The sequence below is a fragment of the Silvanigrella paludirubra genome, assembly GCF_009208775.1.
Classification (GTDB): domain Bacteria; phylum Bdellovibrionota_B; class Oligoflexia; order Silvanigrellales; family Silvanigrellaceae; genus Silvanigrella; species Silvanigrella paludirubra.
This window is the reverse complement of sequence record NZ_WFLM01000004.1, coordinates 519,044-614,098: the sequence shown is the minus strand read 5'-3', so window position 1 is coordinate 614,098 and position 95,055 is coordinate 519,044. Positions and strand designations below refer to the sequence as shown.

General features: G+C 29.8%; 91 protein-coding genes (1 of these 91 running past the window's edge). 43 read left to right on the top strand and 48 right to left on the bottom strand.

All coding sequences use genetic code 11. The annotated features are described in order from the left end of the window. Nucleotides 1-194: 194 nt before the first annotated feature. Nucleotides 195-1,409, bottom strand: a complete 1,215-nt coding sequence (locus GCL60_RS13370; RefSeq protein ID WP_153421169.1) for a pyridoxal phosphate-dependent aminotransferase — start codon at nucleotides 1,407-1,409, stop codon at nucleotides 195-197. Nucleotides 1,410-1,711: 302 nt separating this feature from the next. Then, nucleotides 1,712-2,686, bottom strand: coding sequence for a flagellin N-terminal helical domain-containing protein (locus GCL60_RS13365; protein WP_153421168.1), 975 nt, complete (start codon nucleotides 2,684-2,686; stop codon nucleotides 1,712-1,714). Between the two features lie 288 nt (nucleotides 2,687-2,974). Between GCL60_RS13365 and GCL60_RS13360 the strand changes: the two genes are divergently transcribed. The 6 genes from GCL60_RS13360 to pyk are packed head-to-tail and all read left to right on the top strand — an operon-like array spanning nucleotide 2,975 to nucleotide 11,139. Next, a complete protein-coding gene (locus GCL60_RS13360; protein WP_153421167.1) occupies nucleotides 2,975-4,240 on the top strand; it encodes an exo-beta-N-acetylmuramidase NamZ family protein in 1,266 nt (421 codons plus the stop codon). 2 nt (nucleotides 4,241-4,242) lie between these two features. After that, nucleotides 4,243-5,961 carry a hypothetical protein gene (locus GCL60_RS13355; protein WP_153421166.1) on the top strand — a complete coding sequence of 573 codons (1,719 nt, stop codon included), beginning with the start codon at nucleotides 4,243-4,245 and terminating at the stop codon, nucleotides 5,959-5,961. Then, nucleotides 5,958-7,988: a hypothetical protein gene (locus GCL60_RS13350; protein WP_153421165.1), complete on the top strand. Its 2,031-nt coding sequence runs from the start codon at nucleotides 5,958-5,960 to the stop codon at nucleotides 7,986-7,988. The genes GCL60_RS13355 and GCL60_RS13350 overlap by 4 nt, the downstream gene beginning before the upstream one ends. Then, complete coding sequence (gene xseA, locus GCL60_RS13345) at nucleotides 7,985-9,439, top strand: exodeoxyribonuclease VII large subunit (RefSeq protein ID WP_153421164.1); 1,455 nt, start codon at nucleotides 7,985-7,987, stop codon at nucleotides 9,437-9,439. The genes GCL60_RS13350 and xseA overlap by 4 nt, the downstream gene beginning before the upstream one ends. A gap of 34 nt (nucleotides 9,440-9,473) precedes the next feature. Then, nucleotides 9,474-9,704 (top strand): exodeoxyribonuclease VII small subunit, encoded by a 231-nt coding sequence (locus GCL60_RS13340; protein WP_153421163.1) that lies wholly within the window; start codon nucleotides 9,474-9,476, stop codon nucleotides 9,702-9,704. After that, nucleotides 9,691-11,139 (top strand): pyruvate kinase, encoded by a 1,449-nt coding sequence (gene pyk, locus GCL60_RS13335; RefSeq protein ID WP_153421162.1) that lies wholly within the window; start codon nucleotides 9,691-9,693, stop codon nucleotides 11,137-11,139. The genes GCL60_RS13340 and pyk overlap by 14 nt, the downstream gene beginning before the upstream one ends. A 26-nt stretch (nucleotides 11,140-11,165) precedes the next feature. On the opposite strand, the gene trpS is transcribed toward pyk, so the two are convergent. Continuing rightward, nucleotides 11,166-12,209, bottom strand: a complete 1,044-nt coding sequence (gene trpS / locus GCL60_RS13330) for a tryptophan--tRNA ligase (protein ID WP_153421161.1) — start codon at nucleotides 12,207-12,209, stop codon at nucleotides 11,166-11,168. Nucleotides 12,210-12,465: 256 nt separating this feature from the next. Here trpS and GCL60_RS13325 point away from each other — a divergent pair, with 256 nt between their 5' ends. Then, nucleotides 12,466-12,807, top strand: coding sequence for an integration host factor subunit alpha (locus GCL60_RS13325; RefSeq protein ID WP_153421160.1), 342 nt, complete (start codon nucleotides 12,466-12,468; stop codon nucleotides 12,805-12,807). A gap of 16 nt (nucleotides 12,808-12,823) precedes the next feature. Here the strand turns inward: GCL60_RS13325 and GCL60_RS13320 are convergent, their stop codons facing one another. Next, nucleotides 12,824-13,159, bottom strand: a complete 336-nt coding sequence (locus GCL60_RS13320; protein WP_153421159.1) for an HU family DNA-binding protein — start codon at nucleotides 13,157-13,159, stop codon at nucleotides 12,824-12,826. 219 nt (nucleotides 13,160-13,378) lie between these two features. Between GCL60_RS13320 and GCL60_RS13315 the strand changes: the two genes are divergently transcribed. From GCL60_RS13315 to GCL60_RS13305, 3 genes are all read left to right on the top strand, one after another. After that, the gene (locus tag GCL60_RS13315) at nucleotides 13,379-15,079 is read left to right on the top strand and encodes an aminotransferase class V-fold PLP-dependent enzyme (RefSeq protein ID WP_153421158.1); all 1,701 of its coding nucleotides are present in this window, start codon (nucleotides 13,379-13,381) and stop codon (nucleotides 15,077-15,079) included. A 106-nt stretch (nucleotides 15,080-15,185) separates the two neighbouring features. Beyond that, complete coding sequence (gene lon / locus GCL60_RS13310) at nucleotides 15,186-17,708, top strand: endopeptidase La (protein ID WP_153421157.1); 2,523 nt, start codon at nucleotides 15,186-15,188, stop codon at nucleotides 17,706-17,708. Between the two features lie 33 nt (nucleotides 17,709-17,741). Continuing rightward, the gene (locus GCL60_RS13305) at nucleotides 17,742-18,845 is read left to right on the top strand and encodes an ATP-binding protein (RefSeq protein WP_153421156.1); all 1,104 of its coding nucleotides are present in this window, start codon (nucleotides 17,742-17,744) and stop codon (nucleotides 18,843-18,845) included. A gap of 26 nt (nucleotides 18,846-18,871) precedes the next feature. Here the strand turns inward: GCL60_RS13305 and GCL60_RS13300 are convergent, their stop codons facing one another. Together GCL60_RS13300 and rpmG are read right to left on the bottom strand one after the other, a co-directional pair. Next, nucleotides 18,872-20,830: a hypothetical protein gene (locus GCL60_RS13300; RefSeq protein ID WP_153421155.1), complete on the bottom strand. Its 1,959-nt coding sequence runs from the start codon at nucleotides 20,828-20,830 to the stop codon at nucleotides 18,872-18,874. A gap of 343 nt (nucleotides 20,831-21,173) precedes the next feature. Next, nucleotides 21,174-21,341 carry a 50S ribosomal protein L33 gene (rpmG, locus tag GCL60_RS13295; RefSeq protein WP_153421154.1) on the bottom strand — a complete coding sequence of 56 codons (168 nt, stop codon included), beginning with the start codon at nucleotides 21,339-21,341 and terminating at the stop codon, nucleotides 21,174-21,176. Nucleotides 21,342-21,504: 163 nt separating this feature from the next. Here rpmG and GCL60_RS13290 point away from each other — a divergent pair, with 163 nt between their 5' ends. Both GCL60_RS13290 and GCL60_RS13285 read left to right on the top strand, forming a co-directional pair. Continuing rightward, the gene (locus GCL60_RS13290) at nucleotides 21,505-22,485 is read left to right on the top strand and encodes a polyprenyl synthetase family protein (protein WP_161998215.1); all 981 of its coding nucleotides are present in this window, start codon (nucleotides 21,505-21,507) and stop codon (nucleotides 22,483-22,485) included. A 136-nt stretch (nucleotides 22,486-22,621) separates the two neighbouring features. Beyond that, nucleotides 22,622-23,533, top strand: a complete 912-nt coding sequence (locus GCL60_RS13285) for a tetratricopeptide repeat protein (protein ID WP_153421152.1) — start codon at nucleotides 22,622-22,624, stop codon at nucleotides 23,531-23,533. A 394-nt stretch (nucleotides 23,534-23,927) separates the two neighbouring features. Here the strand turns inward: GCL60_RS13285 and GCL60_RS13280 are convergent, their stop codons facing one another. The 3 genes from GCL60_RS13280 to GCL60_RS13270 all read right to left on the bottom strand — a co-directional run bounded on the left by GCL60_RS13280 (nucleotide 23,928) and on the right by GCL60_RS13270 (nucleotide 27,234). Beyond that, nucleotides 23,928-24,221 (bottom strand): hypothetical protein, encoded by a 294-nt coding sequence (locus tag GCL60_RS13280; RefSeq protein WP_153421151.1) that lies wholly within the window; start codon nucleotides 24,219-24,221, stop codon nucleotides 23,928-23,930. 74 nt (nucleotides 24,222-24,295) lie between these two features. Continuing rightward, complete coding sequence (locus GCL60_RS13275; protein ID WP_153421150.1) at nucleotides 24,296-25,843, bottom strand: M17 family metallopeptidase; 1,548 nt, start codon at nucleotides 25,841-25,843, stop codon at nucleotides 24,296-24,298. Beyond that, nucleotides 25,840-27,234: a lytic transglycosylase domain-containing protein gene (locus tag GCL60_RS13270; RefSeq protein ID WP_153421149.1), complete on the bottom strand. Its 1,395-nt coding sequence runs from the start codon at nucleotides 27,232-27,234 to the stop codon at nucleotides 25,840-25,842. Before GCL60_RS13270 ends, GCL60_RS13275 begins: the two co-directional genes overlap by 4 nt. Before the next feature lie 70 nt (nucleotides 27,235-27,304). On the opposite strand from GCL60_RS13270, the gene GCL60_RS13265 reads away from it, so the two are divergent. From GCL60_RS13265 to GCL60_RS13255, 3 genes are read left to right on the top strand one after another with little or no spacing between them, the layout of a single operon-like run. Next, nucleotides 27,305-28,060 carry an ABC transporter permease gene (locus GCL60_RS13265; protein ID WP_161998214.1) on the top strand — a complete coding sequence of 252 codons (756 nt, stop codon included), beginning with the start codon at nucleotides 27,305-27,307 and terminating at the stop codon, nucleotides 28,058-28,060. A gap of 21 nt (nucleotides 28,061-28,081) precedes the next feature. Further along, on the top strand, nucleotides 28,082-28,819 hold the full coding sequence (locus GCL60_RS13260) for an ABC transporter ATP-binding protein (RefSeq protein WP_153421147.1): 738 nt from the start codon (nucleotides 28,082-28,084) through the stop codon (nucleotides 28,817-28,819). 8 nt (nucleotides 28,820-28,827) lie between these two features. Further along, the gene (locus GCL60_RS13255) at nucleotides 28,828-29,940 is read left to right on the top strand and encodes a hypothetical protein (protein WP_153421146.1); all 1,113 of its coding nucleotides are present in this window, start codon (nucleotides 28,828-28,830) and stop codon (nucleotides 29,938-29,940) included. Between the two features lie 40 nt (nucleotides 29,941-29,980). On the opposite strand, the gene GCL60_RS13250 is transcribed toward GCL60_RS13255, so the two are convergent. After that, the gene (locus GCL60_RS13250; RefSeq protein ID WP_153421145.1) at nucleotides 29,981-30,349 is read right to left on the bottom strand and encodes a hypothetical protein; all 369 of its coding nucleotides are present in this window, start codon (nucleotides 30,347-30,349) and stop codon (nucleotides 29,981-29,983) included. Nucleotides 30,350-30,533: 184 nt separating this feature from the next. On the opposite strand from GCL60_RS13250, the gene secA reads away from it, so the two are divergent. After that, a complete protein-coding gene (gene secA, locus GCL60_RS13245) occupies nucleotides 30,534-33,059 on the top strand; it encodes a preprotein translocase subunit SecA (RefSeq protein WP_153421144.1) in 2,526 nt (841 codons plus the stop codon). Nucleotides 33,060-33,100: 41 nt separating this feature from the next. On the opposite strand, the gene GCL60_RS13240 is transcribed toward secA, so the two are convergent. From GCL60_RS13240 to GCL60_RS13230, 3 genes are all read right to left on the bottom strand, one after another. Continuing rightward, nucleotides 33,101-33,328, bottom strand: a complete 228-nt coding sequence (locus tag GCL60_RS13240; protein WP_153421143.1) for a hypothetical protein — start codon at nucleotides 33,326-33,328, stop codon at nucleotides 33,101-33,103. 128 nt (nucleotides 33,329-33,456) lie between these two features. Beyond that, nucleotides 33,457-34,731 (bottom strand): GAF domain-containing protein, encoded by a 1,275-nt coding sequence (locus GCL60_RS13235; protein ID WP_153421142.1) that lies wholly within the window; start codon nucleotides 34,729-34,731, stop codon nucleotides 33,457-33,459. Between the two features lie 608 nt (nucleotides 34,732-35,339). Beyond that, the gene (locus tag GCL60_RS13230; protein WP_153421141.1) at nucleotides 35,340-36,884 is read right to left on the bottom strand and encodes an ATP-binding protein; all 1,545 of its coding nucleotides are present in this window, start codon (nucleotides 36,882-36,884) and stop codon (nucleotides 35,340-35,342) included. Nucleotides 36,885-37,081: 197 nt separating this feature from the next. Here GCL60_RS13230 and GCL60_RS13225 point away from each other — a divergent pair, with 197 nt between their 5' ends. After that, nucleotides 37,082-37,447, top strand: a complete 366-nt coding sequence (locus tag GCL60_RS13225; RefSeq protein ID WP_153421140.1) for a response regulator — start codon at nucleotides 37,082-37,084, stop codon at nucleotides 37,445-37,447. Between the two features lie 8 nt (nucleotides 37,448-37,455). On the opposite strand, the gene GCL60_RS13220 is transcribed toward GCL60_RS13225, so the two are convergent. Next, nucleotides 37,456-37,758 (bottom strand): rhodanese-like domain-containing protein, encoded by a 303-nt coding sequence (locus tag GCL60_RS13220; RefSeq protein WP_153421139.1) that lies wholly within the window; start codon nucleotides 37,756-37,758, stop codon nucleotides 37,456-37,458. 151 nt (nucleotides 37,759-37,909) lie between these two features. Here GCL60_RS13220 and GCL60_RS13215 point away from each other — a divergent pair, with 151 nt between their 5' ends. The 4 genes from GCL60_RS13215 (at nucleotide 37,910) to GCL60_RS13200 (ending at nucleotide 41,022) form a co-directional block, all read left to right on the top strand. After that, on the top strand, nucleotides 37,910-39,583 hold the full coding sequence (locus tag GCL60_RS13215) for an ABC1 kinase family protein (protein WP_153421138.1): 1,674 nt from the start codon (nucleotides 37,910-37,912) through the stop codon (nucleotides 39,581-39,583). Nucleotides 39,584-39,586: 3 nt separating this feature from the next. Continuing rightward, nucleotides 39,587-39,997: a hypothetical protein gene (locus GCL60_RS13210; protein ID WP_153421137.1), complete on the top strand. Its 411-nt coding sequence runs from the start codon at nucleotides 39,587-39,589 to the stop codon at nucleotides 39,995-39,997. Between the two features lie 131 nt (nucleotides 39,998-40,128). Beyond that, a complete protein-coding gene (locus tag GCL60_RS13205; protein ID WP_153421136.1) occupies nucleotides 40,129-40,566 on the top strand; it encodes a hypothetical protein in 438 nt (145 codons plus the stop codon). A gap of 108 nt (nucleotides 40,567-40,674) precedes the next feature. Then, a complete protein-coding gene (locus tag GCL60_RS13200; protein WP_153421135.1) occupies nucleotides 40,675-41,022 on the top strand; it encodes a histidine triad nucleotide-binding protein in 348 nt (115 codons plus the stop codon). On the opposite strand, the gene GCL60_RS13195 is transcribed toward GCL60_RS13200, so the two are convergent. Continuing rightward, a complete protein-coding gene (locus GCL60_RS13195) occupies nucleotides 40,999-41,625 on the bottom strand; it encodes an SAP domain-containing protein (RefSeq protein WP_153421134.1) in 627 nt (208 codons plus the stop codon). The two genes, GCL60_RS13200 and GCL60_RS13195, sit on opposite strands and share 24 nt — an antisense overlap. Before the next feature lie 216 nt (nucleotides 41,626-41,841). On the opposite strand from GCL60_RS13195, the gene GCL60_RS13190 reads away from it, so the two are divergent. Further along, nucleotides 41,842-42,453: a hypothetical protein gene (locus tag GCL60_RS13190; RefSeq protein ID WP_153421133.1), complete on the top strand. Its 612-nt coding sequence runs from the start codon at nucleotides 41,842-41,844 to the stop codon at nucleotides 42,451-42,453. Between the two features lie 21 nt (nucleotides 42,454-42,474). Here the strand turns inward: GCL60_RS13190 and GCL60_RS13185 are convergent, their stop codons facing one another. The 4 genes from GCL60_RS13185 to GCL60_RS13170 form a co-directional block, all read right to left on the bottom strand. Continuing rightward, nucleotides 42,475-43,314 (bottom strand): hypothetical protein, encoded by an 840-nt coding sequence (locus tag GCL60_RS13185; RefSeq protein ID WP_153421132.1) that lies wholly within the window; start codon nucleotides 43,312-43,314, stop codon nucleotides 42,475-42,477. Nucleotides 43,315-43,421: 107 nt separating this feature from the next. Next, entirely contained in the window at nucleotides 43,422-44,735 is a 1,314-nt protein-coding gene (locus tag GCL60_RS13180; RefSeq protein ID WP_153421131.1) for a vitamin K epoxide reductase family protein, read from the bottom strand. Between the two features lie 19 nt (nucleotides 44,736-44,754). After that, nucleotides 44,755-45,513, bottom strand: coding sequence for a deoxyribose-phosphate aldolase (gene deoC / locus GCL60_RS13175; RefSeq protein WP_161998213.1), 759 nt, complete (start codon nucleotides 45,511-45,513; stop codon nucleotides 44,755-44,757). Further along, nucleotides 45,510-47,414, bottom strand: coding sequence for a hypothetical protein (locus GCL60_RS13170; RefSeq protein WP_153421129.1), 1,905 nt, complete (start codon nucleotides 47,412-47,414; stop codon nucleotides 45,510-45,512). Before GCL60_RS13170 ends, deoC begins: the two co-directional genes overlap by 4 nt. A gap of 125 nt (nucleotides 47,415-47,539) precedes the next feature. Here GCL60_RS13170 and GCL60_RS13165 point away from each other — a divergent pair, with 125 nt between their 5' ends. After that, entirely contained in the window at nucleotides 47,540-47,863 is a 324-nt protein-coding gene (locus tag GCL60_RS13165) for a hypothetical protein (protein ID WP_153421128.1), read from the top strand. A 42-nt stretch (nucleotides 47,864-47,905) separates the two neighbouring features. On the opposite strand, the gene GCL60_RS13160 is transcribed toward GCL60_RS13165, so the two are convergent. Next, nucleotides 47,906-48,898 carry an LpxL/LpxP family acyltransferase gene (locus GCL60_RS13160; RefSeq protein WP_153421127.1) on the bottom strand — a complete coding sequence of 331 codons (993 nt, stop codon included), beginning with the start codon at nucleotides 48,896-48,898 and terminating at the stop codon, nucleotides 47,906-47,908. Between the two features lie 70 nt (nucleotides 48,899-48,968). Between GCL60_RS13160 and GCL60_RS13155 the strand changes: the two genes are divergently transcribed. Beyond that, on the top strand, nucleotides 48,969-49,310 hold the full coding sequence (locus GCL60_RS13155; protein WP_153421126.1) for a hypothetical protein: 342 nt from the start codon (nucleotides 48,969-48,971) through the stop codon (nucleotides 49,308-49,310). Here the strand turns inward: GCL60_RS13155 and GCL60_RS13150 are convergent. The 4 genes from GCL60_RS13150 to GCL60_RS13135 all read right to left on the bottom strand — a co-directional run bounded on the left by GCL60_RS13150 (nucleotide 49,307) and on the right by GCL60_RS13135 (nucleotide 55,429). Then, nucleotides 49,307-50,146 (bottom strand): fatty acid desaturase, encoded by an 840-nt coding sequence (locus GCL60_RS13150; RefSeq protein WP_272914829.1) that lies wholly within the window; start codon nucleotides 50,144-50,146, stop codon nucleotides 49,307-49,309. The two genes, GCL60_RS13155 and GCL60_RS13150, sit on opposite strands and share 4 nt — an antisense overlap. Nucleotides 50,147-50,321: 175 nt before the next feature. Further along, nucleotides 50,322-51,698 (bottom strand): flagellar hook protein FlgE, encoded by a 1,377-nt coding sequence (locus GCL60_RS13145; RefSeq protein WP_153421124.1) that lies wholly within the window; start codon nucleotides 51,696-51,698, stop codon nucleotides 50,322-50,324. Between the two features lie 29 nt (nucleotides 51,699-51,727). Continuing rightward, nucleotides 51,728-53,137 (bottom strand): flagellar hook assembly protein FlgD, encoded by a 1,410-nt coding sequence (locus tag GCL60_RS13140; protein ID WP_161998211.1) that lies wholly within the window; start codon nucleotides 53,135-53,137, stop codon nucleotides 51,728-51,730. Between the two features lie 42 nt (nucleotides 53,138-53,179). After that, nucleotides 53,180-55,429: a flagellar hook-length control protein FliK gene (locus tag GCL60_RS13135; protein ID WP_153421122.1), complete on the bottom strand. Its 2,250-nt coding sequence runs from the start codon at nucleotides 55,427-55,429 to the stop codon at nucleotides 53,180-53,182. Between the two features lie 422 nt (nucleotides 55,430-55,851). On the opposite strand from GCL60_RS13135, the gene rpsL reads away from it, so the two are divergent. The 3 genes from rpsL (at nucleotide 55,852) to GCL60_RS13120 (ending at nucleotide 57,912) form a co-directional block, all read left to right on the top strand. Beyond that, nucleotides 55,852-56,265, top strand: coding sequence for a 30S ribosomal protein S12 (gene rpsL / locus GCL60_RS13130; protein ID WP_148698002.1), 414 nt, complete (start codon nucleotides 55,852-55,854; stop codon nucleotides 56,263-56,265). Nucleotides 56,266-56,414: 149 nt separating this feature from the next. Then, nucleotides 56,415-56,888 carry a 30S ribosomal protein S7 gene (gene rpsG, locus GCL60_RS13125; protein ID WP_153421121.1) on the top strand — a complete coding sequence of 158 codons (474 nt, stop codon included), beginning with the start codon at nucleotides 56,415-56,417 and terminating at the stop codon, nucleotides 56,886-56,888. Between the two features lie 253 nt (nucleotides 56,889-57,141). After that, nucleotides 57,142-57,912 carry a substrate-binding periplasmic protein gene (locus GCL60_RS13120; RefSeq protein ID WP_153421120.1) on the top strand — a complete coding sequence of 257 codons (771 nt, stop codon included), beginning with the start codon at nucleotides 57,142-57,144 and terminating at the stop codon, nucleotides 57,910-57,912. A gap of 18 nt (nucleotides 57,913-57,930) precedes the next feature. Here the strand turns inward: GCL60_RS13120 and GCL60_RS13115 are convergent, their stop codons facing one another. From GCL60_RS13115 to GCL60_RS13090, 6 genes are all read right to left on the bottom strand, one after another. Further along, nucleotides 57,931-58,533 carry a GNAT family N-acetyltransferase gene (locus tag GCL60_RS13115; protein WP_153421119.1) on the bottom strand — a complete coding sequence of 201 codons (603 nt, stop codon included), beginning with the start codon at nucleotides 58,531-58,533 and terminating at the stop codon, nucleotides 57,931-57,933. A gap of 63 nt (nucleotides 58,534-58,596) precedes the next feature. Next, nucleotides 58,597-59,745 (bottom strand): branched-chain amino acid transport system II carrier protein, encoded by a 1,149-nt coding sequence (locus GCL60_RS13110; RefSeq protein WP_153421118.1) that lies wholly within the window; start codon nucleotides 59,743-59,745, stop codon nucleotides 58,597-58,599. A 134-nt stretch (nucleotides 59,746-59,879) separates the two neighbouring features. After that, on the bottom strand, nucleotides 59,880-60,728 hold the full coding sequence (locus GCL60_RS13105; protein WP_153421117.1) for an alpha/beta fold hydrolase: 849 nt from the start codon (nucleotides 60,726-60,728) through the stop codon (nucleotides 59,880-59,882). Nucleotides 60,729-60,800: 72 nt separating this feature from the next. After that, entirely contained in the window at nucleotides 60,801-61,424 is a 624-nt protein-coding gene (locus GCL60_RS13100; protein WP_153421116.1) for an HNH endonuclease, read from the bottom strand. A 158-nt stretch (nucleotides 61,425-61,582) separates the two neighbouring features. Then, the gene (locus GCL60_RS13095) at nucleotides 61,583-61,816 is read right to left on the bottom strand and encodes a hypothetical protein (RefSeq protein ID WP_153421115.1); all 234 of its coding nucleotides are present in this window, start codon (nucleotides 61,814-61,816) and stop codon (nucleotides 61,583-61,585) included. Next, nucleotides 61,797-62,993, bottom strand: a complete 1,197-nt coding sequence (locus tag GCL60_RS13090) for a tRNA-dihydrouridine synthase family protein (RefSeq protein ID WP_153421114.1) — start codon at nucleotides 62,991-62,993, stop codon at nucleotides 61,797-61,799. The genes GCL60_RS13095 and GCL60_RS13090 overlap by 20 nt, the downstream gene beginning before the upstream one ends. Before the next feature lie 106 nt (nucleotides 62,994-63,099). Between GCL60_RS13090 and GCL60_RS13085 the strand changes: the two genes are divergently transcribed. Genes GCL60_RS13085 through GCL60_RS13075 form a run of 3 tightly spaced genes read left to right on the top strand, consistent with a single transcriptional unit; the run spans nucleotide 63,100 to nucleotide 66,155 of the window. Continuing rightward, entirely contained in the window at nucleotides 63,100-64,149 is a 1,050-nt protein-coding gene (locus GCL60_RS13085; protein ID WP_153421113.1) for an NAD-dependent epimerase/dehydratase family protein, read from the top strand. A gap of 14 nt (nucleotides 64,150-64,163) precedes the next feature. After that, entirely contained in the window at nucleotides 64,164-65,291 is a 1,128-nt protein-coding gene (locus GCL60_RS13080) for a lysophospholipid acyltransferase family protein (RefSeq protein ID WP_153421112.1), read from the top strand. Nucleotides 65,292-65,300: 9 nt separating this feature from the next. Then, a complete protein-coding gene (locus GCL60_RS13075; RefSeq protein ID WP_153421111.1) occupies nucleotides 65,301-66,155 on the top strand; it encodes a ParA family protein in 855 nt (284 codons plus the stop codon). A gap of 36 nt (nucleotides 66,156-66,191) precedes the next feature. Here GCL60_RS13075 and GCL60_RS13070 read toward each other — a convergent pair whose 3' ends face one another. The 3 genes from GCL60_RS13070 to GCL60_RS13060 form a co-directional block, all read right to left on the bottom strand. Then, a complete protein-coding gene (locus tag GCL60_RS13070) occupies nucleotides 66,192-66,878 on the bottom strand; it encodes a hypothetical protein (RefSeq protein ID WP_153421110.1) in 687 nt (228 codons plus the stop codon). 410 nt (nucleotides 66,879-67,288) lie between these two features. Next, nucleotides 67,289-67,963, bottom strand: coding sequence for an IS6 family transposase (locus GCL60_RS13065; protein ID WP_153421109.1), 675 nt, complete (start codon nucleotides 67,961-67,963; stop codon nucleotides 67,289-67,291). A gap of 90 nt (nucleotides 67,964-68,053) precedes the next feature. Further along, on the bottom strand, nucleotides 68,054-70,006 hold the full coding sequence (locus GCL60_RS13060) for an ankyrin repeat domain-containing protein (RefSeq protein WP_153421108.1): 1,953 nt from the start codon (nucleotides 70,004-70,006) through the stop codon (nucleotides 68,054-68,056). A gap of 183 nt (nucleotides 70,007-70,189) precedes the next feature. Here GCL60_RS13060 and GCL60_RS13055 point away from each other — a divergent pair, with 183 nt between their 5' ends. Then, nucleotides 70,190-70,825, top strand: coding sequence for an IS6 family transposase (locus GCL60_RS13055; RefSeq protein ID WP_153421107.1), 636 nt, complete (start codon nucleotides 70,190-70,192; stop codon nucleotides 70,823-70,825). Here the strand turns inward: GCL60_RS13055 and GCL60_RS13050 are convergent. The 5 genes from GCL60_RS13050 to GCL60_RS13030 all read right to left on the bottom strand — a co-directional run bounded on the left by GCL60_RS13050 (nucleotide 70,822) and on the right by GCL60_RS13030 (nucleotide 75,311). Continuing rightward, a complete protein-coding gene (locus tag GCL60_RS13050; protein ID WP_153421106.1) occupies nucleotides 70,822-71,490 on the bottom strand; it encodes a M24 family metallopeptidase in 669 nt (222 codons plus the stop codon). The two genes, GCL60_RS13055 and GCL60_RS13050, sit on opposite strands and share 4 nt — an antisense overlap. Nucleotides 71,491-71,495: 5 nt before the next feature. Further along, the gene (locus GCL60_RS13045; protein ID WP_153421105.1) at nucleotides 71,496-72,017 is read right to left on the bottom strand and encodes a hypothetical protein; all 522 of its coding nucleotides are present in this window, start codon (nucleotides 72,015-72,017) and stop codon (nucleotides 71,496-71,498) included. A gap of 17 nt (nucleotides 72,018-72,034) precedes the next feature. Next, the gene (rlmD, locus tag GCL60_RS13040; protein WP_153421104.1) at nucleotides 72,035-73,435 is read right to left on the bottom strand and encodes a 23S rRNA (uracil(1939)-C(5))-methyltransferase RlmD; all 1,401 of its coding nucleotides are present in this window, start codon (nucleotides 73,433-73,435) and stop codon (nucleotides 72,035-72,037) included. Nucleotides 73,436-73,500: 65 nt separating this feature from the next. Further along, nucleotides 73,501-74,466 carry a hypothetical protein gene (locus GCL60_RS13035; RefSeq protein WP_153421103.1) on the bottom strand — a complete coding sequence of 322 codons (966 nt, stop codon included), beginning with the start codon at nucleotides 74,464-74,466 and terminating at the stop codon, nucleotides 73,501-73,503. A 56-nt stretch (nucleotides 74,467-74,522) separates the two neighbouring features. Then, on the bottom strand, nucleotides 74,523-75,311 hold the full coding sequence (locus GCL60_RS13030; RefSeq protein WP_153421102.1) for an ImmA/IrrE family metallo-endopeptidase: 789 nt from the start codon (nucleotides 75,309-75,311) through the stop codon (nucleotides 74,523-74,525). Nucleotides 75,312-75,559: 248 nt separating this feature from the next. Between GCL60_RS13030 and GCL60_RS13025 the strand changes: the two genes are divergently transcribed. From GCL60_RS13025 to GCL60_RS13010, 4 genes are all read left to right on the top strand, one after another. Beyond that, a complete protein-coding gene (locus tag GCL60_RS13025; RefSeq protein WP_153421101.1) occupies nucleotides 75,560-76,405 on the top strand; it encodes a flagellin N-terminal helical domain-containing protein in 846 nt (281 codons plus the stop codon). Nucleotides 76,406-76,413: 8 nt separating this feature from the next. Next, the gene (locus tag GCL60_RS13020) at nucleotides 76,414-77,097 is read left to right on the top strand and encodes a hypothetical protein (RefSeq protein WP_153421100.1); all 684 of its coding nucleotides are present in this window, start codon (nucleotides 76,414-76,416) and stop codon (nucleotides 77,095-77,097) included. Nucleotides 77,098-77,210: 113 nt separating this feature from the next. Then, nucleotides 77,211-77,960, top strand: coding sequence for a substrate-binding periplasmic protein (locus GCL60_RS13015; RefSeq protein WP_153421099.1), 750 nt, complete (start codon nucleotides 77,211-77,213; stop codon nucleotides 77,958-77,960). A gap of 144 nt (nucleotides 77,961-78,104) precedes the next feature. After that, nucleotides 78,105-79,451: an anaerobic C4-dicarboxylate transporter gene (locus GCL60_RS13010; protein WP_153421098.1), complete on the top strand. Its 1,347-nt coding sequence runs from the start codon at nucleotides 78,105-78,107 to the stop codon at nucleotides 79,449-79,451. 120 nt (nucleotides 79,452-79,571) lie between these two features. Here GCL60_RS13010 and GCL60_RS13005 read toward each other — a convergent pair whose 3' ends face one another. After that, on the bottom strand, nucleotides 79,572-79,964 hold the full coding sequence (locus GCL60_RS13005; protein WP_153421097.1) for a hypothetical protein: 393 nt from the start codon (nucleotides 79,962-79,964) through the stop codon (nucleotides 79,572-79,574). 75 nt (nucleotides 79,965-80,039) lie between these two features. After that, on the bottom strand, nucleotides 80,040-81,035 hold the full coding sequence (locus tag GCL60_RS13000; RefSeq protein WP_161998210.1) for a pyridoxal phosphate-dependent aminotransferase: 996 nt from the start codon (nucleotides 81,033-81,035) through the stop codon (nucleotides 80,040-80,042). 139 nt (nucleotides 81,036-81,174) lie between these two features. Here GCL60_RS13000 and GCL60_RS12995 point away from each other — a divergent pair, with 139 nt between their 5' ends. Further along, the gene (locus GCL60_RS12995) at nucleotides 81,175-82,107 is read left to right on the top strand and encodes a DUF1338 domain-containing protein (protein ID WP_153421095.1); all 933 of its coding nucleotides are present in this window, start codon (nucleotides 81,175-81,177) and stop codon (nucleotides 82,105-82,107) included. On the opposite strand, the gene GCL60_RS12990 is transcribed toward GCL60_RS12995, so the two are convergent. The 3 genes from GCL60_RS12990 to GCL60_RS12980 form a co-directional block, all read right to left on the bottom strand. Continuing rightward, on the bottom strand, nucleotides 82,104-83,111 hold the full coding sequence (locus GCL60_RS12990; protein WP_153421094.1) for a hypothetical protein: 1,008 nt from the start codon (nucleotides 83,109-83,111) through the stop codon (nucleotides 82,104-82,106). The genes GCL60_RS12995 and GCL60_RS12990 overlap by 4 nt on opposite strands. 154 nt (nucleotides 83,112-83,265) lie before the next feature. Next, complete coding sequence (gene murI, locus GCL60_RS12985) at nucleotides 83,266-84,153, bottom strand: glutamate racemase (RefSeq protein WP_153421093.1); 888 nt, start codon at nucleotides 84,151-84,153, stop codon at nucleotides 83,266-83,268. Further along, entirely contained in the window at nucleotides 84,150-85,022 is an 873-nt protein-coding gene (locus tag GCL60_RS12980; protein WP_153421092.1) for an HAD family hydrolase, read from the bottom strand. Before GCL60_RS12980 ends, murI begins: the two co-directional genes overlap by 4 nt. A 77-nt stretch (nucleotides 85,023-85,099) precedes the next feature. On the opposite strand from GCL60_RS12980, the gene GCL60_RS12975 reads away from it, so the two are divergent. Together GCL60_RS12975 and GCL60_RS12970 are read left to right on the top strand one after the other, a co-directional pair. After that, nucleotides 85,100-85,852, top strand: coding sequence for a PilZ domain-containing protein (locus tag GCL60_RS12975; RefSeq protein ID WP_153421091.1), 753 nt, complete (start codon nucleotides 85,100-85,102; stop codon nucleotides 85,850-85,852). An 85-nt stretch (nucleotides 85,853-85,937) separates the two neighbouring features. Continuing rightward, on the top strand, nucleotides 85,938-86,744 hold the full coding sequence (locus GCL60_RS12970; protein WP_153421090.1) for a substrate-binding periplasmic protein: 807 nt from the start codon (nucleotides 85,938-85,940) through the stop codon (nucleotides 86,742-86,744). 18 nt (nucleotides 86,745-86,762) lie between these two features. Here GCL60_RS12970 and GCL60_RS12965 read toward each other — a convergent pair whose 3' ends face one another. The 5 genes from GCL60_RS12965 to fliD form a co-directional block, all read right to left on the bottom strand. Beyond that, nucleotides 86,763-87,482: a hypothetical protein gene (locus GCL60_RS12965; protein ID WP_153421089.1), complete on the bottom strand. Its 720-nt coding sequence runs from the start codon at nucleotides 87,480-87,482 to the stop codon at nucleotides 86,763-86,765. Between the two features lie 106 nt (nucleotides 87,483-87,588). Further along, a complete protein-coding gene (locus GCL60_RS12960) occupies nucleotides 87,589-87,777 on the bottom strand; it encodes a hypothetical protein (RefSeq protein WP_153421088.1) in 189 nt (62 codons plus the stop codon). A gap of 161 nt (nucleotides 87,778-87,938) precedes the next feature. Then, on the bottom strand, nucleotides 87,939-88,640 hold the full coding sequence (locus GCL60_RS12955; RefSeq protein ID WP_153421087.1) for a hypothetical protein: 702 nt from the start codon (nucleotides 88,638-88,640) through the stop codon (nucleotides 87,939-87,941). Continuing rightward, nucleotides 88,615-89,184: a flagellar export chaperone FliS gene (gene fliS, locus GCL60_RS12950; RefSeq protein WP_153421086.1), complete on the bottom strand. Its 570-nt coding sequence runs from the start codon at nucleotides 89,182-89,184 to the stop codon at nucleotides 88,615-88,617. The genes GCL60_RS12955 and fliS overlap by 26 nt, the downstream gene beginning before the upstream one ends. Before the next feature lie 53 nt (nucleotides 89,185-89,237). Continuing rightward, nucleotides 89,238-90,587: a flagellar filament capping protein FliD gene (fliD, locus tag GCL60_RS12945; RefSeq protein ID WP_153421085.1), complete on the bottom strand. Its 1,350-nt coding sequence runs from the start codon at nucleotides 90,585-90,587 to the stop codon at nucleotides 89,238-89,240. 269 nt (nucleotides 90,588-90,856) lie between these two features. Between fliD and GCL60_RS12940 the strand changes: the two genes are divergently transcribed. The 5 genes in view from GCL60_RS12940 to GCL60_RS12920 are tightly spaced (at most 21 nt apart) and all read left to right on the top strand, a layout consistent with a single transcriptional unit that may run on beyond the window. Next, nucleotides 90,857-92,020 (top strand): glycosyltransferase family 4 protein, encoded by a 1,164-nt coding sequence (locus tag GCL60_RS12940; RefSeq protein ID WP_161998209.1) that lies wholly within the window; start codon nucleotides 90,857-90,859, stop codon nucleotides 92,018-92,020. Nucleotide 92,021: 1 nt separating this feature from the next. Continuing rightward, complete coding sequence (gene rffA / locus GCL60_RS12935) at nucleotides 92,022-93,158, top strand: dTDP-4-amino-4,6-dideoxygalactose transaminase (protein ID WP_153421083.1); 1,137 nt, start codon at nucleotides 92,022-92,024, stop codon at nucleotides 93,156-93,158. Nucleotides 93,159-93,179: 21 nt separating this feature from the next. Continuing rightward, nucleotides 93,180-93,854, top strand: coding sequence for a response regulator (locus GCL60_RS12930; protein ID WP_153421082.1), 675 nt, complete (start codon nucleotides 93,180-93,182; stop codon nucleotides 93,852-93,854). Nucleotides 93,855-93,863: 9 nt separating this feature from the next. Beyond that, nucleotides 93,864-94,628 carry a histidine kinase dimerization/phospho-acceptor domain-containing protein gene (locus GCL60_RS12925; protein WP_153421081.1) on the top strand — a complete coding sequence of 255 codons (765 nt, stop codon included), beginning with the start codon at nucleotides 93,864-93,866 and terminating at the stop codon, nucleotides 94,626-94,628. A gap of 14 nt (nucleotides 94,629-94,642) precedes the next feature. Then, nucleotides 94,643-95,055, top strand: partial view of a heavy metal sensor histidine kinase gene (locus tag GCL60_RS12920; protein WP_161998208.1) — the start only. It continues 1,027 nt past the right edge of the window; only the first 413 of its 1,440 coding nucleotides appear in the window; it begins with the start codon at nucleotides 94,643-94,645; its stop codon lies beyond the right edge, outside the window.

Here is a 95,055-nt window from a genome sequence, read left to right as displayed (position 1 = left end):
TTCTCTCTCGCGAGAAAATCTACTTAAAACCATGGAACCGCACTCTGTTTTTGCTTTCTTCTCTTGTCAAATAACTTCTCTTTGCTGGTTTTTTCTCATTTCTGAGACTTTTCGCTAGCAGCGAGAACACGTAGCTACACAACAGGATCTGAGTTGTCAAATCTTTCTTTCAAAAAAAATTATAATTAATTTAACTATATATAATTATTAGATTTTGTGAATTCTATAATTCGATGAGCGGCCAACTCTACTTTGTCTTGTTCTTGAGTTAAGGAAGCTCGAAAGTATCCAGGAGAGCCAAATGCAGAACCAGGAACACATAATACCCCAATATTTACAAGATCTTCACAAAACTTCCTGTCATTTACTATTGGTGTTTTAGGAAAAACAAAAAAACCAGCATCGGGAAGTTTTACATCAATTCCACCTGTTCTAAGTATTTTAACAAAGGATTCCACTCTTTTTTCATAAATCTTAACATCAATTTTTGTATTGTAGATCATGGGTATAAGTCTTTGCATTAATCTTGGGGCACTTACAAAACCTAAAACACGTGAAGAGTTTCTAAATGCATTTTGAGCTTCTGCGAATGCAGGTTCATTGCGCCAAGCTATATAGCCTATGCGTTCACCAGCAAGTCCAAGATCTTTTGAAAAAGATCGAACAAGCCATGTATTGCGATATAAACTCAATAAAGGTGTAATTTTCTCTTCCTTATAAATAACACGGCTGTAAGGTTCATCAGACAAAAGCTGAATGACTTGCCCATTTTTTTCTTTTCTCTTCATTAATACACTAATAATACTTTCTAATGTTTCTCTACTATAAGCTATTCCAGATGGATTATTAGGTGAGTTCATTATAACAACTTTGGTTTTATTTGTTATTTTTTTTTCAAAATCTTGAATAATAGGCTGATGAGTATCGTCACATTTTACGATAATTGGTTTAGCTCCAAAATTTTCTGCATAAGGTATATATTCTGGAAAAAAAGGACTAAAAATAATGACCTCATCATCTTTGTCTAAAAATGCTCTTAAAAGAATTTGAATTGCACCCGCTGCTCCTACAGTTAAATAAACAGAGTTACTTGAAATTTTTACTTTTTCAGATTTAGTTAATTCAGCGGCTAAAAATGTGCGAGCGTCTTCTAATCCTGCAGAATCCATATAACGATGACAACCTTTTTCATAACTTGAAAGCAGATGAATTAATAAATTATTAATTTGAATTGGTGGTTCTAAATCAGGATTTCCTAAAGATAAATCAATTAAATCAATATCTGGATTATTTAATTTGAGTTTTTGTCCCAGCATAAATATTCTCCTGATATCCCCCCCCATTTTAGATAATTCTATAAACTTTTTTGAAAAGAAGTTTGAAATCTCATTATTTTCTGAATAATTCATTATATTATTCCTATTTATAAAATAAATCACACTAAATTAATAATATTTTGTTGCAAATATTTTTTAAGTTACACAAAATAAAATCAAGCGATAAATTAATATATATAATATTTTTATACTTTAAAAAAGACTTTGAGTATTTTTTAGAAAAAAAATTTATTAAAAAGAAATTTTTATAACGATTTGTTAATTTAGTCCAAAAAAATAAATAGTATTTTAAACATCATTTTAATTTAATAAAAACTTATTTAACATAATAAAAAAATAGCTTTCTAAAAAAATTAGAAAGCTATTTTGTGTTATTAACCTAACAAACGAAGTGCAGCACTTGGGGATTGGTTTGCTTGTGTAAGAACAGCAACACCAGCCTGTTTAAGAATGTTACTTTGAGTGTTTCTTGTTGTTTCTTCAGCAAAGTCTGTATCACGGATACGGCTATTTGCTGCAGAAAAGTTTTCACTTTGAATTGCTAAGTTTGAAATAGTAGAGTTTAGACGATTTTGAATTGCGCCTAAGTCTGCTCTAAAACCTGCAATCGTATTAATAGCGTCATCAATTTTAGCGATCGATCTTTGAGCTCTATTTTTTGAAATAGTAGAATCTTTTTCACCTTCTTGATAAACACCAATGGATTCTTCGGTATTGTCGTTCCCGCGTCCTAATTTTAGTCCAACAGTACTTGTATCAATTTGGTCAAACTTAATCCGAATAATATTTACAGGATTTCTACCAAATGGATCATCTATACCTTGAGCATCAACACCTTTATACCAGTTCTTACCTACTTGAATTTCAAAAGGAGGAGTATTTGCACGATCTAGCATTTTAGGATCTGGAATTTTGTCTTCTGCATTTGAACCGACCAATAATAAACTTCCATTATACTCTGTTGAATTTGTAATACGATCAATTTCATCTTTTAAAGCCGTATATTCTTTATTGATAAAATTACGCTCATTATTACCAATGGTATCAGAAGCACCTTGAACCGAAAGCTCTCTTAACCGATTTAAAATATTTCCAATTTCATTCATACCACCTTCGGCTACTTGAACCATAGAAATACCATCATTTGCATTTCTTTTGGCCATATTTAAACCGCGGACATCTGCTTTAATTTTCTCACTAATAGCAAGTCCTGCAGCATCATCTGCCGCTCTATTTATTCTAAATCCCGAACTTAATTTTTCCATAGATAAATCATTTGCCATTGTTGAAATGGACAGCGCCCGCTGTGAGTTAAGAGATTGTATGTTGGTCTGAATTCGTAAACCCATAACCTGTTTCCTCCATGAAACCTAAAAACACTCCAAAAAGGAGTTAGCAATCTTCCATGATTGCTGGATTCCCTGTTTCAAATAAACGTAAAAGATTTTATTCTTATTACGGTGGCTTTAAAATTTTCTTTTTAAAATTTATTATGCCATCATAAACAAGGACTGAAATGAAAATCGGATTAATGCTGATCCAATTAACTGGGCAATGATTGCATGTAACAAGTATAAGACATTTTAATTTTAAAAAAGCTATTTAAATAATAAAATAAATTTATTTTAGAGGATGAAATGAAACCCGCCATAGACCAATTAAAAAAAGATAAAAATATATTAAAAAATTTAGGAAAAATTGGAGTTGTTACAAATCAAACATCAGTAACATCACTTTTTGAATCATCTACAGATATAATTTATGAAGCCGCAAAAAATACATCAAACGCAATTGTTACATGTGTTTTTGGACCTCAGCATGGTTATTTTCAAACAGAACAAGATAATATGAAAGAAACTCCAGACGACTTTTATTATTTTAATGATGGGAAAAAAGTTCCCCTATATAGTTTATATTCAAATACAAGAGAACCCACTGAAGAACATTTAAAAAATGTTGATACCTTAGTTGTTGACTTACAAGATATAGGTTGTAGAGTTTATACATACATGCTTACATTAGCAGCTTGTCTTCGTGCTGGCTCAAAATTTAATAAAAAAGTTGTTGTTTTTGATCGAGTAAATCCTTTAGGTTTATCTATTAAAAATAAACAAAATAAATGGAATTACGTTGAGGGAGATAGGTTAGAAACAAAATGGCATAGTTTTGTCGGTTGGTATGACATACCTATGAGACATGGTCTTTCAATGGGTGAACTTGGATATTATTTTATAAAACAAGATAAGTTATTATTAGATTATAAAGTTGTTAAAGTCGAAAATTTAAAAAGGACAGATGATATTTATTATTTAAAAAATACAAAGTGGGCAATGCCATCTCCAAATATTCCTTCATGGGAATCCGCATTTATGTTTCCCGCTTTTGTAACTTTAGAAGGAACAAATGTAAGTGAAGGGAGAGGATCAACAATTCCATTTCAATTAATTGGTGCTCCTTGGTTGGATAATCAATTATGTATAAAATTTTTAAATGAAAATAAAAATTTATTTTTAAAAGATCAAAATAAGATAAATTCAATCATTTTTAGACCCCATCAGTTTAGACCAACTTTTAATAAACACCAAGGAAATATTTGCAAAGGAATTCAATTTCATATAGAAGAACCAGAAAATGTAAATTTATTTTCTTTAGGTATGTGCTTTCTTTATTATTGCAGTAAATATCAAAGTAATGATTTTGCCTGGGCTAAACCTGGCTATGAATATAACTACGAAGATTTGCCTATTAATTTAATATTAGGAACTGAAAAATGGATTCAATTTTTCTCTGAAAAAATGACCGATAATTCTTTAAAAGAACTAAAAAATCATTTAAATGAATCTAACGAAAACGGACAAACATTTATGAAAGAAATGGAACCATTATTAATTTATAGAGAATAATAATGACAAAACAAAGTTTTTCTAAAACTACGGTTTCTAATATTTCAAAATTTTTATTAGATAGAAATTTTTTCTATTTTATAATACCATGCCTTATTTTATACACTTTTTTTAAAATATTTATAAATATATATAATTGGGATATTAATTTTTTATCTTATTTTCCGAAAGAAATTAAATTAAATTTTATAAAAGGCTTAGATTTTATTGATATATCAAAATTATTTTTAATATGTTTTTTTTCTCTTTTAGTACCATCTATTATTATAAGATTTTGCATAGGCATCATTTTTATTAAGTCACAACTAAAAGTCCAAAGATTTTTTTCATTTTTAATCATTATTATTTTCATATTTACAACAAAAAATGATGGTTTCACTTTCGGTATCATTCAAAACAAATCAGATTTTATAATAAATATTTCCAGATTTATAAATATTTTATTTATCGGATTTTTTATAATTTCTCTTATGATATTCTATGTTAATTTAAACGACAATATGCAAAAAAGAAAATGGAGATTATTTACTTTATTTTTACTAATCATTTCTTATTTAATATACGATTGGAAAAAAACAAAAGATTTTAGAGAACTCACTAAATTAAATATTGAAAACAGTGAATTATTTTTTATAATTGAAAATACAAATGAAAATGACTTAGAAAAAATTCAAAAAAACTCAGATTTTAATTATTTAAATCAAAATTTTCAAATAACTTCAAATGATATTCGCCTTACCTCAAATAATGATATTTCAAATTATTTTTCAATTTTAACAGGGCTTTATCCATTTGAAACCGGGATTCGTGATGAGATACCAAGTCAGTCATACTTAGCTTATGTGAATGACTATATAAAAAACAATAAAAAAAATGATAGATTTATTTATATTAGCAATATTGGAACACCTTCAAGTCTTGGTGCGATTACAACCAAATTTAACGGGGAAATTATTTGTGATAATGATGTAAGTAGTATAAATAAATATTCAATTATAGAAAATTTAAACCCTTTTTTAGTATTTATGCCTCCTTCTCTAATCATTAAAACAATTCCAAATGCATTATGCTTAAGATCAATATCAAATATAGATGAAAATATATTAGCCGATCTTTATTATGGAATTAATTATCCAACAAATAAAAACAAAATTATCATTTCATTTCTTAATAAAAAAGAAAAAGAATTTAACATATTTAGAATTATTGAAAAAATAAATGAAACTCTTGAATCAGACAAATTAAAAATAAATATTTTGTTTCTTGATTCTAAAAGTTTATTTTCAAAAATTCTTTATTTAAATAAAAAAGATAAAAATTTAATAGTTTATAAAAACATTACCGAAATTGGAAAAAGAGAACTGATAAAATACAAGCAGGATTTAAAATTTGAATATCTTGAAGAAAACAAAAATATATTACTTTCCAAAAATGCTGAAGTGATTAATGATAGAGTATCCTTAAATTTAAATAATTCAATTATTCAATCAATGAATTTCAAAAGGAATTTTATTTGTTTTGAAAATGAAAATACATTATCTACAACATTATATTACGAAAGAAAATCAACAGATAATCCTCAAAAAATTATTGCGAATAACAGTATATTTAATAATAATTGCCAAAAAAATATTGAAAATAGCTTTATCTCAGATGTTTCATTAATGATAAATGAAGATCTATTTAAAAAAACATTCATTTTTATCTCGGATAAATTATGAAAAAAACAAAATCTAAAAAATTGACTAATTTTATTCTATTTTTATTTGTTGTAGCTATATTAATATTTTCATTTAAAAACCAAGTATTTGGATTTTTAATAAATTTTAAAAGCTTAAGTGAAGTCATAAACAAAACGCATTTAGATGAATATATTGATTTAGAAACAAGAAATTTTGTAAATATAAATTACTTAAAATATACAAATATGATTTCTGATAAAAATATATTTGAATACTTTCATTATCCCAAAAAAAACAAGGTTAAAAAAATTGATTTAAATGATTTAATTCTTAAAGAAAGTAATATATTAAACATTGAAAAAACAAAATCAATTGATTATATAGTTTCTTTCAAATACATGAATGATAGAAATTCTGTTTTAAAAATGAAGTCAATTATCTTATTACCTGGTGATTCTATTACTTGTGATTGTTTAGAACTTATTGCAAATCAAACATTAATTTTTGAGAATAAAGCAGTGGCTGCAAATAAGTTTGAAACGCCAAGTACTCTTAATATTACTTATGACAATAATGAGACAAATAGTTTTGAAATTAAAAATAATAAAATAACAAAAATTCAAATTCCTTCTGGAATAAATAGCAAAGGAATAACTTTAAGTTGGAATAAAAATCCGTCTGGGATTTTAATATTTCATGGAATCGAAAAAACACATGATAAAAATAAATCTATTTTTATAAGTTTAAAATCAAAAAATATTTCTAATAACTTTTTTAAAAATATCTCAAGCTTTTACGCAAAAGAAAAATTATTTATAAACAGAAATTCTTTCCCTTTAGCTGCCAAATATGATGAGAATATCATTTCACTAGAGTCTTTCAATAATTATTTAAACAATGGATACACTTACAAATCGCATGATATTTTTAATGAAAGTGAAAAAAACTTGCTAAAACAAGTGAATTTAAATTCAAAATATTTATTAAGAATTAATGTATCTTTTAAAGATACAAAAAATCAAGCAATTGAGCATGCAAACACACTAATTAATATATTTCGTGAGAAATCAATATTAAATATTGATAAATTAATTTCTGAAACAATAAATAATTCAGCTTCTGAAATTATTCGAATTGATATTTCTCCGAAAGAAGATGATACAGAAAATACTATTTTGAATATCCTAAAGCAAATAGATAAAAATAATAATATTTTCATTTTAATTGGAAATGATTTTGATATAAATAAAAACAATAATTTTTCGGATCAATCGGTTATAATTGCTTTACCTCAGAATGAAAGTACTTCTTTTAGCTCATTAAGCAATTTAAATGAATATACTCCAATTCAACAAAGCCTATTACTAGATATTCTGCTGTTAAATATAAAAAATCAAAAAATACCAGAACAAATTATCAAAAAGGAAAAAGTGATAAATACTCTATCAGAAAACGAAGAGTATTATATATTTAATGAAAATGATTATTATTCAAATAATAAATTTCATATCCCTTATAATAAAATGAATGATTATATTGATATTATAAGACAATCTCGTTATAAATACCAAATAAGAGATATTTTAATTAATTTTTATAAGTTTAAAAATATTAAGTTTAAACTAACTTCTAAAGACAAAATAGCTAGGTGTTTTTCTAATCAAAACATAAAGCTAGGACAAATCTACTTTGATTCCAAATTTGAAACCTATATCGCTGATTTGAAAATACAAGGTGATGATGCTATAGAGGAGCTGCAAGTTAGTTGTTTGATACATTCAGAGAATTTTTTGAATGATTATAAATTAGAAGCTTCTAAAGATAGCAAACAATTAAATCAACTTCAAATTGGAATGGGTCAATACTTGTTACAACCTAACACAAATATAATTAATGATAATTCTTTATATTTTAATAATATATCTGACTTTAATTTATTATATTCATTTAAAAATCCTACAAATTTTTTCCCAAATGAAAATAAAGATATTGTAATTTGGTCTCAAAATTACCCATCCATCCCCAATAATTTAAATTATGTAATTAGTTACAAAGAGAAAAAATGAACCGTAATTATCATACCTTAGAAAATAAAATCATTTTATCCGGAGATACTTTTTCAATTAAGGATGATATTAAAAAAATGGGTGGAAAATGGGATTCAAGCAATAAATCCTGGTGGCTTCTAAATACCCAAATTGCGGTTGAAAATATTTTAAAACTTGGATTTAAATTAATAGACAAAGATGTAAATCCTAGCCAACCTAAACAAAATTCAAGTGAAACCCCACAAAATGACACAATGAGTGTGAGTCATTTTGTTTTATTTATTGAATCCATAATTAAAAAAAATATTTCTGGAAAATATTGGATTAACGGAGAAATTTCAAGTTTTAAAACATCGAATGGCCATATTTTTTTCGACCTAATTGATAAAGAAGACAAAAATAAGTCCACTTTAAATTCTTTAAAAGCAGCAAGTATTTCTTGTATTTTATGGTCTGGACGTAGGCAATTTTTAGAAGAAAAAATTTCAAAAATTTTATTTAAAGATGGAACAAAAATTAAAATTTTAGTTTCATGTGATTTTCGAAAAGAAGGTTCTAAAATTTCTGCTATTATTGATGATATTGATCTTCAATTTACACAAGGAGAACTCGCCTTACAAAGAATTAATATTGTTTCTGAATTAAAAAAATTAGGACTATATCATAAAAATAAACTTTTAAAATTAAAGAATTTTACATTAAATATCGCCCTAATTACTGCTGATAATAGCAGAGCTTATTCAGACTTTATAGATGAATTAAAACAATCAAAATTATCATTCCAAATTTCTTTATTTGATTGCAATATGCAAGGTGAAAAAACTTCAGAAAATGTTTCAAAAGCTTTGCATTATATATCCGATCAAATTGACTTATTTGACTGTGTTGTCATAACAAGAGGCGGCGGAAGTAGGCTTGATTTAAGATGGTTTGATGATTTAGAAATTGCAAAACAAATTGGCTTAAGCAAAATTCCTGTAATAACAGCCGTAGGACATTTTGATGATATTAGTATTTCAGACGAAGTTTCTTTTCATTCCGAAAAAACACCAACTGCAGCAGCAAGATACTTAATTGATAATATTTTTAATTCGCTTCATATTTTTTTCTTGAGATTGGAAAAAGTAACCCATTTGCTCTTAAAAAAAACCTCTGCTGAAAGACAATTTTTATTTTCAATTGAAGAAAGATTATCACGAGCTGCCATTCGAAGATTAGAATCCGAAAAAAGACAGTTAAAAGGTTACTCACAAATCTTGAAAGTATTTCAAACCAGCATCACACAAACTTTAAAACGTGGTTATGCCCTTGTATATGATAATAGCGGAAACCTTCTCAAAGGAAAAGATTTTTTACATCAAGCTCCCCCAATTGATCTCAAACTTAAATTCGCAAGTGATTGCGAAAATCAACATATCTTTGTAGATGTTTCTGTGAAAGAGATAACACAAAAGAGCGATCCTTCTTAGTTATCAATTAGAAATTCTAAAATATGGAAAAGAAATGGAAAATCAAAACTACAATTCAATTCTGACACGTGTAAACCATATTTTAACAAGTATGGAAAATGACTCCATTCCTATTGATGAGCTTTCTCAAAAACTGGAAGAAGCCTATCTTCTAATTGAAAAACTAAAATCCCATCTTTTTGATTCCGAAGTTCAAATTCAACAAATAATCAATTCAAGAAAAATTCTTACAAACCCAGAAGAGGATAAAAATGGATCTCAATAATCTTCCTAGAACAAAAATTGTTTGTACCCTTGGCCCATCATCAAGTACAAAAGAAATGATTTCAAAACTGATTGATGCGGGAATGAATGTCGCTAGGTTGAACTTTTCTCATGGTGACCACGCCATGCATGCTGCAAATATTGCTCTTATCAGAGAAATTTCAAAAGAAAGAAATGTCCAAGTTGCGATATTACAAGATTTACAAGGACCAAAAATTCGAACTGGAAAACTAAAAGATGGTGCAATAACAATTACAAGAGGACAAAAAGTCACTTTAAGATATGCACCTGAGCAAACATCTCCTGAGTTTATTCCAATAGACTATCGTGAACTTGCAAACGATGTTAAAATTGGTGCCCGCATTTTGTTAGATGATGGTTTATTAGCAATGAAAATTACAGATATTAGAGGAACTGATGTCGATTGCGAAGTGACTCATGGTGGTCTTTTAAAATCAAGAAAAGGGGTTAACTTTCCTGAGTGCCATCTTTCAATTCCTGCAACAACAGAAAAAGATATACGAGATCTTTTATTTGGTGTTGCTCAAGGTGTTGACTATGTTGCTCTCTCCTTTGTGCAAACCCCAGCAGATGTAACTAAATTAAAAATGATGTTAAGAGCATTAGGTGCAGACACTCCTGTTATTACTAAAGTAGAAATGCTTGGTGCCGTGCAATATATTGATGAAATTTGTACTGTTTCAGACGGTATTATGGTTGCTCGAGGCGATCTTGGCGTGGAATGTGGTTTTGCGAATGTGGCGGCTTATCAAAAGAAAATAATTGAAGCTGCTTTAAATAAAGGCAAACCAGTTATTGTAGCAACTCAAATGCTCGATTCTATGATTGAACACCGCAGACCTACAAAAGCAGAAGTATGCGACGTAGCGAATGCGGTTTTTGACCACGCTGACGCTACTATGCTTTCGGGTGAAAGCGCTTCTGGTAAGTACCCAGAACTCGCTGTGGCCACCATGCGTAATATCCTTGACAGGGTAGACAAAAGCAAAAGCATTGCACCCATAGAACCAGTTCCTTTAACAAGAGCTGAAACAGAGTCATCTGCAGAAGTTTTTGCAAGAACAACAGTTGAGCTTGCAGAAAAAATGAAAGCCACAGCAATTATTTGCTTAACTTTAACAGGTAGTATGGCAAGATATGTTGCAAAATATCGTCCACAAACTCCCATTATTGCATTTAGTCCAAGACCCGATGTTGTTAGAAAACTTTGTTTAGTCCGTGGTGTTGTTGGTGTTTTAAATAATATTTTTTATGATACCGACACTGCATTTTCTGAAATTGCTAAATATCTAGCAAAAGAAGGCTATGTAAAAGAAGGCGATCTCTTATTAATTACAGGTGGAATTCCTGTTACTCAAATGTTGCCCACAAATACTTTAAAAGTTCATCGTGTTTCCAAATCAGATATTGCATAAAAATTGCAATATCTGATTATACTTTTTTATAAATAAGATTTTAATCCCAAAGCTTCTCTTGCTCTTTTTGTTACGGAATCTGCATAATTTTGAGCTTTTTCATAACCTATTTTTAAGCAGTTTCTGATTTCTTGCTCACTGTTATTAAAATATTCAAATTTTTCTCTTAAAGTACCAAAAACTTTTTCATGCTCATCAACAAAATCTTTTTTAGCATGCCCATATCCATAACCTATTCCTTTTTCAAGTCTGTCATGCATATAAAGAAGGGCATCACTTGATGCAAAAGATTTAAATATTTGAAAAATAGCGCAGGTTTCTGGATTTTTAGGATCATCTAATCCTTTAGAATCTGTTTTTATCTCTTTAACTCTTTTTTCTAATTCTTTTTTGGTCGCAAAAATTGGTAAGGTATTATTATAACTTTTACTCATTTTACGTTCACCATCAATTCCTAACAAAGAAGGTATTTCTTGAATAATAGGTTGTGGTTCAGTATAAACCTCAACATCAACTAAATTATTAAAGAACTTTGCCATATCAGAAGCATATTCTAAATGTTGAGCTTGATCTTTTCCAACAGGAACAAATTGAGCATCAAACGTTAAAATATCCGAAGCCATTAGGGATGGGTAAAATAATAAACCTGCTGTTGGTGATTTCCCATTTGCAATAGCGTCTTTATATGCATGAGATCTTTCAAGCATACCAGCAGCCGTAGCACAGGATAAATACCACGAGTTTTCTTGAATTTGTTTAAAGTCACTTTGCAAAATAATTGAGTTTTCTTTGTAGTTAAATCCTAACGCCAAATAGGTTGCTATTAAAGATTGCGTTAATTCACCAGGGCGAAAAATTTCAGATTTATTTGTAAGCCCATGCCAGTCTACACACATTAGAATGACTTCATTATTTGAATTATTTGATAATTCTATACATGGATTTATAGCACCAAAATAATTTCCAATATGAACTTCTCCAGAAGGCTTTACTCCTGTTAAAAATCTTTTTCTTTCACCCCATGTTTTTTGAGTATTTTTGTTACTTGAAATAGGATTGTTTTTTTGCATTTTGAAGTGACTCCTAAAGTCTGTAAAAACTGAAAATACAGGCAATAGCTATACCATGTTAAACTTTTAATGACAATTAAGTGCATCTTCATAAAAAAAATGGTAAGCAAGAAAAGCTTCCTTTTTCCTATTTTTTGTCGTAAAGGCTATTGACCACAGGAGAAAAGTTGACACTGATGGGGATTGTGTTTGTCCAGAAGAATGTGAAAAAATAGAACTATAAAAGTTCTTGCTAGTTATCCATAAGAGGGTGTTTATGACTCTAACAAAAGACAAGATTGTCGAATTAATTCGTTCCAAGACTCAATTTTCTTCACAAGAAGCCAAGAACTTGGTGGAAACCATTTTAGAATCTATAAAATCTAAATTAGAAAATGGCGAAGAAGTAAAAATTTCCGGATTTGGGAAATGGGTAGTCCGTGAAAAAAGAAGCCGTCCAGGGAGAAATCCCCACACTGGACAGCGTATCGAAATATCCGCTCGTCGCGTAGTTACATTTCATCCATCTGAAAAATTAAGAGAAGCTGTTAATAATGCTGATCTAGACGATAGTAAGCTTGTTATGGCAGGTACTCACGAGGAAGAATATAACGAATAAAAAGAAATAATGTTAATTATTTCTTTTTAACGGAAGCTTTTTTAGCTACTCCAACTCTTTCCTTTAATGATTTAGCAACGCGGAAACTAATCTTTTTAGATGCAGGAATCTTAATTTCTTCGCCAGTTTGTGGGTTGCGACCTTTACGTGCTGCACGATCTTTACAAGTAAGAATTCCTACTTTATCAATACGAACTTTATGTCCACCAGCAACATTGTCTTCAATTGCCTCTAAAAATGCAGAGATAACTTCTTTAGTTATTTTCTTTGGTAATTGCTCAAAACGCGCAGATACATCAGCAATGATTACGCTTGTTGGAACAGTAGTTAATAAACTTTTACTTTTAGCCATAATAAAAAAACTCCATGTGTTAATTAAACAGACCGATTGCCCGGAAATTTGTATTTACATTTCATTCTTTGATAATGCAAGATTTGCAGTAAAAAAATCTGATCCAATTTACCGAAAAGATTTTTTATAGAAAATATAATGTTCAAATTCTATAAGTTCATATAAAAGATTTCACTCAGACATTCGTTTTCTACTCGTTATTTGGGATCGAAAATAATTATGAATAATTCTTCTTTAATATCTCGATATTTCTTCCCTTCTGTCAAAGATAAAGAGTTCAATAAATGGGCAAATATTACACTCGAAGCAGCTCTTAATTTTTTACACAATCGAGATGGACAAAAACTCCATGCAGAAATTTCACCAAATGAAATATCAAATTTTTTTAGAACCATAGAAATCCCTGAAAGAGGAGAAAAAATCCCTGCTGTTTTAAAAGAAACAATTGAAAAGATAGTTAAAAACTCTGTTCGAGTTTCACATCCTAATTACATTGGACATATGACAGGGGCGACGCCTAATTTTTTATTATTATGTGATATAATAATAAGCGCTTTGAATCAAAATGTTGTTAAAATTGAAACTGCTTTATCCGCTACATATGTTGAATGGCAGACATTATGCTGGCTGCATAATTTAATTTATAATAGAGAAAAATCTTTTTATAATCATATTTTAAATCACTCAGACATTGCCGTTGGAAATTATTGTAGCGGTGGCACAGTAGGAAATCTAACCGCCTTGGTAACAGCAAGAAATATTCTTTTTCCAAATATTCATAAAATAGGAATATACGAAGCTTTTAAAAAGGCTGATTGCACAAGGGCAGTTCTATTAGTAAGTCAACGTGGTCATTATTCAATAAAAAAAACCGCTGCTATTATGGGAATTGGTGAGGAAAATGTTATTACCATTCCTTGTGAAATACTTACAAATAAAATTAATCTCATTGAATTAGAAAATACAATTCAAAAATTGCATCATGAAAAAACTAAAATTATTTCTATTATTGGTGTAGCAGGCACAACTGAAACAGGAAATATTGATGATTTAAAAAAGCTCTCTCAAATTTGTACTAAATATAAAATATGGTTTCATGTCGATGCCGCTTGGGGCGGAGCTTTATTATTAAGCAGCAATCATAAAAAACAACTTGATGGAATTGAAAATGCCGATTCCGTTGTCATTGATGGTCATAAATTTTTATATTTAACAATGTCACACGGAGCTGTTCTTTTCAAAAATGAACATTCCCTAGACACAATAAGACATACAGCAAAGTATATTATTAGAGAAAGTAGTGTTGACTTAGGCAGAACAACAATTGAAGGCAGCAGAAGATTCGATTCTCTTAAACTTTGGTTTTGCTTTAAAGCTATTGGAAGGCAAGGCTACCAAACACTAATTGATAAGGCTATAGAAAATGCTTTTTTATTATCACAAATGGCTGAAAGCCATCCATCGTTTGAAGCAACAAACAAACCTGAAACAAGCATTTTAACCTACAGATATTTACCAAAATCTATAAAAATTCAAATTAAAATAATTTATGAGATTTGGAATTTAAAAAATAAAGATAAACTTGAAAAAATCGAAATTCATTTTCCTAAAATTAAAAATAATTTTGATTTAGTAATAAGACAATTAAATTTATTTTTAAATGAAATTAATATAAATATACAAAAAAAACAGCGTAAAGACGGAAAAAGTTTTGTTTCACGAACAACATTAGAATCTATTTGGAAAAGCCAAGAAATTGTCGTACTGCGAGCAGTTCCTTTTCATCCACTAACTAATCAAGAAACATTTACCGAAATTCTAACTGAACAAGAGATATTAGGTGATTTTTTCTTTAACAATGAAAAAGAAAACTTTTTCAAGAAAACACCAGATGCTTATTGTTTATTTAACGATTTGTAAGTGTTAGATACTTAAAATAGATTGGTATTGCCAATCCTTTTAAATGTCATAGAATAGTTATGTTGAGGTTGAAATTTTCTACATGACCGCAAAGGAGTAGCTCTATATGGCTGATAAAAAAACAACTAGCCGAACATTACCGCTTTTGCCTTTGAGGGAATTACTCGTATTTCCACACACTGTAGTCCCACTGTTTGTAGGGCGTGAAAAAAGCATAAAAGCCCTCGATGATGCTATGGCACGAAATAGAGAAATATTTCTTGCGGCACAAAAAAAACCAAAATCGAATGACCCACTACCTGAAGAAATCTATGAGTTTGGTACAATAGCACAAATTTTACAATTATTAAGACTTCCAGACGGAACGGTTAAAATTTTAGTGGAAGGAAAAAAACGCGGCCGCATTCTTAAATATGTTGAATCAAATGAAATGCTCGTTGTGGATATTGCTGAAATTCAAGAACCAAATGGTAGATCCGCTGAAAATGAAGCTCTTGTTCGAACAGTAAAACAAGCTTTTGATACTTATGTTAAGTTAAATAAAAAAGTACCACCTGAAATGGTCTTTTCGATTTCTAGCATTGAAGATGAAAGCAGACTAGCAGACACTCTTGTTGTGCAACTTGCTAATTTAAAACTTGCTGATAAACAAAGAATATTAGAAACAATAGACCCTGCAAAAAGATTAGAAGAAATATTTAGCATTATTCAATCCGAAATTGAAATTTTACGCGTTGAGAAAAAAATAAGAGCTCGCGTAAAACGCCAAATGGAAAAAACTCAAAAAGAATATTATTTGAATGAACAAATGAATGCCATTCAAAAAGAACTTGGCAATGCAGATGATATTCGTACAGAAATTGCTGAGATCGAAAGTAAAATCAAAACAAAAAAATTAAGCGATGAAGCAAAAGAAAAACTTAAAAAAGAAGTAAAAAAACTTCGCAGCATGAGCCCTATGAGTGCAGAAGCTACTGTTGTTCGAAATTATATTGATACTGTCCTTTCACTTCCATGGGCAGATTATGCTCCTACAATTAAAGATCAAATTTTTGCTGAAGATGTTTTAAATGAAGATCACTTTGGACTTGAAAAGGTAAAAGAAAGAATCTTAGAATATCTAGCAGTAACAAGCTTATCTGATAAAATAAAAGGACCTATTCTATGTTTAGTTGGTCCTCCAGGTGTTGGTAAAACAAGTCTTGCAAAAAGTATTGCACGCTCCACAGGAAGAAATTTTTCCCGCATTGCACTTGGCGGTGTAAGAGACGAAGCAGAAATTCGTGGACATCGTAGAACTTATATAGGAGCTATGCCAGGAAAAATTTTAAATGCAATTAAAAAAGCTGGTAGTGGAAATCCTGTTGTTCTTCTAGATGAAATTGACAAAATGAGCTCTGATTTTCGTGGAGATCCTTCAAGCGCCATGCTTGAAGTGCTTGACCCAGAACAAAATCATGCTTTTAATGATCACTACCTTGATTTAGATTATGATCTGTCCCAAATTTTATTTATTGCTACGGCAAATAGTTTAAATGGTGTTCCGAAACCGCTTTTAGATCGTATGGAAATTATTCATCTAAGCGGATATACCGAACAAGAAAAAATTAATATTGCACAACAACATCTCATTCAAAAAGCAGTAAAATCAAATGGGCTTGATAAATCAGAATTAAAATTTGATAACTCTGCATTAGAAGAATTGGTGCGTTATTATACCAGAGAAGCTGGTGTAAGAAATTTGGAAAGAGAAGTTTCTAGTATCTGCCGTAAAATAGCAAGAGAACTTCTTAAAAACAATAAAAAAACTCCTTCTAAATCAACTAAAGAAACAAAAGAAGTTAAAGATAAAGAAATAAAAGAAACTCCAGAAGTCATAAAAACTGTTTCTTTAGAAGGTTTAAAAGCTCCTTTAATTGATGCTGCGTTAGTTCAAAAATATCTTGGACCTAGAAAACATAGCATAGGCGAAAAAGAGTTAAGAAATGAAATTGGAGTTGGTCAAGGGCTTGCTTATACAGAAGTTGGTGGCGATTTATTAGTTACAGAAGTTGCTGTCATGAGTGGCAAAGGTAATTTAAAAATTACGGGTAAACTTGGGGACGTCATGCAAGAGTCTGCACAAGCTGCTTTTAGTTACGTTAGGTCTAGAGGAGCTTTCCTTGGTCTTGAAGATGAATTTTATTCAAAAATAGATATTCATGTTCACTTTCCCGAAGGTGCTATTCCAAAAGATGGACCGAGCGCAGGTATCACTATGGCAACCGCTTTAGTGAGTGCCCTTACTAAAAAGCCATTTAATCGTGAAGTAGCAATGACAGGTGAAATTACGCTTCGTGGACGAGTATTGCCTATTGGTGGTCTAAAGGAAAAATTACTTGCTGCTCATCGTGGTGGGATTAAAAAAGTAATTATTCCTAAAGAAAATGAACGTGACTTATTGGAGATTCCTAAAAATATTCTTCAGCAACTAGAAATTGTTCCTGTTGATCATATGGATACAGTTCTGCTTCACGCCATTGCTTGGGAAAGTGATGACGCTTTAGAAACAAAACTAAAAAATTCACAGGCAATGACATTATCAAATGTTACTGGGACAAAAGGAAATCAGCCACTTATTCATCATTAATTTAAAGTAACTCTTTAATTATTGAGAAAAAAAATGGGAACTCCTATTTCTAAAGGCTCTCGCGATATTGAAGAATTAAAAAAACAGTGGATAGCCATGATAGATACCATAGCAGATCCACTTGTTTTAATAGATAAAAATTATAATATTATTCGATTAAATAATTCATATCTTCAAATAATTTTAAAAAAAAACCCAAACATAAACTACCTCTCTTTAATTAATAATAAATGCTATATTGCTTTTGCTAATAAAGATTCTCCATGTAAAGATTGTTTATTAAAACAAACTAATGAAAAAATCACAGATATTGAATGGACTACTTCAGAACTATTTCCAGATCAAACGTATACGATTAGAGCCCATATAATGAATAATGTAGGGAATAATAACATTCGTTACGTTATTCATTATCGTGATATCACCCTTCAAACACAACTTCAAAAAAGATTAGCACATGCAGATAAATTAGCTGCTATTGGAAAACTAGCTGGTGGAGTTGCTCATGAAATTAATAGTCCATTAGCTGGTATTCTTGCCTTTACTCAAATATTATTGTCTGAAATTGATAAAAATAATCGCCATCGAGAAGATTTAGAACAAATAGAATCTGCTGCTAAAAAATGTAAAGAAATAGTAGATAATCTTTTAAGTTTTGCAAGACATGAAACTAAAATAGTAGAGAAACATGAAATTCATCTTATTCCAGAAATTCAAAAAACGTTAAAATTAGCTAAAGGATTTCTTCAACAAAAACATATAAAAATTGATTGGAATATTGAAAATAATAATGACATTATTCTTGGTGATTCTGGTCAAATTGGACAAATATTTTTAAATTTAATTACTAACGCTATACAAGCAATGCAAAATGGTGGCGTTCTTTCTTTTGAAAGAACGGATGATGAAAAGTTTATTCATATTAGCATTGAAGACACAGGAAGCGGAATTAAACCAGAAATAATTGATAAAATATTTGACCCTTTTTTTACTACAAAGCCAGTTGGAGAAGGAACAGGATTAGGTCTATCAATAACTTATTCATTAGTAAAACAGCATGGGGGAGAGATATCTGTTACATCAATTCCAAATGAAGGGACTAAATTTACAATTAAATTGCCTAAAAAAATCGAATAAGATTTCATTATTTATTTTTAGCTTAATTATAATTTGTAAATCATTTCTTTAATATCTGCTTTTAAAGCTACACTATCGCAAAGAGCATTCCAAATATATTTAATAGCACCTTCATCATTCATTTCACGATAACAATTTTTAGTCCATGAAAAATATAATATTTTGTTTTCTGAATCATCTTTCAATGGAATAAAATGAAATCTTGCTATCGCTTTTGAATTTGTTTTTTTAAGAGATTCTTTAAATAATTCTATTTCTTTTAATAAATCTTTAATAGAAGTATTTAAAATATTAATATCTGTTTTATTTTGATTTCCTATATAAATGGATTGATTTAAAGTTATATTTTTGAAATAAGATAAATCTTTGCTCCAATGAGAAAAATCTTCAATTTTTTCTAAGTTTACTTTCTCTAATTCATTTTTAAAATCAGAATTAAATTCATTATTATAAAAATCAGAATAACAAATTGCTTCAGTACAAAGTTCTTCGTTAATCTCTTCCAATTTTGGATTAGCAACAGCCTTAGTAATTGAAGTATTTTCTAGTTTAACTTCGTTCATTTGCTCTTTTTCATGACAGTCTTTATTAAATGACTCTTTTAGATTTTTAAATTTCTTTAAACAGGATTCTGATTTTTTAGTGCCCTTGGTTTTTGGGGGAGTTTTAGGTTCAGGCGATGAGTTTGCCTCAATTTGTAATAATCTTACAGAAAGACTTTTATTCGACGAAATAGAGCTAAGGGAAGGACTCAATGATAAGCTTGAGGATTTCAATAAACTTTTTGAATCGTCTTGTATAGAATCAAGTGATTCACAGCTTCCAAAAGGATTCATACTTATTTTTGGTGATTTTAGCTGTAAAAGTGAGTTAGATTTTTTTCTTACTAAATTTTCTTCTATAAAGTCATTATTAACTTTGCCTTGAATTGCTTTATCAAATGCATAATCACTTATATTTTTTAAGTATTGAGCATGATTTAAAAACCACATTAAACTCTTGAAATAATTTACTACCAATGCAGATATGTAATCTATATATTTATTTTGTTCATCTAAAATAACTTGCGAGTCTTTTACATTTTTAATAGGAATTAACTCTGTATCAAAATAAATACTTTCCACATTTTTATCATGATAATTTCTCAATTCAAGTCTAAAGAAAATTACTTTTTTATTTCTTTCTTCTACAACTCTTTTAAACAATCTAATTATATTAAAATTTTTTCTATTATTTCTTAAGTTTTCAATTTTTCCACATAATAAATTTCCTTTATTATTCTTTGGAAGAATTGAATTATTTAAAACCGATTTAAATGTACCAATCAAATGGAGTAGCTTTTCATTTAAATTTTCAAGATTTATTGATGACATTTGTGTTTTCAATTTAACAACTAAAGAAACAGTTGCCAAAGAAAGATCATCACAAACTTTCTTTAATACATGATTGATTGAAGTTTGTCCCCAATCGTGCCCAGACCATATACCGTAGGCCTGAATATCATATAAAGCTTTTACTAATTTAGAAAAAAGAATTACTTTTTCTTCATCATCTTTGAAATCTGATAAAGTTTCAATAATCAAAAATAGTTTATCTAAAAATAATAATCTATCTTTGGAAATTTTTAAATACCAGTGATTTCTTTTATTTAAGTATTGTTCAATTTCACGCGCACAATCTTTAAAAATAGCATTAAAATCACCTTTCGTGTTTTCAAGATGACATTTTTCAATGACATCTTGTAAAAGTATATCTTTTTTTCTATTAAGCTGATCAAAACCATCCATAATATTTCTTTTATATAAACAGAATCCCCATAAAGGATAATTTAACTCTTCTGTTATTCCAAAAAAAGTAGCAAAATTTTCGTTGTTTATACTTTTAAGATTACTTTTACTAATTAACCCTTCTTTATTTAATAATGAATATACTTTCTCTAACCGAATAAAACCTTCATTGCTAATATAACTTAAATTCGTCGACATAATAATTCCTTCATTACTCAAATCTTCTATTATATTTTGAAGTTATCGCTTTATTTAAAATAATTTATTTAAAAAATTAATAAAATACCCTTTCAAAAAATAAACAAAGCAATTAACATGCCAAAATTTTATTTTGTAACAAAATATAAAATATAATTTTTTTTAATTAGCCTTTAACTTTAATTTTAATCTATACTTTTTAAAGGAGAGTGTTTCTTTATTTAAATTATTTTTTTAAATGACTGTTACTAAATTAAAACTTAAAAAAAATAATAATTTAAAATAAAAAAAAGCCACTTAAACTATAAAATAATTTAAGTGGCTTTTTTGAAAGCAAATTGGATTATTTGCTTTCTCTGTGAAGTGTGTGCTTACGGCAGTACTTGCAGTATTTTTTGAGTTCAAGCTTTTTTGTGGAAGCTTTTTTATTTTTTGTAGTTGAGTAAAGATTGTTCCCAGAACAAGAGATCTTTCCATCACCACTACAGATAAGTTTAATAATATCGCGCATTTAGTTAACTCCTAGATTCTTTTTGCTTACACGCGCTAAAAAAACGCAGTGGCGCAGAACGTACAAACAAATTCATTTTTTTGCAAGCAGTTTCTGTAACTATATGTTAAACGAAATTGCTTTTGAAAGATTTCTATCTTTATTTTACAAAAAAGGCTACAATATGTCTGAACTGCATAAAAATATTCCATTTTTTTTACAAATGATAAATTCAGATATTGAATCATATTTGATTAAAAAATTAGCAACCTATCAGGATATATCTTATTTTGATGAAATATCAACAGCTTATAAACACCCCTTGAATGCAGGTGGAAAAAGAGTCCGTCCGCTGCTTACTTTAATTTGCGCTGGAGCTTTTAGTGGCGAAGCAGGCATCGAGACAGCAAGAAATTCTGCTCTAGCGGTTGAAAAAATTCATACTTATTCTCTAGTTCATGACGATTTACCATGCATGGATAATGACGATTTAAGGAGAGGCTTGCCTACAACCCATAAAATTTATGGCGAAGCAAAAGGTCTATTAATTGGAGATGCTCTTTTAACAGAATCCTTTAAAACCATAGCCCAAACATCACTCAACAGACCAAAGTATCTCTCTTTTTTAATAAATGAATTAAGCGAAGGCTCAGGAGTAAGAGGGATGATTTTAGGCCAGTGGCTTGATATTTCTTATACAAACAGGAATGAAGTTACTTGGGAACAAATGGAAATTGTTCATAGAAATAAAACAGGCAAACTACTTGGTACAGCACTCTCCTTAGGATTTCTTTGTGGTGCTGATCACTTTAAAAATGAAATTCCAGAAACTAAATTATTTGAATTGAATAATATCATAAAAGAAGCTGGAGAATTAATTGGTCTCTCTTTTCAAATTATAGACGACATTCTTGATGCCACAAAATCTAGTGAACAATTAGGAAAAACTTCAGGTAAGGATGAAGCTCAAAATAAGTTAACAGCGGTTAAATTACTAGGATTTGATAAAGCGGAAAAACTTGCTGCAAGCTACACGGACAGAGCAAAATTATTATTACAATCCTTATTTGAAAATACTCATATTATTAATAATAATATAAATTCTATCTATTATCAAAAAATGCTATTATCACAAATAGAACTTTTATTAGATAGATCAAAATAAAAATTAGTTAAAGTTCCAATAAAGAATGCAATAAATTCATCCCATCTTTTTAAAATAAAGAATATTATTATAATATATATATTTCTCCTTTCGTAAGTTATGATTTTTTTATAAAATAATTTAATTAGGATTGATTATGCAAAATTATTTTAAATATTTACCCATTTTATTTTGCACATTTTTTATTACTTCATGCATGACTCCACAAAATGAAGTTATGGAAGATAAAAATCAAGCTGAAAACAAAGCTGTTATAGAAATTCAAAAAAATGAAACTGTTAGTAAAATAGATTATCTAGAAACAACAGATAAAAACCATGAAATAAGAATTGCGGAACTTGAAGGACAGGTAAAAAAATTAAATTTTTTAGTAAATGATTTAAGCCAAGACAATATTGTTTCTAAAAAAATAATCTCATTATTAAGAAATGATGTAAATAGTTTAAATGAACAATTATCAACAAATAGAAAAGAAATTGATATTTTAAAACGTGGTTTAAGATCGGGAATTTTTGAGGATCAAGCATCTTTAGAAAAACAACCTCCTAGTTCTTTAGGAGTTTCTATGCTACCTGATATGACAGAAAGCAGAGATATATACACTGAAAAAAAAGATTCCTCATTAATTCCTTTAGAAAGCGCAATGACAAATTCAAATGAACCAATAGGACCTGCCCAATTAATTGCGGATGCAGAGATTAAATTAAGACAAGCCCATTATGGAGAAGCAATTATTTCATTAAATAATGTAAAAAAGAATTATCCCAATTACGATGATAAAGGAAAATCATTGTTACTTTCTAGTGAAGCATGGCTTCGTTTAGGAGAATATAATAACGTATTTAATGAACTTAGAACATTTTATATTAAGTTCCCAAATACTCCTGATCTAGCACATGCTAAACTCTTAGAAGCAGAAACCTATGAAAAATTAAACAGCAAATCGAAGGCCGCTCAAATTTATCAAGAAGTGATTACCCTTTCCCCGCAAAGCACAGATGCTCAAAATGCTAGGGACGGAATGCTAAGAATGCGTGATTCTAAATGAGTTATGGATTTCTCTTCATGACAATATCATTAAGCATGAATTAAATTGACATAAATCACCAAACCATTCTCGAAATATTTGTAATTATATGATTTTTATAAAATTAAATGATTTCATTCTGATAAATTATAAAAAGAAATGATTTTTATGTTGCAGTTAACCATAAGGCATGCTATCTATCTCGCTAGGAAACCTAATGGGGTAACCCAAAAATGATGTCGTTCGGGTATTATTTTTGTCCTTCCTTAAAAAAAATATCCTTTCCTTTTGAACTCTTGCCTTTAGCATTATCCTTTCTGTAATTTCCTATCACATTCCCTCCTCAGAGGGACGACCAAGCCGCCGAGCACCGAACAGAGCGGCGGCTAGATTTTTATTTAGCTTACCATTAGAATTACGAAGGTCTAGGCACTCCTGTTTTATCAAAAATATCCTCTTTAGCGAATTTTCTTAACTTAACAAGATTTGTATCTATTTTCTCAATATTTCTATTAATTGTAGAAACCATATCCTGAAAATTTTCATGATCAAAGGAAGGATCCATATAACGTTTTCCTTGAGTATCTTCATTTAATTCCTCAAGAAATCCTTTAGCAACAAAAAGAGCATTGTTAACATCATGAATTAACTCGCGTAGATGCAAGCTAACCATGTTTACAATCACCTCTGGATTTTGTTCATTAGACAATTTTCAGCCCTCCAATGAAACAATAAATCTACTTTAAATATATTATTTGTTATTTTAGTTTAGATTAGTTTTTGTTACTTTGAAATAAAGGACTCAATTGCTCGAGTCACTAGCCTGACACATTTTCCTGTCGCGCCCCCACCCTCAGACCATAATCCATTTGGCTTATCACACCACATATATGTATCAATATGATTCCATTGAGGAACTGTAACAAATTTTTGAAGAAATAAAGCAGCCGTAATGGAACCAGCAAAACCAGAAGAGCCACTATTCACAAAATCAGATACATTGGAGTCAAGATAAGATTCATAATCAATAGGTAAAGGAACTTGCCACACCCAATCTCCACTCTCGATGCCAGAATTGTAAAGTAACTGACTTGTTAATTTATTATTTCCAAAAAGAGAATCAACCATCGTTCCTAAACCCACGCGCGCCGCACCCGTAAGAGTCGCCAAATCAATAAGCCAATCAGGATGCTCCTCACAAGCTAAAGAAATGGCATCTGCTAGTACAAGTCTCCCCTCTGCATCTGTGTTATCGATTTCAATTTGGAGACCGTTTTTAGCCCTAAAAACATCTCCTGGACGCATTGCATTTCCAGAAATCATATTTTCTGCCAAAGGTAACCAACAGGTAAGCCGCATGGGCAAGTTGAGACGAGCACAAGCAAAAAAAATGCCTAATGCCGAAGCAGAACCGCCCATATCTTTTTTCATAATACGCATTCCAGAGGATGGTTTGATATCATATCCCCCTGTGTCGAAAGTAATCCCTTTACCAACTAAAGAAACATGAGGCGTTTTTGATAAATTTTTTGTTGTAATATATGTTAATTTAATTAGCCTTGGTTTTATCTCACTTCCTTGCCCCACAGCACATATTAGTCCACAATTTTCTTTTTTTAATTTTTCATAATCATATATTTCAATTTGAATATGATTTGGTGAAGATGATTTTTCACACTCATTTCGAACAATCGTTCTTAAAAATAATTCGTAAGACTCTGGATTAAGTATATTTGGTGGCATATTTATAAAGCTACGAGTGTAACACATAGAATCACTTAATGCGATTGCTTTATTCACTACCTCTTTATTCATAAATGTATTTTCAAATATTATATTAAATTGTTTATTTTTATTGGAATTTTTAAATACTTTATTTGATATTGACTTTTGCAGAATTCCCAATATAAATTCATATTTTTCAAAATCAATAAATGATTTTAAATCTTCTGAAAAAGAAATATAAAACTGTTTTGACGAATCAAATTTGTTACCTTGTTGCAATAAAGAAATTGAAAGTAAAGCTCCCATATGACTTATTATATGTGATTTTCCTGGTAGCTCAAAAGAAAGTTTTTTGGGTTCATCTTTTGGAATAATATAAAAAAAAGATTTTCCATCTTGATTTAAAGGATATAAATTTTTAGGTTTTAAAGTACCAAAAAAAGCAGTGGGAAATTGAAATTGCTCTGAATGCGTAGAATAATAATATTCACTGATAACCTGAATAGAAACTCCGTCTGGCTGCTCCTTACCCTTACTGAACTCTTCATTCGTTTGAACTAGGATTGAAAAGTGAGGAGCAAGAAACCAGTCGGAGAAAAAATTCATTTTAAAGATCCACCTTGTGAGCTTAGAATTGTACGCCTTAAAACCACACCGGAACCACCTTTTCCTTTTTTAGCCAATTGTGAATATCTTTGTTTAGCTGCTTTTCGAGCTGCTAAAAATTGGGCGTAAAAATTGCTTGAAGCAAAACGAAACGAAGGCGAACTGTAATGGTCAATTACTTTACATAGATCACGTGACCCTGTTTCATCAATAGCCCGGAGCATTCCATTTACGCCATGATTGTAAGCAGTTAAAGTTAAAGGCCAATTTTGAACCTTATCAAAATCGCTTTTCAAAATTTTCATGGCCGCTGTGGTTGCAATTTTAGGATCTGTTCTTTTTGAAACAGCTGCATGGCCTTCTACAATACGCATGGTTCCTGGCATAATTTGCCATAATCCCATAGCCCCTACCTTTGAACCAGCCTTAGAGTTATAACTGCTTTCTACATGTGGTAAATAGGCAAGATCAATAGGAAGACCACTTTTTTTAACGATCGGAAAAACAGAGGGAAGGTAGTTTATACTTCTTTGAACTCCTGCTTCAAATTGAGATTTTAAACCTGTTTGAATTCTCATATTTGATTTTGCTTCATTTAAATTCTTTAAAGTTAAGCCACTCTCTTTAAATAAAGCAGCCACTCTTTTTTCTTCTTTTGTCCAGTTTTTACGAGGAGTTTTTAATTTTGCAGCTAAATTATTAATAATGTTAATATATTTTTTTCGTTCATTATCAATATAGCGTGATCTTTGTGATTTATTTGTAGGAAGGGATAAAGTGCTATAAATTCTGGATAAGTCATTTTTATCATGTAAATACGCTTCATTTACATCTATTTCTGTATAAACACGTTCCCAAAAAGCAACATTGTCTTCTATACAAGCCAACATAGGAAAAGGATCTTTTGAATTATTCAAAGCACTTGTTGAACGAACAAGTTGAACGCTATCGTTATTATCTTCTTCTAGAGCAACAGTATCCTCTCTCATTTTACGAGATTTTATGCTGTTTTTTTTACCATTTGATTCAAGAGCAATTTCTTTTTTCTTTTGAGAAATAGATTTAGGCGCTGGAGGAACTTCAAGCCCTCCATCATCCGCTAGTACAATTTCTTCTTTAGGAACAGACTTTTCAACCTGATCAGATTTAGAGGCTTTTTGCTTTTTTTTGCTGACTTCTGGCTCTTTAGCTGTGGTTCCTTTGGAAAAAGAGGAATCTGCTTGCTGGTTTACTATCGGATTATAATATAGAACCGGTTCTTTACCAGCATTTTGAGGTAAATCCACTTTTAAATCTAAAGAATAGGATTTAGAAATTAAAGAAGCTTGTGACATCAATAAAACTAAAGTGGTTAAGGAATTGCGTGTTAATTGCAGATTTTTAAGAAACATATTAAATCCTCTGGCTGAAAGCGGTCTTACTGCGCTTCAAGCTTAGAATAACAGTATGAAAGGCAACTACATGTCTCGCATATCTAGACGGATTTTTCCAGTTCTTTTTGTAATGTTACTCATTTTTGTTTTAGAGTTAACGTTACAAAAAGCTAAGGTACCAGAATATATTATCCCTTTACCTTCTAAAGTGACAGATGTATTTTTAACAGACTGGGTAATTATTTTTCAAAACACACTCGTAACTGTTTCAGAATGGCTATTAGGTGTTTTTCTTGCAATTGTATTAGGTCTTTTTTTAGGTTTTTTATCTTTCAAATCTGAAAAAATACATTCTATTTTATCACCTCTTCTTATTATTTCACAAAGTATTCCTTACCTTGTTTTTACACCACTTCTTATGATTTGGTTAGGATTAGGAATGGCACCAAAAGTTGCTTTGGTTGTACTTACGTGTTCTTTTCCTATTTCATTAGTGATGCAAAATGATCTTATTGAAGCAAAAAAAGAATACCATTTAATCGTTGAAATGTTGCAAATAAACTCCATGAAAGCTTTTTTTCATATTTATTTTCCCTATTCACTTCCTGGATTTTTTAATGCGCTTAAAATAAGCATTAGTTACTCTTTTGGTTCCGCAGTTTTAGCTGAATTAATGGGCAGTGAATCTGGACTTGGTATTTATTTATTAAGAGCTCAAGCAACCTTTAGAACAGATAAAGTTATAGCTGCTGTTATTGTTATTATTTTTATAAGTTTAATTAGTACATTTTTTGTTTCTTTACTTAGAAAAAAAATTATATTTTGGAAAACAGCAAAACATTAAATTTTAGGAATAAATATAATAATGATTAAAATATCGGTTGAAAATTATTCTTACCAAAATAAAGAGCCTGTTATTAAAAACATAAATATTACTTTAAAAGAAGGTAAAATAACATCCCTAATAGGAGCTTCAGGATGTGGAAAATCTACTTTTTTAAGAGTTCTAATGGGTATGGAAACAGGAGCTACAGGTCAGATCGAATTTAAAAATCAAGATTTTTCTTTTCAAAAATGGAATATAAAACAAAAATTATTTTCAATGGTTCCTCAAGTACCTCATTTATTACCATGGAAGAACATTTTAAATAATATCATAATTGCTATTTCTAATGAAAAAGTAACTAAAGAACAAAAATCAAAAGAAGAAATTGCTATAAATGCTTTAAAAGTTGTACAATTAGAAAATCATAAAAATAAATTTCCTGATGAGATTTCTCTTGGAATGGCACAAAGAGTTTCTTTTGCAAGAGCTTTGGTATTAGATACACAAGCCATTTTATTAGATGAACCTTTTGCATCTTTAGACGCACACACAAGATATATCTTACAAGAATGGCTTGCAAATAAAATTTTAGAAACAAACAAATACGCTATTTTAGTTACACACGATGTAAGAGAAGCATTATTTTTGTCTGAAGAAATTCATGTTTTAAAAGGTATTCCATCCGAAATAAATAAAACATTTTATAATGAAAATAGAAATGAAAAGAGTAATATTAAAACAGAAAAAGAAATTATATCTTTAATTGGAATCAACTAAGGAGAAAAATGATAAATTTAAAAGAATTTTTCCAAAAAAATAACAATTATTATTTAAAAAAATACATCATTATATTACTTATTATATATTTTTTATACCACTTTTCTTTGTGGGTTTTAACAATTCACAGCAAAGATCTAACTTACCAAAATGCCTTATCAAATTGGGATGCTAATTGGTATAATAAAATTATTCTTGAAGGATACAATGAAAAATCTATTGCTTTTTATCCGTTATATCCATTTATTATAAAAGTTATTTCAATTTTATTACCATTCCAAATTCCAGCCCAATTTATAGGCACTGTATTTTCATCTATTTTATTTATTATTTTCAATATATTTATTTTAAAAATCATAAATAATCCTGAAAAACATCCTGAATGGCTTATTCCGCAAACAAAATATGGATATTTTTTCTTTTTATTTGCACCGTCATCCTATATCTTTCATTCTAGTCACACAGAGTCATTGTATTTGCTTCTTTCTTTTCTTGCATTTTACTATGTAAATAAAAATTGGATTTTGAGTTCTGTATTGGCTGGACTCTGCGCCTTAACAAAAAATCAAGGAATTTTTCTCAGTATTGCAATAGCATGTATGATTATAAACTCTCATGAATTAATTTCAGATAAAATTAAAAAATTTATTTTATCTGGACTTATTTCATTTTCAATTTATTCTATTTTTTTAATTTATCAATATATTGTTTTTTCAAATCCTTTTGCTTTTTTAGATGCACAAAAATATTTCACAAGCCTTACACTATCATTTTCAGGATATTTAAATTCATTTTTTGACATTATAAGATATAAAGATTTAACTAGATTTAGTATTTATGAATCTATTTATTTTTATATTTTATTCATTTTCAATTTTTTATTATTTAAAAAATCTAAACCAGTTTTTTTCTATTCATTATTTTGCTTATTAATAACTCCCAGTGTTTTCTCTTTAATGAATGCATTTCGTTATACTATTTTTATTTTTCCATTATTATTTACTTTAGGAGATTTTTTATCTAAAAGAAACTTTATATTTTTAATTCTTCTCACCATTTTTTTAATCTATTTAAATCATCAAATGACACGAAATTATGTTTTAAGTCGATGGAGTTATTAATATTAAAAATCATTAAAATTTAGCAAAATAAAGTTGCTATCTAATGTGAAACTTTTTTAATAAACTGACTTCCTACACTTTTCAAATTAGATTCATCAAAAACATCGCAAGCTAATTGAAAATCATCAATATCTAAATATCCTTTTTCATTTAAAACATCTTTTAATCTATGAAAAGAGTCTACTAACATCCCATTTTGATCTAATAGGCCATCCATTTCAGCTCGTAATTTACAAACTTCACCACCGACCCTTGTAATGCTGTCCAATATTTGCTCAATTTGCTTTGTAAGATTGACATTTAAATTACTATCATCAGCCAAACTCCCATTTGGCTCTAAATCAAGAGCGTAGCTTTCAAGGCTGTCTTCATTGAATTCATCAAATATGTCTTGGGTTGTATTAGACATTTTCATTCCTTCCACTATGCTTCATTCACTCTTTTAATACTTTGCTCTTGTCGGAAGGTTATAAATTGAAATAAGAGGAAAGAATTGGCAACCTGTCACCAAAATTGGCACACAAGAAAAATGTGTGTTAAAAGGCTGGTGGTTTTAAGCTTTTTTATTTGTTTGAAAGGATAAATTCTGAATCATGTTAAATATTCTCAAGTCTCTCTTTGGAACTAAAAACGATCGAGAATTGCGTAAAATTGCACCTATTCTTACAAAAATAAACACTCTCGAATCAAAGATGCAATCATTGACTGATAGTGAGCTTAAAGCAAAAACCTCTGAATTTAAAACAAGGTACCAAAAAGGGGAAAGTCTTGACTCTCTTCTCGCTGAAGCTTTTGCTGTTGTACGTGAAGCAGGCAAACGCTGCTTAGGAAAAAGACATTTTGATGTACAGCTTATTGGTGGATATGTATTACACCAAGGTAAAATTGCTGAAATGCGTACAGGGGAAGGTAAAACTTTAACCGCAACAGCTCCTGTTTACTTAAATGCCTTATCTGGAAAAGGCGTTCATGTTGTTACTGTAAATGAATACCTAGCATCTACACAGTCCGAAGAAATGGGCAAGCTTTATAGTTTTTTAGGCCTTACTACAGGATGTATTTTATCAGGCATGAGTGACCAAGAACGTCAAGAAGCCTATGCTTGCGATGTTACTTACGCTACAAATAATGAATTAGGTTTTGATTATTTACGTGATAACATGAAGGTTCGCCTCGAAGATTTTGTACAAAGAGGCCATCACTATTCCATTGTTGACGAAGTCGACTCCATCTTAATTGATGAAGCTAGAACTCCACTCATTATTAGCGGTCCTTCGGATACTACTTCCGATAAATATATTATTTCAAATAATGCGATTCGTGGATTAAGAAAAGAAATTGACTACACGGTAGATGAAAAATCTAGAGCCTGTGCTTTATCTGAAGCTGGTATTTCTAAAGTCGAAAAACGCCTTAATATTGAAAATCTTTTTGACCCTGAAAATAATGAACTTGTTCATGCTTGTAATAATGCATTAAGAGCTCATGTCTTATTTAGAAAAGACGATCATTATATTGTTCAAAATGGGCAAATCATTATTGTTGATGAATTTACTGGTCGCTTAATGCACGGTCGTAGATTTTCGGATGGACTTCACCAAGCTCTAGAAGCAAAAGAAAATGTTCAAATTCAACCCGAAAACCAAACATTAGCACAAGTAACTCTCCAAAACTATTTCCGTATGTATGAAAAATTATCTGGCATGACAGGTACAGCAGACACAGAAGCAGTCGAATTTCATAATATTTATAAATTAAATGTTGTTGTTATCCCTACAAATCGCCAAATGATTCGTAAAGATCACGATGATGTTTTATTCTTAAAACAAGCTACAAAATTTAATGCTGTGGCAGAAGAAATTGATAAAATTCATAAGACGGGACAACCTATTCTTGTTGGTACTGTCAGCATTGAAAAAAGTGAATTGCTTTCTGAGCTACTTAAAAAGAAAAATATTCCGCATCAAGTACTAAATGCAAAACATCATGAACAAGAAGCTAGAATTATTGCAGAAGCTGGCCAAAAAGGCCGTGTAACTTTATCAACCAACATGGCTGGTCGTGGTACAGATATCATTCTAGGCCAACAAGTGGCTGATCTTGGAGGTCTTTATGTTATTGGTACGGAACGACACGAAAGCCGCCGTATAGATAATCAGCTCCGTGGCCGTTCTGGTCGCCAAGGTGACCCAGGTGCAAGTAAATTCTTTTTATCTTGGGAAGACGAACTTATGAAACGCTTTAACAATAAAGCGAATCAATTCATTATGGAAAAGTTTGTTGGTGACGAAGCGATTCACGATCCAAGATTAACAAATGTAATTGGCAAAGTACAAAAACGAGTAGAAGGTTTCAATTACGATATTCGTAAACAACTACTTCAATACGATGATGTATTAAATCAACAAAGAAAAGCTATTTATGCAGCTCGTATGAGAATATTGCGTAAAGAAAATGTAAAAGAAATTTTAGTTGGTGAACCCATCCAAAAATTTGCACGTACCATTTGTGATGACTTTATTCCACCATCTGGACTCCCTGGTGAGCTAGTTAATATTGATTATAAAGAACTAGAAAGAGTTTTATTCCGTAATTTTAACAAAGCAATTCCTTTTTCTATTGAGGAAAGGAATAAAACGGAAATAGGTAGAGATGAGTTTTACGATCTCATTACAAAAAAACTTATCAAGGAATACGAAGAAAAAGAAAACTTATTTGGTTCCGAACAAATGAGGGATATCGAACGTTGGGTTATGCTTCAAACGATCGACTCTTGGTGGAAAGATCACCTTCTTAATATCGACCATTTAAAAGACGGAATTGGTTTAAGAGGTTATGCGCAAAAAGATCCATTACAAGAGTATAAAAACGAAGCTTTTGAATTATTTATCCGTTTGATCGTTTCTATCAAACAAGACTCATTACAAATGATATACAAAGTACAGCCTAATTTAGCTGAAAAGTTTATTGCGGAAGCCAAAGCAGAAGTTGAACGCAAGGCAAAGCTTGAACTCAAAAATGCAACTGCAGAACATCAAGACCCTGAAGTCGCATTTGAGCACAAATTGGAAGAACAAGAAGAATTAGAGAGAAAACGAGCGATGTATTCGGAAAGATAATTTTAAAACCACCTAATGGTGGTTTTTTTTTCAAGTTAAAACTAATGATGGCGACGCAAAGATATTAAAAAATTTATTAACTTAAAGAAAAAACCATCATTGTTTTGAGTTTCAGAATGTTTATTTTTTGAAAAAAAACCTTTTTTTCTTTTATCATAATCATCTGTTTCCGAAGATGATTTTATACTATTTATAGATTCGTTTTCATTATAATAAACATTATTTTTTAAGTGTTTTTTGTCATTTTTAAATTTATTATGATGAGACATAGTTTTTCCTTTATATATAAATAATTATTTAATAAATAACTATTTCCTATAAGAAAGAATAACAAAAAATTATTTAATCTTAAATAGAAAAATTTATTTTTTTAAAATTTAATTAAACAAAATAAAGATTAATTATCAAACTGATAGTTTCTTTTAGGAAGATAAAAAACCACTTTAGAATTTTCACTACTCTTATCTAAAAAAACCTGTGCACCAATTGCTTTTGTAATTTTATTTAAATAATTTTCACCTTCAATATTTATTTGATTGAAATCATTTAAACAATCATTTTTCATTTCATAATTTTGAAAATCGTGATTGCTTAAATTAAACTTATTAAAAGCAGCTTGGCTATTATCTGAAATAGATATTTCAAAATCATAACTAGCCTCCTTTAAGTCCAAATGAATCCACTTAAATTTTTTAAATTTTATAGATTCAATCGAATTATGAATAATGCATGAAATAATTTGAATAGTTAAAGAAGGTTTGCATTCTATTTTATAATTTGGAGGGATATTTGAAGTTATGTCTAATTGAATTTCATACATAGACATTTTATCTTTGTATAAATTAAGCACAGCAGATATGAGTTCATTTACAGCAATAAATTGTGCTTTTTCGACTTTATAATCGGTATGAAAATATTTAGAAAAATTTATTTTTTTTGTAATTGAAAATTCTTTTTCTATGGTAGAACAAAAACTATTTATTTTTTTTGTATTTTCAACAAGTTGAACATCCGAAGAGTAATCATTTAAAGTTACAAAATTGAACGCCATTTGTTTATTTGTTTCGTGATTTGCCATTTTTTCTAAAGATTTTTTTCCTGAATTTCTTATGTTATTTTGATAGGAATATTTCTTATCATTTTTTAAATAATTTTTTGAAGATAATTTTGACTCTTCATTTAATTTTGCAAGAAGTATTTTTTTTCTACGCAGTTCTAAAAGCTTGTATATTTTATTAGCTAAAAATTTAAGATACATAAGCTGACTATCTGAAAATTGATTCTCTTTTCTATCTAAAATACATAAAGCACCAATATTATAGCCTGTCACAGAAACAATAGGTACAGCAGCATAAAAAAGAATTTTAGGATTACCTAAGACGTAAGGATTATCATGAAATCGTTTATCTTTTAGAGTATTATTTACGATAAAAATTTCATCACTTTTTAAAGTATATTGGCAAAAGGAAAAATCTTTTTCAAATGTTAATTTAGGAATTCCATGACTTGACTTAATCCATAATCTTTTTTCATCTAAAAAACTTATATACGAAATAGGACACTTAAATGCCTTAGCTGCTAGTGAAGTTATTTCATCATAATCTTTTTCAGGTAAGGTATCTAAAATATAGTAACTTTTTAAGGATTCAATTCGTTCTTTTTCACTTATCATCCTGATATCCTAAAAATAAGCTTCATTATTAAAACAAATCTATATGTTTATTTAAGCATATAGTGCAAACATTTATTAAATTTTTTTATTTCAATTTAAAAGAAAATAATTAAAACTTAAAAATGCCGTCTATTAAAGCAGACATTGTTGATTTTACATTATCAACATTAATTAAAAGTTGCAAGAAAGTAATTAAATTTTTGTTAATAATTAAATAAATAAAATCACTAATGACTAAGGCATAAAACATAAAAATACTTATATATTTCAAGTTTTTTTTAAATTTTCCAATTTTTAAAATTATTCACAAACTAAAGAGATATTTTTTTATTAAATAATTTTCTAAATAAACAAAATCATATACATTTTAATTAAAATAAATCATTATTAATATTATTTTTTTTTCATAAAAGTTATTCATAAGTTATTACAAGAAAAAAAACGATTATAATTTATAACATTTTAAAATGTATAAATTTAATTTTATTATAAATTCGATATAAAATTATAATTTTATATCACATAAAATATTTTTTTATTTTTGGTATTCTTTTTAATATGATTATTCATAAAGTTAAATTTAGAATTGGAATTATCTAAAAAATATGTCAAAAAATATTTCTTTGCAAGAACATTCTATCCAACTCTCTAAAACTCATAACAGATTCAACAAATAGTTTGTTAATTTCAATTTCATTAAATAAACAATAAAATGAAAAAGCTATATTATATATCTTTTTTTGACCTCTAAGAGATAAAGAACAAAATCTTTCATCCATTATAAGGTATTTTTCGATTTCCGAAAGTATTTTATTTTGTTTTTTTAAGTCGTTATATTTTTTCTTCGCATCAATGAAATTTTCAGAAAAAAATTTAATTTTCTTTTTAGAATACAAATCTAGTAAATAAGCTGAAAAAATATCCATTTCACTCATTTCAATCGGAGAATCAATCCAAACCTGAAGGCAAAATCGATCTAAAAGTGGTCCGCTTAACTTTTGTAAATATTTTCTACTTTCTTTAGGATTACAGCGACAAGATTTTATTTTAGAGAATAAATAACCACAAGAGCATGGATTTGTTGTAGCACATAATAAAAACTGAGCGGGGTAACGTATATGTCCACCCGCTCTTGAAATAAATACCTCACCAGAATCTAAAGGCTCTCTTAATGACTCTAAACTTGAACTAGAAAACTCAGAAAGTTCATCTAAAAATAAAACACCTTTATGAGCCAAAGATACTTCTCCTGGCTTTAATGAACTTCCTCCTATTAAAGCAGCTGGAGTAGCAGAATGATGAGGAGAACGAAATGGCCTAGCAACATGACTTGAAACAGAATGAATCAACTTTACATCTATCATTTCAATTTCATTTAAGGGATCAAGAAATTGGTAAATTTTTTGTAAACCAAAACTTTTTCCAACACCAGGTTCACCAGCAATCAAAATATGATGATGACCTAAAGCTGCAATTAATAATGAAACACATAGTTTTGGATTTTTCATTAAAACTGTAATTGTATTTTCTATTTCTTTTATGTTTAATGTACTATTTATTTTTGGTTCAGATATATTAATTTCTTTGGGAATAAACTCTATAGAATTTATCTTATTTAACTTTTTTCTTTTTTGATACCATTCATCTATACTATCAAAAAATTCTGTTTTGTTTTCTAAAAAAATGGAATTATAGCTTAAATTTTTTCTAGGGAGACATAATTTAATATTATTATTATTTTGAATAATTGCAGATTGATAAATGAGTGGATTTTGAATCTCTTTTAACTTTCCAGACAGAGAAAGTTCTCCTGCCAAAAATTCATTCTCTGGTTTAAATAATTTATTTTGTTTTTCGTTATCATCAATTAAAGCATAAATAATACATCCAGCAACAGCAAAATCCAACTGCGATAAAGGAATACGCGATATTTTTATAAACTCACTTGGTGTAATATTTACTATAATTCTCTTAGAAGGAATTGGAATTCCTATAGACTCTAATGCAGAACGAATTCGTTCCCTCATATCTCGAGTTGCTTCCGTATTTAAACCTAAAATATTTAATCCAGAAAAACCTGTCCCAATTACGGTTTCAATTTCAACAGTGATAACATCGACACCAACTAATAAACAGGAAAATGTTTTTGCCATAAATAACTCCTAAAAAAAGAAAAAAATTTCTAATTTTTCTTATTAAGAGCCTATATAACATTTTAGTTTATGGTATCTTCACTTTTTCATTTTTTGAACAAACCAATAAAATTTATTCCATAAAAAAGAGAATATTCAAGATATCTAAAAAAAGACCGATAAGGATACTTGTATATTGAAATACCTGAGGGTTTTTTATGGCAAAGACAATTTTGATTGTCGATGACGTTCCCACAATACGAAGTCTTGCAAAATTTGCTCTTTCTAAAGGAGGCTTTAACGTTTTAGAAGCGCAAGATGGATCTGTAGGCTTGTCTGTAGCAAAAAGCAAAAATATCGATCTTGTGATTTCCGCTTTAAACATGCCCGTTATGGGTGGTTTTGAACTTGCAAAAGCATTAAAAGCAGACCCAAAAACACAAAATATCCCTATTTTTATTTTAACAAAAGATACCAATCCAGAAGATGCTCAAACAGGCAAAGAAATTGGTGTTAAAGCTTGGATTATTAAACCATTTGTACCAGACAAACTGCTTGCTGCCGTTAAAAAAGCTTTAAATTAATGTCAAACTTATATTAAATCTTTTAACTCATTATAACCACCTGGGCTTGCTACACGAGTTTCTTTAAAACCCATATAATTTAAGAACATTTCGGCTCTTTCCGCTCGTCCCCCTGATTTACAGTAAATAAATATTTCTTTATCTTTTGAAATTTCTGAAAAACGAGAATCTAATTCTGCTACCGGAATATTTATACTTCCATTAAGCATTCCCGCTGAACATTCACTAACATCACGAACATCCAATAAAACTTTTTTACTGAGATCCCCGTCTTTATACATTTTCGCAAATTCAACACAACTTAATTTCATTTTTACTCCCTTATAGAACTGCTCAATCAATCCTTACATATTTTTTGAGACTGCAACAGAATCCATTGGCACTTGTTACAGGTCTAATATACTAAAGTCATAGAAAGGTAATTCAAGATTACCTCGTTTGCTATTTTGAGGATTCAATTATATGCCTTCAAGTATTCTACAAAAATTTAGAAATGTTGGGAGACTAACCCATATAGTAAATATTCTGGCTCGTTATGGATTTAAAAGAGAGATACAAAGAACAGAGCTCGGCGATCTTTTACAAAGTACAAACTCAGAAAATAGTTCACAAGAACAATCTCCAAATTATCATTTTTCCAGAGCAAAAAGACTTGCTATGGCATTTGAAGAGCTTGGACCTACATTTGTAAAATTAGCGCAACTTCTTTCTGCAAGAGAAGATCTTTTACCCAAAAGCTATGTGGAAGAATTTAAAAGACTATGTGATAAAGTTAAGCCTATAAATAAAGAAATCATTGAAAAAACCCTTGAAAATGAACTTCCCGCTCATTTGCTGGAAGAAATTGAATTTTTTGATTTTAATCCCATTGGATCGGCAAGTATAGGTCAAGTCCACAAAGCTCTCTTAAAAGGGGGAAGCTCTGTCGTATTTAAAATACAACGCCCTGATATTGATATAGCCATAAATAATGACTTGGCTATATTGATGACCATTGCTTCTATTTTAGAAACCGCATTGCCTGAATTAAAACTTCTTCGCCCTACTATTATTGTAGCTGAACTTCGCCGCTCTCTTTTAAACGAACTAGATTATTCAAGAGAAGCAGCAAACACAGAACGAATGAGGCAGTTTTTCAAAAATCATGAAAATATTCATATTCCCGTAATAAATTATAAATTTTGTACCTCAAAAATATTATGTATGAGCGAAGTCACGGGAAAGAAATTTACGGAAAGTAACATCATTGATGGAGGTCATAATTTAGTTAAAATTGCCGTTGAAGCCTTTTTAGATATGACTTTTCAATTTGGAATTTTCCATGGAGATCTTCATCCTGGAAATTTAATAAAAATGGATGATGGAAAATTAGGGATTCTTGATTTTGGATTAACCGTTCGTTTGAAAAGAGATTTAAGAAACACATTAGCCTTTATGTTTTATTCTTTATCTAAACATGACATTGAAACTTGTGCGCGCCTTTTTGTTGAACTTACAGAAAAAGACGATTTAACGCTTAGCTCTCAATTAGAATCTGAAATATCAGAAATACTAGATAATATCATTTCATTACCTATACAAGATCTCCATTTAGGAAGGACATTAATGCGAATTGCAAGAATTTCTGCAAATCGAAATGCGCCTTTAGAAAGAGATCTTATTTTATTTTTTAGAGCATTAATTGCCCTAGAAACTTTTGGCAGAAGTGTAGATCCCAAATTTCAAATTCTTAATTTTGCAACTGAATATTATGAAAAAAATTCTCTTTTTCAGTTTGATAAAAAATGGTTCGAACGCAATATCGGTTTAGCTATGCACGATTCTGGTGCATTTATTAAGGATTTACCTATTACACTTCGAATTTTAGCTAAAAAACTACAATCTGGAACGCTGGCCTTCCAGTTTAAGAGCGAAGATATTATATTTTTAACAAGAGAATTAGATCGTGCATCAAATAGACTCAGCCTTGCTATACTTTTAGGATCCATTGTCCTAGGAAGTAGTATTGCTACTTATGGAAAACAGGGTAAACTATACGACTTCTTAGCTACCTTCGGCTTAATTGGTTTTGGGACAGCCGTAATTCTAGGATTATGGCTTATTATTGGTATTATTCGTTCAGGAAGATTTAAGTAAACTATGCTACCAGGTTTTTGTGTTGACATATGGCTGTGCTACGGAAGCTTCTCTTATGGATTTGAAAGTAAAATTCATGATTTTGGAGAGAGTGAACTTGCGTTATGTTTACAAACTCATTCCGAAGAACAGTCCGATCAAATGGAATCTTTTTTTGAACAAGTTGTAGAAAAACCAAAAGGACTTTTAAGAGTTGAACTTAGGGTCTATGGACCCGAAAAAATTTTTAAAAGACATAATATCAATGGACCTGTTTACTTATTTACAGACATGGTGCCGAAACAAGGTCCAAAACACGCGGGCTCTCCTATTTTAAGGTTTTTTTCTATTAAAGGCATATCTCCGGCAAACTCGGAAAGCTGGATGAAACTCGTCCGTCAAATTTGGAATCAATTGCAACAAAAGCCCACATAAAAAAGATAGAATGCAAGTAGATTTGTTACTTTGATAAGGCCAATTTATTTTATACCATTGTCCTTGGAGGAATCACCTTGCGACAAAAATTGATTTCAGACAAATTTTCCTTTTGCATTAAGCTGATTTTTTTGTTTTTTCCTTTTTTTACTTTTGCAAATGAGGAACATGCCGCTCCCCATAAAGAAAATGGGGAAGAAGTTTATGTTCCTAAAAAAGAAGCTCCTAAGGCAAATGAACACGATAACAAAAAAGAGAAAGAAAGTTCTAAATCAGAGAACAAAGAAAAAGCTCATGATGCCACGGGTCATAATAAAGAAACAGCAAAAGAAGAAACAAAGTCTAAAGATGCCCATAGCACAAATGAACATGAAGACAGCAAAGAAAAAATGTCCGATTCGAAAAAAAATATGCATAAAGAAGAAGAGTCTGAGAAAAACAAATACAAAGGAAATAAAGTTGTTACTATAGATGAAGAAGACCCTTATGAAATACATAAACCAATGGGAATTTTTTGGTTTGTAGGTGTTTTCCTTGTACTACTCATTGTTATATTTGTTTTTACCTAGCTAAATATTAATTAACAAATTTCTTTATAAATATTTTCCTTTTTTATATCTTATGTTATTTCTTAATATGTTTTTATTAATGATACTATTCATATGAAAGAATAACCTATGTCTGATAAAACCATTTTTGAAAAAATTCTATCTGGTGAAATTCCCTGCAAACCAGTATACGAAGATGAATATACTTTGGCATTTAATGATATAAGTCCACAAGCACCCGTTCATGTTCTTGTTATTCCAAAAAATAAAATAATCAATGTGTCTGAGTCTCAAGAATCAGATATCGAACAAATGGGAAGAATCTTATTTGCAGCAAAAAAAGTAGCAGAAATAACGGGGATTATAAAATCAGGTTATAGACTCGTCATGAATAACGGAGAAAATGGCGGCCAAACTGTTTATTATATGCATTGCCACGTCCTAGGAGGACGCTCACTCTCTTGGCCTCCAGGTTAACTTTTTTTTATAGGAATCATAATCTCTTTTACCAGGTAAAAACTTTACAAAATTCCATGCCTCTATGGCTTCTTGTCTATTTTTTCCCTTTTCATTTTTAAAAAAGTCTCTCATAAATTGATTATATTCAAATTGTTTTCCTATTTCTTTTTCAATATTTAATGATTTTTTTTCATTTTCATATGTAATCCAACCTTGAATTAAATCACCATAGGTTATTTTATTATTGATATCTATTATTCTATTATTAAAGCTTCTTAAGTAATCATTAAATTGAAAATGACTCCCTATCTCTTTTATAAAAAACTCTCTTGTTTTTTTATCATTTTTATAATTTAAAACCAATGAATTTTTATCCAGCTTATTTAAGCTATCTTTTTTATATTTTTGCGAATTAGGTTTACTTATTGTTTCATTTTTATTACCTGTTTCAATAAAATATTGAACTCTTTTCAGTAAATCGAATTTATTCCCAGTCGTATTTAATTTATATATTTTACAGAATTGAATAAGTTCACTTTTTAACCAATAATAATCTAAAAATGTTTTTATATCTATATTTTTTGTTAATTTTGGTCTTTTCATAAGCAAATCAGAACACATAAAATAACCTCATAAAATTATTTCTATTATAAAATAACTCTCTTTTCAATTTTTTCTTGATATTTTGTATCATTTTAAAAACATATAAACCATTAATTTTACTTATATAAATTAAATTTTTTAATATTTATAAAACAAAAAACAAATAAAAAACCAATGTTTTCATGCCGATAAAATTCAGATTAACCTTTTTTCTTAAAATAGGCGCAGAATGGCATGAAATCAAAAAACTTAACAATTGTATTTATTATCATTTTATTCACTATCGTTATGATATCTATTTTTAAGAAAAAGGAAGATGGATCAGAAAAAATATTTAATCTTGAAATAGAAAAACCCAAAAACCAAAAATTCAATGAGAGAGAATTTATAAATTACTTAAATGAAAATACAGTTGCTAAATTTGCAAATTCAAATACGAAATTTTTTATTGATAATATCACAGTTGTCGATAAAAATTTATATCAGAATTTGGATTCAAATTATTTATGGAAAGATTATAACTATATTTATATTTCAACAAATAATTCTTATAGTCATTTTAGTCAAAAAAAACCTCTCATCATATTCAATAAAGAAAACTCTAAAATTATGGTAACAAAAGGTTTTTTTGTAATAAATTATTTAAATAATATAGAAAATATAAGCATCATTGAAGAAAAATATCAAGTTGAAAAAGTCTCTGTTATTAAAAGTGATAAAATAATCATTGTGAGAGCAAAGGAAAATTCAAATCTTAACCAAATATACGATCAGTTAAAATCAAATAAATCATTTCAAAAAATAAAATTAGAAGTTTTAGATCATATCGATAATATTAATAAATAGAAGAATATCAACAAAATACTTTTAGTTTATTGCCCCTTCGTTTTCAAAAGCAAACGATTTTTTAAGTTCTAAAATATAGGAACTATTTTGATAATAGTCGGGAAGCATTTTATCTAAAGCATAAGCAGCTATGCCTAAAATATTTATACCACCAGCTATTAACGCATATTCTTCTGGTTTTATTTTTTCATCAATATAAAAAAATACCTGGTTTTTAGAGATTGTTACTTTTGTATCAATAGAAGGATCTTCTACGGATTTTAATTTTGTGTAAATTAAATTCAATTCAACCAGTTTTAAATTAGATGATATTAAACTTTGAACTAAATATTTATCCTTAATCATTTTTTGAATTTCTTCATAAAAAAAAGCTCTAAAGTAAGGATTTTTAGAATTTATGTTTACAATTTTCCAATTCCCATCTTTCAATCGAATTATTTTAGCAGAAACTTTTGCTGCATGAAATGGTTTTCTCAATATGCCTGGAATATGTATATAATTAGTTTTAACTGACTCACTAAAATCTAAATCAAAAGGATACGATTTTTCTTGAATATCACTAGAACTTTGAATTGTATGCTCTTTAGAAAAAGAATTTGAACCTTCTTCTCTTAATTCGGATTGAAAAGCAGAATTCGGATAAAAATCATTTAATTTATGATTTGTTGAAGTACTTTTCTCTTTTAATACTTCAACTGGTAAATTATTTTTTTGAACTTTTTTATCTTTTACAACACCCATTTTTTGGTGCTTTTTAATTATTTTTTTTTCTTCTGTTTTTTTCTCTATTTTTTCTTCTGTTTTTAAATTATTTTCTTTTTTAGTTATAATAGAAATTGAAATATAATTATTAGAAGGCATTTTTTTATCATAAGATTTATTAAAATTTCCATAAAACAGCATTAATAAAATTAAAAAATGAAATATTAATGCAAATAAAATGGAAATTAAAATTCGAAAATAATTTTTCAATTTACTCTACTTAAAGCCTGTGAAAATGCTTGAGCAAAGGCATCGGAACTATGAGCACCATCATATTGCTCACCGTTAATTAAAATGAGAGGAGTTCCTTGAATTCCAAATTTACTTGCAATAGCAGAATCATCTTTTAATTTTTGCAATTCAACATGACTTTCTACACATTGCGTAAAGGAATCCACATTCAAGCCTAATGAAGCGGCTTCTTGTTTCATACCGTCCATTGAAAATTTTTGAGCTCGTTCTGCATTATCCCATAACTGCCCACTAAATCCCCATGTTTTAAATTCCCAAAATTTTCCTTGTTGTCCTGCACAGCGTGATGCTTCGGCAAGGGAACAGCCAAATGGGTATCCACCCTCTCCAGGAATGTAAGGATTACATTTGTTACTTAAAGGAAAAAAGCGATAAACAAATATAACTTTATCTAGACCAATTGCATCTTGTGCTTTTAAAATACCCTCGGTTGCAATTCGGCAATGTGGGCATCCAAAGTCAGAAAAGACTTGAACGACAACTTTAGCATCATCGTTTCCTCTCCGGTAATCTTCCCCATTTCCTACAAAATTGGTTTTATTGAAAGTCATTAAAAGATTTTTAATGTCCATCTCATTTGTATTTGAACTTGCAGGTTTATTGCTATCTTTTTGAATATTATTAGCTGATGCTGGCTTTGATTTATCTTCAGGAGTGACAAAGTAAGAAGCAACATGAGGTGCAATTAAACCTATTGCTAAAGGCGGAATTCCAAGACATAAAGAAACAGCCATAAAACGAGTAAACGCATCATTTTTAGGAAGATCAGCATCTTTTCTTGTTTGAATAAATTGAATTATTTTTAGAACAGCATAAATTACAACTATAATTTGAGTAACAGTACAAGTAGGACATACCATTTTTAATTTAAAGTAAGAAATATATACAAGAGCTGCAACAGAAACTAAACCAATAACACCTAATAAAAACTCCCAAAAAGCAAGCCATTTTTTATTAATTTGAGAAACTTTTGGCATAAAAGCAGCTGAAAGAATGATTGCAAAATATGTCATTCCATAAGCACCAAGTGGAATGGATGCAATTTCACCATAGGAACTTCCTACAACTGCAGAACAACTTACTGTTGAATTAATATCACAAAATTGAGAGCCACCTGTTTTAAGTGTAACTTGTAAATGAATTGCTAAAGCATATAAAGAAACAAAAAAACCGACAACACCTAATATTACAGTAAATACATTTAATTTATTATAATATTGTGATGAGTCCGATTCAACCTCATTATCCATTCCTGAATTATTTTCCATAAAAATTCCTATAAATATATTAATATGAAGTATGATTTACTTTTTCATTAACAATTTCAAAACCACCACTCGTTCCTAGACGAGTAGCCCCTGATTTAACTAAAGACAATGCATCATGATAATTACGAATTCCGCCACTTGCTTTAATTCCAACAAAAATTCCTGTCTCATTTTGATATTGAGTTAAAGCTTTTTTTATAATCTCAATGTCATTTATAGAAGCGCCACGAGAAGCAAAACCCGTAGAAGTTTTTATCACATGTATTCCAGAAAGGGCAGCTAGCATGGCACATTTATATATTTCTTCGTCCGTGAGAAGGGCTGTTTCAAGAATGACCTTAACTAAAGACCCTTTAGAAGCTTCTACAATTGATTTAAATTCTTTTTCTAATTGTTTAAAATTATTATTTTTTACCAAAGATACATTTTGAACAAAATCAATTTCATCCACATGAAGACTTACTAAATTAACAACTTCAGAAACTTTTGTTTCCAACGTATTATAACCTAAAGGAAATCCGACAACTGTAGCTAAGCGCACGTCTGTATTTTGTAATTTTGAAAAAGCCTTTTCAACATAAAAAGGAGGAATACAAACAGCTCTAAAATGACATTTAATAGCTTCAAGACAAAGATTTTCTATTTGTTGTTCCGTTGCATTTTGTTTTAATAAAGTGGAATCAATTAGTTTTGCAAACAAACTTGCTTTGGGATTATTTATTATTTCTTCACGTAATAAATAATCATTTTCTAAATATTTGTGACTAAATTTAATCATTTTTCTTGCTCCACATGACATATCCCATCTCCAATATTGTCAATACAATAATCACGAGTTATTGCAAAGGGTAACGTATTTTTTGTTCCTGTTAAAAAATCTGGTAAAAAATCATCTCCCCAAGCAGCCCAGCGAACAGTAAAAGCATTTGTCTCAGAAATGCTTTCTTCAAAACTCATTGAAAAAGGTTTTGAAATATCTCCCCTATCTAAAATCCATCTTCTTTTTATTTTTCCATTAATATACATTTCAATTATATTAGTAGAATTCCAAGGTGGAACTGCAATTCTCAAACGAAATTTCTGTTGAATGTAGCTTGAAAGTAATCCTTCATTATTTGGTAAAGTTAATGGTTCAAATAAATAAAAGATTGCACCGTTTGATGCTTGTATATTAGAATATTTTAAAAAATCACTTCGAGGTACAATTCTCATTAGTTTTGTAAAACTTGAAAATGGTACTGCATTATTTGCAATACTTTGTTCTCCTGTGCCTCCAAGAGGAATACCTAAAAATGATAAATTTTGTGAATTATTTCTTAATGAGCTAATATATTTAGAGGTTATATTAGATGTAACTCCTAAATAAATTTTATTAAAATCATTTTTATTAATTTCTTTAATTTGAGTTATTTGGCTTAAAATATTTGAATTTGAAAATATACTTGTTAATTTATTATAAGGATTATAAAAAACTAAATTAAAATTTTTATTTGTTTCATTTTCATCCTCTTTTCGAAAAACATAGTCTTGAAAATAATTAGGAGAGCTAAGAAGTAAATTATTATTGTTGGAAAAAACCCAATTTTGAAACTCTTTAGATTCTATTATCGTGGAAGGAAAAATTGTTGCATCAAAAAAATAATTATTTTTTTCGTCTTCAAATATAAAATCATCTTCATTATCTGAATCTGCGCAAGATAACTCAAAAATTTCATTTTCTTTTAAATCAACAGACTTCAAACATACCAATTTATTTTTTCGAATTATTGCAAAAGTATATAAAGAGGGCTCTAATTGTAACTCAAATGGTTTTTGTCCAATTAATAATGATGAATTTAACAGCTCTTGCACACCCATATTTGAAGTCAAAAAATTACCAGAAATAAATAAATCATCATTTATTTTAGATGGAATTAAAAAATGACCTTCATTGAAGTTATCTGTTAATTTTTCTAATCCATGATTAGAAAGACTTCTACCAATTCTTAAAATATCGCCTTTAAATATTCCATTAATTAATTTTGGATCTATTTTTACATAAGAACTCTCATAAAAAGGAATTTTGATATTTGTTTCTTGTTTATCTATTAGTAATTCTCTTCGCATTTGTCCATATCCAGTAGAAATAAGATAGGATTTTAAAGAAATAAAACAACTGGCTTTGCCATCTGAATTCATTTTCACCATAGCAAATGGTTTATGATTAACTGGATTTAATAAAAAGAAAAGTTTTTTTTCATCATGAAAAGAAACAGCACTATCAGATACAAAATGAACTAATTTTAAATCACCTTTTGGTAAATTTTCGACTTCACTATCTTCTAGAGTACGACATATTCCAGGCTCAGGAGGCAAAATTGGATTATTTTCTCCGTTCCAATATCCAATTAAAAAATCGGAAGGTCTTATACTTGTCCATGTTTCATTTGGTAAAATAAAAGGCGCCCAAACTAAACCTTTTGATTTATAGGGATTAATATCAATATAATTGTACATAATTAGAGAAGAAATATCTTGTTTTGAAAAAAAGGGTCTCGCATTTTCTTCAAAAAAAAGTTTTTCTTCCTCATTAGAGGAGGCACAACCACAGAATAGGAGAATAAAAAACATAAAGTAAAAAGGAGTTTTATTTAACAGGCTGTTTTTAGAAAGCTTTTTATTAAAAGTATTACATGTCATATTTTATATTGATCCATGTCAAGGAAAATTTTATTTAACTCATTTACCTTTCAATCTTCAGAAAGGGTTCAACCCCTAAGATCCCACATCCTATAAGATTTCCTAAACACATATATGAGGTGATTATGATAATACGCAATGATCGTAACAAGTTTCTTTCAAATGGCCATGAAGTGTCACCAGCGAAAGAAAGCCAAAGTAGCCAAGGCTCTGAATTAGCCAATGGGGAAAGGTTTGAAAACGGTTTACGCGTCAAAACACTACCTCCTAGTGTAATTAAGGATATAGAACAAAAAAACATCGCAAGACGCTTAGCAGGGCTATCTCCTATTCATGTTCGTGTCCGCCGCTGCCTAACATGCGGTTCCATGTTTGAGTCCGCTGGAAACCGTACTTGTGGCTGTTCTAGTAGAACTGCAGGAACAATCGCTGGTCGAGAAATTATCTAAAATTATCTTAAAAGGGATAAGTGAACAACTTATCCCTTTTTTTTAAAAAACCTTAGAATTTTCAATAGGGTCTCTGGACCATTTTTTATAATCCCAACACCACTGCGCTGGATGACTCTTAATTTCATTTTCTATCCAGTTGACAAAACTAGACATTTCAGTACTAACATCTTTTTCACGTTCTTTTATATGATTTTTATGATATAAATCAGCTTCAGAAAGTATCTCTGTATTTAAAAAACTGGGCTCCTTTTCTAAGAATTTTTTTTCTTTTAAATGAGGGTTTTTGCCACACTGCATTTTCATTTTAACGATTCCTGGTAATACACGATAGGCAGAGGCGTAAACAACAATCATATTATTATTCATACACATTCTCAAACCTGATACAGGAAAAGCAGCATATTTTTTAAAAAAATGAATAAACAAACCACCCGTTTTAGGTTTTTGATCGACTAACATACAAAATGATGCTTTTTCTTGTGTAATCACTTGTTCCATTCTTGAAAATAAACTTTTATCCGTCCATAAAACACCCATGCCCGGTCGCACACGATACCAAATTAAGAGTTTATTAATCCATTTTACTTTTGAGGGCTGTGCTAGTGCATAGACTTTTGAATGATTTCCTTTAGAAAATTGCTCCATAACAGGCAATGAATACATTTCTACATTAGCCATATGTGATAAAATATAAACAATGCCTCTTTCCTTAGATATTGGATATTTTTGATGAATTCCATTTAACAACTCTTTATAATTAAAGCCATTTTGTAAATGGCATAAATTTAATCGCAACACCTCAAAAACAAAAGCTTCAAAAAAATAAAAGACATATCCCATATACACTTTAGATATAATAAAGTGAATTTTAAGACCTCTGTAACCTAACTGCTCTTTTAAATTTCTTTTTGCTACTTTCGTAGGAAAAATAGGTATAAAAGTAGCTAAAATACACAAAATATAAAAAACAAAATAAATTGGTAAAAATAAAAAGTTTAACAATAAAAGGGTGATAAGTTTAAAAATTTTCATATCTTTAAGCCTTAATTAAAATATTCCGACTGAACCATGTGCAATTTTTTCCTAGTAAAGGGAGAGATCAGTGGTTCTGCCAGTGTATGATCGCACGCCTTACAATGTTGAATACTATAAGGATGGACAGAAACAAACAATCCGTCGGGTACCCCCACCCAAACTTCATGATATTGAAGAAGGGGATGAAGTTACTATTACCAAGAAAAAAGGCGACGATTGGGACGCAGGAGATACGGTTGACATAAAAGCCATTCAATCCAGACAGCCTAATACGCTCACGATTGAAAAGTCGAATGGGGAATACACTTTTTTGCCTTATGATGATGTCGAATTAAAAGAAAAATCAACATTACATTATATTAGAGAAGGAAAGGATCCTTACGGAAGTCAATATTTACTTTGGCCTTAAAAAATACAATGCCTTCTTGTACCGTAATTTTCTTTTTCTTTTAATAATATTTTATGTTTTTCATGAAGCTGTGTTGTTGGTATTGCAGGATATAAATGATGTGTTAAATGAAAACAATCGTTTCTAGGAAAGAAAATCCAATTTAAAATGGCAAATGAAAAATAATGATTTCTTGTTTTATGTTCTCTTTTTTCATTAAAATAAAGACCGCCATGATCTAAAAAATCGGAAAGAATTTTCATCATTTGATAAGTTGTAATAAATGGCAATATTACAAATAGAAGCATAAGCTTAAAGGTAAAAAAATAACATAAAATAAAAAAAATAATCACATAATTTAATCTAATTAAATTAATTATTTTATTTTTAAAATTAAGATGAATAGATGATTTTAAAATTATAAACCAGTTTTTTGGAGACAAAACAATAAAAATAAATCCTTTCAAACAAAAAGATTTTTCATTACAAATACCAATCTGGTGACGAACTTTGAAATCTTCATCAAATAAAATATCACCAAGATATTTGTGATGGGAAAAATGCTCTTTTTGGTATGAAGCAAAACAACTTAGCTCTAATGTCGATAATAAAGTTCCAATTTGTCTATTTGCTTTTTTACTAGGAACAAAATTATAATGACAACATTCATGAATAATGTTGCCAAGAGCTCTCATTCTTGTTCCGTTAAACAAAATAAAGAAAAAAGATATAAAAAAAGTATAAATATAATGGCTAGGTTTAAAAATTGAAAATAGGAAAATTGGAATAAAAATTAAAATCAATTGCCAAAAAATTACGAAAACACCAATAAAAGTGTTTTGGCAAGCAAACCTCATTGCGTTTTTATTCAGATTTTTAGCGAACAAAAAAAACATAATTAAAAACTACTATAATAAATGTAAATATTTAGCTTTAGCCAAAGAAAGATTAAAGCGTATTTCCATGCTACATTTATCAGCTTAAATTAGAAATGCAATTATAATGAAAATAAATGTTCAAGATGTAAAATTATTAACGTTTTAGGTTAATCACTTCTTCAAGCATCGTATCTGTTGTTGTGACTGCTTTTGAGTTTGCTTGAAATCCGCGCTGAGTTAAAATCATATCAACAAATTGTTGGGCTAAATCAACGTTAGATTCTTCCAAACTCGCTGAATAAATACTCCCCCTTGATAAGGTTTGTGGCATACCTATTCGAGCCTCTCCCGCTTTAGGAGTTGCAATGTAGTTATTTCGTCCTATCTTTTGTAGTCCATTATTATTCTGGAAGACAGCTAAGGCAACAGCTCCTAATCTTCTTTCTAACCCATTTGTATAAGTTCCTCTAATAACACCATCAAGGTCAATTTTAAGAGATTTTAAATAACCTGCTTCGTAGCCATCTTGAGAGTGGAAAGCAACTCCAGATTTTGCCGCTAAACTTGTTGAACCTTGCGTTCCTACAACAGCATCTTCATCAATAGTAGGTCCAAAATTAAATTGAAGTTTTTGAGGACGTGCTCCATTTACAAATTGAACATCAAAAGCATCGGTTTTATTGATATAATCTACTTGAATAGGGATACCCGATTTTGTTCTAAAAGGGAGAACTGGTTTTCCATCTTCATCAAATTCTACCGTTCCATTTGCAATCACAGCAGGAAGCACTTTTCCTTTTTCGTTTCTTGGTGGATCTGTAGAAACTTCCATACCATCCACTGTCGCGTACCATTTCCAAGCATTTTTATCTACTTCTGTAGTTCTAACATAATAAATAACAGCTTGTCTTCCGTTACCATAGTTATCATAAATAGTAACAGCACTTGCAAAATTTGAAGTATCGGCTGGTCTTGAAAGATCAAAATCATCAACGGGAGGTTTATCTCTGACGTCAAGATTTGTAACAACGTTTACTAAATTTGTCGCTCTAGGAGGAATAATATTAGATAGAATTTGTAAATCTGTTAACTTAACAGAAAGCCTATTATTACTATCTGGATCGGGCATATAACCCTGAACACGAGCCCCAGATGGATCTGTTAACTTACCATCTTTATCAAAACGGAAGCTTCCTTGCCTTGTATAAAATAATCCATTTGACTCTTTTACTTCAGCAACATCACTTTTAATTAAGAAAAAACCATCACCTTGAACACTCAAGTCGGTTATTTGTCCCGTGTTTGTTACAGCACCTTGGTTAAACATGGTAGTGATATTTCTCAAACGAGCACCTCTACCAAGTTGAGATCTTTCATTTAATGTAACAGCAAGCATATCTTCAAATTCAGCTCTATCTGTTTTAAAAGACTTTGTATTTGCATTGGCAATATTATTGGCAACAACGGACATTCCATCTGCATTAGTACCTAAACCTGAAACCGCGCTAAATAAGGCATAATTTATTGGCATAACTTAATCCCTTTATAAAGTAACAGAACTTAATATTGTTTCCCACTTATTCCAGCAACAGTTGGCGGTCCTCCGTACTTAGGAGCTGCTTTTACATCTGAATAATTCTCTTGAGGTTTTGGTTTTGTTATTGCTTCTGATTTAGTTTGAGCTTCTGCTTTAGGCTGACTCATTTTTACATCTGGTTTTTTTGGTGAAAATTTCATGTCATCGCCATTTTCAAGAGATGGCATTTTTGCAACATTATTCATTTTTGTTTGAGCATTATTTAAATCATTGTTTGTAATTTTTGTTTCAAATGAATTTTGTCCTTGTTGAGTTATTGGATCTGATTTTGAAGGATATGGCATAAATTCATCTGAATTATTATTTAAAGATGCATTTTTATTTAAAACTGGATTCTGAGATAAATCCATTCCATCTAAATTATTTAATGGTTTTTGAGTCTCAGAAGGTTTTGAATTTAATGGATTCGCGTTATCAGTTGGTTTTCCATTTGGGTTTGGATTTGAGTTTTGTACATAATTTGCTATTTGAGATTTTTGTGGTTTAACAGGTGTTACGTTATTTTCTGGATTACGAATTGCAATTATTTTTGCAGGATCGGCAGGACCAACATCTGTATCTAATTTACCGCCAGATAAAATATCTGTTATTCCTTCAACTTTAGCAATATAAGAAGTTTTTGCCGTCATTGGCTTTCCATCTTCTGTTGAAGCAAGAATATTAAATGTATAACTTCCATTAGGTAATTTAACACCTTTGTCATTTGTTCCATCCCAAACCACTTTATTGTTACCCGGTTGTAATGCTCCCATATGTATACTTTTTACTGTTTTAGAATGCTCATCTCTAAATTCAACAATGACATTTGATGCTGCAGCAGGAAGATCAAATTTAGCAGTATTTGCTTTTCCATCTTGTGTTAATTTAATATTATTACCTTGAATTTCAATATCTTTACCTAAGTACTGAGATAATTTTTCAGCTTTTGCATCATTTTGTAATTTTTTCATTTCGGTTAATACTTTATTTACACCCATAAGCTGTTCAACAGTATTAAATTGAGCCATTTGAGAAGCCATCTCATAATGCTCCATAGGTTTGGCTGGATCTTGGTACTTTAATTGAGTCACTAATAAATTTAGATAATCATCTCTTTCCATTTTATTTTTAGCAAGATCTTGCTTTTTACCAGTTACTTTTTCAAGTTGTTTTCTAAATTCACGATCATTTTTAGTTTCTCCAAGCCGAAAATCACCACCAGCTTCATTTTTTTCTTTTTCAATTTCAGCTTGTCTTAATATATTTGATTCCGAGATCATGTTATCAAAATTAGGAGCTTCTTCTCCTTTTTCCAATTTCAATCCTGTATCTCTCGGAGGTTCCGGAGCTTTTTCTGGAAGACGTGCAACACCTTTTGCTTCACCTACGTACATATCTAACTCCATCATTAAATTACTAATAAATTAATAACATGATTAAACATTTACTTTAATAGATCCATTTGCACCACGTTGAATATTTGTTATGGAATTTTTTTCCATATTTTTCGAAAAATTATTTCTACTATTTATGTAACTTTGATTAGAAGATTTACTAAAGGAATAATCATCATCTGATCTATTAAAAAAAGAATTATTTCCATTAGAAAAACTATTTGACATAAATCCTTGTGCTAAATTTTGCTGATAAAAATCTTGGTTGTTTCCATTATTTGAATTTTGATTAAACTGTTGTTGTGAGAATCCTTGACTTGTTGTTCCACCTAATCCAGCTTGAATTGATTTGCTTTCTACAGTAGAAACTTTAAAATCTGTTAAAGAAATATTTTGACTATCAAGAGTCTTTTTTAAAGTATCCGAATTTTGCTCCAATATATTTTTTAAATCTTTATCTGTAGCTTTAATTTCCATAGAAACAGTATTGTCTTTTTTCATATGAATATTTAATTCAATGCTTCCAAATTTTTCATCTTGAATTTGAATTTTGGCATTACCACCACCACGAGCTTGTAATTGACTTGATAGATCAACCGCTCTTCTTGTAGCAGCAGAGACCATAGGATTTGAAAAATCAGCATTACTTTTATCAGACAAAATTATTGGGGTATTCGCTTGTGAAGAAATAGTTTTTTCAAAAACTAACCCTTTATTTTCTGAAGTAGATTTCTCATTTAATTCTTTTTTATTTTCTTTAGTTTGGTTATCGGAGTCAGAAGACATAAATGAAAAAAAGGAATCTTCATTTAAATCTTTAAACTTCAAACCATCTAATTTTGATTTTTCATTGGTAAAAATATTGAAATTATTTTTACTTAAATTAATTTCTTTTTTATCTTTAACTATATTTTCTATACTAAAAACAGGTAACTTTATATCTGTTTTTTCTTTTTGATTCGATTCATTTAATTTTGAAACTTGTAACTGATTTTTAGGATCAATCATATCTATTTTTCTTAATTCATCTTCATTTCCAGATATTTTTATAGTTTTAAAATTATCACCCATCTTGTTTGTGCGAACAAAACTATCTATAGTTTTAATTTTTAAATCTTTTAATTCAAAATTAGGGTTCTCAATATCAATTTCATTCAAATTATTTTTATTATTAAAAACATCATTCATATAAAAAGAATTGTTTTTATTTAGATCATATTTAATAGATTTATTTATTTCGCTAAAATTATTTTTATTATCTATGAATAAAAAATCTTTCGGATCAAAGCTATTTTTATTATTCATAATATCTTTTTGATGATCGTTGTCTTTTGAAATAACTCCGATAAATTGTTGTTTTTCACCAGATGGGCTAAATTCTTTTTTAAATAAGTAATAATCCGTTTTAATGTCCGAATCATTCACTATTTTAGCAACAGGATACGCAACTAAATTTTCATTTAATTGAATTCCTTTTTGATTTAAAAATCCTTTATTTAATTGATCTATAACATTTTTACCGTTGTTATTTTGGATTTTATCCATATCAAAATTGATATCAGATACTTCAATATTTATATTAGGATTAAAAATATTCATATCCACTGGTATATTTTTATTCCCTGAATTAATAGGATTTTTATTTATAAAAACCAAATCTCCTTTTTGAATATTTTCATTTATACTGCTATCATTTATATTAAACGCCTTTATTAAATTATCCTCATTCTTAACTAAATTTACATCAACTAATTCATATTTAGAATTATCTTTTAAGGAGTTATTTTCTTTAGCAAAGGGAGTTGTAGTAATTTTTTGATTTTCATCTAGGTTTATGTTTCCAATTAAATTTTTATCTATATTTATTGGCTTTGCAAATTCAAAAAATTGATAACCATCTAATTTCAAATTTTTTTCACTTGCATCTAAAATACTTAAAAGACTTTTAGGTTCCAAAGGATTCAATTCAATTTGTGGTTCTAATAATAAAGCTTCTTTTGTTGGATTTTGATTTTGCCATTGTGGTTGAAATAAATAAGATGAAGAAAAAATAGGATTTAAAAGAAAGTTGGTTTCCTCATTTTTTGTTTCATCTTCTTTTTTAGACACAAATAGTTTTGGAAGAACGGAAGGTTCATCTTCTTTTTTAGTTTTAGTAAAAATTTTTTCTAGCGCATTATCAAAAGGATCTTTGTCATCATCAAGTTTTAAATCTTGCTTTTCAACATCCCCTTTTGAAGAAGGAGGTAAAGCAATTGGTATTAAGCTTGATTTTGGGGATGCTAAAAACATTTGCAAACTCCCTTTTTAAAGAAACGATCTAAATTTCTTGTTTCTTTAAGGATAAAATAGCTGAAAATAATGAAAAACTTTAGCACTTAAATTGCATGATATAGAAGGCATGGCTTAGGAAGCCTTTAAGCAAAAGGCATTTTCTTGTGGGGCAATTAAAAGTCGACAAAAAAATTACAACCAAAAATATACAAATAAAATCATATATTTATATTTTATGAGATTTTTTGCCTTCTCATTTTTGCACTGATAAAAAGGCCTCAATATGCCTAATTTATCCATTAAAAAAGAGTTGACTTTGACAGGAAGCTTTTCTATTGTTTGCCACTCTTGCCAAAGGCAACTTTATGCAAACCTGTTTTAAGCCAAAAATACAACAGGACTAAAGAAAACTGACGGCTACATACAAGGAAAGGTTTCGTATGCCAACCATTAACCAGCTTGTCGCAAGCGGCCGTAAGCCAAACCCTTACCGCAGCAAGTCCCCAGCACTTAAAGAGTGCCCACAACGTCGTGGCGTTTGTACACGCGTTTATACAACAACACCTAAAAAACCAAACTCTGCGATCCGTAAGGTTGCAAAGGTTCGTTTGACTACTGGTATTGAAGTTATTTCCTATATCCCAGGTGAAGGCCATAACTTACAAGAGCACTCCGTTGTTCTCGTTCGTGGCGGTCGTGTAAAAGACTTACCTGGTGTGCGCTACCACATTGTTCGTGGTGCACTTGATACAACTGGCGTTGCAAAACGTCGTCAATCTCGTTCTCTTTACGGCGCAAAACGTCCTAAAGGAGGCGCTGCTGCCGCTGAACCTGCTAAAAAAGGCAAGAAGTAAGCTAAAGCTGCAAAGCTAAGGTGAGATTTGTTGCTCCCTGCCTGCAATATGGCCAACACAACAAACAGAAACAGAACAATGAGTCCTGTTTTTGAGTAAAGGTTTCAAAGAAACTTTGAAGTTTCTCTTTTATTAAAGGAATTTAAATTATGGCACGCAGACGTCGCCCGATAAAACGCGAAGTATTAGCAGATCCTGTATTTGGTGATGTACTTGTAACTAAGTTCATCAACTGTATGATGGAAGACGGAAAAAAAAGCGCAGCAGAAAAAATATTCTACGGCGCAATTGAAATTGTAACTCAAAAAGCACAAGGCGAAGAAGCCATTGCTGTTTTTAAACGCGCACTTGAAAACCTCAAACCACAAGTAGAGGTTCGTACTCGTCGTGTTGGTGGTTCTAACTACCAAATCCCTGTTGAAGTTCGTCCTGAGCGCAGGCAAGCTTTAGCACTTCGTTGGCTTATTTCTTACTCTCGCTTACGCAATGAAAAATCCATGCGCGATAAGCTAGCTGCTGAAATTCTCGATGCTGCTAACCGCCGTGGTGCTGCTATTAAGAAACGTGAAGACGTTCATAAAATGGCAGAAGCAAATAAAGCATTTGCACACTACCGCTTCTAATTTTAACTACCTGCAACCAGTTTGTTTTCTCATAAAGTTTCCTATTTTTGGCAAAAAGAGCTTTGTTTCGACAAAGCTCTTTTTTTTGTGAAAGAACCGATCGAGAAAACAATAATCAAAATAAAATAGCGATTCACAATTATTAGAACTCAAGCTAAAAACTACAAATTTGACAATTTAAATTAAACTTTAATCTTTGTTTTAAAAACCAAAGCTGTTAACTTAATAGAAAGTTAATTTATTGGAGCTTTAAATGAAAAAATTTATAATTCAAAAAATGTTTTATATTTCTATTTTTATTATTTTAAAATTGCAAGCTTATTCAAGTGAACCCATTCATGTCCGAGCTGATTATTGGTGCCCCTACAATTGCTCCCCTAGTGACATCAATCAAGGTTACATGATTGAAATTTTACAAAAAGCGTTTGGAGAAGAAAATATAAAATATGAAACCATGAATTGGGCACGTGCAGTAACAGAAACTAGAGAAGGAGGTTTCGATGCTATTGTTGGAGCCGCAAAAGAAGACGCTCCTGATTTTATTTTTAGTGATATTTTAGGAAAAAGCCAAAATTGTTATTATACGTTTGGAAAGAAAGTTTTTAAATATACAGGAATAGACTCTTTAAAATCAATTCGGGTTGGAATTGTTAAAGATTATTCGTATTATGAAGAATTAAATACGTATATTAAAAATAATTTAGCAGATAAAACTAAAATTGATGAGACATTTGGAGATTATGTTCTCGAAAAAATGATTGGAAAAGCTCGTAATGGAGAAATAGATGCTTTTGTAGAAGATCCCAATGTTGTCAATTTCTATTTAAAAAAACATTACGATATAAAGGAACTTAAAAACTCAGGATGCAGCCCTTTAGAAAATGTTTATATTGCTTTTTCTCCTAAAAAAAAGAATTCAGAAGAAAGGGTAGAAATTTTAAATAAGACAATTAAAAAAATGATTAAAAATGGTGAAATGAAAAAATTATTAAAAAAATATTCAATTCCAATTTGGTTTAAATAAATTTATAATTTTCTGATATTATTTTGTATTCATCATAATCTGTTTTTTTTGTAACCGATTTAAAATAATTTCTTTTACCTGTTGCCAATCTTCATCGATAACACTGTAATAAACACTGTTACGATATCTTCCTGAAGGCATAATTAAATGTTTTCTAAATACGCCTTCTTTTGTAAATCCAAGTTTTTGCATGGCTAAATTTGAACTTATATTAAGCTCATCTGTTTTAAATTCGACACGAGTAAAACCTGCTTTTTCAAACAAATACTCAAGCAATAATAATTTAGACTCTACATTAAATCCTAATTTTTGTTTCTCTTTTCCAAACCAAGTGAAACCAATTTCAAGGCGTTTGTGTTCAAAGGAAATATTTGAAAATGAACTTGTTCCAATACATTCTCCCGATTCTTTTTCGATAAATACCCAAGGATAATAAATTTTTTTTTCTTTTTCAATTATTTTTTTATTAACAAATTCTTCACAAGAAGAAAAACAAGATGGATAATACTCAAATAAATCTTGAGAAAATACTTTTTTAAGAGAAGTGATGTCGGAATAATTCAGAGGACTTACTTGCAATAGACGACCATTAAATAAACAAGAGTCCCATTCAAAAAACATAAAAAATCCTCCTTAATTTTATTAAGGAGGATTTATCAAAAATTAAACTTTAAATCAAAAAGTTTAAGCCGCCTTTTTTTCTTTTTTCAATTTATGATTAGATTTTATGTTTTTAAATGCATAAACAATTATATTTAATAACGCCATTGCAATAATAAATGGATACATTACTTGAAGGATAGGAGCCATAAAAGACATGATCCCTCTAAAATCAGTTAAAGCAATTACAAAAGTAATGATAATGCAGAGCATTAAAGTAAGTTGGCGTTTCCCATTTAAAAAAGGAATTTTAGCACATAAAAAATCTACAGAAACTGAAGTTAAAGCCACTGCCGTTGTAAGACATGAAACAACCAACGTAAATGAAATTAAATAATCAGAAGCCTCTCCTAAAGCAATATGAGCAATATGTGGCAAAATTTGTGGTTCAGGCAAATGAGAGACCTGAGTTGAATAAGCCGCTCCTAAGTAAACAAGAGCCATATATACAATCATAAGAAGGGACATACCCAGAGCCATTGCTGACAAGGTCGGCTTAAAAGGAATTTTATCGCTACCGCTCGTTTTAAAGTATTGAACTAAACTAACACCAAAAAAGATCGCAGCCATAAGATCCATAGTATTATAGCCTTCAAAAAATCCAGCTTTAAATGCCCCCATGGGTGTTGTTGTGCTTGGCACAATGCTGCTAGCGGATGAAAGCGCAAAATAGAGAGAACCGCCAATAACCAAGGCTAAAGCACCAAGCTTCACAGGTGTAAAATATTTTCCAATGACATCAACGATTTTTCCATTACCAAAGGTAGCTAACCAAATAATAGCAACACAACCCAAAGCAAACGCCCAAATAGGGGTTGTAGGGACAAAGGATTGCCAAGCACCAAAACCAACCGTGATGCAGCGAGGAATCACTCCAAATGGCCCGATTAAAAGCAATATAAGAAATGGGACTATCCAAGCGCCAACTTTTCCAAGCCATCTAAAAAACTGATCTTGTGAGCCTTTTAAACAAGTTAAAGCCGCTAATCCTAAAAAAGGGACAATGACCCCAGTGACTGCTAAACCTATCGAAGAAAAAACCCAATTGGATTGTGTCTCACTTCCCATTTTTAGAGGAAATACAAGATTTCCTGAGCCAAAAAACATAGCAAAAGCAGCAAACCCAGCTATTAAAACTTTAAAATTGGAAACAGTGGCTCCATTTGACGACATAGATATTGAGCTCCATCGATTGGTCAACTAATCAAAAAACAGAAAGTTATGAAACTCTTTTACAAATTAAAAGTCAACAAAATAATATATCAGATTTTTTCACAAATAACAATTTATTAAATATTAACAATTAGTTATGACTTCTTTGTTACATTAAAAAATTGACCGAGTAGATAATTAAATTTTTCCGGATATTCTAATTGTGGAAGATGACCACATTCATCAAAAATGACAAGTTTTGATTGTTTAATCAATCTATTTGCTACATAAGCATGATCTAAATAAATGATGGAATCTTCTTTTCCCCATATGATTAAAACAGGCATTGTTAATTTATGGATATCTTTTTTAATATTTCGAATTATAAATCCTTTAAAACCGAAAAAATCAACCGCAGTTCTCGTAATTTTTAAAAGAGTTGGGCCCATTTCTGGATGCAATGAAAACTCAAATAGCTTATCTGCCAGTTTGGGAGTCACTGCCGATTTAACATAAGTATTCTTTCTTAAAGCACTCATTAATCCCCGTTTATTTGGCTTTACAAACATTTCACCAATAAAGGGCAATGAAAAAATGCGAAAATGCATAGGAATATTTTTAGAAAATCCAGCACTTCCCAATAAAACCAAGGACTCAATAACCTCTGGGTGCATTTCTGCCATTTTTGTAGCAATCAATCCCCCCATAGAATGCCCAACTATATGGACTTTTTGGATAGACATTTTTTTTAAAAATTCAAAAACAAAAAGAGGAAAATCTTCAATTTTTTGTTTTCCTTTTGGTTTATCCGTTAATCCAAAACCCAATAAATCTAATGCAATTACTTTATGATTTTTTGAAAGTTCATGAATGTTTGATTCCCAAATTTCCACCGAAAAGGCAAATCCATGAAGTAACAAGATTATAGATTCTGAATTTCCAGATAACCAATAACGAGTTTTATATCCATTAATATCGATAAAACGATCTTCTAATCCAATCATAAGAAAATTCCCCAAATCACTGTAAAAAAGAATCTTTACATTTTAGGGAAGACTACATTATTTTTAAAAATTTTAAACTTGGATGAGAGAATCTTGCTGATATGAATTCACAAACACAGGAGAAGCATCAAATCCTAGCACTAAAGCTCTATCTGCCACAGACAAATCTAAATAAGGTAACCAAGCTTGCGGAGCATTTTTTGTCGTAATGCCATATCTTAAAGGGAACAAAGCAGTAGGATGCAACTGTGGCTTTGAAGGAGGTCTTTGTAACTTTATTCCTAACTCTTCAATCGTTTTTGCACCTTTTTTCATATTACAAGTCTTGCAAGCTGTTACGATATTTTCCCATGTGGTTTTCCCACCTTTAGCAGAGGGAAGCAGATGATCTAATGTTAAGTTAGAAGCTAATCCAGAACACTGACAATATTGACAACGAAAACCATCTCGCAAATATATATTTTGCCTTGAAAATCTTGGACCATTTAATCTTTTGTTTCTTGGCCTACAACCTTCCAACCGGACAATCCATGGAACTTTCCAAACTCGAGAAACTCCATTTATAACACGCTCGGAATCTATGATTGATGTCACTCTTCCTGCATAAAGAAGGACGAATCCTAGCTCCATTGTGACGACTTTTACCGGTTCATACCTTGAATCAAGAACAAGCACTTTTCTTTCAAAACTGCCCATAATACATCCTGGTTACTTAAGAAAAATCATCAGGCGCGCCACTTCCTAATCAATTTTTAATTAATAAATTGATGAAAATCTTAATCGTAATGTTTTTCTGTTCTAACAAATATCTTATCGGTCGAAAAAAAACAAATCAATAGTGTATGAGGTCAAAATTATATACCGTGGAGAGGGTCTGTGGTTGATAGTACAATATAAAGACCGACAATTGCTAGAATAACAATAATAAGTATAACAAAAGAAAACAAAAAAATCTTACTTAAATTTTTTTTATTTTTTTGATTTTGATATTGTTTCCAAAGTTTTGAAGCATCATCAGATTCTTCATTTGCAATTTGTTCATGATTTTCAATAACATTTTTTAATTTATCAATTTTGTTCATTTCCATTATTTTTTGCTCCGGAATAAATCCAGTCATATTGAGAACTGTATTTAAGGCTCAATAATTCATTACTTTCTTGTACTTTACTTACAATGCCTTTTTCAAAATCGGGAAAACAATTCACTCTTAGTAAAAAAGGATCCATAAACCCTGAATTTAAGGAGCTTCTTAAAGAATTCCAAATCATTTTGACTCTTGCAAAACTTGGTCTTTCTACCACCAAAGATTTTGTTTCGATGTAATGTCCATAGTATAAAACTGTTAACTTATGATAGAGTTGTTCCCATAAATTTTCATCTGTCCCACAAGTTTTTTCAAAAAGACCTTTTTCAACAAGTTGTAAAAGTAAGGAAGGATTATTCGCCAAAATATCTTGCAAGACAGCATAACACGCCAAAGAGAGAACAAGGGTTCTGCTTGTCAATTGTACGATTTCATTCGTTCTTAACTCTTGAAAAATCCAAGGATTTCTCAAAGCTCCACGGCCCACAATGATTTTTTCTACCATAGGAGCTTGCCCCATTGTATTTTCCAAGCTTTGTGAGTCCACAATATCGCCAGAGCCTACAACTGGAAAACCACATGTTTGAGAAGCCATATCGATCAAATTCCATTTAGAAAATGAAGTATAGCGCTCTTGACGAGTACGAGCATGAAGGGTGAGTTGAGACATTTTCATTTTTGCAACAAGGTTTAACAATTTGGGAAACTCATCATTCGTGTGAAATCCCGATCTCATTTTTATGCTATAACGAGATTCACCTAGTTTTTCTTGAATGCCAGTTAAAAACTCTTCAAAAACTTCTAATTTTTCGAGCAAACCGCTTCCTGCATGACTTCCAACAACTTTTGGAGATGGACATCCGCAGTTGATATCTACGAAATTTGAGTTTTTTAATAATGGTGTCGCTATTCGTTCTAGATCGGAGGGACTTGTGCCCATGAGCTGAGGAATGAGGCGGTATGAGGTTAAGCCTTTTAGGTCAAAAATTTCTGCTGCATACGTTGAAGGGACTCGTTTCCAAGGGTAGTCTCTTGTCACACGCAGAAAAGGCGTCATTGCAAAATCTGGCTGTGAAGTTAGGGAAAACCAAAGTCTTGTAGCAAGGCAAGTAACACCTTCCATAGGTGCCAAGCCAAGTTCCCTTTTTTTTGGATTTTCATTTTTTTTGAGCAATGGCACAAAAGATCCTTTTAGTTAAAATACAAAGGCCCAAAGAGCCTAATTGTAAATTGATATATGTGAATTTGGTTAAAGCTTCAATAAGAAAGAAAACAGGCTAGATAATATGGAAAATATTCAAATGCACGAACGTATTGGACTGACTGGGGCATCTAGTTTTTTAACCTCACTTGTTTTAAAAAGACTCGCGGGTCTTTCAAGCATAAAAGAAGTTCATATTTTTGATATCAAACCACCCTCAATCGTTTCTACAAAATTTATTTTTCATAGAGTTGATTTAACTAAAGATGAAGCTAGCTCAAATATAGCAGCTGTATTAATTGAAAATAAAGTAACTGCTTTTATTCATGGTTCTCTTTTTTCAGGACCAACGAGAAGAAAATCATATCATCATGAAGTTGAATCCATTGGTACTTTTCATGTTTTGAATGCCATAGCAGAGTCAAATATTAAAAGACTTATTGTTCATAGTGCTACATTTGTATATGGAGCACACCCTAAAAATCCAAATTTTATTCATGAAGATTATACGCTCGTTATGCAAGGACCTCAATTTGTTCGCACACGCGTTGATGTCGAAAATCAAATTCAAGATTTTGTAAACACATATAAAGATTGCTCTGTTACGATATTAAGATTTGCACCAATACTTGGACCTAATTCTACTAATATCAGAGCAAGGTACTTTTTTGCTGGAATAATACCAAAAGTTTTAGGCTATGATCCTCTCGTTCAATTTATCCATGAAGATGATGCTGTACGTGCCCAAATTTCAACCTTATCTAATAATATTCCAGGCATATTTAATATTGTAGGAAGAGGTGTGTTACCTTTAAGCACGGGAGTTCATATGTCAGGAAAAATACCTGTTCCTTTTATTTCAGCTATGTGTCGTTCCTTTTTTTCAGCAGGATATGCATCTCGAATTTGGGAATTGCCGTCTGATATTGTCCCCTTTTTTCAATACATTTGTGTGGGAGATGGAAAAAAAGCTGCCGATAAATTAGGATTTATTCCTAAATATTCAAGCAGACAAGCTCTTAAATCCATGATTGAAGCGAATCGTCTTCGTAAAATTGGATTTTCAATGCCTTCTTCTACTTTAGGTGAAGATGAAGCTTATGCATCATCACAAGGATTTCAACAAATTTTTTAAAAGGTAACAAAGCTATGGCTAGGCAGTCCAATGAAAAAGTAAACAATTCGACAAATCAATCTAGTGATAACTTGCAAAATTTTTCAAACCAAATATTTAATATTAGAAGAATGTTAATTGAACAATTCAATAGAATTGAAAAAGATCTTCAAAGCAAATTTAGTAATAATCAAGAAAAATTTGCGACAAAAGAAGAACTTTATAGTGTTTTAGGAAAAATGCAGGAATTTAGACAAGAAATTGAAAAGACATTAACGCCACAAGAAACAGAGGTAGAAGAAATTATTTCTGATGATATTTTCACAGGACTAAATCCATTTAATTTAAGAAAAAAATATCATGAACTTTCTTTAAAGTTACGAAGCGAAGAAGTAGACCCCTTTGGTTATGATCCTATTTTTGACAAATTTGTTAGACCACTACTAGACTTTTTTTACATAAAATACTGGCGAGTAGAAACTTATGGGATATCGAATATTCCATCAAATGGCCCTGCTTTATTAGTTGGAAATCACTCTGGTGGGTTACCTTATGATGCTACTATGCTTAAAGTAGCAATCCAAAAAGAGCATCATATGCATAGAGAATTACGCTTTATGGTCGAAGACTTTTTATTTCACTTTCCCTTTTTAGGTTCTTTAATGAACCGCTTTGGCGGTGTCCGTGCAAGCCAAGAAAATGCTCAACAACTTCTTGAAAATAACCATCCTGTTGTTGTTTTTCCAGAAGGTGTGAAAGGACTTGGAAAACTTTATCGCGACAAATATCACCTGGCACGTTTTGGAAGAGGAGGATTTATTCGCCTATGCTTAAGAACCCGAGCTCCTTTAGTGCCCGTTGCTTTTATTGGACCTGAAGAAATTCATCCGATGCTGGCACGCGAAACTACTTTTTCAAGAATGATTGGTGTTCCCTATACTCCAATCACATGGACTTTTCCCTGGCTAGGGCCTTTAGGATTAATTCCTCTACCAAGCAAATGGAGCATACATATCTTGCCACAAATTGACTTTTCCAATTTTGGGCCTGGAGCAGAAAAAGATCGTGTACTTGTTTATAAAATGAGTAAAATGGTGAAAGAACAAATTCAAGATACCATAGTAGATAAATTAAAAAATAGACGTAGTATTTGGTTTGGATAAGGGGTTTAAATGTCTCAAAAAATAAGAGTTATTTACAATCAAAAGGGTGGCGTAGGGAAAACGACAATTGCTGTGAATTTAGCAGCATGTTCAGCTATCCGCGGAAAAAGAACATTACTAATTGATTCAGACCCTCAAGGAAATGCTTCTTCCTATATTTTGGGTTCAAATAAACAACCTGAAAAATCATTAACGCATTATTATGAAAGTTGTTTACATTTAAATATATTTAGACAATCTATTTTTGAATATATCACTTCACAAACACGTATTCCAAATTTACATTTAGTTGCTTGCAATAGAGAATTAGAAGAACTTAGAACAAAACTTGAAAATAAACATAAAATAATGAAATTAAAGGATGGATTAAAAAATAATACCTACGATCATGTTTATTTAGATCCACCGCCAGCAAACGATTTTTTTAGCTTAGCATGTTTAATTGCAGCAACAGAAATTATTATACCAATAGACTGTGATGCCTTTAGCATTCGCGCTGCTCAAGAAATAAAGCAAACAATAGATGAGGTTAAGCAAGATCATAATCCAAGCTTAATTGTAAAAGGAATTGTAGTTAATCAATATCAAAAGGGGACAAAACACTCTTTAGGAATTATTCTAGAATTAAAAAAAATAGGATATCAAGTTCTCGAACCCTATATACCAACCAGTATAAAAGTTCGTGAATCTCACTCTGAAGTAAAGCCTATTGTTATTGGATATCCCGATCATCCTGTAAGCCAAGCACTTTTTGGGTTATTTGACGAACTAGATAAGAGTGAAAACAAATTAGATTCACAAATAGAAATAAAAAACATTCAAGCAAAACAACAATCACCAGAAGAATCCAAAATTCATGTTTAATGATGAAGTGTTAATTTAGATATAAAATGTTAAAAATTATTTTATATCTATAAATACTTTTACTTTAATGTCTTTAGTATAATCTGCATGGACAGATTGTGGAGATTTTCCTTGCACTAAAAACTCTCCCTCATAGCTTCCAGATTTTAATGAAGGATTTTTTAAAATATCAAAAGAAACAATTAAATAAGCTACTTCAGGATCATTTAAAGTCGCAATATTATTAAGTTCTGTATAGGATTCATAATGTATATATCTTTGAGCTGATAATACAATTTCTTTAAATCTTCCATCTTCTTTATGAAAAAGTTTTACTCTAACTTCAGTACTTGCTGTTTTTGATATTGTATTGGGATCATTATAATAAGTCATATTAACAGGAGATATAACATTATTTTGATTTGGTATTATAAAATAGATAGGTCCATCTTTAAGCTCAGCAGCAATATTACCCGAATTAAAAGATTTTAAAGGAGTAACATCATTTTGAGTAAAAATAAGACAATTATTAGAATTTATAGTTTCTTTACAATCTTCTCTACTTGCACTTGTCGCAAGATCATTAGCATAAATTACATTTAAAGTAGTACTTCCCGATCCCATTCTATCCATTGATTTTGGTTGTGGATCTAAAAAAGATTTGCTACAGCTCGAAAAGGTAACGATGCTTACAATGGATATTAATATTCTTAAAATTTTATTATTTTTTAATAATAAATTCACAATAACCTCAGAAATTTTATATTTTTAAACATGCATTTATGAATACATAAAAAAATACATAAAAAGAAAACAAACACGTTTTATTATACACCGACTTAGATTACAGTTTCGTGAATTTGAAATTAAAACACACATCCTATTTTTATATTTAATATCATGATAATACTAATAAATTAGTTCATAAAAGTTGCGAAAGTTAATATTTTACATACTAGTATGAATTATAATATTTAAAGAATTACATAATATTTTGGCTCTATATGGATTCGAGGGCCTTGTCAAAATCCATTCTTTCCTAAAGAATCATAGCCGTGTTCTAGGATTTGAACTCAAGTGATTTCTGTTGCAAATAATTAGAAGTAACAAAGAATGGAGTTTTTACTTTTCAAGTAGCTCCACTCTAAGCGCAATTATGAAGCGAGGGAGCGAAATTGCTCCCAAATATGCAAATGACTTTTAAATTTGTATTGCTCTTTGCGAAACATATGATGAAGTTCTATTCCACACAAAGTAGCTCTCGCTGATTTCAATGAGTAGAAACCAAGCATAGGCTTCACAATCTTTTTTATAAATCGATGGTCTTGTTCCACAAGGTTATTTAGATATTTATTTTGTCTAATCAGGATCTTATCTTTAGATTTAAAACCTTCATTCATTGCCTTTAAAGCCGCTGTATTGGAACCACTTTTATCAATATTTACCTTCTCTGGAACCCCAGAGGAACGGAATACTCTTTGGAAAAAAAGTTTAGCAGACGCTGTATCTCTACGTTTTGAAAGGTAAATATCTATAGTTTGTCCAAGCTTATCGACTGCCCTAAATAAATAGTGCCACTTCCCTTTTACCTTGATGTTAGTCTCATCCATACGCCAACTTTTATGGATCTTCTTCTTACACTCATGAAACTTTTTCAATAACTTAGAACTATATTCGACGACCCAGCGATGAATTGTCGTGTGATCTACATAAATACCACGCTCTTCCAAAAGTTCTTCTACTTGTCTGTAGCTTAAAGAGTAGGCTAGATACCAGCGAACTGCCATTATGATAATCATTCGCTCTGTTTGCTTCCACTTGAAATCCATCTCTACTTCCCCAAATTACAATCCAAGGAAGATACTTTACTCTCAATTGAACTTTTTTTGCAACAGAACCCTAGGCACCCTTTATATCAATTATTCCAACTCTGCTATTAGAAGATATAAATGTTCTCTAAGATTAGTTGGCGTGTTTTTTTTATGATAAAAAGAAAAAGATTTTTTCTTAATCTCTTGTTTATTTGTACTTAAAATTTTAAATACAGAATTTTTATCTACTAAAGCAAAACAAACTTTATAGCATAAATGTAAATAAAATTTATTAAATTTACTATATTTTTTATAACATTCAATAAGCTTTAATCCTATTGTTGATTTATGATATTTAGCGATTTGTGAATAATGCATATTTATTAAATCTAAATCTAAATTAGGATTTGAACTTTTCTTTTTATTTTTAATTTCAGTATTGTCTTTATCTAACTTGACTTTTATATATGAACTTAAATTCATTACTAACTTTTCAACATTTATATCTTTTGTTGTCTTTACTTTATGCTCGCTTAAAGAAGGTATAATGCAAACAGGAGTAGGCTGAATTAGGTCTTGTGAAAAAATCTCAATTGGTTGCTTTAATGATGAATTAGATGTATTTGGAATATTTATTATTTCTGTTTGAAATTCATTTTGTTTATATTTTATATGATTTTCAATCATATCAATGATTTTATTTGATTTGTATTCTTTTGCGTAATCAAGAGCTGTCATATTATTTTTATTTTTCAAAAAAACATTAATTTTTTGATGGGATAATAATATTTTTACTAATTTAAACCTATTCCATTTTACAGCTAATATTAATGGAGTATTATCTTTTTCATCCATTAAATTTACATCTAAATTTTTTAATTTTATAAATTCTTTAAGAAATTCATCATTTTCAATTGAAACTACTTCATGTATAGGAGCTTTTGAAGTATATTTATTTTTTTTATTAGGGTCAATTTTGGTACATTTTATAATAACTTTGAAAGATTCTAAATGTTTATGTATACAAGATGTGTATAAAATTGTATCTCCTGAAATACTATATTCATTTATAACGTCTGGAAATTTTTTAATTAAAAAATTAATTACAAAAAAATCATTAATATGTATTAATTTATGTAAAATCGTTAATATTTTATTAGAATCATAAACATCACAATAGTTAAATAATAAATGATTAATTTTTGTATCATAGTCTTCATAGGATTTTAATAAAAAATCATTTTCATTAAATATTTTTAAAACAATAAAATTACCATTTGGATGGTAATAATGATTCAATATAAAATAAACTGATTTTGAAATAATTTCATTCAATTTTAAATTTGCTAATTGAATGAAATTAGGATTATATTTTGATATGCTGAAATAATTATTTATTTTACCAGAATCTGGGTCGTAGAAATGAAAAATAAAATAATCATCTGACATTTGGATGTATAATCCCATAGCATGATTATCGCTTCCAATAAAACAGCAAATATAATTTGACTTTAATCTTAGTAATTCTTCTAGTAATTTTGAGAAGTTAAAAATTTTATTTTTTTTATCTAAAATTAAAAATCTTTTTGTTAAAAAAGTTAAACAGGATGTGTCATAAAGAATCTTTACAAGAGATATAAAGCTTTCATTATTTTTTTTTGTTAAATGAATATCTCTGCTTATCTTCATATCTTCTTTAATATTTTCAATAGATTTAAAAAACCAGTCTGTATTTGCTTTTATTAGATCTTGGTAGATTATTTTTTTTTCTTGATTATTAGATAGTACATTGATTTCTTTGAAATTATTCAAAAATTTAATATAATTTGCTTTGGTTTTATTATTTGAATTAATCATACATAATAACCATAAAAACGAAAAACCGGCACATTGTCCATATTTATTGTCAAAATATTTTGATAAATATACATCTTGTAACCTATTTAATGATAAATCATCTTTAAAAAATTTATTTTTATAATCGTTAGAATTTAATAGAGTATTTGTTGAAAAAATATAGTCAAATATATTTGTTTTTTCTTTTATAATTAGATCATTCATAGATTAAAATTCCTCATACTTTAGTCTCCCTGGTATGATCTCCAAAAAGTGGACAGTTAAATTTAATAATTTTCTTCATATTCAAAAGGTGCAAGATAATCAATGGCAGAATGGGTTCTGTTGCAAAAAAAGTTCAATTGAGAGTAAAGTATCTTCCTTGGATTGTAATTTGGGGAAGTAGAGATGGATTTCAAGTGGAAGCAAACAGAGCGAATGATTATCATAATGGCAGTTCGCTGGTATCTAGCCTACTCTTTAAGCTACAGACAAGTAGAAGAACTTTTGGAAGAGCGTGGTATTTATGTAGATCACACGACAATTCATCGCTGGGTCGTCGAATATAGTTCTAAGTTATTGAAAAAGTTTCATGAGTGTAAGAAGAAGATCCATAAAAGTTGGCGTATGGATGAGACTAACATCAAGGTAAAAGGGAAGTGGCACTATTTATTTAGGGCAGTCGATAAGCTTGGACAAACTATAGATATTTACCTTTCAAAACGTAGAGATACAGCGTCTGCTAAACTTTTTTTCCAAAGAGTATTCCGTTCCTCTGGGGTTCCAGAGAAGGTAAATATTGATAAAAGTGGTTCGAAATTTATTAAATATTTTATTAAAGTAGTTCAAGCAATTTCAATAAAAAGAGATAATTCTAATTTGTCAAAAATCAAAGAAATCTCAATTTTAAAGCATTTTTCTTCAAAAAATAATCCTTTAAGTGAAAATACAATAATCTTTCAAGCAAATAGGTATTTAGAATTTAAACAAAACCCAAACCATTTGACTGAATATCTATATGTATTTATCTGTAAAATAAACTAAAATAAAAGATCTTCATAAAAAGCACCAAACTTCAAGGATGGATCACATATTTGAAGCTCTAGTATCCATCTTTCTGAAGAAGGGATAAAATCAAGATCAAAGAGAGACAATGAAGTATATTTTAAATGAGAAAATTCAGAAAGGCGATGTCCCTTTACATAAGATGGCTCTAATAAATAATTCATTTTTTCGACTTGAGTTTTAGAATAATCAAAAAGTTGCTTTCCTGTAGATTCAGTTGTTTTCCAGTAATGAAAAATATCATCAAATAAAACTTTAATATCTTTTGTTATTTTTTCATATTTTGGATTTGAACCCACTACAAAAGTTTTTCCACAGTCCCCTTCTACTCCATCCCAGACGGGCCCAATATCAATATAAAAAATATCATTTTCATTTAAGGTAACATTTTCTCTATAAGTATCATTAAAACTAAGAATAGTAGATGCACCAAAACGAATGTGCGTTTTATGCCAAAATTTTCTGACACCTTGCTCCATAAAATATTTATTTGCTAATTTTATTGCTTCAAGTTCGGTCATTCCAGGTTTTATTAAGTTTTTAATATCTTCAATGGCTTTCCATGTTTTATTGCGAGCAGTAGTAATCATGACTTGAATGGCTTCTTTATTCATTTTTTCTATTTCTGCTTGAGATATATTCATAAAAATTACCTTTTTTGCTTTAAAGACTCTAATATTTTAGAAAATATTTTAATTTCTTTTTGATTTATAATATCAAAAGTACAATTAGAATGTTCAATCTTTTGATTTTCGTTTTCAACTATAGAAGAAGTTAATACTTCTACAGATCCTAAATTTAATAGATTTTCTAATTTATTCAACTTTAAAGTAATTTCTTTTAGAGATATTATTTTTTTAGAGGAATAGGGATCTCTTATAATAATTTGGCCAAATCCATTTAATATTAAACTATGATATTCTTTTAAATCGATTTCTTGGGCTGAATTTGCAACAAAACTGAATCGATTTCCATCTCCATTAAAACCTTTAATAATTACTACTCTCATACCTAATTTGTTAGAGATTTGAGAAGACAAAGGTTTTTCCAAATTAAAAGAAAAAATTTGTTTACCTTTATCATCTTTACAAATCATATCATAAGAAAAAGCATTTAAACTAAATGAGAACAAGACTAAAGTTAAAATACTTTTTAATCCTAACAAATACATGACTCACCTTTATGAACTCAATTTTTTACGAGATAACACAAAACCTCATAATTATCAGTACCTGGGAAAGTATCAAATGGTTCAAAAATAACTGGAGTATATCCATGAACGGCAAAAGATTTTAAATCTTTTAACATACTGCTAAAAAATGAAGATAAATATAATACAGCTTTTGGCTCTAATTTTTTTATTTGTTCTATTGTATTCATACCACAGCCATTCTTTGGCGGATTCATAACAATAACATCAGCTTTATAAATTCTTTTTTCTTCTATCAATTTAGAAATGATATTACTTGATTCCCCTTCATAAAAACCAACATTACTAATATTGTTACTTTTTGCGTTTCTTATTGCATCTTTTATGGCAAAAGACGAATTATCTACACCAATTACTTCACGAGAAGATCTCGCTAATGCTAAAGAAACACCACCTGCACCACAATATAAATCGATTACTGTTTCTTTTCCAGTAAGCTCCGCCAATTCTTCAATACGATTATAAATGCGCCTTGCCATTAGTGTATTTGTAGGCATAAAACTTGCAGCAGAAAATTTTAAAATGATATCACTATACTTTTCTTCAATCAGGTCTTGCCCTACAAGTAACTTTAATTCTTGTTCTTGTTTTTCTTCATTTTGATCAGGTGAAGCGACTTGCATAAAAACACCCTGAATATTCATAAATTTCTCAGAAATATCTCTTGCAAATGGTCTTAATAAATTTAAATCGGCTTTGGTAACAACAAAGGTAACTTGAGCCTGCCTTGTATAATGAGAGGATCTTAAAATCACACAATGCAATAATCCATCTTTTTGTTTTGGAGTATAGACGGAGACATTATGAACACGAATTCCTGTTCTAATATAAGCCGAAATATCATTCATTACATTTGTTTGAATAGGACAACGGCCTGTATCCACAACTTCATTTGAAGACTGATTATAAACGCCTAAATCAATCCATCTTTTTGGATTTGCAAAATTTGAAAATTGAGAGGATTTTAAACCTGAATGTTCCGATGCCACCATTTTAACATGGTGTTTATAACCAAACTTTTCTTCAGATTCGATACAGTCTTTCACAATTGATCGTTGAAACTCATCTCCTGCTTTAAGAAGACGAGATTTAAAATCAGCCGTTTTTTGTTGGAGTTGTGTTTTATAAGCTAAATCTAGGGAAGGACATGAACCACATTTTTCAAGAATTTTACATGGTTGTTCATGCATTACTCTCTCGGAAACACCTTGGCGCATAGTCATCATTCTAATATTAGGGGTCGAATTATTTTGTTTCCAAACAAGCTTGCTTTCGTTTTCTTTGCTAAATTTCCGAGAAGGGTTTCTCGTTGAATTTCTATCGGAAGAAGAGGGTCTACTAGAGCGAGAAAATGCAGGCTTCTTATTTAAATCTATCATAATAAAACACACCAATATTAAAATTTTCAAAAAACGGAAAACAATAAGAAAGAATAACTTAATGACTAGGTGCTTAAAACCATAGCCTCACTTTCAACCTTTTCAGAACCTAAGTTCGGATTTGAAAGTAAAATTGCGTTCCACGCTTCCGCTAATAGCCTATCTGCAAGAACTTCGCCAGTAGAAACAGAAGGAACGCTTAAATTCTTTTGATCCAAAACCCATTTAGAAACAGCCATGACACCCTCTTGGTAAGTTGTCACTTTACTATCCGATAATTCTCTCATTTGACGCATTAAACGATACATTTTTCTACCTGAAAGAGCTCTATCATGCCATTTTAAGAAAGAGCTTGGGTCTAATGATTTACCATCATTTAATTTAGCCGTATCAGTCCACTTTTGTAGTTCTTGTTCCGTTAATTTAAGTTTATCTTGTAAAGCTAAAAGCTTTGCTGAGTTTTGTTTTTTAAATTTATCGAACTCATTTAGTTTTTGTTTTAAAGAAACTACCTCTTCTTTTAATTGTGAAATTTCTAAGATTTTTTTCTCAAAATCAATTAATGGAACTTGATTTTTATGATTTTGATTGGATTCTTTTAATAATTGATCCATTTCTTTCATTTGAATAATTAAACGTGCATTTTCTTCCGTTAATGAAAATAGTTTATTATTTGTCGCATTTTCTTCTTCTTTTAAAGCTTTTTCTTTTAGTTTAATTTCTTCTTTTGATTTTTTAAGATCATCTTTTAACTTTGCTGTTTCCTTACGGAGAGATAATAGTTCGGAATGATGTCCCGAATTTGTATTATTTTCATTATTTTTAGGCTGACTTGTTTTCTTTTCATTTAAATGGTTTGAAGGATTTGAAGCAGAGCTTCCAATAGATAAGAGTTTCGCTTCTAAGACAACTAATTTATTTTGAGTGGCTGTGTTTTTTGCGATCAATTTTTGCTTAGATAGAATAAGCCACGCACATAATAGAAGTGAAACACCAGAAAATACAAACGCACTAATTGTAGAAAAATCCATATCTGTTTCCATGAGTTGGTTAGAAACACAAGCTCTGAAAACTGTTTTAAGAGCTATTAGTTTCTATACATCAGAAAATCTTTTAACCGAATGTTTATCAAAGTACGACTCATCCAAAATAAGGTCATCAATTGTTCAACCGTATCTCGAGCGGGATCACATTGGCTAAAAGCAATTTGTAGCAAATACGACGGCATAAGCAAGAACAGAGCAAGTCTGTTCGCAAAAATTGCATTTTTTTGCTGAGGTAAAGCCGATTTCAATGAGTCTTTATTTAGCATAACCTGAGCAAGCTCTTTTGCAAGTAAAAACCTTAATGCCGTTCCAAATCTTTCTCCTTTAGGCCAAGTAATTAAATTTTTACCTTGCTCTACTCTAGATAAAATAAGATCTTTTTGATTTTCTTGCGCTCTCATTTCTACATTTTCTATAACATTTGCAAACTCAGGAATAAAAATTGGTAATGCTTTTATATTTGACAACTCTATTAATTTATTTGCTTCTTGTAATAATAATTCTCTTTCGGAAGATGTACACTGAAAATCGCCATACCCTTGATATTCGATCAAAGCATCAAATAAAACATTTTTACCTAATGAGATATCAATAAGATTTCTAGGATCTACTTCTAAAGCTTTAGCAAGTTGATTGATATTTTGAATTGATTTGATATTTTTCCTGCCATATTTCCAATGTGTACAATCAGCGGGATCAAATCCTAAAAGAGCTCCTACATCTTGGTCTGTTACCTTTTCAGCTGAATTTTTTTTGATATTCAAAATCTCTTTACAAAACTTAAATAGCTCAGCGCTATGCGGAAAACGGTTATTTTCGACATTAATCATATCAAGCGTCCTTTTCGCAAAAATCTACTACAAATATTGAATGAAGTTACCTCCTTGAATTGTAACACAAAAAAAGAACATTCCTAAAGAATAAAAAAAACAAACGCGGCTTTCTATACCTACAGCGGAATTGACGCCAAACGCTTTTAAATTAAGCAGTTTTTGATAGCGTAAAAAAGAGATCCTTTTCTAAAAAATAGGTTGTTTCATTAAATATCCCTATCGCATTTTTTTGAGTGGAGACGGCAATGGGCTACAGGATAATGACCAACGTAACATCGATAACGAATCAGAGACATATGCGTAATACACGCAAAATGCTCGATCAAAGCTTAGAGCGTTTAGCTTCTGGTTATCGAATTAACAAAGCCGCAGATGACGCTGCTGGTCTTGCCATTAGTGAAAAACTTCGTTCAAAAATAAGAGGATTACAGCAAGCACAACGTAACGCAAATGATGGCATTAGCCTTATTCAAACTGCGGAAGGCGGTATGAATGAAGTTCAAAATATGCTGATTCGCATGCGCGAACTTGGAGTGCAAGCGGCTTCAGATACGATTGGTCCAAAGGAACGAGTTTATCTCGATATCGAATACCAAGCTCTAAAAGATGAAATTGATCGTGTAGCCTATGCCACCGAGTTTAACGGAACACAATTATTAGATGGCACCGGCGGAATCCTAGAAATCCAAATTAACACAGGCGGTGATAATATTCTTGGTGTCGACCGCTTAGAGTACAATTCTTTTAAAGCAGATGTCAAAACCAACCGCTTAGGAGTGTCAGAACTCGCACTAGACACAAAATCAGGCGCACAACACTCTTTAACTGCAATTGAAAGTGCAATAGACTATGTGAGTGCAATTAGAGCAGATTTAGGTGCGTTACAAAATAGACTTGGTTCTACCATTAATAATATTGGAACCACTGTTGAGAATTTAAGCGCTGCTAATAGCCGCATTAAAGATGTGGATATAGCTGAAGAGAGTTCTGAATTAACTAGAAACCAAATTTTGCTTCAATCTGGTACAAGTGTTTTACAACAAGCAAATGCAACTTCGAGAATGGCTTTAACACTATTAGAAGGAAGATAAAATAATTTATGGCTGATAATCTAAAAATAACTCATGAAAATTTTGTCTCAATTGTAAAAGATTTAATGAAAATTACAGATACTATTTTAAAAAATGTTGTATCAAAAACAGAACAAGCTGCACTTGAAATTGGAAATAAAATTGAATCTGTTTCAAGCCTTTCTTCAGATCAAGCAAAAACAGTAAAAGGTTTGATTACAAGTATGTATCAAGAAGGAACCGATGCGCATTCCGAAGTAGAAAAAATGGCTAACGAAGCAAATAATATGGCTAATGAAATTTTTGAAAGTGCTGCTTCTGGTGATTTAGATAAAGCAAAATCGTTAGGCGAAAGCGATAGATATAAAGAATTAGGGCAAAAGACAGGAAATTTATCAAAACAACTAGAAAAACTTTCAGAATCAGATAAAGAACTTGCTAATATGATTGCTCCTGTAATTATGGCATTACAATTTCAAGATAGCGTAAGACAAAGTCTTGAAAATATTATTAAATGTTTCCACGAATTTTCTGAAAGATCACAAGGAATCACATATCAAAAGCTTTCTGGTGAATTAGAAAAAGATTTTTGGGCAACACTCGAAAATAAGTTCACAACCACAGATGAAAGAAATATTGTCCGCAAAACAGTTTATGGTGAAAACGCAAAATTAATAGAAGATACTGCAAAAAGCGATCCTTTTATGTTTTAATCAATAAACAAATTCATGATAATTACAAAAATTTTACCTAAAGTATTCATTAAAAAATGAACAAATTTCAAAAAAAATAATCAAGTAATTATTTTAAAATTTAGAAGGAATTTATGAAAATAATTTATATATTAATTTTTATTTTATTCACAAATTCTCTATTTGCAGAAGAAAAAGATATTATTATTTTGACCCATGAATTCCCAAACCAAACTGTTCCCGTAAATGAAAATATGATTAGAGGTCTAGCTGGAGAAATTTTAACTCAAGCACTAAAGAAAAGTAATATAACATATAAAATAATATTTTTACCTTGGAAAAGAGCACAAATAGATGCCGTTGTAAACAACAATAAAAAAACTTTTATTTTACCATTAACTAGAAATGAAGAAAGAGAAAAAAATTACTTATGGGTTTCTAAATTATATGATTTAAACACATTATTTTTAACCAATAAAAATCAAGATCCAATAAATAGTATTAATGAAGCTAAAAATAAAAAAATAGGTGTATTGCTAGGAACATCTTTTGAAGACACTTTAAATGATCCCAAATATAGTTTAAATAAAGATGATATTGAATTATCATACAATCATGAATCTATAATTAAAAAACTAATTGGGGGAAGACTTGATGGTTGGTATGACGTCAAAATTGATATCATAAGTGAACTCAAAAATGAAAATCAAAATCTATCCGATTTTCATTTTGGTAAAAAAATATTAATTGAAGAAAATTATATTGCTACGTCAAAATCTATATCCAAAGAGCTATATTTGAAAGTAAAAAATGCATTTGAAAGTTTCAAAAAAACTCCTGATTATGATAAAATACTAAAAAAATATTTAGAAGATATAAATTAATTTAATATATTTAATAAATATAAAACTAAATAAAAAAATGAAGATCATTTTTTTATTTAGTTTTATATATTATATTTTTATCGAGATAAGAAGAAATATTCTTTCTTTTAATCTCGATTATAATTATAGGAGATCTTTTAAGTTATGATTATATTACAATTTTTAGTAATTTTAGGTTGTCTTTTACTTGGCACACGATACGGAGGCATAGGCCTTGGGGTTATCAGTGGTATAGGATTATTTATATTGTCTTTTATTTTTGGATTGCCACCAGGAAATCCACCTGTAGGCGTAATTCTTACTATTATGTCCGTTATCGCATGCGCATCCATTCTTCAAACCGCTAAAGGTTTAAATGTTATGATGTATTACGCAGAAAAATTGTTACGTAAAAAACCAAATTACATAACTATTTTAGCACCCATTACAACTTGGACGTTAACCGTTTTGTGCGGAACTGGACATGTCGTTTATACCATGTTTCCCATTATTTATGATATAGCAATTAAAAAAAATATCCGACCAGAACGTCCTATGGCTGTTGCATCAATCGCATCTCAATTAGGGGTATGTGCCTCTCCTATGTCCGTTGCAGTTGTTTCCTTAGTATCTATTCTTGCTCATGCACATGGAATTGGAAATGCAATTAGCTTGATAGATGTATTAAAAGTTGCAATGCCAGCTTCTTTCGCTGGTATGATTTTAGCAGCACTTTGGAGTCTACGTCGTGGCAAAAATTTAAAAGATGATAAAGAGTTTCAAGAAAAAATAAAAGATCCAAATCAACGTAACTACATTTATGGTGACATGGAAAATTCATTGCAAAATAAAAAATTAACAAAAGAATCTTATCGTTCCTTATTTATCTTTTTTGCAACCATTGCTGTTGTTATTGTATTTGGATCATTTGAAAGTCTTAGACCACATTATATTGATAATGGAAAAACTGTTTCTTTATCAATGAATCTCATCATCCAAATTTTTATGCTTTTATCTGGTGCATGTATATTGATATTTTGTAAAGTAACTCCAAGAGAAGTTCCAGAAAGTGCTATTTTTAAAGCTGGAATGACAGCAATTATAAGTGTCTTTGGTGTCGCTTGGATGGCAGATACTTTTTTTCAATTTCACTTTGAATTTATAAAATCTTCCTTAGAACATATCGTAACATCTAAACCATGGACTTATGCAATTATTCTCGCCCTTGTTTCTTCTTTAGTAAACAGCCAAGCGGCTGCCATTGCTGCCATTGCTCCTATGGGTCTTGCATTAGGTCTTGATCCAAAAATAATTGTTGCTTTTCTACCTGCTGCTTATTGTTACTTTTTACTTCCTATTTATCCAAGCGATTTAGCATGTATTGGCTTTGATCGATCAGGAACGACACATATTGGAAAATTTATAATAAATCATAGTTTTATCATTCCAGGACTTATCGCTATAACCACAAGTTGTTTTGTTGGCTATCTGTTAGTACAAATTGCATTTTAATATATCAAAAAATTCATTTATTTTAAACTCATTCATTAGAAAAAAGATTAAGAAAAAATTTTTAATTGCAACTTTAGGATTATATTTAATTAATCTAGATGTATATAATAGAATATGAAATTAAAATCTATTATTTAAATAAGCTACCTCAGCCGCTTTTAACTCTTTAAAATTTCTTACTTCACCGTTACTTAAAACAACTTGAAAAAGATATTCCATTCGAACTTCACGATAATCATCTTTGGTATAAATAAATTTTTTTGCCTGATTATTTTTATTAACGTGTTTTAATATGGAAGTAAAACCCATCAATTCATTATTAAAAACAATTACATAAATGCATTCATTAGCAGAACAATAAAACTCTGTTGTGTTACTTTTATCATGCTGAAAATTGGTATAAATTGTTTTATATATCAATTGAAAATCACTTTTATCAAAATTTATAGCGCCAAAGGCGTGAGTTGAAAAAAAGAAAGAGGACAAAATAAAGATTCTGCTTAGAAAATTCATAAAATAAATCCTTTTATAATTATAAATTTCGTATTTGGAACAGAAAAGAAATAAAATGAATGAAACAAAAAAACTTCAGTCAAAAAATGATAAATAAGTATCAATTTTAGAGCAAATAGAACTTGGGCCTAAGCCAAAACGAATATATGGAATATCTTGTTTCGAAATATATTTTGGTTTGACGCCAGAATGTTCCTCGGCAAGGCGAAATATAGCATCTAAATTATTTAAATTCAATAACTTAGCCAAAAAAAAGGGGGCGTCTGATCGAAATACTTGAATATTTTTTCGTTTTATTTGAGAGACTTGATAAGCGTATGAAAGCATTTCATCTCTATTTTTTTGATACCAAGAAATATTTTCTAAAGCATATTTGCACGCCTTAATGCTATTTTTTTGCATACCTAAATTTAAATGAAAAGCACTTGGCAAATTACCTATAGCAAAACCCATCCGCAAGCCTGGCATACCAAAAAATTTAGAAAAGCTTCCAATCATAATTACATTTTTATATTTATATAAATCAGAAAAAGTATTTGAAAATAAAGGGGCGTAGACCATATCTAATAAAAACATATGTTCAGAGAACTCTTCAATCAATGGAATTAAATTAACTAAATCAACAGAATGACCTGTAGGATTATTTGGTGAAGTTAATAAAACAAGAGATTTCGGAAATTTTTTTAATTGATTTTTTAAAATTTCATAGTTTAAATAATAACTATCATTACAATAATTGCTTTGAAACTTATGAATTTGGTAATTGAGTCCTTCTGCTATATGCAAGTAGTTTGTCCAAGAAAAGTCTTCTAAAATAAGAGAATGATAACTATTTCTTAGCCAAGACAAAGATTTCACTAAAATATCTTCTGCGCCATGCCCCATGGTAATTTGTTGTTTATTGTCAACCTGAAGCTTTTCACATAACAACTGTCTTAAACTTTGTTGATCTTGATAAGAGGCATATTTTGATAGATCCCATTCAGAAAATGAGGAAAATACATTGTTTACTTGGGGATGATGAGAAAAAAAATATTCATTCCTGTCCAAACTAAGAAGCGGTGATGACAACTCGAAATCCCTCTTTCTTTTTAAAAAATATTTACTCACTAGCCAAAACCTAAGGCTTAAGTTAAATTTCTAACATAACTTTTTATCACTCACAAAGAAGCTCGTCTTCTTTTTCATATTTGAAAAAAGGTAACAATATATGCTTGAAATAAAAAAACAAGTTATCAGTAAAATAATCAAACAATTATGGATTAACTATAAAAACAAAGTAGGTCAAGTAAATGTTATTGAGGAAGCCATTCGAAAGCAAGGCGATGATTGGAGTGAAGATCATATTGCTTTCCGCACTCTTCCAGGAATTCACTGTGATTTAAATATCTTAAAGGAAGTCTTTGAACTATTAGGATATTCTAAAAAAGATGACTACGAATTCAAAGAAAAAAAACTAAAAGCAATTTCATTAATACCTCCTATTGAAGCAGACGCACATAGCACTAAAATATTTCCAAAAGTATTTATAAGTGTTTTAGAGTTAGATACTTTTTCAGAAAAATTTAAAGCTTGCGTAACAAAATACACTTCAGATATTGTTGCTTCTCCCTTAAATAAATTTAAACAAGAAATTGAAAGCTTAAAATCAAATCCTGAAAAAATAGAGGATGTTGCTAATTCCATTTCCTTATTTTTAAGTTACGGAGCATCCTGGAGAACACCAACATTTGAAGACTATGAACTTCTTAGAAAAGAAAGTGAATACGCTGCTTGGACTCTCGTTTATGGAAATACTCCAAATCATTTTACTGTGAGTGTTCACTTAATGAAAAACTTTAAATCATTAAAAGAGTTTAATCATTTTATTCAAGAGAAATTAAAAATTTCACTAAATAAATCTGGTGGCGATTTTATTAAAGGAACACCTTCTGTAAAGTTAGAACAAAGTGCTACATTAGCAGAAGAATGTATTGTTCCTTTTCAAGATGGATTTAAAAAAATTCCTTATGCCTTTGTCGAATTTGCCTTTCGTTTTCCATTAGAAGGAAAGTCAAATAATGGACTTTGGGATAGTTATTACCAAGGATTTGTAACAGACAATGCAGATAAAATTTTTGAATCCACAAATATCCGAAATTAAAGTTTAGTAGAAATATACTCAACATTACCAAGTTTATCATAAATTGTACTTGTTTTATGAATGTTAAGATTATTTCTTCTTTTAAGATTTGTGTTTAATCTTTTTTCTAATTTATCAGACAAATAAACAACAAATTCTTCACTACAAAAACTTCCTCTATTTGTTTTATATCCTATCCATTTTGCAAATGATTTATAAGCAATTTCTGTATTATAATAACTTTCAATTTCACGAAATGCTTTACGAAGAACAAATTTAATTTGTTCTTTATTTATTTTTTTAAGTGAGTCTATCATTTGAAGGAATTCACCTTCACTATTTTTATAGAAGCCATATTGTTTAAAATCGGCGAAATGATTCGTTGGTTTTCCAAAAGATTGAATCCCACTCCAAGGTGTTTTATTGTAGTCCATATTATCTTGTAATTGGGCAAAACTCCATCCATGATCTATTTTAACAAATTCAATAGAATCATTTATTTTTGCAATTCCTAAATTAGAAATGTGTGTGTCATAATCGCCAAGCCAAAGACTGACAGCTAATATTTTACCTAAGTTTGAAGCGTAATTATATTTAACAAACTCTTTTGATTTATCCGAATAAAATGGCAATAAAAATGTTGGTCTTTTTTTAAAATGCATTAGCTTATGAACTTCATTAAAATTTTCAAAAAAAATAGAGCCAACATATACTTCAGTATGTAAATCTTTTTTAATATATAATTTTGTATTTGTTTCTTTATTATATTTAGCTAAAATAACTTGCGAAGCATAACCAGGAATTACCAAATGATATAATTTAGCTGCTAAAAATTCACTAATTGTTTCTCCATCATTACGACCTTGTTTAAATAAAACAGTATAGTTTTCTGAAAAAGATTTATATTCATAGACACCACCCAAATTAGCTTTAGAAACTTGGCCTCCAATTTTTTCACCTTTTTTACGATAATTTATAATATATGACTTGGAAAAATTAGATGATTCATATATATTATTGTTCATAATTCCTCCTTCATAAGAAAAAATAAATTGCTCTTATTAATTACATTTTTTTAATTAGGATTTGATTACAAAATGATTAAAAAACACAAATGATCATTAGATATTTGGCTATTTTAAGCACTAAATACGAATAAATAATGCAAAATTAGAGATATTAAGTTTGAATTTCTACGGCTTGTACTTTAGGAAGCGAAATGGATGTAAAAAACCTGGCGATGCTTTCAAATTGCTCTGGGGAGTCTGTACAAAGAACATGTTTTTCCCCATGACAAAGATGATCTTTTAAGTTTGAATTCGATAAAAATTCAGTAACATAATTTACGATTGGCAAAGAAGATTCTACCAAATAAATGGGGTCCTCTGTATTTTTGGTACCAACTTTTAAGACCCAATCACCATCAATCGTTTTATAAATTACAGATTTTCCAAGCCTTCTTTCAATAGATTGAGCAATAGAGGAGGCAAGACGCGGATAATGTGTACAAGCTAACATAACTACTTTTGTATCTTCTGGAATGTCCCATAAATACATATCACAAGCCGCATCTACCATAGGACCTTGAGAAATACCCTCTTCAACCAAAGGAACAAAAAGAGGACAAGCTCTTGCCCAAACCTTTTCAACACCATGAAGGGAAAGTTCTTCATTAAACCGTTTACTTTTAACCGTAAAATTAGTTCCCAAAACAGCTACAGTTCTTGTTTTATCAAATAAAATATCAGAAACAAAAAGACAAAAACCTTCTACAATACCTATAATTGGTAATTTAAAAAGTTGTTGTAATTGTTTTGCGGCCACACTTGAAGCGGTTCCACAGGCTATAACCAATAATTCAGCATTTCGGCTAGCTAAGTATAAGGCCGCTTCAGAAGCGTATCTTGTAATGGTATCTTGGCTTTTATTGCCATACGGGCATCGTGCATTATCACCAAGATACTGGGTATTTAAATCGGGAAATCGTTTTAAAACATTTTCCCAAACAGTTAACCCCCCTTGGCTTGAATCAAAAAAAGCAATATTTGGGAGTATATTATTTTTCATATTTTTATAAGATTTCCAAAGATTTTTTCAACTCTTTGAGACGCTTCAAATCCAAATATAAGATGTTCTCTTTTACGAGAGGCAACTTTTAATTCCTCATTACTCATCTTATTTGACTTTACATGATTCAATGTTTCTTCATTTATTAAATTCACAAGACCCGCATTCCATCCCGCATTTCTTGCCGCAATTACATTTAAAGGAGTATCATCTATAAAATAAATATCATTTGTATTTAAAGTACCATTAAATTTACTTAAAATAAAACTTTGTGCTTCTAAAAATGCTAGTTCATAAATTTTTGGATTTGGTTTTTCGTACCCAATATCTTGGCTAAATATGGTAACATCAAAAAGCTCACGAACAGGAACCCTTTTTTCAATCATCACTTCATGCCAAGTTGTTGCATTACTAAGCACACCAATTCCAAAATTATTTCTGCGTAATTTTTTTGCTAATTCTACTACATTTTGTCTTACCGCCCCGACAACTAAGCTATCAGCCCTTTTAATATCATGAATAGACAAAGAAAAATTTTTATCTTCTATTTTTGCTGATTTTTTTAATGCCCTTATAAAGGAAATAGCATAGTCATATGCGCCCATTTTTCCTGTACACCAATTTTCAAGAACAGCTTCTTCTTTTAGAAGAGAATAGGTTTCTTTATGATTTTTAAAGCTATTTTCTGGTAATAACTTTTCAAATTCACAGATATAGGCGTCCCAATCTAAATCCAATAAAACACTGCCAATATCAAAAAACACAAAACCAGAGTAACCATTTGTTTTTAAACATTTATTTTGATTTGAATCACTAAAAATGATATCTAATTGATTGATATCTTCCATTGAAATTTCAGGCCAATACATTTTCACTCCTCAAGGGTCACAAATGGTTCCCGATAACCTAGCTAAGGAATAAGGACTACTTTGATAGAAAGAACATTATGCCAGTTGTGAAAAATCTCAACAACCTGAATCAGGAAAACAAAGCCACAAAAATCCATCTTCTTTTATTAGAAGAACATTCATTTGTTGCCAGTTTAGAAGCATCTTCTTTAACAAAAGCGGGTTTTCAAGTAACGCTAGCAAATAGTTTAGATGAAATGAATAAATCTTTAATTCATGAAAAAATAGATATTGTGATTATGGATTATTTTTTTCAAAGAGGAAAAGCAGTCAAAGAAATCAAAAATGCGAAATTAAAAAGTTTAAATAAAAATGTTCGTTTTGTTATTTCAAGTGTTCAAAATACTCAAGAAGTAAAAGATATTTCAAACACCTATCACGGAGATCTTTTTTTAGTAAAGCCAATAGCCAGACAATCTATGATTCAAGAATTGAAAAAACTAGCAAAACAAGATTTCAGAAAAAGCGTTAGAACAAAGTGTAATATTCCCTTTACAATTTTTTTTAAAAACAATATATTTCAAACTTTTGCTATTGATATTTCAAGTGAAGGCTCGCATTTATTAGATAAAGAAAACAAATTAAATGCTTACGTAGGAATGGAACTTAACATCGAATTTATGCTTCCCAAAACTCCTGAACTTATTAAAGCAAAAGGAATTATTGTTAGAATTACCGAAGAAGGATTTGGCCTAAAATTTAACAATATTTCTAAGTCAGATAAACATAAAATTGAAGACTATATTTCAAAAAACAGTCTAGAAGTTAAATCTATTCATTATTATTTATAGCATGTCAATTTTATATTATTTGTTTTTGAATTTAATTTATTTATTATTATAATACAAAGTAACTTTTTAATTAGGAAAATTAAAAATGAAAAGAATTACTTTAATTTTATTTTTTCTATTAATTTTAAAAATAAACACATTTAAAGCTTTTGGAAATTCAAATGAAATAAATTGCAATAAAAAATTTAAAATATCTTTGTATGATTTTGGATTATTTTATTCAAAGGAAACAAATTCTGGTATAGATAAAGATATTGCATTAGAACTTGAAAAAAGAAGTAAATGTTCTTTTGATTTCATAACAAATTCTCCAAGAATACAAGCTTTAAAACTTTTGGAGACTGGAGATATTGATATAAGCATGTCCTCTATTGAAACCCCAGAAAGAGATGAATATGCTTATTTTTATCACTATCAACAATCAAAAAATTATATTATTATTCGTAAAAATATTCATGCTAAAAATTGGGATGATTTTATTTCAGATCCAAATTTAAAATTTGGAATTGTGAAAGGTTACCGACATGGTGTATCCGATGAAAAAATCATTTATTTAAAAAAACAAAATAGAGTAATAGAATATTTAGACCCTTTCAAACTATATAAAGCATTAAAAAAGAATGAAATACAAGCCGTTTTAGGGCTGGTTCCTGTCTATAAATTCTATCTAATGAAAGAAAAAGGGCTAGAGAATTTGGTTAAAGAATTTGACTGGAATCCAAACGAAAAAGCAGTTAAAAATGGAATCATGATGTCAAAAAAAGTCTTTACAAAAGAAGAATCTGAAAAATGGGGAAATATTTTACAAAATATGGTTCATGATGGAACTATATACAAAATTTTTAGAAAATATTTAAATGAAAATGAATCAAACGAAATGTTACTAAAATAAATTTTATTAAGAAAAAAATTATTCAAATATATCGCAAGAAATAGGGCAATTTTTATCAATATGGAAAACTTGTTTTTTGCGAATATAAATTTTACAAGTTTTATCACTAGAATTTGGAAATGAATAAGTTGCAATTGTATCTGCACAGTCGTTACATTTTAAAGAATTTCCTACAAAATTATCACAATTACCATTAGGATCATTCACATCATTTCTTGTTAAAGAAACTGGATTTCCCATTAATGCTCTCATTGTCTGAACTGATTCAAAAATATCTACTTTCAAACAATTTGGATTTTTATTTGAAGATATTTGATTTGAATTTAATTCTTTTTCAAGAATTTCTGAATTATTTGCTAAAATACGATGGCCTTCAAAGGAGTCATTTGAAATTTTTTGAAAATCACATTTTCCTCCATAATTATTTAATTTTCCATCTAAAAACTCTATAACACAAAGATCATATCGCCACTGTCCTAATGAAGGAGAAGCCGATGTAGGATTACCCCATTTTTCAATAACTCGATCTTTGGAGTCACCACAAACAAGTTTATCTTTGTCACCAATAACCAGAGAAGCACAATTTACAATATTTTTTTTATTTGTTTTGTCTAATTTTGTTTCTTTATGAAGAGGTTTTACATTGTCTAAGTCATATTTAATTACATTCGCTTGTGCTGTAGAAACTTGAACCCATGGCCCCAAACCACCTACAAAATAAATTAAAAACCAACCCAATCCTTTTTCACAGACAGGTGCTTTAGAATTGAAACCACTTCCCGTTTCAAATCGAAGGTTATCAATGGAATCACCTCCAACAGACTTTGCTTTTGAAATTAAATCTTTAACTAAATAATCTCCAAGTTCGGAACAATCTGCCCAAATAAAATCTCTTGTCGAAGAAGTAACAATATTTTGTACTTATTTTATTTATATTACTATTTACTTTTAATTTTTCATTATCATATGTTCCATATGAGGTAACACAACTTGAGATACCGAATGAAATAAAAGCCAAAGTTACGTATTTCATAAGAATCCCCATAAAAGCATTAAAACAAAAACTAGAGAAATGCCTAATATAAATTATTTTTATCTATGTCAATCTTAAAAATTTCAGAAAAAATTTTTAACAATTAAATTTAATTTTTATATATTTAAGTAATAAAATAAATTATATAATAGAATTCTAAGTTATTTAAACTTTTCAATGGAGTGAAAATAATATTTAATTCCATCTGGCCAAGCACCTTTGTGATGCTGAAACGCAGCTTTAACAAACCAGGAAATTTTATTCGTGCTACCTGCTTGTGTCACATCTGGCCCTTGTGAATTTAAAAGTTCTAAACTTTTTTCAGAAGGACGAACAATCGCGATATGTCCAGGCTTTTTAGGGTCTGGACTTTCAAAAGAGGCAACAACAAAATTTCCTTCATTTGCAAGAGTTTGCGCCTCTTTAATGGATTCAACAGGTTTCCAGCCCTTTTGAATTCCCTCTGAACTTTTAAACCACTTTACCTGAGCACTTGCTAATAATATTTGACTATGTTCAGGAGGTCTTAACATATAAATATCAAATTGTTTTGCCATTGCAGCAGCAAATGCACTGCAATGAGTCTTTCTACCAGGCCCTTTGTAGTTTACACTTTTATCTGGCTTTCCTGTTTCCCAATTTACATGCTGATGGGAAAGCCATAAACTTTCAACATTTGACTCATTTAATTTTTTTAATAAAAATTCACCTTTAGATGATATTGAGCCACAACAAGAATTTTTAATTATTAGTTTTTCATCTGCTAATAAAATGAGAGAACTTAGAAAATCTGAGTAAATAATTGCTTTAACAAAAAATAAAAAAAACGCATTTATTTTAACCCGCTTTTTTAGTAACAACATTCGCACTCACGTTATTTGGCTTTACATCTTGAGATAAGTTTACAGAAACGGCACTTGTCGTTTTTTCACTTGCATTATTTTTTTGATTTTCTTCTTTTGCTTGAATTCCTTTTGAATTTAAATACATCGCATACAATTCGGGTTGCAATTTTGGACTAGGAACCCCATCTGGTCTTGGGTTATTAACAACATCCCCCCAAGCCTCATACAAAGTAAGTAACAGCTTTTCGGCTATTTCAATTTCTTCAATTTTATTATTTATATTTGCTTCAATCAATTTATCCATAATAAACATATATAAACTTTCTAAATCCATGGATAATTGACCACCCACTTCATGGTCTAGAGTATTTATCAGTTCAGCAATAATAGCCAATGCTTTACTTATATTTTTTCCTTTTTCTGCAACTTTTTTCTCTTGCATTTTTACTTTTGCAATACGCAAAAACTTAATGCACCCTTCATAGAGCATTAATAGTACTTTTTCTGGTTTAGCAGTTGTTACGTTTGTTGATTGATAAGCTTTAAATGCTTTAACATTCATATTTACCCATCCTTGAAAATAATGACTTCAATTTTAGTTTGTAACTTTATAACTCAGCCCATACCACCGAGTCTTTGTTGCAACACTTGACCTTGAGCATTCATTCCACTGATAAGTTGTTCTACAACAGCAAATTGATGACGAATACTTTCTTCTTTTTGCTTAGCGTAACGGTTTTTTACAGCAATATCTTTATCAAAATTTTCAAGAATATGTTTGTATTCTCTATCTTTTGAAGGCAAAACACCGCTTTGTTGACTTTGTAAATTTCTTACAGAGTCTGACATCCGAATTCCAATGCCAACCGTTTCATCTGATTGTATAAACAACTTAGAAACACCAACATAATCTTCGGATAGAGCCTGTTTAGCTTTAGTTTCGTCATATTTTAGATTGCCAGTTTTTGGGTCGGTAGAAATTCCCACGTCGGCTAAAGTTTGATATTTTCCTGTAGGAAGACTAAATTGAATTGCGCTTTGTAAAGTCCTTCTTAAAGTTCTCAAGCTATTGTCTTTAGATAAAACGCCTGCTTTGTTTGTATTTGGATCAACCTGAAATTGTTTTTCAATAAATTCATTTACCTTATTATAAGATTCAACAAATTTTTTAACATTTTCAAGACTTTTATCTACATCATAGTCAATTTTAATATTAACTTTTGTCCCTGGTTCTGCTTTTTTTGCATCTAAAACCATTCCTGGAAATAACTCTGTAACCTTATTCGTTTCATTATAAACCTTCACGTCTTCAAATAACATTTCTAAATTTCGGCCTGTTATTTGTTCTTTAAATTCCAAATAAGTGGTATCAGGATCAATAGTTACTTTGGCTTCTTTTCCCGATTTTTCCGATAATACAAGTAAACGATAATTTTCTTCATCGCTATCTTCTATCCCTTCTTTTGTATTAATAACAATCGCTTTTACGCCTTTGTCCATTGAGTTTATTTGGGTAGCAACATCATTCAAAGTGGATCTATCGGGATCGATATCTACATCAAAACTTTCTCCATCTTCTTTTTCAATAGTCATATATCCAAAACCAACAGCGGTTTTATCTTTATCTTCAAAGGATTGAGTTAATAGTTTGTGAGAACGCGCTAAATGACGGACTTCAAGTTCGTATGAACCTATTGGGGCATTATTGTCTACTGTACCTTCTATTATGTCTGGGTGGGAACTTGTCAGTTTTAATTTATAAAAATCTGCTTTGGTGCGCATTCCATTTAAAGTTGACCCCAAAGTGCTTACTAAACCTTTCAAATCGGAAAATAATTTTTGTTCATCGACAATCGTTTTTTTACGCGCTTCAACCTGTTTTATAGGTTCGCGTTCAATTTCTACCAATTGATCAACCATTTTAGGATCAATACCAGAGCCCGTATTGATTCGAATCCCTGCCATAGTCTAATAATCTCCTAGTGGTAGATTATTTCAGAAGATTCTTTTATATGCGGTTTATGATTTGCACCCTGTGACAAGTTCTTATCTAAATTGAGCAAATTTTACTCTTTTCAGATACAAATCGGATTCATGGATACTCTTTTATAAATAAGGAATTGCCTTAGATACTTGTATTCAATATCTATATTCTATAGTATCGCAAACTGATGATTTTCATAAAAATATATTATGAAAATACCTGCAATTTTGTTTAGATTTTGGAAATGATAATGCAAAAAAATATCTCTATTTTACACGTCAATACTTCGGAAGCGTTTGGTGGTTTAGAGCTTTACACTATTCAATTGATAAAAAAAATAATGGAATCTGGAATTCATACTGCTATTTACTGTATTAAAGGCTCAAAAATAGATGAAGAAGCTCAAAAATTAGGTATAAAAATATATTATGGTTTTAAGCAGGCTCGCATTAGTTTCTCTGATATAAAATATTTACGAAAAATCATTAAATACGATCATTTTCAAATTATTCATTCTCACACAAGACAAGATGTATGGTTATGCTCTTTATCCCTTTTATTTTTAAAGGATAAAAAACAAATTTTTAGTTTATACATGAGTGCCCCATCTAAAAAAGATATTATTCATAAATTTATATATAGCAAAGTAACAGCTATTACTTCTTCATCAGAAATTTTAAATGAACGCATTCGAAAAAACTATCCTGTTTTACCAGAACAAGTAAAATTGTTACGTTATGGAAGAGATTTATCGCTTTATAATAAAAATTTAAATGACAGAAAAAACATAAGAGAAAGCTTAAATACAAGTGATAATGAATATGTTATTGCTACCATGTGCCGTATTGATCCTGGAAAGGGAGTAAAAGAAATTGCGGAATCTATCCTGCATTTAAAACCTGAAATCAAACAAAAAATTAAAATTTGGATTATGGGAGAACCTACATTACACCACACGGCATCAGACGGCACGCCTGTTTATGAAACTCAAGCAAAAGAATTATATGATTGGTTAAAACAATTTATTAAATCTCCCGAAGCCGAAAATAAAATACAGCTAATCCCATTTCAAAAAAATATTGTCCCCTATTTAAACGCCATGGATATTTTTGTTTTGGGAACCTATAAAGAAACATATTCTTTATCTGTTATCGACGCCATGGCAATGGGATTGCCAGTCATAGGAACGAATTCTGGCGGGACCCCCGAACAAGTTTTAAATAACATTCGAGGTTTTTTAATTGAGCCAAGAAGCTCCAAAGAAATTGCCAATGCAATAACTAAATATGTTGAAAACCCTAAATTAATATGTGAACATGGAGAAAATGCAAAAAAATGGGTTTTTTCAGAACACAATTGGCAAAATAAAGTAACAAAATTACAAAGTCTATACAGTGAAACATTGGAGAAATAAAATGAGAATACCTTTATCAAAACCTCATATCCCAAAACAAGTCTTTGAAAATATAAATCAAGTTTTAAACTCTGGAAAATTATCTGGAGATGGCTTTTTTTGTCATTCTACCGAAGATAAATTAAAAAAATTATTAAATGTAAAACATGTTTTACTTACTTCTTCTTGCACTCACGCTCTTGAAATAGCCATGCTTTTATTAGATGCCAAAGAAAATGATGAGGTTATTTTACCTTCTTTTACTTTTACATCAACAGCAAATGCCGTTTTAGTAGCTGGTTTAAAACCTGTTTTTTGTGAAATTGATCCCAATACAATGAATATGGACATGAATGATGTTGCTAAAAAAATAACAAATAGAACAAAAGCAGTAATTCCTGTTCACTATGCCGGAATCAGTTGTGATATGGAAAAGTTAATAAAACTTTGTGCTCCTCAAAATATTAAAATTGTAGAAGATGCTGCTCACGGTATAGGCGCAAAATGGAAAGAAAAATATTTAGGTACCATTGGACATATGGGAACATTAAGTTTCCACGATACCAAAAATGTAATTTGTGGTGAAGGCGGCGCTTTTATTACTAACGATGATATCCTTGCTGATAAAGCACAAATAATAAGAGAAAAAGGAACAAATCGAGCTCAGTTTTTACGTGGCCAAGTGGATAAATACACATGGGTTGCAAAAGGCTCTAGTTACATTCTTGCCGAACCTCTAGCTGCTATATTATCTGCAGAAGTTGATATTATGAATGAATTAAACGAAAAACGAGGCAAAATTCATCATTATTATATAGAACAATTAAAACATTTAGAAGAAAAAAATATTTTAAAGTTACCTCATTTTTCTAAGGATTGTGATTCGAATTATCATTTATTTCATATCATATTAAAAAATGAATTATCTCGAAATTCATTAATGGGCTACTTAAGAGAAAAAGGAATTGGAGCTACATTTCATTATATCCCCCTTCACTCTGCACCAGCTGGAGAAAAATTAGGTTACAAAAGAAACCAACTTCCTATTACTGAGGAATATTCTACCCGTCTCTTAAGATTGCCACTTTACCCTGACCTTACGGAACAAGAGTGTGTTAGTATCGTTACTGAAATCCAAAATTGGAGTCAAAATCAGTAATTAAATAAGGACACTCTTTTTATGCGCGTTTTAATTATTGAAGATGCCGAAAAGGCAGCTTCCTTTTTAAAAAAGGGCCTGACAGAAAAGGGATATGTTGTTGATGTAGAACACGACGGTTTTGAAGGTTTCATTCAAGCTCAAAATAATAATTATGATATTATTTTATTGGATGTGATGTTACCTAATATGGATGGCTGGAGTATTCTAGAAAAATTAAAAGAGATAAAAACAAAGCATGCTAACATCATTATGCTCACCTCTAAAGATCACACCGATAACATTGTAAAAGGTTTAAATTTAGGAGCAGATGATTATCTTACCAAACCTTTTACATTTACAGAGCTAGTTGCTCGCATTAAAGCAATCACAAGAAGAAAAAAAACAAAAAAAAATAATATTTTAGTTTTTCATGACCTTGAAATCAATTTAAACAATCAAAAAGTAACCCGAAATGGGAATGTGATTGATCTAGCTCCGAAAGAATTTGAACTTCTCTCGCTTCTTGCCCAAAATAATAAAATTGTTCTTTCTCGCCATGAAATTTTAGAAAAAATTTGGGATATTCATTTTAATGTGCAAAAAAATTTAGTTGAAATGCAAATTAAAAGACTTCGTTCTAAAATAGATGATGGATTTGAAAAAAAATTAATAAAAACAGTTCGTGGTATTGGCTATATGTTTGATGGTGGCTGAGGATAATTCGTGGATTTTTTTAAAACCTTTTACAGATTTATTAATAATAACATAACACTATCAAGACTTTTTTTATTATGGTACATGATATCTTTTATAATAATTTTAACTTTATCTTTGATTATTTTAAAATTCACTCTAAAACCAATTGAGCAGTTTGCCAAAGAAATAGATAACATTAACTCTAATAATTTAAATAAAAAAATTAAAGTAAAATGGATTCCTAAAGAACTCTTAATCATAAAGAAAAACTTTAATATTATTTTATCACGTCTATATGATTCTTTTCAAAAAATAAATCAATTTTCTGAAGATGTTTCACATGAATTAAGAACGCCACTTCATAGTTTAAAAGTAGAAATTGAAGTTGCCCTTCAAAAGGAGAGGACAAATAATGAATATAAAGAAACTTTAATTTCTAATCTTGAAGAATGCAATAAAATTTATGAATTAATAGATAATCTAACTTTTTTAGCCAAAACAGAGAAAAAAGATATTCAAATTAAGCCAGATCCTTTTTCAATTTCGAAAGAAATTTCTTATTTAGTTGAACCATTTGAACCTATTGCAGAAGAAAAAAATCTTCCTTACATTTTTGACAGAATGTACAGAGTAAATAATTTAAATATCAAAAGAAACAATAATTTAGGACTAGGCTTATCTATGGTTAAAAATCTGATAGAATTACAAAAAGGAACAATAACAATTCAAAGCGAATTCGAAAAAGGCACAACTGTAACTCTAAATTTCCCAAATTGCATTCAATCAATTTAAATAAAGAGGAATTTTTGAATACATTTAACAACTTTACTCGTTTTCTTAAAAATAGATTAAGTTTATCCATACTTCTCATTTTATGGAACTTTATAACATGTATTGTTATATTTATTTCTAGTCAGTATTTTTTTAATTATTTTTCAAAAGATTACAATAATAATTACGAAGAATTAGTAATATCAATGAGCATAAATGATTTCATTGACTATATATCAGAAAATAATATTTCAAAAAACGAAAGTATTATTAATGAAACAAATCCTTCTTTCAATAAAATTGAACCTAGATTAATAAGCATTGAAGACTTATCCAAAAATAAAATCATTTATTATGATAATAAAATAGACACTTTAATTCATAAATTAGAATTAGAAAACAAACTTATTCCAATTAAACCTGATAATTTTGTTTCTATTAAAAAACT

Bases quoted from the DNA above. Each gene is read 5' to 3' on its own strand.
- trpS (WP_153421161.1), bottom strand. From the start codon at position 12,209: ATGCAAAAAAACAATCCTATTTCAAGTAACAAAAATACTCAAAAAACA.
- GCL60_RS13270 (WP_153421149.1), bottom strand. From the start codon at position 27,234: ATGTTTCTTAAAAATCTGCAATTAACACGCAATTCCTTAACCACTTTA.
- GCL60_RS12955 (WP_153421087.1), bottom strand. From the start codon at position 88,640: ATGTTGTTACTAAAAAAGCGGGTTAAAATAAATGCGTTTTTTTTATTT.
- rpmG (WP_153421154.1), bottom strand. From the start codon at position 21,341: ATGCGCGATATTATTAAACTTATCTGTAGTGGTGATGGAAAGATCTCT.
- GCL60_RS13320 (WP_153421159.1), bottom strand. From the start codon at position 13,159: ATGGCTAAAAGTAAAAGTTTATTAACTACTGTTCCAACAAGCGTAATC.
- GCL60_RS13230 (WP_153421141.1), bottom strand. From the start codon at position 36,884: ATGGCAAAAACATTTTCCTGTTTATTAGTTGGTGTCGATGTTATCACT.
- GCL60_RS13350 (WP_153421165.1), top strand. From the start codon at position 5,958: ATGAAAAAAACAAAATCTAAAAAATTGACTAATTTTATTCTATTTTTA.
- GCL60_RS13055 (WP_153421107.1), top strand. From the start codon at position 70,190: ATGGATTTCAAGTGGAAGCAAACAGAGCGAATGATTATCATAATGGCA.
- GCL60_RS13105 (WP_153421117.1), bottom strand. From the start codon at position 60,728: ATGATTGGATTAGAAGATCGTTTTATCGATATTAATGGATATAAAACT.
- GCL60_RS13050 (WP_153421106.1), bottom strand. From the start codon at position 71,490: ATGAATATATCTCAAGCAGAAATAGAAAAAATGAATAAAGAAGCCATT.
- GCL60_RS13355 (WP_153421166.1), top strand. From the start codon at position 4,243: ATGACAAAACAAAGTTTTTCTAAAACTACGGTTTCTAATATTTCAAAA.
- GCL60_RS13220 (WP_153421139.1), bottom strand. From the start codon at position 37,758: ATGAAATTAAGTTGTGTTGAATTTGCGAAAATGTATAAAGACGGGGAT.
- GCL60_RS13035 (WP_153421103.1), bottom strand. From the start codon at position 74,466: ATGGATTTTTCTACAATTAGTGCGTTTGTATTTTCTGGTGTTTCACTT.
- GCL60_RS13210 (WP_153421137.1), top strand. From the start codon at position 39,587: ATGCTACCAGGTTTTTGTGTTGACATATGGCTGTGCTACGGAAGCTTC.
- GCL60_RS12995 (WP_153421095.1), top strand. From the start codon at position 81,175: ATGCTTGAAATAAAAAAACAAGTTATCAGTAAAATAATCAAACAATTA.
- GCL60_RS13115 (WP_153421119.1), bottom strand. From the start codon at position 58,533: ATGTTTTTTGAATGGGACTCTTGTTTATTTAATGGTCGTCTATTGCAA.
- GCL60_RS13315 (WP_153421158.1), top strand. From the start codon at position 13,379: ATGAATAATTCTTCTTTAATATCTCGATATTTCTTCCCTTCTGTCAAA.
- GCL60_RS12970 (WP_153421090.1), top strand. From the start codon at position 85,938: ATGAAAAGAATTACTTTAATTTTATTTTTTCTATTAATTTTAAAAATA.
- GCL60_RS13360 (WP_153421167.1), top strand. From the start codon at position 2,975: ATGAAACCCGCCATAGACCAATTAAAAAAAGATAAAAATATATTAAAA.
- GCL60_RS13085 (WP_153421113.1), top strand. From the start codon at position 63,100: ATGGAAAATATTCAAATGCACGAACGTATTGGACTGACTGGGGCATCT.
- fliD (WP_153421085.1), bottom strand. From the start codon at position 90,587: ATGGCAGGGATTCGAATCAATACGGGCTCTGGTATTGATCCTAAAATG.
- GCL60_RS13020 (WP_153421100.1), top strand. From the start codon at position 76,414: ATGGCTGATAATCTAAAAATAACTCATGAAAATTTTGTCTCAATTGTA.
- GCL60_RS13065 (WP_153421109.1), bottom strand. From the start codon at position 67,963: ATGGATTTCAAGTGGAAGCAAACAGAGCGAATGATTATCATAATGGCA.
- GCL60_RS13200 (WP_153421135.1), top strand. From the start codon at position 40,675: ATGTCTGATAAAACCATTTTTGAAAAAATTCTATCTGGTGAAATTCCC.
- deoC (WP_161998213.1), bottom strand. From the start codon at position 45,513: ATGATTAAATTTAGTCACAAATATTTAGAAAATGATTATTTATTACGT.
- pyk (WP_153421162.1), top strand. From the start codon at position 9,691: ATGGATCTCAATAATCTTCCTAGAACAAAAATTGTTTGTACCCTTGGC.
- GCL60_RS13190 (WP_153421133.1), top strand. From the start codon at position 41,842: ATGAAATCAAAAAACTTAACAATTGTATTTATTATCATTTTATTCACT.
- GCL60_RS13015 (WP_153421099.1), top strand. From the start codon at position 77,211: ATGAAAATAATTTATATATTAATTTTTATTTTATTCACAAATTCTCTA.
- GCL60_RS13180 (WP_153421131.1), bottom strand. From the start codon at position 44,735: ATGGAAAATAATTCAGGAATGGATAATGAGGTTGAATCGGACTCATCA.
- GCL60_RS13325 (WP_153421160.1), top strand. From the start codon at position 12,466: ATGACTCTAACAAAAGACAAGATTGTCGAATTAATTCGTTCCAAGACT.
- GCL60_RS13080 (WP_153421112.1), top strand. From the start codon at position 64,164: ATGGCTAGGCAGTCCAATGAAAAAGTAAACAATTCGACAAATCAATCT.
- rffA (WP_153421083.1), top strand. From the start codon at position 92,022: ATGAGAATACCTTTATCAAAACCTCATATCCCAAAACAAGTCTTTGAA.
- GCL60_RS13160 (WP_153421127.1), bottom strand. From the start codon at position 48,898: ATGAAAATTTTTAAACTTATCACCCTTTTATTGTTAAACTTTTTATTT.
- GCL60_RS13075 (WP_153421111.1), top strand. From the start codon at position 65,301: ATGTCTCAAAAAATAAGAGTTATTTACAATCAAAAGGGTGGCGTAGGG.
- GCL60_RS12975 (WP_153421091.1), top strand. From the start codon at position 85,100: ATGCCAGTTGTGAAAAATCTCAACAACCTGAATCAGGAAAACAAAGCC.
- GCL60_RS13240 (WP_153421143.1), bottom strand. From the start codon at position 33,328: ATGTCTCATCATAATAAATTTAAAAATGACAAAAAACACTTAAAAAAT.
- GCL60_RS13185 (WP_153421132.1), bottom strand. From the start codon at position 43,314: ATGCCTTCTAATAATTATATTTCAATTTCTATTATAACTAAAAAAGAA.
- GCL60_RS13110 (WP_153421118.1), bottom strand. From the start codon at position 59,745: ATGTCGTCAAATGGAGCCACTGTTTCCAATTTTAAAGTTTTAATAGCT.
- GCL60_RS13120 (WP_153421120.1), top strand. From the start codon at position 57,142: ATGAAAAAATTTATAATTCAAAAAATGTTTTATATTTCTATTTTTATT.
- GCL60_RS13300 (WP_153421155.1), bottom strand. From the start codon at position 20,830: ATGTCGACGAATTTAAGTTATATTAGCAATGAAGGTTTTATTCGGTTA.
- GCL60_RS12960 (WP_153421088.1), bottom strand. From the start codon at position 87,777: ATGAAATACGTAACTTTGGCTTTTATTTCATTCGGTATCTCAAGTTGT.
- GCL60_RS13215 (WP_153421138.1), top strand. From the start codon at position 37,910: ATGCCTTCAAGTATTCTACAAAAATTTAGAAATGTTGGGAGACTAACC.
- GCL60_RS12980 (WP_153421092.1), bottom strand. From the start codon at position 85,022: ATGTATTGGCCTGAAATTTCAATGGAAGATATCAATCAATTAGATATC.
- GCL60_RS13045 (WP_153421105.1), bottom strand. From the start codon at position 72,017: ATGTATTTGTTAGGATTAAAAAGTATTTTAACTTTAGTCTTGTTCTCA.
- GCL60_RS13255 (WP_153421146.1), top strand. From the start codon at position 28,828: ATGATAAATTTAAAAGAATTTTTCCAAAAAAATAACAATTATTATTTA.
- fliS (WP_153421086.1), bottom strand. From the start codon at position 89,184: ATGAATGTTAAAGCATTTAAAGCTTATCAATCAACAAACGTAACAACT.
- GCL60_RS13140 (WP_161998211.1), bottom strand. From the start codon at position 53,137: ATGTACGTAGGTGAAGCAAAAGGTGTTGCACGTCTTCCAGAAAAAGCT.
- GCL60_RS13165 (WP_153421128.1), top strand. From the start codon at position 47,540: ATGATAATACGCAATGATCGTAACAAGTTTCTTTCAAATGGCCATGAA.
- GCL60_RS13010 (WP_153421098.1), top strand. From the start codon at position 78,105: ATGATTATATTACAATTTTTAGTAATTTTAGGTTGTCTTTTACTTGGC.
- rlmD (WP_153421104.1), bottom strand. From the start codon at position 73,435: ATGATAGATTTAAATAAGAAGCCTGCATTTTCTCGCTCTAGTAGACCC.
- GCL60_RS13100 (WP_153421116.1), bottom strand. From the start codon at position 61,424: ATGGGCAGTTTTGAAAGAAAAGTGCTTGTTCTTGATTCAAGGTATGAA.
- GCL60_RS13235 (WP_153421142.1), bottom strand. From the start codon at position 34,731: ATGATAAGTGAAAAAGAACGAATTGAATCCTTAAAAAGTTACTATATT.
- GCL60_RS13095 (WP_153421115.1), bottom strand. From the start codon at position 61,816: ATGGAAATGAACAAAATTGATAAATTAAAAAATGTTATTGAAAATCAT.
- GCL60_RS13150 (WP_272914829.1), bottom strand. From the start codon at position 50,146: ATGAGGTTTGCTTGCCAAAACACTTTTATTGGTGTTTTCGTAATTTTT.
- GCL60_RS13145 (WP_153421124.1), bottom strand. From the start codon at position 51,698: ATGCCAATAAATTATGCCTTATTTAGCGCGGTTTCAGGTTTAGGTACT.
- GCL60_RS13340 (WP_153421163.1), top strand. From the start codon at position 9,474: ATGGAAAATCAAAACTACAATTCAATTCTGACACGTGTAAACCATATT.
- rpsL (WP_148698002.1), top strand. From the start codon at position 55,852: ATGCCAACCATTAACCAGCTTGTCGCAAGCGGCCGTAAGCCAAACCCT.
- secA (WP_153421144.1), top strand. From the start codon at position 30,534: ATGTTAAATATTCTCAAGTCTCTCTTTGGAACTAAAAACGATCGAGAA.
- GCL60_RS13225 (WP_153421140.1), top strand. From the start codon at position 37,082: ATGGCAAAGACAATTTTGATTGTCGATGACGTTCCCACAATACGAAGT.
- GCL60_RS13365 (WP_153421168.1), bottom strand. From the start codon at position 2,686: ATGGGTTTACGAATTCAGACCAACATACAATCTCTTAACTCACAGCGG.
- GCL60_RS13025 (WP_153421101.1), top strand. From the start codon at position 75,560: ATGGGCTACAGGATAATGACCAACGTAACATCGATAACGAATCAGAGA.
- GCL60_RS12990 (WP_153421094.1), bottom strand. From the start codon at position 83,111: ATGAACAATAATATATATGAATCATCTAATTTTTCCAAGTCATATATT.
- GCL60_RS13285 (WP_153421152.1), top strand. From the start codon at position 22,622: ATGCAAAATTATTTTAAATATTTACCCATTTTATTTTGCACATTTTTT.
- GCL60_RS13275 (WP_153421150.1), bottom strand. From the start codon at position 25,843: ATGAATTTTTTCTCCGACTGGTTTCTTGCTCCTCACTTTTCAATCCTA.
- GCL60_RS12930 (WP_153421082.1), top strand. From the start codon at position 93,180: ATGCGCGTTTTAATTATTGAAGATGCCGAAAAGGCAGCTTCCTTTTTA.
- GCL60_RS13060 (WP_153421108.1), bottom strand. From the start codon at position 70,006: ATGAATGATCTAATTATAAAAGAAAAAACAAATATATTTGACTATATT.
- xseA (WP_153421164.1), top strand. From the start codon at position 7,985: ATGAACCGTAATTATCATACCTTAGAAAATAAAATCATTTTATCCGGA.
- GCL60_RS12940 (WP_161998209.1), top strand. From the start codon at position 90,857: ATGCAAAAAAATATCTCTATTTTACACGTCAATACTTCGGAAGCGTTT.
- GCL60_RS13290 (WP_161998215.1), top strand. From the start codon at position 21,505: ATGTCTGAACTGCATAAAAATATTCCATTTTTTTTACAAATGATAAAT.
- GCL60_RS13135 (WP_153421122.1), bottom strand. From the start codon at position 55,429: ATGTTTTTAGCATCCCCAAAATCAAGCTTAATACCAATTGCTTTACCT.
- GCL60_RS13170 (WP_153421129.1), bottom strand. From the start codon at position 47,414: ATGACATGTAATACTTTTAATAAAAAGCTTTCTAAAAACAGCCTGTTA.
- GCL60_RS13265 (WP_161998214.1), top strand. From the start codon at position 27,305: ATGTCTCGCATATCTAGACGGATTTTTCCAGTTCTTTTTGTAATGTTA.
- GCL60_RS13030 (WP_153421102.1), bottom strand. From the start codon at position 75,311: ATGATTAATGTCGAAAATAACCGTTTTCCGCATAGCGCTGAGCTATTT.
- GCL60_RS13260 (WP_153421147.1), top strand. From the start codon at position 28,082: ATGATTAAAATATCGGTTGAAAATTATTCTTACCAAAATAAAGAGCCT.
- GCL60_RS13250 (WP_153421145.1), bottom strand. From the start codon at position 30,349: ATGTCTAATACAACCCAAGACATATTTGATGAATTCAATGAAGACAGC.
- GCL60_RS13195 (WP_153421134.1), bottom strand. From the start codon at position 41,625: ATGTGTTCTGATTTGCTTATGAAAAGACCAAAATTAACAAAAAATATA.
- rpsG (WP_153421121.1), top strand. From the start codon at position 56,415: ATGGCACGCAGACGTCGCCCGATAAAACGCGAAGTATTAGCAGATCCT.
- GCL60_RS13005 (WP_153421097.1), bottom strand. From the start codon at position 79,964: ATGAATTTTCTAAGCAGAATCTTTATTTTGTCCTCTTTCTTTTTTTCA.
- murI (WP_153421093.1), bottom strand. From the start codon at position 84,153: ATGAAAAATAATATACTCCCAAATATTGCTTTTTTTGATTCAAGCCAA.
- GCL60_RS13305 (WP_153421156.1), top strand. From the start codon at position 17,742: ATGGGAACTCCTATTTCTAAAGGCTCTCGCGATATTGAAGAATTAAAA.
- GCL60_RS13370 (WP_153421169.1), bottom strand. From the start codon at position 1,409: ATGAATTATTCAGAAAATAATGAGATTTCAAACTTCTTTTCAAAAAAG.
- lon (WP_153421157.1), top strand. From the start codon at position 15,186: ATGGCTGATAAAAAAACAACTAGCCGAACATTACCGCTTTTGCCTTTG.